This window comes from Sinorhizobium fredii, from assembly GCF_002944405.1.
Classification (GTDB): domain Bacteria; phylum Pseudomonadota; class Alphaproteobacteria; order Rhizobiales; family Rhizobiaceae; genus Sinorhizobium; species Sinorhizobium fredii_C.
This window is the reverse complement of sequence record NZ_CP024307.1, coordinates 817,819-931,860: the sequence shown is the minus strand read 5'-3', so window position 1 is coordinate 931,860 and position 114,042 is coordinate 817,819. Positions and strand designations below refer to the sequence as shown.

At 63.8% G+C, this 114,042-nt stretch carries 102 protein-coding genes, 1 tRNA gene and 2 pseudogenes (2 of these 105 cut by a window edge); 40 read left to right on the top strand and 65 right to left on the bottom strand.

Going from position 1 to position 114,042, the window contains the following annotated elements; all coding sequences use genetic code 11:
- From NXT3_RS04430 to NXT3_RS04410, 5 genes are all read left to right on the top strand, one after another.
- A protein-coding gene (locus tag NXT3_RS04430) for an MFS transporter (protein ID WP_037413332.1) crosses the window boundary here: on the top strand, positions 1-717 show its 3' portion. The gene continues 477 nt to the left of window position 1, outside the view; only the last 717 of its 1,194 coding nucleotides appear in the window; the start codon falls outside the window, past its left edge; its stop codon occupies positions 715-717.
- 102 nt (positions 718-819) lie between these two features.
- Positions 820-1,860, top strand: a complete 1,041-nt coding sequence (locus NXT3_RS04425; protein ID WP_037413331.1) for a polyamine ABC transporter substrate-binding protein — start codon at positions 820-822, stop codon at positions 1,858-1,860.
- A complete protein-coding gene (locus NXT3_RS04420) occupies positions 1,857-4,247 on the top strand; it encodes a putative bifunctional diguanylate cyclase/phosphodiesterase (RefSeq protein ID WP_104838846.1) in 2,391 nt (796 codons plus the stop codon). Before NXT3_RS04425 ends, NXT3_RS04420 begins: the two co-directional genes overlap by 4 nt.
- An 89-nt stretch (positions 4,248-4,336) precedes the next feature.
- Positions 4,337-5,608 (top strand): phosphoribosylamine--glycine ligase, encoded by a 1,272-nt coding sequence (gene purD, locus NXT3_RS04415; protein WP_104838845.1) that lies wholly within the window; start codon positions 4,337-4,339, stop codon positions 5,606-5,608.
- A gap of 101 nt (positions 5,609-5,709) precedes the next feature.
- Entirely contained in the window at positions 5,710-6,189 is a 480-nt protein-coding gene (locus tag NXT3_RS04410; protein WP_104838844.1) for a plant virulence effector HPE1-like domain-containing protein, read from the top strand.
- A 110-nt stretch (positions 6,190-6,299) separates the two neighbouring features.
- On the opposite strand, the gene NXT3_RS04405 is transcribed toward NXT3_RS04410, so the two are convergent.
- From NXT3_RS04405 to NXT3_RS04375, 7 genes are all read right to left on the bottom strand, one after another.
- Complete coding sequence (locus NXT3_RS04405; RefSeq protein WP_037413325.1) at positions 6,300-6,806, bottom strand: 2-thiouracil desulfurase family protein; 507 nt, start codon at positions 6,804-6,806, stop codon at positions 6,300-6,302.
- 24 nt (positions 6,807-6,830) lie between these two features.
- Complete coding sequence (locus NXT3_RS04400; protein ID WP_199773324.1) at positions 6,831-7,442, bottom strand: LysE family translocator; 612 nt, start codon at positions 7,440-7,442, stop codon at positions 6,831-6,833.
- A 4-nt stretch (positions 7,443-7,446) separates the two neighbouring features.
- Positions 7,447-7,824 (bottom strand): cupin domain-containing protein, encoded by a 378-nt coding sequence (locus NXT3_RS04395; RefSeq protein ID WP_097539266.1) that lies wholly within the window; start codon positions 7,822-7,824, stop codon positions 7,447-7,449.
- A 76-nt stretch (positions 7,825-7,900) separates the two neighbouring features.
- Entirely contained in the window at positions 7,901-8,782 is an 882-nt protein-coding gene (locus NXT3_RS04390) for an AraC family transcriptional regulator (protein ID WP_104839930.1), read from the bottom strand.
- A gap of 62 nt (positions 8,783-8,844) precedes the next feature.
- A complete protein-coding gene (gene glyS / locus NXT3_RS04385; RefSeq protein ID WP_104838843.1) occupies positions 8,845-11,010 on the bottom strand; it encodes a glycine--tRNA ligase subunit beta in 2,166 nt (721 codons plus the stop codon).
- A gap of 89 nt (positions 11,011-11,099) precedes the next feature.
- Complete coding sequence (locus NXT3_RS04380; RefSeq protein WP_104838842.1) at positions 11,100-13,037, bottom strand: DUF2207 domain-containing protein; 1,938 nt, start codon at positions 13,035-13,037, stop codon at positions 11,100-11,102.
- Positions 13,038-13,061: 24 nt separating this feature from the next.
- Positions 13,062-13,610 (bottom strand): LemA family protein, encoded by a 549-nt coding sequence (locus NXT3_RS04375; RefSeq protein ID WP_097526321.1) that lies wholly within the window; start codon positions 13,608-13,610, stop codon positions 13,062-13,064.
- A 246-nt stretch (positions 13,611-13,856) separates the two neighbouring features.
- Here NXT3_RS04375 and NXT3_RS04370 point away from each other — a divergent pair, with 246 nt between their 5' ends.
- Positions 13,857-14,186, top strand: coding sequence for a hypothetical protein (locus tag NXT3_RS04370; protein WP_234819781.1), 330 nt, complete (start codon positions 13,857-13,859; stop codon positions 14,184-14,186).
- Here NXT3_RS04370 and NXT3_RS04365 read toward each other — a convergent pair whose 3' ends face one another.
- The 5 genes from NXT3_RS04365 to NXT3_RS04345 form a co-directional block, all read right to left on the bottom strand.
- On the bottom strand, positions 14,187-15,149 hold the full coding sequence (locus NXT3_RS04365; RefSeq protein ID WP_037413317.1) for a glycine--tRNA ligase subunit alpha: 963 nt from the start codon (positions 15,147-15,149) through the stop codon (positions 14,187-14,189). It lies immediately after the preceding gene.
- 108 nt (positions 15,150-15,257) lie between these two features.
- Positions 15,258-15,449 carry a hypothetical protein gene (locus tag NXT3_RS04360; RefSeq protein ID WP_037413316.1) on the bottom strand — a complete coding sequence of 64 codons (192 nt, stop codon included), beginning with the start codon at positions 15,447-15,449 and terminating at the stop codon, positions 15,258-15,260.
- A gap of 107 nt (positions 15,450-15,556) precedes the next feature.
- On the bottom strand, positions 15,557-16,423 hold the full coding sequence (locus tag NXT3_RS04355; RefSeq protein ID WP_037413314.1) for a S49 family peptidase: 867 nt from the start codon (positions 16,421-16,423) through the stop codon (positions 15,557-15,559).
- 78 nt (positions 16,424-16,501) lie between these two features.
- Complete coding sequence (locus NXT3_RS04350) at positions 16,502-17,284, bottom strand: tRNA1(Val) (adenine(37)-N6)-methyltransferase (protein ID WP_104838841.1); 783 nt, start codon at positions 17,282-17,284, stop codon at positions 16,502-16,504.
- Positions 17,285-17,333: 49 nt separating this feature from the next.
- Positions 17,334-17,555 (bottom strand): putative signal transducing protein, encoded by a 222-nt coding sequence (locus NXT3_RS04345; RefSeq protein WP_037413311.1) that lies wholly within the window; start codon positions 17,553-17,555, stop codon positions 17,334-17,336.
- A 111-nt stretch (positions 17,556-17,666) separates the two neighbouring features.
- On the opposite strand from NXT3_RS04345, the gene NXT3_RS04340 reads away from it, so the two are divergent.
- The 4 genes from NXT3_RS04340 to moaB all read left to right on the top strand — a co-directional run bounded on the left by NXT3_RS04340 (position 17,667) and on the right by moaB (position 22,141).
- Positions 17,667-18,683: a polyprenyl synthetase family protein gene (locus NXT3_RS04340; RefSeq protein WP_037413309.1), complete on the top strand. Its 1,017-nt coding sequence runs from the start codon at positions 17,667-17,669 to the stop codon at positions 18,681-18,683.
- A gap of 164 nt (positions 18,684-18,847) precedes the next feature.
- Positions 18,848-20,680, top strand: a complete 1,833-nt coding sequence (locus NXT3_RS04335; protein WP_037413308.1) for a tetratricopeptide repeat protein — start codon at positions 18,848-18,850, stop codon at positions 20,678-20,680.
- A gap of 4 nt (positions 20,681-20,684) precedes the next feature.
- Positions 20,685-21,596, top strand: coding sequence for a 4-(cytidine 5'-diphospho)-2-C-methyl-D-erythritol kinase (locus NXT3_RS04330; protein WP_104838840.1), 912 nt, complete (start codon positions 20,685-20,687; stop codon positions 21,594-21,596).
- A 2-nt stretch (positions 21,597-21,598) separates the two neighbouring features.
- Positions 21,599-22,141 carry a molybdenum cofactor biosynthesis protein B gene (moaB, locus tag NXT3_RS04325; RefSeq protein WP_037413305.1) on the top strand — a complete coding sequence of 181 codons (543 nt, stop codon included), beginning with the start codon at positions 21,599-21,601 and terminating at the stop codon, positions 22,139-22,141.
- 282 nt (positions 22,142-22,423) lie between these two features.
- Here the strand turns inward: moaB and NXT3_RS04320 are convergent, their stop codons facing one another.
- The gene (locus NXT3_RS04320) at positions 22,424-22,960 is read right to left on the bottom strand and encodes a glycosyltransferase family protein (protein WP_104838839.1); all 537 of its coding nucleotides are present in this window, start codon (positions 22,958-22,960) and stop codon (positions 22,424-22,426) included.
- 174 nt (positions 22,961-23,134) lie between these two features.
- Between NXT3_RS04320 and NXT3_RS04315 the strand changes: the two genes are divergently transcribed.
- Together NXT3_RS04315 and NXT3_RS04310 are read left to right on the top strand one after the other, a co-directional pair.
- Entirely contained in the window at positions 23,135-24,292 is a 1,158-nt protein-coding gene (locus tag NXT3_RS04315) for a PA0069 family radical SAM protein (protein WP_104838838.1), read from the top strand.
- A 277-nt stretch (positions 24,293-24,569) separates the two neighbouring features.
- Positions 24,570-25,268: a ribonuclease HII gene (locus tag NXT3_RS04310; protein ID WP_104838837.1), complete on the top strand. Its 699-nt coding sequence runs from the start codon at positions 24,570-24,572 to the stop codon at positions 25,266-25,268.
- An 85-nt stretch (positions 25,269-25,353) separates the two neighbouring features.
- Here the strand turns inward: NXT3_RS04310 and NXT3_RS04305 are convergent, their stop codons facing one another.
- From NXT3_RS04305 to NXT3_RS04245, 12 genes are all read right to left on the bottom strand, one after another.
- On the bottom strand, positions 25,354-25,839 hold the full coding sequence (locus NXT3_RS04305) for a F0F1 ATP synthase subunit B (RefSeq protein WP_037413301.1): 486 nt from the start codon (positions 25,837-25,839) through the stop codon (positions 25,354-25,356).
- Between the two features lie 13 nt (positions 25,840-25,852).
- The gene (locus NXT3_RS04300) at positions 25,853-26,470 is read right to left on the bottom strand and encodes a F0F1 ATP synthase subunit B (RefSeq protein WP_037413300.1); all 618 of its coding nucleotides are present in this window, start codon (positions 26,468-26,470) and stop codon (positions 25,853-25,855) included.
- Positions 26,471-26,545: 75 nt separating this feature from the next.
- Complete coding sequence (locus tag NXT3_RS04295; protein ID WP_026612986.1) at positions 26,546-26,773, bottom strand: F0F1 ATP synthase subunit C; 228 nt, start codon at positions 26,771-26,773, stop codon at positions 26,546-26,548.
- 84 nt (positions 26,774-26,857) lie between these two features.
- Positions 26,858-27,610: a F0F1 ATP synthase subunit A gene (locus NXT3_RS04290; RefSeq protein WP_037413299.1), complete on the bottom strand. Its 753-nt coding sequence runs from the start codon at positions 27,608-27,610 to the stop codon at positions 26,858-26,860.
- 59 nt (positions 27,611-27,669) lie between these two features.
- Positions 27,670-28,029, bottom strand: a complete 360-nt coding sequence (locus NXT3_RS04285; protein ID WP_097526388.1) for an AtpZ/AtpI family protein — start codon at positions 28,027-28,029, stop codon at positions 27,670-27,672.
- A gap of 288 nt (positions 28,030-28,317) precedes the next feature.
- A complete protein-coding gene (locus tag NXT3_RS04280) occupies positions 28,318-29,499 on the bottom strand; it encodes a cell wall hydrolase (protein ID WP_083853826.1) in 1,182 nt (393 codons plus the stop codon).
- Between the two features lie 194 nt (positions 29,500-29,693).
- The gene (locus NXT3_RS04275; RefSeq protein ID WP_104838836.1) at positions 29,694-31,595 is read right to left on the bottom strand and encodes a potassium transporter Kup; all 1,902 of its coding nucleotides are present in this window, start codon (positions 31,593-31,595) and stop codon (positions 29,694-29,696) included.
- A 17-nt stretch (positions 31,596-31,612) separates the two neighbouring features.
- Positions 31,613-32,590: a magnesium transporter CorA family protein gene (locus NXT3_RS04270; protein ID WP_037413296.1), complete on the bottom strand. Its 978-nt coding sequence runs from the start codon at positions 32,588-32,590 to the stop codon at positions 31,613-31,615.
- Between the two features lie 346 nt (positions 32,591-32,936).
- Positions 32,937-34,094, bottom strand: a complete 1,158-nt coding sequence (locus NXT3_RS04260) for an Mrp/NBP35 family ATP-binding protein (protein ID WP_037413295.1) — start codon at positions 34,092-34,094, stop codon at positions 32,937-32,939.
- A 460-nt stretch (positions 34,095-34,554) separates the two neighbouring features.
- On the bottom strand, positions 34,555-35,328 hold the full coding sequence (locus tag NXT3_RS04255; RefSeq protein ID WP_037413294.1) for a LuxR family transcriptional regulator: 774 nt from the start codon (positions 35,326-35,328) through the stop codon (positions 34,555-34,557).
- A 137-nt stretch (positions 35,329-35,465) separates the two neighbouring features.
- On the bottom strand, positions 35,466-36,206 hold the full coding sequence (locus NXT3_RS04250) for a helix-turn-helix transcriptional regulator (protein WP_037413292.1): 741 nt from the start codon (positions 36,204-36,206) through the stop codon (positions 35,466-35,468).
- Between the two features lie 203 nt (positions 36,207-36,409).
- The gene (locus tag NXT3_RS04245) at positions 36,410-37,222 is read right to left on the bottom strand and encodes an IclR family transcriptional regulator (RefSeq protein WP_176536600.1); all 813 of its coding nucleotides are present in this window, start codon (positions 37,220-37,222) and stop codon (positions 36,410-36,412) included.
- Between the two features lie 124 nt (positions 37,223-37,346).
- Here NXT3_RS04245 and NXT3_RS04240 point away from each other — a divergent pair, with 124 nt between their 5' ends.
- From NXT3_RS04240 to NXT3_RS04215, 6 genes are all read left to right on the top strand, one after another.
- Positions 37,347-38,117, top strand: coding sequence for an SDR family NAD(P)-dependent oxidoreductase (locus NXT3_RS04240; protein WP_095677915.1), 771 nt, complete (start codon positions 37,347-37,349; stop codon positions 38,115-38,117).
- Positions 38,117-39,034 carry a 2-dehydro-3-deoxygalactonokinase gene (locus tag NXT3_RS04235; RefSeq protein WP_037413289.1) on the top strand — a complete coding sequence of 306 codons (918 nt, stop codon included), beginning with the start codon at positions 38,117-38,119 and terminating at the stop codon, positions 39,032-39,034. The genes NXT3_RS04240 and NXT3_RS04235 overlap by 1 nt, the downstream gene beginning before the upstream one ends.
- Positions 39,035-39,048: 14 nt before the next feature.
- Positions 39,049-39,687 carry a 2-dehydro-3-deoxy-6-phosphogalactonate aldolase gene (locus NXT3_RS04230; RefSeq protein ID WP_037413288.1) on the top strand — a complete coding sequence of 213 codons (639 nt, stop codon included), beginning with the start codon at positions 39,049-39,051 and terminating at the stop codon, positions 39,685-39,687.
- The gene (locus NXT3_RS04225) at positions 39,684-40,571 is read left to right on the top strand and encodes an SMP-30/gluconolactonase/LRE family protein (protein ID WP_104838835.1); all 888 of its coding nucleotides are present in this window, start codon (positions 39,684-39,686) and stop codon (positions 40,569-40,571) included. The genes NXT3_RS04230 and NXT3_RS04225 overlap by 4 nt, the downstream gene beginning before the upstream one ends.
- Before the next feature lie 102 nt (positions 40,572-40,673).
- Complete coding sequence (locus tag NXT3_RS04220; RefSeq protein WP_104838834.1) at positions 40,674-42,398, top strand: IlvD/Edd family dehydratase; 1,725 nt, start codon at positions 40,674-40,676, stop codon at positions 42,396-42,398.
- A 291-nt stretch (positions 42,399-42,689) separates the two neighbouring features.
- Positions 42,690-43,313 carry a PRC-barrel domain-containing protein gene (locus NXT3_RS04215; RefSeq protein WP_037413283.1) on the top strand — a complete coding sequence of 208 codons (624 nt, stop codon included), beginning with the start codon at positions 42,690-42,692 and terminating at the stop codon, positions 43,311-43,313.
- A gap of 76 nt (positions 43,314-43,389) precedes the next feature.
- Here NXT3_RS04215 and NXT3_RS04210 read toward each other — a convergent pair whose 3' ends face one another.
- On the bottom strand, positions 43,390-44,937 hold the full coding sequence (locus NXT3_RS04210; RefSeq protein WP_104838833.1) for a trimethylamine methyltransferase family protein: 1,548 nt from the start codon (positions 44,935-44,937) through the stop codon (positions 43,390-43,392).
- Between the two features lie 90 nt (positions 44,938-45,027).
- Between NXT3_RS04210 and NXT3_RS04205 the strand changes: the two genes are divergently transcribed.
- Positions 45,028-45,993 (top strand): LysR substrate-binding domain-containing protein, encoded by a 966-nt coding sequence (locus NXT3_RS04205; RefSeq protein WP_104838832.1) that lies wholly within the window; start codon positions 45,028-45,030, stop codon positions 45,991-45,993.
- On the opposite strand, the gene NXT3_RS04200 is transcribed toward NXT3_RS04205, so the two are convergent.
- Complete coding sequence (locus NXT3_RS04200; RefSeq protein ID WP_037413280.1) at positions 45,969-47,306, bottom strand: putative bifunctional diguanylate cyclase/phosphodiesterase; 1,338 nt, start codon at positions 47,304-47,306, stop codon at positions 45,969-45,971. The genes NXT3_RS04205 and NXT3_RS04200 overlap by 25 nt on opposite strands.
- A 312-nt stretch (positions 47,307-47,618) precedes the next feature.
- On the bottom strand, positions 47,619-49,343 hold the full coding sequence (locus NXT3_RS04195; RefSeq protein ID WP_104838831.1) for a response regulator: 1,725 nt from the start codon (positions 49,341-49,343) through the stop codon (positions 47,619-47,621).
- A 341-nt stretch (positions 49,344-49,684) separates the two neighbouring features.
- On the opposite strand from NXT3_RS04195, the gene mutL reads away from it, so the two are divergent.
- Complete coding sequence (gene mutL / locus NXT3_RS04190; RefSeq protein ID WP_104838830.1) at positions 49,685-51,502, top strand: DNA mismatch repair endonuclease MutL; 1,818 nt, start codon at positions 49,685-49,687, stop codon at positions 51,500-51,502.
- A gap of 106 nt (positions 51,503-51,608) precedes the next feature.
- Positions 51,609-51,842 (top strand): DUF2093 domain-containing protein, encoded by a 234-nt coding sequence (locus NXT3_RS04185; RefSeq protein WP_037413276.1) that lies wholly within the window; start codon positions 51,609-51,611, stop codon positions 51,840-51,842.
- A gap of 5 nt (positions 51,843-51,847) precedes the next feature.
- Here the strand turns inward: NXT3_RS04185 and lpxK are convergent, their stop codons facing one another.
- The 6 genes from lpxK to NXT3_RS04155 all read right to left on the bottom strand — a co-directional run bounded on the left by lpxK (position 51,848) and on the right by NXT3_RS04155 (position 57,619).
- Complete coding sequence (gene lpxK / locus NXT3_RS04180; protein ID WP_037413275.1) at positions 51,848-52,894, bottom strand: tetraacyldisaccharide 4'-kinase; 1,047 nt, start codon at positions 52,892-52,894, stop codon at positions 51,848-51,850.
- A 134-nt stretch (positions 52,895-53,028) separates the two neighbouring features.
- Positions 53,029-53,733: an HAD family hydrolase gene (locus NXT3_RS04175; RefSeq protein WP_037413274.1), complete on the bottom strand. Its 705-nt coding sequence runs from the start codon at positions 53,731-53,733 to the stop codon at positions 53,029-53,031.
- A 14-nt stretch (positions 53,734-53,747) separates the two neighbouring features.
- Positions 53,748-55,061 carry a lipid IV(A) 3-deoxy-D-manno-octulosonic acid transferase gene (waaA, locus tag NXT3_RS04170; protein WP_104838829.1) on the bottom strand — a complete coding sequence of 438 codons (1,314 nt, stop codon included), beginning with the start codon at positions 55,059-55,061 and terminating at the stop codon, positions 53,748-53,750.
- Between the two features lie 33 nt (positions 55,062-55,094).
- A complete protein-coding gene (locus tag NXT3_RS04165) occupies positions 55,095-55,331 on the bottom strand; it encodes a DUF4170 domain-containing protein (protein ID WP_104838828.1) in 237 nt (78 codons plus the stop codon).
- 58 nt (positions 55,332-55,389) lie between these two features.
- On the bottom strand, positions 55,390-56,208 hold the full coding sequence (locus NXT3_RS04160) for a 3'(2'),5'-bisphosphate nucleotidase CysQ (protein WP_104838827.1): 819 nt from the start codon (positions 56,206-56,208) through the stop codon (positions 55,390-55,392).
- A gap of 64 nt (positions 56,209-56,272) precedes the next feature.
- The gene (locus tag NXT3_RS04155; protein WP_037413269.1) at positions 56,273-57,619 is read right to left on the bottom strand and encodes a TldD/PmbA family protein; all 1,347 of its coding nucleotides are present in this window, start codon (positions 57,617-57,619) and stop codon (positions 56,273-56,275) included.
- Positions 57,620-57,771: 152 nt separating this feature from the next.
- Between NXT3_RS04155 and NXT3_RS04150 the strand changes: the two genes are divergently transcribed.
- Positions 57,772-59,628: a monovalent cation:proton antiporter-2 (CPA2) family protein gene (locus NXT3_RS04150; RefSeq protein WP_097526332.1), complete on the top strand. Its 1,857-nt coding sequence runs from the start codon at positions 57,772-57,774 to the stop codon at positions 59,626-59,628.
- A gap of 27 nt (positions 59,629-59,655) precedes the next feature.
- On the opposite strand, the gene NXT3_RS04145 is transcribed toward NXT3_RS04150, so the two are convergent.
- From NXT3_RS04145 to NXT3_RS04135, 3 genes are all read right to left on the bottom strand, one after another.
- Positions 59,656-60,540 carry a patatin-like phospholipase family protein gene (locus NXT3_RS04145; protein WP_097526333.1) on the bottom strand — a complete coding sequence of 295 codons (885 nt, stop codon included), beginning with the start codon at positions 60,538-60,540 and terminating at the stop codon, positions 59,656-59,658.
- A gap of 82 nt (positions 60,541-60,622) precedes the next feature.
- Positions 60,623-61,183 (bottom strand): 16S rRNA (guanine(966)-N(2))-methyltransferase RsmD, encoded by a 561-nt coding sequence (gene rsmD, locus NXT3_RS04140; protein WP_037413266.1) that lies wholly within the window; start codon positions 61,181-61,183, stop codon positions 60,623-60,625.
- A 6-nt stretch (positions 61,184-61,189) separates the two neighbouring features.
- Positions 61,190-63,031, bottom strand: coding sequence for a pseudouridine synthase (locus NXT3_RS04135; RefSeq protein WP_104838826.1), 1,842 nt, complete (start codon positions 63,029-63,031; stop codon positions 61,190-61,192).
- Positions 63,032-63,103: 72 nt separating this feature from the next.
- Between NXT3_RS04135 and NXT3_RS04130 the strand changes: the two genes are divergently transcribed.
- A complete protein-coding gene (locus tag NXT3_RS04130) occupies positions 63,104-63,553 on the top strand; it encodes a nucleoside deaminase (RefSeq protein WP_037413264.1) in 450 nt (149 codons plus the stop codon).
- 9 nt (positions 63,554-63,562) lie between these two features.
- Here NXT3_RS04130 and NXT3_RS04125 read toward each other — a convergent pair whose 3' ends face one another.
- From NXT3_RS04125 to NXT3_RS04095, 7 genes are all read right to left on the bottom strand, one after another.
- Positions 63,563-64,042: a GNAT family N-acetyltransferase gene (locus NXT3_RS04125; RefSeq protein ID WP_037379067.1), complete on the bottom strand. Its 480-nt coding sequence runs from the start codon at positions 64,040-64,042 to the stop codon at positions 63,563-63,565.
- 3 nt (positions 64,043-64,045) lie between these two features.
- Positions 64,046-64,666 carry a hypothetical protein gene (locus NXT3_RS04120; RefSeq protein ID WP_037413263.1) on the bottom strand — a complete coding sequence of 207 codons (621 nt, stop codon included), beginning with the start codon at positions 64,664-64,666 and terminating at the stop codon, positions 64,046-64,048.
- Between the two features lie 132 nt (positions 64,667-64,798).
- The gene (ileS, locus tag NXT3_RS04115) at positions 64,799-67,708 is read right to left on the bottom strand and encodes an isoleucine--tRNA ligase (protein ID WP_104839929.1); all 2,910 of its coding nucleotides are present in this window, start codon (positions 67,706-67,708) and stop codon (positions 64,799-64,801) included.
- Positions 67,709-67,979: 271 nt separating this feature from the next.
- Complete coding sequence (locus NXT3_RS04110; protein WP_104838825.1) at positions 67,980-68,963, bottom strand: bifunctional riboflavin kinase/FAD synthetase; 984 nt, start codon at positions 68,961-68,963, stop codon at positions 67,980-67,982.
- Between the two features lie 13 nt (positions 68,964-68,976).
- Positions 68,977-69,825, bottom strand: coding sequence for a TIGR01459 family HAD-type hydrolase (locus NXT3_RS04105; RefSeq protein WP_097526336.1), 849 nt, complete (start codon positions 69,823-69,825; stop codon positions 68,977-68,979).
- A gap of 118 nt (positions 69,826-69,943) precedes the next feature.
- Complete coding sequence (gene chrA, locus NXT3_RS04100; protein WP_097526337.1) at positions 69,944-71,302, bottom strand: chromate efflux transporter; 1,359 nt, start codon at positions 71,300-71,302, stop codon at positions 69,944-69,946.
- Positions 71,299-72,126 (bottom strand): chromate resistance protein ChrB domain-containing protein, encoded by an 828-nt coding sequence (locus NXT3_RS04095; RefSeq protein WP_104838824.1) that lies wholly within the window; start codon positions 72,124-72,126, stop codon positions 71,299-71,301. Before NXT3_RS04095 ends, chrA begins: the two co-directional genes overlap by 4 nt.
- A 265-nt stretch (positions 72,127-72,391) precedes the next feature.
- Here NXT3_RS04095 and groES point away from each other — a divergent pair, with 265 nt between their 5' ends.
- Together groES and groL are read left to right on the top strand one after the other, a co-directional pair.
- Positions 72,392-72,688 carry a co-chaperone GroES gene (gene groES, locus NXT3_RS04090; protein ID WP_012706990.1) on the top strand — a complete coding sequence of 99 codons (297 nt, stop codon included), beginning with the start codon at positions 72,392-72,394 and terminating at the stop codon, positions 72,686-72,688.
- A 74-nt stretch (positions 72,689-72,762) separates the two neighbouring features.
- Positions 72,763-74,400: a chaperonin GroEL gene (gene groL, locus NXT3_RS04085; protein ID WP_037413255.1), complete on the top strand. Its 1,638-nt coding sequence runs from the start codon at positions 72,763-72,765 to the stop codon at positions 74,398-74,400.
- Between the two features lie 477 nt (positions 74,401-74,877).
- On the opposite strand, the gene NXT3_RS04075 is transcribed toward groL, so the two are convergent.
- The 6 genes from NXT3_RS04075 to hisS form a co-directional block, all read right to left on the bottom strand.
- Positions 74,878-77,673, bottom strand: coding sequence for a bifunctional diguanylate cyclase/phosphodiesterase (locus tag NXT3_RS04075; RefSeq protein WP_104838823.1), 2,796 nt, complete (start codon positions 77,671-77,673; stop codon positions 74,878-74,880).
- A 268-nt stretch (positions 77,674-77,941) separates the two neighbouring features.
- Entirely contained in the window at positions 77,942-79,159 is a 1,218-nt protein-coding gene (locus NXT3_RS04070) for an NAD(P)/FAD-dependent oxidoreductase (RefSeq protein ID WP_104839928.1), read from the bottom strand.
- A gap of 122 nt (positions 79,160-79,281) precedes the next feature.
- A complete protein-coding gene (locus NXT3_RS04065; protein ID WP_037413252.1) occupies positions 79,282-79,989 on the bottom strand; it encodes a glutathione binding-like protein in 708 nt (235 codons plus the stop codon).
- A 109-nt stretch (positions 79,990-80,098) separates the two neighbouring features.
- Entirely contained in the window at positions 80,099-80,794 is a 696-nt protein-coding gene (gene hisG / locus NXT3_RS04060) for an ATP phosphoribosyltransferase (protein ID WP_037413250.1), read from the bottom strand.
- The gene (locus NXT3_RS04055) at positions 80,791-81,933 is read right to left on the bottom strand and encodes an ATP phosphoribosyltransferase regulatory subunit (protein ID WP_037413249.1); all 1,143 of its coding nucleotides are present in this window, start codon (positions 81,931-81,933) and stop codon (positions 80,791-80,793) included. Before NXT3_RS04055 ends, hisG begins: the two co-directional genes overlap by 4 nt.
- Complete coding sequence (gene hisS, locus NXT3_RS04050; RefSeq protein WP_199773323.1) at positions 81,933-83,447, bottom strand: histidine--tRNA ligase; 1,515 nt, start codon at positions 83,445-83,447, stop codon at positions 81,933-81,935. Before hisS ends, NXT3_RS04055 begins: the two co-directional genes overlap by 1 nt.
- A 243-nt stretch (positions 83,448-83,690) precedes the next feature.
- Between hisS and NXT3_RS04045 the strand changes: the two genes are divergently transcribed.
- Together NXT3_RS04045 and copM are read left to right on the top strand one after the other, a co-directional pair.
- Positions 83,691-84,116 carry a hypothetical protein gene (locus NXT3_RS04045; RefSeq protein ID WP_097526341.1) on the top strand — a complete coding sequence of 142 codons (426 nt, stop codon included), beginning with the start codon at positions 83,691-83,693 and terminating at the stop codon, positions 84,114-84,116.
- A gap of 534 nt (positions 84,117-84,650) precedes the next feature.
- Positions 84,651-85,019 (top strand): CopM family metallochaperone, encoded by a 369-nt coding sequence (gene copM / locus NXT3_RS04035; protein WP_097526342.1) that lies wholly within the window; start codon positions 84,651-84,653, stop codon positions 85,017-85,019.
- Between the two features lie 37 nt (positions 85,020-85,056).
- Here the strand turns inward: copM and NXT3_RS04030 are convergent, their stop codons facing one another.
- Entirely contained in the window at positions 85,057-85,704 is a 648-nt protein-coding gene (locus tag NXT3_RS04030) for a DNA-3-methyladenine glycosylase I (RefSeq protein ID WP_037413245.1), read from the bottom strand.
- Positions 85,705-85,924: 220 nt separating this feature from the next.
- Between NXT3_RS04030 and NXT3_RS04025 the strand changes: the two genes are divergently transcribed.
- Together NXT3_RS04025 and NXT3_RS04020 are read left to right on the top strand one after the other, a co-directional pair.
- Positions 85,925-86,671, top strand: coding sequence for a L,D-transpeptidase (locus NXT3_RS04025; RefSeq protein WP_104838821.1), 747 nt, complete (start codon positions 85,925-85,927; stop codon positions 86,669-86,671).
- A 193-nt stretch (positions 86,672-86,864) separates the two neighbouring features.
- Positions 86,865-87,560 (top strand): L,D-transpeptidase, encoded by a 696-nt coding sequence (locus tag NXT3_RS04020; RefSeq protein WP_097526344.1) that lies wholly within the window; start codon positions 86,865-86,867, stop codon positions 87,558-87,560.
- Between the two features lie 62 nt (positions 87,561-87,622).
- On the opposite strand, the gene glcF is transcribed toward NXT3_RS04020, so the two are convergent.
- From glcF to NXT3_RS04000, 4 genes are read right to left on the bottom strand one after another with little or no spacing between them, the layout of a single operon-like run.
- Positions 87,623-88,915 (bottom strand): glycolate oxidase subunit GlcF, encoded by a 1,293-nt coding sequence (gene glcF, locus NXT3_RS04015; protein WP_097526345.1) that lies wholly within the window; start codon positions 88,913-88,915, stop codon positions 87,623-87,625.
- 56 nt (positions 88,916-88,971) lie between these two features.
- Positions 88,972-89,352, bottom strand: a complete 381-nt coding sequence (locus NXT3_RS04010; RefSeq protein WP_037413239.1) for a DUF4870 family protein — start codon at positions 89,350-89,352, stop codon at positions 88,972-88,974.
- Positions 89,353-89,398: 46 nt separating this feature from the next.
- The gene (gene glcE, locus NXT3_RS04005; RefSeq protein ID WP_104838820.1) at positions 89,399-90,610 is read right to left on the bottom strand and encodes a glycolate oxidase subunit GlcE; all 1,212 of its coding nucleotides are present in this window, start codon (positions 90,608-90,610) and stop codon (positions 89,399-89,401) included.
- A complete protein-coding gene (locus NXT3_RS04000; RefSeq protein WP_104838819.1) occupies positions 90,607-92,046 on the bottom strand; it encodes an FAD-linked oxidase C-terminal domain-containing protein in 1,440 nt (479 codons plus the stop codon). The genes glcE and NXT3_RS04000 overlap by 4 nt, the downstream gene beginning before the upstream one ends.
- A 234-nt stretch (positions 92,047-92,280) precedes the next feature.
- On the opposite strand from NXT3_RS04000, the gene NXT3_RS03995 reads away from it, so the two are divergent.
- Positions 92,281-93,177 carry a LysR family transcriptional regulator gene (locus NXT3_RS03995; RefSeq protein ID WP_104838818.1) on the top strand — a complete coding sequence of 299 codons (897 nt, stop codon included), beginning with the start codon at positions 92,281-92,283 and terminating at the stop codon, positions 93,175-93,177.
- Positions 93,178-93,193: 16 nt separating this feature from the next.
- Here NXT3_RS03995 and NXT3_RS03990 read toward each other — a convergent pair whose 3' ends face one another.
- Positions 93,194-94,468, bottom strand: coding sequence for a DUF3422 family protein (locus tag NXT3_RS03990; RefSeq protein ID WP_037413235.1), 1,275 nt, complete (start codon positions 94,466-94,468; stop codon positions 93,194-93,196).
- A 195-nt stretch (positions 94,469-94,663) separates the two neighbouring features.
- Here NXT3_RS03990 and NXT3_RS03985 point away from each other — a divergent pair, with 195 nt between their 5' ends.
- The 6 genes from NXT3_RS03985 (at position 94,664) to NXT3_RS03960 (ending at position 101,122) form a co-directional block, all read left to right on the top strand.
- Positions 94,664-95,455 carry a FadR/GntR family transcriptional regulator gene (locus tag NXT3_RS03985; RefSeq protein WP_104838817.1) on the top strand — a complete coding sequence of 264 codons (792 nt, stop codon included), beginning with the start codon at positions 94,664-94,666 and terminating at the stop codon, positions 95,453-95,455.
- A gap of 262 nt (positions 95,456-95,717) precedes the next feature.
- Positions 95,718-96,224: an NUDIX hydrolase gene (locus NXT3_RS03980; protein ID WP_104838816.1), complete on the top strand. Its 507-nt coding sequence runs from the start codon at positions 95,718-95,720 to the stop codon at positions 96,222-96,224.
- Positions 96,225-96,424: 200 nt separating this feature from the next.
- On the top strand, positions 96,425-97,933 hold the full coding sequence (locus NXT3_RS03975) for an inorganic phosphate transporter (protein WP_104838815.1): 1,509 nt from the start codon (positions 96,425-96,427) through the stop codon (positions 97,931-97,933).
- 10 nt (positions 97,934-97,943) lie between these two features.
- Positions 97,944-98,681, top strand: coding sequence for a 16S rRNA (uracil(1498)-N(3))-methyltransferase (locus NXT3_RS03970; protein WP_037413228.1), 738 nt, complete (start codon positions 97,944-97,946; stop codon positions 98,679-98,681).
- Positions 98,682-98,827: 146 nt separating this feature from the next.
- A complete protein-coding gene (locus tag NXT3_RS03965) occupies positions 98,828-100,201 on the top strand; it encodes a glutamate--cysteine ligase (RefSeq protein WP_037413227.1) in 1,374 nt (457 codons plus the stop codon).
- A 102-nt stretch (positions 100,202-100,303) separates the two neighbouring features.
- Entirely contained in the window at positions 100,304-101,122 is an 819-nt protein-coding gene (locus NXT3_RS03960; RefSeq protein WP_037413225.1) for a DUF937 domain-containing protein, read from the top strand.
- A 373-nt stretch (positions 101,123-101,495) separates the two neighbouring features.
- Here NXT3_RS03960 and NXT3_RS03955 read toward each other — a convergent pair whose 3' ends face one another.
- Positions 101,496-101,792 (bottom strand): DUF1127 domain-containing protein, encoded by a 297-nt coding sequence (locus NXT3_RS03955; protein ID WP_097526355.1) that lies wholly within the window; start codon positions 101,790-101,792, stop codon positions 101,496-101,498.
- A gap of 207 nt (positions 101,793-101,999) precedes the next feature.
- On the opposite strand from NXT3_RS03955, the gene NXT3_RS03950 reads away from it, so the two are divergent.
- Both NXT3_RS03950 and oxyR read left to right on the top strand, forming a co-directional pair.
- A complete protein-coding gene (locus tag NXT3_RS03950; protein ID WP_037413222.1) occupies positions 102,000-102,950 on the top strand; it encodes a LysR substrate-binding domain-containing protein in 951 nt (316 codons plus the stop codon).
- 66 nt (positions 102,951-103,016) lie between these two features.
- Positions 103,017-103,928, top strand: a complete 912-nt coding sequence (gene oxyR / locus NXT3_RS03945) for a hydrogen peroxide-inducible genes activator OxyR (RefSeq protein ID WP_104838814.1) — start codon at positions 103,017-103,019, stop codon at positions 103,926-103,928.
- 42 nt (positions 103,929-103,970) lie between these two features.
- Here oxyR and NXT3_RS03940 read toward each other — a convergent pair whose 3' ends face one another.
- The 5 genes and pseudogenes from NXT3_RS03940 to NXT3_RS03920 all read right to left on the bottom strand — a co-directional run bounded on the left by NXT3_RS03940 (position 103,971) and on the right by NXT3_RS03920 (position 109,356).
- Positions 103,971-104,846 carry a dienelactone hydrolase family protein gene (locus NXT3_RS03940; RefSeq protein WP_095677913.1) on the bottom strand — a complete coding sequence of 292 codons (876 nt, stop codon included), beginning with the start codon at positions 104,844-104,846 and terminating at the stop codon, positions 103,971-103,973.
- A 121-nt stretch (positions 104,847-104,967) separates the two neighbouring features.
- Positions 104,968-105,992 (bottom strand): annotated as a pseudogene (locus tag NXT3_RS03935) (zinc-dependent alcohol dehydrogenase).
- Positions 105,993-106,188: 196 nt separating this feature from the next.
- Positions 106,189-106,605, bottom strand: a complete 417-nt coding sequence (locus NXT3_RS03930; RefSeq protein WP_097539231.1) for an MAPEG family protein — start codon at positions 106,603-106,605, stop codon at positions 106,189-106,191.
- 78 nt (positions 106,606-106,683) lie between these two features.
- Positions 106,684-108,186, bottom strand: a complete 1,503-nt coding sequence (gene guaB / locus NXT3_RS03925; RefSeq protein ID WP_104839927.1) for an IMP dehydrogenase — start codon at positions 108,184-108,186, stop codon at positions 106,684-106,686.
- Positions 108,187-108,376: 190 nt separating this feature from the next.
- Positions 108,377-109,356: pseudogene (locus tag NXT3_RS03920) on the bottom strand (MBL fold metallo-hydrolase).
- 168 nt (positions 109,357-109,524) lie between these two features.
- On the opposite strand from NXT3_RS03920, the gene NXT3_RS03915 reads away from it, so the two are divergent.
- The gene (locus NXT3_RS03915; RefSeq protein WP_104838813.1) at positions 109,525-110,934 is read left to right on the top strand and encodes a DHA2 family efflux MFS transporter permease subunit; all 1,410 of its coding nucleotides are present in this window, start codon (positions 109,525-109,527) and stop codon (positions 110,932-110,934) included.
- 89 nt (positions 110,935-111,023) lie between these two features.
- Here the strand turns inward: NXT3_RS03915 and NXT3_RS03910 are convergent, their stop codons facing one another.
- Genes NXT3_RS03910 through NXT3_RS03900 form a run of 3 tightly spaced genes read right to left on the bottom strand, consistent with a single transcriptional unit; the run spans position 111,024 to position 113,700 of the window.
- Entirely contained in the window at positions 111,024-111,407 is a 384-nt protein-coding gene (locus NXT3_RS03910; protein WP_097526359.1) for a VOC family protein, read from the bottom strand.
- 2 nt (positions 111,408-111,409) lie between these two features.
- On the bottom strand, positions 111,410-112,147 hold the full coding sequence (locus NXT3_RS03905; protein WP_097526360.1) for an RlmE family RNA methyltransferase: 738 nt from the start codon (positions 112,145-112,147) through the stop codon (positions 111,410-111,412).
- Complete coding sequence (locus NXT3_RS03900) at positions 112,144-113,700, bottom strand: Ppx/GppA phosphatase family protein (protein ID WP_199773322.1); 1,557 nt, start codon at positions 113,698-113,700, stop codon at positions 112,144-112,146. The genes NXT3_RS03905 and NXT3_RS03900 overlap by 4 nt, the downstream gene beginning before the upstream one ends.
- A gap of 296 nt (positions 113,701-113,996) precedes the next feature.
- Between NXT3_RS03900 and NXT3_RS03895 the strand changes: the two genes are divergently transcribed.
- Positions 113,997-114,042: transfer RNA gene (locus NXT3_RS03895), tRNA-Gln, on the top strand (it continues 28 nt past the right edge of the window).

Here is a 114,042-nt window from a genome sequence, read left to right as displayed (position 1 = left end):
GCCGCCTTCATCGTCCTGCCCTTCGGCCAGGGCAGCCTCGGCTGGTTCTCGATCGTCGCCATAACAGGCTTCTTCGTGCTGTCCTGGGTCAGCACCTGGTACGTGCGGCATCGCCGCTCGACCATGAGCCGTGCGGCGCCGAGCCGGACCCTGCCGCTGCCCAAGGCCCGGGTCCTCTGGACGGTCGCGATCCTCGTCCTGCTGACGGCGACCAAGAACGTCTATCTCGCCAGCGTCTCCAGCTATTTCACCTTCTTCGTCATCGAAAAGTTCGGCACCAGCGTGCAGCAGGCTCAACTGATGCTGTTCCTTTTCCTCGGATCCGCGGCGGCCGGGACCTTCCTCGGCGGACCGATCGGCGACCGCTACGGTGCCCGTTTCGTCATCTGGCTCTCGATCCTCGGCGTCATTCCCTTCGCGCTCATGCTGCCCTATGCGAACCTGTTCTGGACGGGCGTGCTCAGCGTGGTGATCGGCCTCGTCTTTTCGTCGGCCTTCTCTGCGATCGTCGTCTTCGCGCAGGAACTCGTTCCCGGCCGCGTCGGGCTCATCGCCGGCGTCTTCTTCGGTTTTGCCTTCGGCTTCGGCGGCATGGGTGCGGCGGTGCTCGGCATCTTCGCCGACAGCCATGGCATCGAATTCGTCTACAAGATCTGCTCCTACCTGCCGCTGCTCGGTATCTTCACGGTGTTGCTGCCGAAAATACCGTCTCGATAGGCGCACCGCGAAGAGATGCATGGCTCGCGCTGCCCGTAAGCATTCCTAAATTATTGCCGGTTACCGTCTGCCAGTGGGGGTTGAAGGGCGAGGGGCCAAGGAATGAGAAGGCGCGCGGCTACATCCGTCTTCCTGGCGACGTTGCTTTGCGCGGCCGCAAGCCGCGCCGAAACGCTGAACCTGCTGATCTGGGAAGCCTATATCGACCAGGGTCTGATCGACCGCTGGACGCAGGAGACCGGTGTCGAAATCCGCCAGATCAATTTCGACAGCGACGATGCCCGCGACGAGATCCTCGCGGATCCCAGCAACAATGTCGATCTTGTCGTCGTCGATGAGAACGGTGCGCATCTTTTCGGCAAAAAGGGCGTGCTCGAGTTGCTTGATGAAGCAAATTTGCCCGCCCTCAAGGACTATGCGCCCAAGTGGCGCGATCGCTGCTCCGGACGCGGACTGCCCTATTTCTCTGGAACGGTCGGCATTCTCTATCGCTCCGACGTCATCGCACAGGCGCCGACCTCCTGGCAGGATATGATGCGGCCTGCAGTGTCGCTCAAGAAGCACATCGCGATGTTCGACGACCATACCGAACTCTTCGTGCCGCCTCTGATGCTGCTCGGCGCATCCATCAATGCGAGCGAAACGGGAACCTTGAAGGCCGCCTTCGATCTTCTGAAGGCACAGGCGCCGGCCGTGCTGACCTACGATTATGTCATCACCGCCATTCAGGACCAGGCGACGGGCAAAGAGATCCATATGGCACTCGGCTACAGCGGCGACCAGCACGTCCTCAACGACAAGGTCGGCACGCCGGGGTTGTGGCGTTATTCGGTCCCGAAGGAAGGGACGCTTTCCTGGCTCGACTGTGTTTCGGTCATGGCCAGTTCGCCTCGCAAGCAGCGTGCCCTGGAGTTCCTCGACTTCATCGGTTCGCCGGAAGGCGCCGCCGCCAACGCCGTTGCCTTGACGATGCCGACCACGAGCAGCGCGGCGTTGAAGATTCTGCCGGAAGCGATGCGCTCCGATCCGGAGATCTATCCGCCGGCCGCGACCCTGGCGAAGAGCCAGTACCAGCAGGAACTTTCCATCCCGTCGGTCCAGGCACGCCGACGCATCATCAGCACTCTGGCGAATTTTCAGTGACCCTCAGCAAGCGCGCACTTTTCCTCATCTTCCCCGTCGTGCTGCTCGGCTACATCCTCGCAGCGCTATCGGTCTATGTTGCCCAGGAGCGCTCCATTCAGGCGCTGGAGAAGGCGAAGCTCTCCCAACGGCTCGAGCACGCAGCCGCGGTTTTCCAGAACGAGGTTCAGCGCAGCAAGAGTTTTCTCAACGCGCTCCTGAACGGAGACGTTCTGCACCAGTTCGTCGCCGAGACCGACGAGCGATATCGCGTCACGGCGCTCGGGGCTCGCCTGCAGGAAAGCATCAAGTCGCTGTCGGAGGACCCGATAGCCTACATCTCCTTCGCCGTCCTCAACACCCGAAACGAGGCCGATTACTATTACGAGAATAGTTGGGATCCCTTTGCCGATATCGACGAGCCGCAGCGCGATCTTGCCAGGAGGTTGATCGCCGGCAAGCGGCTCAGCGACTTGACCTATCTTGAGCCCACCGGCGACAGGCCACGGATCGTCTATTCCCTCTTTGTCGACCCGGTCACCTTTGGTCGTCCCTTGCCGAGCAACAAGGCCAATGCATTGCTGATGCAGATCGCCATCCTGCCGGACCGGTTCCTGGCAATGCAGGCTGCTCTGAAGAAGGAGTATGGGGCCGACGTCGTTCTCCAGCCATGGCCGCTCGCCGCCACGGACAAGCTTTCAGCCAGCACGCCGCTCGGGACGCAGCTCTATGCCACGATCGTCGTTCCGGACGCCTATTTCGAGGCTCAAGTGTGGCGCCGAAAGGTGCTGCTTGCTTGCGGTGCTCTCGCCATGAGCCTAGTTTCGATCTTCCTGATCGTGCTGTTGATCAGACGTTTCATCACAGGACCGATCGCAAGCCTCGATGCGGACGTCACGGCGGTCATGGCCGGCGAGCGTGACGACATCAGGGACATGGACGAGGCGGGCGAGATCGGCCGGCTGACACACAATATCCGCGAGCTTCACAGCCAGTCCGCCCATTCCCTGCGTCTCGTGCAGCAAAGCTCATGGGCCGACACGCTCACCGGCATCAACAACCGCGGTCGCTTCAACACGCTTGCGGCCGGCGTCGTCGACCAAGTGATCGCTTCCGGCGAGAAGTGCAGCCTGCTGTTCATCGACATCGACAATTTCAAGTTCGTCAACGACAAGCACGGCCACGACGTCGGCGACGACCTGCTCAAGACGCTTGCTGGACGAATTGGGCAAACGGTGGAGACGATCACCCGGCGGAGACAGCTGGAGCCTGCGGTCCTCGCCCGCCTTTCCGGTGACGAATTTGCGGTTCTGGTGCGGTCGAACCCCGGCAAAGGCACCGTCCGGGAGATCTCGGACGCGATCCTGGCCCTCTTTGACGGAGGCTTCGAAGTTTCCGGAAAGCGCTATCCGGTGACGGCAAGCATCGGCGTGGCGATCTGCCCGGACGATGCGACCAACATCGCCGAATTGATCTCCAATGCAGATGCGGCCATGTACCAGGCGAAGTCCGGCGGCAGGAATCGCTCCTCCCGTTTCTCGCGTGCGCTCCACGACAAGCGTACACGGCTCCGCCAGATTCAGGAGGAACTGCGGGGGCTCAATCCCGACGAGCAATTCCATCTGGTCTACATGCCGATCGTCAACGTACGCGGCCAGGTCACCGGCTGTGAGGCGCTGCTGCGCTGGAACTCGCCCGTCCTCGGTGCCGTGACGCCCGACGAATTCGTCCCGATCGCCGAAAGCTCCGGTCTTTTCACCAAGATCGATTGGTGGGTGATCGACAGGGCGATGTCCAACTGCCGACAGTTGAAGGCCCTTTTCGGGCAAGACACGGTCGTGGCGATCAACATTTCTTCGGCGGAGCTGCATTCGCATGCGCTCGGCGACTATCTGTCGGATTGCGCAGCCCGCCATCGACTGGAAACGCGATCGATCGACATCGAACTCACCGAGACATTCGCAGTCAAGATCAGCGATCAGCTCCGGCAGAACATCGACGAGCTGCGCCACAAAGGCTTCCGCCTGTCGATCGACGACTTCGGTGCCGGCTACACCTCGATCCAACAGATCATCGACTACGCCGCGGATACGATCAAACTGGACCGGGCGCTGGTGACCAACCTTACGGCCTCGCACTCCCTTTCCGTGCTCAAGGCGGTGATCGCACTCTGCCATGCCAAGGACATGGCAGTGATCGGCGAAGGCGTCGATACGCCGGAAAAACTCGCCATGCTCACCGCAGCCGGCTGCGACCGCTTCCAGGGCTACCTGATCAGCAAGCCGCTCTCGCTCGACGATCTGGCCATCTGGGCGCTGACCCGGACGGCGCAGCACGTCAAGGACCGGCCCGCCGACGAGCGGTCCGACAGCGCGCGCCGGAGCCCGAGCCGCGAAGCGCTCCGGTGAATCTTGAGCGCAGCGCCGGTTTTCCCTTGACCTTGCCCCGCCCGGCGTCCTAACCGCAGCGCATCAAGGCGCTGACGGCAGGGATGGCAATGAAGGTTCTTCTGATCGGATCGGGCGGACGCGAGCACGCGCTTGCATGGAAAATCGCGCAGTCGCCGCAGCTTACCGCGCTTTACGCGGCACCCGGCAATCCCGGCATTGCCGAAGAGGCGACGATCGTCGCCCTCGACACCGACGACCACGCAGCCGTGGTCGACTTCTGCCGCGAGAAAGCGATCGACTTTGTGGTGGTCGGCCCGGAGGCCCCCCTCGTCGCCGGCCTCGCGGACGTGCTCCGTGCCGCCGACATCGCCGTCTTCGGCCCCTCTGCCGCTGCCGCCCAGCTCGAAGGTTCCAAAGGCTTCACCAAGGATCTTTGTGCCAAGTATGGGATCCCGACCGGCGCCTATAGGCGCTTTACCGAAGCCGAACCCGCGAAGGCCTATGTCCGCGAACAGGGCGCTCCGATCGTCATCAAGGCTGACGGGCTCGCCGCCGGCAAGGGTGTCACGGTGGCGATGACCCTCGACGAGGCGCTCGCCGCCATCGACGAGTGTTTCGCCGGCGCCTTCGGCTCCGCCGGGGCGGAGGTCGTCGTCGAAGCCTATCTCGATGGCGAGGAGGCAAGCTTCTTTTGCCTCTCGGACGGCGAGACCGTGCTGCCGCTTGCCTCGGCACAGGATCACAAGCGCGTCGGCGACGGCGATACGGGACCGAACACGGGCGGGATGGGCGCCTATTCGCCCGCTCCGGTGATGACGGCCGAGATGGTCGAGCGGACGATGAAGGAGATCATCGAGCCGACCGTGCGCGGCATGGCCGAAAGCGGGCATCCATTCACGGGCGTGTTCTTCGCCGGCCTGATGATCACGGCGAAGGGGCCGGAACTCATCGAATACAATGTCCGCTTCGGCGACCCGGAATGCCAGGTGCTGATGATGCGCATGAAGAGCGACCTCCTGCCACTGCTCTACGCGGCAGCGACGGGAACGCTCGCGGGCAAAGAGACCGAATGGCACGACGGGGCGGCCTTGACGGTCGTGATGGCCTCGCGCGGCTATCCGGGGGCCTATGAAAAGAACACGCCGATCGCGGCCCTGCCCGAGGCATCCGCCACGACAAGGGTGTTTCATGCGGGGACTGCGCTCAAGGACGGCCGCCTCGTCGCGACCGGGGGCCGCGTGCTGAACGTCACGGCGCTAGGACGGACCGTCAGCGATGCAAAAAACGCCGCCTATACAGGCGTGAACAGCGTTTCCTGGGAGAACGGCTTCTACCGCCGCGACATCGGCTGGCGGGCGCTCGCACGCGAGAAGGCGTGATTGCCCGGGATCGCGGCGTGATTCAATTTTTACCAATTCTCCTGACGGGAAGGTAAGGGAGAACTTGTATTCTTCTCCTCGATACTTTCGAGGAGAAACCGATGCGTTCACTGCTGATCATCGCCGCCCTGACATTTGCCGCCGGCACGGCGGCAGCGTCGTCGGTCGAGGACGTAGCCTCCGGAGCGGCCGTCAATTCCAGCGTCGCGACGATTTCCTGCGCGCAGTGCCCGCCGCTGCAACCCAAGAAGAAGGCCTCCTATGTCGTGCCGGAGCTGGCACCCGGTACCGCCAAGCTCGAGCTCAAGGAGATCGATGGCGAAATGAAGGCGCTCCGCACCGAAGCCTGGCTCGGAGGATCGCCGGTCGTCTTCGTCAACAAGGCCTCGGAGGACGTCATCAGGGCCGCGTCCATGAAGACGGCCCCCGCGCCCACAGTCGCCGCAGTCGCCGACATCGACCGGACGGCAAAGACCGCCGCGGTCGGGGTCGTGTCGCACGCCGAGCCGGTCAGCGCCTCGATGACGGCCAGCGGTTCACAAGAATTTGATCCGTCGGGCTTCGAACTTAGATTAGATTGACACCATATACATAGAGTTCCCTGCCCCATCGGCCGAAATATTCAGGCTGACGGGCGTTTCGCTGCAATGGCGAAAGGTTGCGCCCCTGAGAGAAGCAGGGGCGTAATCTTTTATGGGACGGCCTCATCCTCGCGGGCAAGTCTCTCGACAAGCATCTCGATTTCGCGGTCGGAGAAAACCTCGATGCCGTTCTGGCGAAGAAGCGCGGCAGTCACCCCCTCGCCTTTGACGCGCGCGCCGCTGAAGCTGCCGTCATAGACGAAGCTGGAGCCGCAGGACGGGCTGCCGTCGATCAGCAGTGCGAAGCGACAGTTGGTGGCAAGCGCCAGGGCGAGCGCGTTTTCCGCACCATGGCGAAACGCCTCGGTGACATCGCCGCCGGTCTTTTCGACAACCCGCCCGGCGCCGGAAAGGATGGCCGCACCGCTCCTGCCTGCCTCGATCTCGGCCGGCGGCCGCGGAACCGGCATGCCTGCCGACATCTCGGGACAGAGCGTCACGAGCCGCCCCTCCGCGCGCCACTGCTCGATCGCCGGATGACGGAGCGGTTTCGCTGCGCCGTCATAGCGCACAGCATGGCCCATGAGACAGGCGCTGACGAGGATCTTGGCGGTCATGGCGCGTTCATAGACCTCCGGGTGCTAACGCTCAAGGGGCGAGCTGAGCAGCAGCGGAGCAAGCGATAGAAGCAGCAGAAGTGCAAAAACGATGTTGGCTATCCGCGCCTTCCGCGGATCCCGCAAAGCCGCTGCAATGGCCGCGCCGAAGGCAAGCCAGGTCGTGTTCACCGTTACCGCGACGATCGCCAGGACCAGGACTTTTGCAGCGGTCGTGTATGCCCCCTGCTGTGCTTCGACAAGGCTTCCCACATAGAGCGAGCCGATCGCCCCGTAGGCCTTGGGGTTGGCGATCGCCAGTGCAAAGCCGCCGAGGAACGAGGGACGGTGCGATCCTTGCTCACCGGAGCCGACCGGCGGCGCGGTCGCAATGCGCCAGGCAAGGTAAAGCATGTAGAGCCCGGCAAGGACCATTGTTGCCGTCTTCATCCCCGGCAGGCCGAGAACGATCGCAGTCGTTCCCGTCGCGATCAGCAGAACGACGGCAATCGTGCCTGTGTTGATGCCGGCGGCATAGCGGAAGCTGCGGACGACACCGTGGGCCGCCGCCATGCCGGCGAGGCTGAGCGTCGCCGGGCCGGGGCTGCCCATCAGCGGCAGGGCCGCAAGTGCAAGAAGCGCGAGGTCACGGACCATCGCATCAGATCCACATGTCACTCGCAGCGGTGCGTTCGCCGCCCGACTGCCCGGTGTTTACCGTTCCCCTCGGCTCGATGAGCAGCATCTTCACCTCACTTGCCGCATAGGGCTTGTGTTCGACGCCCTTGGGGACGATGTACATTTCGCCGGGGCCGAGCGTGACCGAACCGTCGCGGAAGTCGATCCGGAGCGTGCCGTCAAGAACGATGAAGGCCTCGTCGGTTTCAGGATGATCGTGCCAGATGAAATCGCCCTCGATACGGACGATCTTAAACTGGTAGTCGTTGAGTTCGGCGATTACGCGCGGCTGCCACTGATCGGCGAACTTCGTGAGCTTCTCGGCAAAATTGATCGGCGCGTAGATGCTGGATAGGGTCATGGCTGCGTTCCTCAGGCTGTTTCGGCCGGGACTACAGCAGTTCAGGCAACCGGGGTCTTGAACGATCGTGCAGGAATCAGGTGCGCGGCGGGATTTCTAAAGGCGCCGGCCCCGCCATGCGCAGCCAACGGCCCGGCGAGACGCCGAAGGCCTTCTTGAAATGGCGGCTCATATGCGCCTGATCGGCAAATCCGGCAGCAAGGGCGGCCTCAGCCGCCCCGACACCGCGCCGGAGGTCGGCCTTCACCGCATCGAGGCGCCGCTGCACCAGATAACGATAAGGGCTCGTCCCGAACAGCCGGCGGAAGTCACGGCTGAGTCCCCAGCGATCCCGGCCGCTGATCGCCTCCAGACGCTCAAGCGTTACGGTTCCCTCGGGCAGATCATCGAGGTAGAGGCGCGCGCGTTCGGCGGCGCCATAGTCGAGCGCCCCGCCAGGCTTTGCATGGCCGCCCGCAGCCGCCTCGAGCGCATGGGCAAGCTCGAAGAGGCCGTCTTCGAACTCCAGGGCATCGATGCGGGTGTCCGTCGCCGGCAAGAGAGCGTGAACCGCGGCGAACAGGCGCGGATCGGACGAGATGCCGCCTTTTATGAACGGCAACGGCCGGCCGCCGAGCACCGCCTGGATGGCGGCCGGCTCGATATAGATCATCCGGTAGCGGAATCCTTCCTCGGCACCGGCCTGGCCGTCATGCAATTCGTCGGGATGCAGCACCATCGTTGCGCCGGGAAGGCTGGTGCGCTCCGCGCCGCGATAACGAAAACTCTGAACGCCTGTAAGCGTCTGGCCGACGCCATAGGTATCGTGGCGGTGCGGCTCGTAGGCCCGTCCGGCAAAGAAGGCTTCGATGCGCTCGAAGGGAACCGCATCCTCGGCGAGGGCGATCCAGTCGCCACGTCGGCTCAGGCCCGGAGGCTCGATGGCACCTGCACCTGCGCTCGGATGGTGGTTCGTCATCCTGCACAGATAGGGAAGCGCCTGTCGGTTGTCGACAGGCACCTCAGCCCAACCGAAAGCACCTATCCGGAAATCTTCGAAAAGTCCGCAACCTCGCCGGTCGCCGAGCGGATCAGCCCCAGGAGCGCCAGCCGGTTGGCACGGATCGCCTTGTCCTCGTCATTGACGAGCACGTCGTTGAAAAACACATCGACCGGCTCGCGCAATTTGGAGAGCGCCGCCATGGCGGAGCGGAAATCCTCCTTGACGATCGCTTCGCGCGCATCGCCGGCGGCAAGCTTGATCGAAGCGTGCAGGGTCCGCTCCGCATCGAGGCTGAAAAGTTTCTCGTCCACCGCGTCTGCGACTTCGGTGCCCTTCTTCTCTTCGGCCGCGAGGATCTGCGTGGCGCGCTTGGTGCCGGCAAGCAGGTTCCTGCCCTCCTCGGCCGTGATGAAGGCAGTGAGTGCTTCGACACGGCGCGCGATCATCAACAGGTCGTCCGCATCCGACGTCAACACCGCGTCGATCAGGTCGTAGCGCGCCCCGAGATCGCGCAGATAGACCTTCAGGCGATCATGGAAGAAGGCGAGAAGGTCTGCGGCAATATCGCCGGCCAGTTCGGGGCGCTGCGCCCTCTGGGCTTTCAGCGCGATGTCGAAGAACGGCAGCAGCGGCAGACGCGCCTTGCCTTCGAGAACGAGCCGGATGACGCCGAGTGCGGCACGCCGCAGCGCATAGGGATCCTTCGAGCCGGTCGGCTTCTCGTCGATCGCCCAGAAGCCGACGAGCGTATCGAGCTTGTCGGCAAGCGCAACCGCCACCGCCACGGGATCGGTCGGCACCCGGTCGGAGGGACCTTGCGGCTTGTAATGGTCCTCGATCGCATTGGAGACCGCCGCGTCCTCGCCCTGCAGAACCGCGTATTTGTGGCCCATGATGCCCTGCAGCTCGGGAAACTCGCCGACGGCCTCGGTGCGCAGATCCGCCTTGGCAAGCACGGCGGCGCGCGCCACCAGAGCCTGGTCGGCGCCGGTGACCTCGGCAAGCGCCAAGGCGATCGAACGGATGCGGAGGACGCGCTCGCCCTGCGTTCCGAGCTTGGCATGGAAGGTGACGTTCAGCGCGTCGAGCTTGGCCATGCGCTGGTCGAGCGGCTTCTGAAGATCGAGCCCGAATTTTTCGGCGGACGGCTTCAGCGTCTCGAGATCCGGCAAATCGCCCTGGTCGCGTTTCCAGAAGTGCGCCGCGTCGGAGAGGCGCGCTCGCACAACCTTGCCGTTGCCGTGGACGATTTCCCTGCCGCCGTCCTTCGCCTCGATATTCGAAACGAGGATGAACCGGTTCGACAGCGTTTCCGCGCCCGGCTGCCGGGTCACGAAACATTTCTGATTGGTCTTGATCGTCAGCCGGATGATCTCGGAGGGAATCTCGAGATAGCTCTCCTCGAAGCTTCCCATCAGCACCCTCGGCCATTCGACGAGACCTGCCACTTCCTCAAGCAGGCCCTCGTCCTCGACCAATTCGAGCCCGTTGGCAAAGGCGACGTTACGCGCGTCAGCGCCGATGATCTCCTTGCGGCGCTCGGCGTCGAGCACGACCTTCGCCTTTTCGAGCTTGTCGGCATAGTCGGCGAAGCGGCGCACGGTGATCGCCTCGGGTGCGTGAAAGCGGTGGCCGTAGGTGACGTTCGAGGCGACTATGCCGTCGACCTCGAAGGGAATGACCCTTGTCTCCTCGGTTTCAGCCCCGAAGGTGCATATGACCGATTGCAGGGGCCGCACCCAGCGCAAGCTGCCCGGCCTCGCGGAGGCGGCACCGGAGCGCATGGACTTCGGCCAGGGGAAGTCGCGAATGATCGTGGGCATCACCTCGGCGATGATGTCTTCCGCGTCGCGGCCCGGCTTGACGATATGGGCGACGTAGAATTCGCCTTTCTTCGGATCGCTGTGGACATGGGCCTCGCTGATGGAGGAGAGGCCCGCGGCACGCAGAAAGCCTTCGATCGCCTTCGCGTTGGCGTCGGTGCGCGGCCCCTTGCGCTCCTCGCGGACATCGGCGGAGCGCGCATTGAGGCCGCGGATGTCGAGCGTCAGCCGCCGCGGCGTCCAATATTCGCGTGCCCCCTCATAGGTGAGGCCCGCCTCGACCAGTGCGTCAGTCACGAGCTTCTTCAGGTCGCCGGCCGCCTTGCGCTGCATGCGGGCAGGGATTTCTTCGGAGCGCAGTTCAATAAGAAGATCGGGCATCAATCGAGACTTTGTTCTATTCCGGTGGGTGGCTCGACTTAGCAAGCCGGGGCGAAAATGTCATCAAGTGCGGCGAGGAAATTGGCCTCCTACCAGCCGCCGCCACCGCCACCACCACCGCCGCCGCCGGAAAAGCCGCCGCCGGAAGAGAAGCCGGAGGACGAACTCTTGGGCGGAGGCGGCAGCGATGACGTCATGGTATCGGCCATCGAGCCGGCGAAGCCGCCGATCGTGTCGGAGAAAGATCCGGGGCCGAAAGAATCGCCCTGATACCAGCTCGGCTGGTAGGCGGCGGCTGCCGCCCCTCCGGCTGCCGCCAGCAGCCAACGATCGAACGCCTCGGTCCATGGCTTCTCGACGCCGAGCGCCACAGCATAGGGCAATAGCGTCTCGAAATGCCGCGGCGACATTTCCGGCGCGCCCTGCATGTTCAGCCGATCCTGCTCGGCAAGCGTCATATATTGCCGGAGCCCATCAATACCGTCCATCATCCGGCTGCCGAGCGGCGTCGGCGCTCCCATCAGGTAATAGAAGAGGCCGTTGACGAGCACGATGCCGCCGACCGCGAAAAACAGCGGCAGGTCGTCCGGTTCGGTTGCCGAAATGAAGAGGACCGCCAGAATGCTCGAAAAGACGGCGAACAGGACGAAACCGATGAAGGCCAGCGCGACGATCGACAGGATGCGCCGCATGAGGCTCGCTCCGCGCCTCAGGGACTTGCCGACCGAAACGGCAAAACCGGAGACGAACACGGCGAAAAACACCGGGACGATGAGAAAGGGAATGGTCTCTTCGCTGAGGTGGCCGAAGATGAAAAGCCCCGCCAGCGCAACGATCGAAAGCACCGCGCCACCGATGATGTAGCCGATATTGGCCCGGTAGTATTTGCCGCGGTGCTCGCGCTCCATGGCGCTGCGGAAGCTGGAACCGGCGGCTGCCACCGCCTTGCCGTTCGCCCGATCGATCTTGAGCGTGCCGCCGGCCGCCTTGACCGCCTTCATCAGCGCCGCCTCGCCCGCCGGGAGCTTTTCACCGCCGCTCTTGCCCGTCGCCGAGACGACGATGGCACTCTTCAGATCGTCGAGGACGACATATCCCTTCACCGCCAGGTCGAGCACCGCAGCCGAGAGCGCCGTCCAGCCCTCGCCGGAAAATCCCTTGTTGTCGATGTAATTGACGAGGGCCGGCGAAATGCCGTCCGGCGGATCCCAGCGCGGAACCATCACGCCGCGGGCGGGATCGCGCCCGACGAGCAGCCAGGCCCGCCCGTAATAGAGGCTCACGACGACAAGGCCGGCGCCGGCGATGACAAGCGCCAGGTGGTCGCGCAGCCACCAGATGTTCTGCTGGGAGGCACTCGGCTGGTCGATGCTGCCCTTCGGCAGCTTGATCGCGATGGTCAGGCCCTCCTGCGGTCGAAGCCTGCGCGTGGTGGCAAAGAAGACCTCGCCTCCCTCCTCGACCGCGCGCGCGTCCTTGCCGGTGGCGCCGTAGCCGCCGGTAAAGACGTCGAGCGCCTGGGCCACGACGCCATCCGGCAGAGTCACGGTGGCGGTCGCCTCCTCGATCGGGAAGGCCCATCCGGTACCGGTGACGTTCCAGTAGAGCTCGTCGTGATCGTTGAAGAAGCGTATCTGGCGGCCGGTCTCATAGGTGATCTGAAATATATGCTCGCCGCGCGGCAGGAAGACCTCGGCATTGCCGGTATAGATGCGGATGCCGTCGCTGATCGATTCGGTCCGGTACTCCTCCTGCTCGCCATCACGTTCGACGGATACGAGCTTGAAATCCGCCCGGACGCGGCGGCCGTTCGGGTCGATAAAGGTTAGCGGAAAGTCACGATAGATGCCGCGGCGGATCTGTTTGCCCTCGACATTCGCGGTTATCGTTTCGGTCACCGTGAGGGTGCCGTCCTTGGCGACGTCGATGACCGAATGATAGGACGAGATGATCTCTTCCGCCGCAGCCGGGCACGATGCGGCGAGCACGATAAGCACGAAAGAAAGCGCCGCCAGAAGCCGCTTCATCGGGATTTCCTCTTCCGGACCGTCTCAAAACTTGACCGACGGCACGGCGCGATCCGCTTCGTTGGTGATCTCGAAATAGCTGGCCTTGGCAAAGCGGAAAGCGCTGGCGATCAGGTTGGACGGGAAGCTTTCGACCTTGACGTTGAGGTCCCGGGCGGCACCGTTGTAATAGCGGCGCGACATCTGGATCTCGCCTTCGATCGTTTCCAGCGAGCCCTGTAGCTCGGCGAAGTTCTCATTCGCCTTCAGATCCGGATAGGCTTCTGCGAGCGCAAAGACACGGCCGAGCGCCTGCGAGAGCGCCCCCTCGGCTGCCGCTCGCGCGGCGACATCGCCCTCGGGGACAGCCTGGGCCCGGTTGCGCAGGGCGACGACTTCCTCGAGCGTCGTCTTCTCGTGTGCCGCATAGCCCTTCACCGTCTCGATCAGGTTGGGGATGAGGTCGGCGCGGCGCTTCAACTGCACGTCGATGCCGGACCAGGCCTCTTCCGCCATCTGCCGCGCCTTGACGAGGCCGTTGTAGACGAACACCAGGTACAGGATCACGGCGACCCCGATTGCCAGCCCGATCATGAAATGCCCTCCTTCGAAACCCGCGGGAGGTTAACACCGACTCCGCCTGCGAGATACTGGACGCGCAGGCAAAATGCGCAGATTTCCCCGCTCCAATTCCAAGGCATGTCCGCGGCCGAACCGGCTCATCCGCACGATTGCCGACCACCAGCCGGGGCCTGTCAAAAGCGCCGCCTTGCCCCTTCTCGATGTAGCGACGTCGCCAGGCACCGAGTTGTTCCGCGGGTAACGGCACGATGGCCGCCGATGGCCGATACTCAGATCATCAAACAACCACAGCACGCAGACAGGACCATGGGCTCGCTCGCCACTTTCATCAACGTTGTCGCCTTTACGGCGCTCTTCGCTGCCCATGCGAGCGCAGCCCCGGTCGAGAGGCCGACCGGCGTTCGCCGCGCATTACAGATCTATGCCGGCGAGTTGACGAACAGCGCCTCGATGAGGCTGGAGCCGATGTGGCGGCTCGATGGCAGCGAGTTCTTTTGCCTGCAGAACATGGTGTCGGCTTCCGGCGCGCGGACCTCCGAGAAGAGGCACGCCACCATGCCATGCGGCCGAAAGATCAGGCTCGCCTGATCAGGCCGCGTCTCTCGCTGCGTTCGCACCCCCAGCGTCGGTCAGCAGAAAGGCCTCTCCACAGGCTTTGGCAAGCGTGCGCACCCGCAGGATATAGCTCTGCCGTTCGGTCACGGAGATGACGCCGCGGGCATCCAAGAGATTGAAGACGTGGCTCGCCTTGATGCACTGGTCATAGGCGGGGAGAACGCATTTGTGCAGGCGGTTGTTGCTGGCGTCGCCGGGCGCGCCGGCGGCGAGCAGCGCCATGCACTCCTTCTCGGCGTCGATGAAGTGCTGATGCAGCATCGCCGTGTTGGCATATTCGAAATTGTGCCGCGAATATTCCTGCTCGGCCTGCAGGAACACGTCGCCATAAGTGATCTTCTCGGCACCCTCGCGGCCGTTGAAATTCAGGTCGTAGACATTGTCGACGCCCTGGACATACATCGCCAGGCGCTCAAGGCCATAGGTCAACTCGCCGGAAACCGGCGAGCACTCGATGCCGCAGACCTGCTGGAAATAGGTGAACTGCGAGACTTCCATGCCGTCGCACCAGCACTCCCAGCCAAGCCCCCAGGCGCCGAGCGTCGGGCTTTCCCAATCGTCCTCGACGAAGCGGATGTCGTGCAGCAGCGGATCGAGGCCGATCGCTTCCAGCGAGCCGAGGTAGAGTTCCTGAAGGTTGGACGGATTCGGCTTCAGAAGAACCTGATATTGGTAGTAGTGTTGGAGCCGGTTGGGGTTCTCGCCGTAGCGGCCATCGGTCGGGCGGCGCGACGGTTGGACATAGGCCGCCCGCCACGGCTTCGGCCCGAGCGCGCGTAGCGTCGTCGCCGGATGGAACGTACCGGCCCCAACCTCCATGTCATAGGGCTGAAGCACGGCGCAGCCCTTGTCGGCCCAGTAGTTGTGCAGCGTAAGGATCAGGGCCTGAAAGGAGCGCTTCGGGTTCATATGGTCCGGCAGGGAGGCAGTGGTCATGGATCACGTCCGAATTCATCGAAATCTTGCCGGGACAGGTGCCATGCCGCAGGTCAAGGGTCAAGCGCCTTGGCCGGACGGCAGATCGGTCGACGAATTCGGCAGACCTCACTCGTCCTCGCGCTTCAGGCGGTATTCCCCGGTTTCCGGATCCTTGATGAGCGTCCCGTTGGCCCCGGTCTGGCGCTCCCGGCGCAAGCGTTCCTGTTGACGCGTCACTCTTTTGGCATCAGCTATGAACTTGCGGTAGCCGATCCAGGCGATCAGGGCAATGATCAAGAGCAGAATGATCTGCGGCATGGGTTCTCCTCTGCTCCTCCTTGGATCAGACGGAATGTCGGACAGGAGATGCAGCAGCTTTTGTTACAGCGGCCTTGCACGTCTGACCAGATGCCGGAGCCATTCTCTCATAGGCCGAAGCGTGCCCAAAGCGCCCTTTCCTCAATTGCCTCGATAAGGCCGGCAGCGGCCGAGGCCGCCAAGGGGGCGGCGATCGATCCATCCACCGCCGCGCCGGGCTGGCGGCGTCCGAATAGGCTGCGGCTCGGCTGAATGAGCTCCAGGCGGGCTTTCTCACCATAGCGCCGCCTCACTTCGCCGCGCATGTCGCCGAGACCATCGACGAGGCCCAGTTCCTGGCCGCGGCGCCCGGTCCAGAACAGACCCGAAAATATATCGGGATGGTCGGCAAGCAGCGAGCCGCGGCGGGCCTTGACCAATTGGATGAAGGTATCGTGGATGTCCAACTGGAGGCTCTTGAGGAACTCGACGTCGCGCTCCTTTTCCGGCTGGAACGGGTCGAGCACGACCTTGTTCTCGCCGGCGGTATAGACGCGCCGCTCGACGCCGACCTTCTTCAGGAGCTCCGGAAAGCCGAAGCCGCCGGACACGACGCCGATCGAACCGACGATCGAACTCGGATCGGCGATGATCTCGTCGCCGGCGAGCGCGATCATGTAGCCGCCCGAGGCAGCGACGTCCTCGACGAAAATTAGCACGCGCTTCTTCTTCTCCTCCGCAAGATCGCGGATGCGCTGATAGATCAGCCGCGACTGGACGGGCGAGCCGCCGGGCGAATTGACGGAAATGGCAACGGCGGGCGCCTCCTTGACGGAGAAAGCCTTTTCCAGAAGGGGCGCCACGGTCCCGAGATTGAGGACCGGACGGAACTGCCCGCCCCCGGACATGATGGTACCGTGAAGCCGGATCGTCGGAATCGCAACCCCGTCCTTGCGAAAACGCCTTGGCATCAGTTTTCTGAAGAATCCGGCCATTTCAACTCCTGCCCGATACGAACCCGAACCTGCATGTATGCATTGGCGCCGCAAACGCAATGGCACGCTTGCCGTTAATCATCGGCGGTGATAGGCGGCGCGGCCATTGTTGAGATCATCGACCTCCGGCGCGAAACGGTGCGCCCCTTCGGCATGCATGATCAGCGGCGCCCGAAGCACCAAACGCTTGCGACTCTGCTTGATGGCCGTCACCAGGATCCTTACCGCATTCTCGCCGGCACGCGGCAGGAGCGGCGTGATTTCGATGCCGCCAAAACGGCGGCCGCAGGCGGCAAGGATCTCGGCGATCGATTCCGGACGGGCGATCAGCGAAAGCTGTCCGCCGGGTTTCATGATCGCCCCGGCCGTCTTGATCCAGGTCTCGAAGAGATCGTCGCTCATCGCATGCGCCTCCGCCTTGAGGCGATCGGGCGTCCTGCGGTCGGCCGCATCGTTGAACGGCGGGTTCATGATCACGTGATCGAAGGCATCGTCCGGAAGGCCGGCGGCGGCACGCGCCTTGCCGTTCAGCGAAACATCCGCCTCGAGGACCGCGACCCGCGCCGCGAAGCGCGCGTTCTCCGGCAGCGCAAGGCTGCGGCGGGCAAAGTCCGCCATGATCGGCGAGCGCTCGAAGAGCAGGACCTCTGCCTCTTCGAGCCGCGAGGCGACCGCCATGCCGGCCGCACCCGCGCCCGCACCAAGATCAGCGACGCGGCACGGCCGCCCGCACGAGACGAGTGCCGCAAGCAGCATCGCGTCCATGCCGGAGCGATGGCCCTGGCCGAGCGGCTGGATCAGATGAAATTTCCCGCGGTGAAAGGCGTCCACGGTTTCCGCCGTCGTCGTCCTCGTCGTCATTGCAGCAACGACGCCTCGAACCGGCGGCCGCTGGCCGGCAGGCCGGGAGTCATTGCCGCAGTTCCTTTTCCAGGCCGGCATCGATGAGAATACGCCGGGCTCTGTCGGCGTCCTCATCGGCCACCAGAAAGCGGCGTGGCAAGAGGCCGAGCGAGCCTTCGAGGATGCTCATGTCCCGATCGGCAATCAGGCATGCAATGCCGGCATCCTTCATCAGGCTTTCCGCAAAGGAGAGCAGCACGGCGTCGTTGGTGCGGATCAATTCCTTCATTCGTCTCAATGATCCCGTCTTAAATTGCACCGGGCGAGGCAATTCGCCTCTTGCCGCCCGAAGTCCCGCTTTCTATTGTCAGACCCGACAACGAAGCAGGAGTCCGGGGCGTTGGGCGTAGTGATACCGCTGGAAGACAATAAAAACAAACAGGCTTCCGTGAAGCCGCTCGTCGACCTGACGGCGTCCGACATGGAGCGCGTCAATCAGCTCATCCTCTCCAAAGCCGGCTCCGACGTGCAGATGATTCCGGAGGTCGCCAACCACCTGATTTCCTCCGGCGGAAAGCGGTTGCGGCCGATGCTGACGCTCGCTGCAGCCTCGATGTTCGGCTACGAGGGCGACGCCCATGTCAAGCTCGCAACAAGCGTCGAGTTCATGCATACGGCGACGCTGCTGCACGACGATGTCGTCGATGAAAGCAATCTTAGGCGCGGCAAGTCGACGGCGCGGACGATCTGGGGCAATCAGGCGAGCGTGCTCGTAGGCGACTTCCTGCTCGGCCAGGCGTTCCGCATGATGGTCGACGTCGGCTCGCTCGACGCGCTCGACGTGCTGTCGACCGCCGCGTCGGTGATCGCCGAGGGCGAAGTGCTGCAGCTCTCGGTCGCCAAGAACATGGAGACAACCGAAGACGATTACCTGCAGGTCATCCGGGCCAAGACCGCGGCGCTTTTTGCCGCCGCCGCGGAGGTCGGACCGATCGTCGCGAGCGCCAGCCGGTCCGACCGCAATGCGCTGAAATCCTACGGCATGAATCTCGGCCTCGCCTTCCAGCTGGTCGACGACGTTCTCGACTATGGCGGCTCGTCGAGCGATCTCGGCAAGAATGTCGGCGACGACTTCCGCGAGGGAAAGATCACCCTTCCGGTCATCCTTTCCTACCGGCGCGGCACGCCGGAGGATCGAGCTTTCTGGCGCGAAGCGATCGAAGGCGGCGCCAGCGATGCGGCCAACCTCGACAAAGCCCTCGGCCTCATACGCCGCTACGGCGGATTGACCGACACGATCGCCCGCGCCCAGCACTATGGAACGATTGCGCGCGACGCTCTGGCGCCGTTGCCGGCCTCTTCCTGGAAGTCCGCCTTGATCGAGGTGATCGACTTCTGCATCGATCGGCTCAGCTGAGCGCCAGCCGACGAGCAATATTCTCCGCGGGAGGAATTTCTTGCCGCGTTGCGCCAAAAAAGCCATTCTATTCTTCAAGACTTGCGTTCGGCAACTTGCGATCGACTCCGGAACAACCAGCAGAGACGCGGCGAGCCGAGACGATCGGCAACGAAAGGTTTGACATGCGGCATAATACATTCCTTCGCCTGCTCGGCGGAGCGGCAATGCTGGCTCTTCTGTGCGTGACCGGAAGCCACCAGGCCTTCGCTGAAGACAAGGCGGCCGTAGAGGATGCCCGGCCTTTCGACGTGAGGAGCGTCAACACCTTCGCCGGCGCCTTCCTGGCTGCACGGACGGCCGACGTCGATCGCGACTTCGCAACGGCGACGGAGCTCTACCGCATCGCCCTGCGCTTCGAACCGGACAATCCCGAGGTCAAGCAGCGGCTGATGATCACGCTGCTGATGAGCGGCAAGTTCGATGAAGGGGTCAAGATCGCCGACGCGTTGAAAGCCGATCCGGCCGTCGAGCGGATCACGACGACCGTGCGGGCCATCGAGGCGATCCGCAAGCGCGAATATCGCAGCGCCCAGAAGCTCCTGAATTATCAGGGCCCGAACGATCTCGATCGGCTGATGAGCACTTTGCTCTCCTCCTGGGCGCGGGCCGGCCAGGGCAGGCCCAAGGAGGCCGTCGCGCAGATCAAGGCGCTCGAAGGGCCGGAGTGGTTCCGGGTGTTCAAGAACTATCACGCCGGCGCGATCGCCCTTGTGGCCGGCGACAAGGCAACCGCCCGTGCCAGGCTGAACGACGCCATTCTCGACCGGGAAGGCGGCAGTGCCGCACCGGATACGTTCATGCGCGCGGTCGAGGCGCTGGCCCGCTTCGAGGCCCGCGAGGGCAACAAGCAGAAGGCGCTGGATACGGTTGCCGTCGGCGAGAGCATGGTCAACAACTACACGCCACTCGAGGCGCTCAGGGAGAGCATCGAAAAGGGCGAGCACCAGGAACAACAGGTGCGCAACGCCGCGCAAGGGGCTGCCGCCGTCCTCTTCTCGATCGGCGGCGCCCTCAACCGCGAGGGAGCGGAAGACATCGTCACGCTTTATCTTCAGACCGCCCGCCACCTGGATCCGGAAAGCGCCGATATCCTGGTCATGCTCGGCGGCATCGCCGAAAATCTGAAGAAGCAGGAAGAGGCGATCGCGCTTTACAAGAGCGTGCCGGCAGATTCCCCGATGCGCCGCATCTCCGAGCTTCAGCTCGGCCTGGCGCTGGCCGACGTCGGCAAGGTCGACGAGGCGAAGAAGCACCTGCAGGCGCTGATCGAAGTCGATCCGAAGAACATCCGCAACTATCTCGCCTATGGCAGCGTGCTTTCCGACGCCAAGGCCTACAAGGAAATGGGCGAGCTTTACGACCGCGCCGTCGAGGCCATCGGCCCGGTGCCGAAGCGCAGCGATTGGACGGTGTTCTTCCAGAGGGGGATCGCCTATGAGCGGCAGAAGGTCTGGGCGAAGGCGGAGCCGAATTTCCTGAAGGCGCTTGAGCTCAATCCGAACCAGCCGCAGGTCCTGAACTATCTCGGCTATTCGTGGGTCGACATGAACATCAACCTCGACAAGGGCTTGGAGATGATCCGCAAGGCGGTCGAGCTGAAGCCCGACGACGGTTACATCGTCGACTCGCTCGGATGGGCCTATTTCCGCATGAACCGCTTCGACGAGGCGGTGACCGAATTGGAGCGCGCCGCCGAGCTGATGGCCGGCGACCCGACGATCAACGACCATCTCGGCGATGCTTATTGGCGGGTCGGTCGCAAGCTCGAGGCCGTCTTCCAGTGGAACCAGGCTCTCGAAATGAAGCCCGAGGAAGCGGAAGTTCCGAAGATCAAGGCCAAGATCGAGAAGGGCCTGCCGCCGCTCAAGCAGAACGTTCCAGCCGCGGCGGACGCCAAGGAGACGCTGCCGAAAAAGCCGGGCCCTGAGCTTGCCGCGCCGGACAAGAAATCCTGACGGCATGCAGGCGGATGGCATCGCCGGCTTCGCGCTGACCCGCGTGGCGCCGGCCAAGATCAATCTCGCACTGCATGTCGTCGGTCAGCGCGCCGACGGACATCATCGTCTGGAAAGCGTCGTCACTTTTGCGGAGTGCGGCGACCGGGTGGCATTCTCGCCGGCGGATGCCGACCGCTTCACTCTGTCTGGTCCCTTCGCGCGCGATCTGCCGGTTTCGGCGGAAGGCAGTACGGGCAATCTAGTGCTGCGGGCCCGCGACCTCTTGCGGCGGGAGCTGACCGGACGCGGCGATGCTGCGGGGCCCGTGCATCTGCACCTGGAGAAGAACCTGCCGATCGCGTCGGGCATCGGCGGAGGCTCGGCGGACGCGGCTGCGACGCTACGGGGGCTGCTTTCCCTGTGGAGAGCAGAGATCGCCCCGGAAAGGCTCGCGGAGCTCGCGCTCGAACTTGGTGCCGATGTGCCCATGTGTCTCGACGGCGGGCCGCTGCTTGCGCGGGGGATCGGCGAAGAGCTTGCCCCGCTTGCCGATCTGCCGTCCTTTGCGATCGTCCTCGTCAATCCGCTCGTTGCCGTCTCGACCCCGGTCATCTTCCGGATGCTCGCCGAGAAGCGCAACCCTCCCCTCACCCTTCCGCAAGGCGCCCGCACGGCGGCGGACTGGCTGACGGCGCTTGCCGGTATGCGCAACGATCTGGAGCGACCGGCGCAAACCCTGGAGCCGACGATAGAGGGGGTGTCGGCTGCGTTGCGAGCCGCAGAAGCCAAATTGGTGCGTATGTCCGGTTCGGGCGCCACCTGCTTCGGCCTCTTCGACAGCGACGAAAGGGCGGCTGCGGCGGCACAGCGCATTTCCGCCGGTCATGCCGAGTGGTACGTTCACGCTACCCGAACCGCGGGGATGAGAGATTAGGTATGCCCGGCATCGACGAAACACGTTCCTTCATTCCGGTTCGGGTCGCGGTCCTCACGGTTTCCGATACCCGCACGCGCGCCGACGACAAGTCGGGCGACACGCTCGAGGCACGCATCCGCGACGCCGGACATCGGCTCGAAGCGCGCGCAATCGTGCCCGACGACCGCCAGAAGATCTACGATCAGGTAAAGGCCTGGACGCTGGATGCGGCGATCGACGTCGTCATCACCACCGGCGGGACCGGCTTCACCGGCCGAGACGTGACGCCCGAAGCGCTGGAGCCGCTATTCGAGAAACGTATGGATGGGTTCTCGGAAGTGTTTCACCGGATCTCCTACGACAAGATCGGCACGTCGACAATTCAATCGCGGGCAACGGCCGGCGTTGCTAATGCCACTTTTATCTTCGTGTTGCCCGGCTCGCCCGGCGCCTGCAAGGACGCCTGGGACGGAATCCTGAAACAGCAGCTCGACTACCGGCACATGCCCTGCAACTTCGTTGAGATCATGCCCCGGCTGGACGAACACCTGAAACGCGGCTGACCCTGTTCCGTTTGGAACAGCCACGCATGGTTGAACTCGCTAGATTGCTACTCGTCAGCTCACCGGAACAATGCACCTAGCGAGCATTCGTACAAGGCGAAGCGAAGACGCCTCTTTCCGTTTTCCCCGTGGAAAGAGCTAGAGAGTCATACGACATGATGCCCCACCACAAGGAGATGGAGCAGCATGGCAAGCCCTTTCCTAGGCAAGGTCATTTGAGAATCGTTTCAGGGGGTGCCGCAAGGCACTTCCCTCTTGTGTGGCTGCAGCACTTGGACTGTTTCAAATAGGCGCGGCCAAAGATCGATTGCCGAGAGCAACCCAGGCCGGAACGATTTCGGTCGCCAGCTTGCGGACTACCCGGGCATTGGCGATGTCGCTGAGCTGCATATCGGCACGCGCGACAGCCACGGCATCCTGCTTGCGCAGCAGAAACCCGGTTTCAAGCGGCGCGGCCCGTTGCGACAAGCGCTTGAAGAACGGACGCCTGTGCATGCGCGATGGTGAAAACCGGGCCGGATCCTTGTTGAGCGCCAGATATTCGATGAGTTCGTCCACCCAGCGCCCTATCGGACGGGCCCCCGGCTCGAGCAGCATCAGCCAATCACCGCGCGCGGAACGGACCACATCGGCGAGGTCCCATTCGGCGCAGAAGCGGCAGCCGGCCGCATCGGCGACGTGTACCGAGCCATCTCTCGAGCCGTGATCCAAAATGATCACGTCGCTGACGAGCCCCTCGACGGCCCCGGCGACGAGCACGGACAAGGTCTGCGCGAGTTCCGCCTCGTTGTCGCGTGTCTCCATTATGATCGTCAGCATACCGTCTCCTAGCGCATAGCTGCATCAAATACCATAATTCTTAAGGGAGGTTAGCTGCTTCCCTCGGCCATTCCCGACCCTACAGCGATATTTGTTCTTGCTTTGTTCGTTTCGATGCGCTAGGAAAATAATCAGAGCGGAACGAAGTCGCAAATCGGTTCCGAGGAGATTTCCATGACCGAGCTGTCTCAACTCAGGCAGGGTGCCTTTGCGCCCGCCAATAGCGCAGAGCTGGCTGAAGCGATCGTCACCGGTACGGGTGCCAGAATAGACGTCGATCGTCGGCGGGGACGCGGTGCCGCCCTCAACATGAGCGGACGTTTCGAACCGCGGACGCGCGAAGTGTTCGACGACGGCTGGCAGACGCTTGAGGAATTGCCGCCGTTCAGGACGGAAGTTCAGGTCGAAAAACCCCGCAACGTCATCACCCGCAACGAGTCGCCGGACATCTCCTTCGATCGTTCCATCAATCCTTACAGAGGCTGCGAGCACGGCTGCATCTACTGTTTCGCGCGGCCGACGCATGCCTATATGGGGCTCTCGGCGGGGCTTGATTTCGAATCGAAGCTCTTCGCCAAGCCGGACGCGCCCCGCTTGCTGGAACGGGAATTGGCGAGGCCGGATTATAAGGTGCGGCCGATCGCGATCGGCACCAACACGGATCCCTATCAGCCGATCGAGAAAGAGTGGCGCATCATGCGCCAGATCCTCGAGGTGCTGAAGGCCGCCAATCACCCGGTGATGATCGTTACCAAGTCGGCCCTGGTGACGCGCGACATCGATCTCCTCGCACCGATGGCGGAAAAAGGTCTGGCGCGCGTCGGCATTTCCGTGACCACCCTCGACCGCAAGCTGGCGCGTGCCATGGAGCCGCGGGCATCGACACCGCCAAAGCGGCTCGAAGCCATTCGCGCGATCTCTGAAGTAGGCATTCCCGCCGGCGTGATGGTGGCACCAATCATTCCCGCTCTCAACGATCATGAGATAGAGCGGGTGCTCGATGCCGCGAAAACGGCGGGCGCTACGGAAGCAAGCTACGTTCTCCTACGGCTGCCGCTGGAAGTTAGCCCGCTCTTCCGTGACTGGCTGCTCAGAAACTATCCGGACCGCTACAGACACGTGATGTCGCTCGTCCGCTCGATGCGCGGCGGCAAGGATTATGACGCCGAGTTCGGCAAGCGGATGAAGGGCGCCGGTCCCTATGCCTGGCAGATCGGCCGCCGCTTCGAACTTGCCGCCAAGCGCCTGGAGCTCAACCTCACCCGTCGCCAATTGCGGCACGATCTCTTCGTGCCGCCGCTGGGAATGGGAGTGCAGCTGTCGCTGCTTTAATGCATGTCGCCCAAAAGTGTGCAGCGGTTTTGGGATGACGACATGCACAAAAACAAAGACCTAAAGCGCGCCGCGTGAATGCGTTTGAACGCGACGCGCGTTAGGAGGGTGCGAGACGAGCCGCGAATGTGTGGGGGAGCGAAAAGACCCTCTCATCTCATATTCAGTTCCGGCGCCACCCTTGCCTCAGGATGGCGCTGGCTTTCCTCCCGGTTTACCGCCGCACACGTACCGGGGGGCTTGAAGGGAATCGGGCGAATATGCGAGGGTCCCCCGCATGTCACGTCGCAAGTCGCCCGATTCCCCGCTTTTTCAACTTGAGCCGGTGCTTCCGGACTTCAGCTTCGAAATCGCCGCCAAGCGGGATGGTTTTTGGCCGGTCGCCGGCGCCGACGAAGCCGGCCGCGGCCCGCTTGCAGGTCCGGTGGTGGCAGCAGCCGTCATCCTCGATTCCGAGGCCGTGCCGGCCGGTCTCAACGACAGCAAACTGCTGACGGCCGAGCAGCGCGAGGCCTTGTTCAACGAGATCATGGCGACGGCGACCGTGTCGATCGCCTCGTCCTCGGCGGCACATATCGACGCAACCGACATCCTCAAGGCAAGCCTCGACGCCATGCGCCGCGCGATCGACGGCCTGTCCGTGGCGGCGCGCTTCGCACTCATCGACGGCCGCGACGTTCCGCAGGGCCTCGCCTGCCACGCGAAGGCGATCATCAAGGGCGATTCCCGCTCCGTGTCGATCGCTGCCGCCTCCATCGTCGCGAAGGTCACCCGCGATCGCATGATGGCCCGCGCCGACGCGACCTTTCCCGCATACGGCTTTGCCATGCACGCAGGCTATGCCACGGTCCGGCACCGGAACGCCATCGACAGCCATGGACCGTGTTCGCTGCATCGGATGAGCTTCCGCCCGTTTCGGCAGGAGCAAGAGCAACCCATGGCAATGAGCGCCGAACCGCTCGAAGTCAGTTCCTGACGAAGAACCCCTTCTCTAGTGCCCGTGCCAAAGAAAAAGCCCCGCCGAAGCAGGGCTCTTAATGCGCGAAGTGTAAATTCGGAGCTTAGTTCAGGCGTCCCTTGACCTCGCCGAGCGCCTTCTGGAAGAGGGCGTCCTGTGCGCTCGCGTCGGTCTTGGTCGCAAGCACTTTCTCGGCTGCGCTGATCGCGAGATCGACGGCTGCCGCGCGAACCGCGTTGATTGCGTCGCTTTCGGCCTGCTTGATCTTCTGTTCGGAAAGGGCCGTACGGCGGGTGACGTAGTCCTCGGTCTTCTGCCTGGCTTCCGCCGCCAGCATCTCCGCCTCGCGCTGGGCGGCAGCGACGATGTTGGCGGCTTCCGCCTCGGCATCCTTGCGCTTGCGCTGGTATTCGGCAACCAGGGCCTGGGCTTCCTCGCGCAGGCGCTTGGCTTCCGCAAGTTCGTTGCCGATCTTGTCGGCACGCGCGTCGAGCGCTTCGGCGATCTTGCCCGGCACCTTCAGATAGGCGATGAGAGCGAAGAAGAGGATCAGGCCGACGAGGGCGTAGAAAGTCGCATCAAGTGCCATTGTTCCCTGCCCCTCAGTTGCCGGCTGACGCCTTGACCGCCGCAGCGATCTCGGTCTTCGTGACGTTGCCGCCAATCAATTGTTTGACGACGGCCGTGGCCGTCTCCTCGGCGATAGCGCCGACATCGGCAAGCGCCTTGGATTTGATCTCGGCGATGCGCGCTTCGGCAGCGGTAATCTTCTTTGTGAGCTCGGCCTCCACGGCCGCGCGGTCGGCATTCGCCTTGCTCTTGGCGTCTTCGCGGGCCGTGTCGGCAATCGAGTGGCCCTCGGCCTTGGCATTCGCCAGTTCCTGCTCGTAGGAAGCGATCGCGGCATCGGCCTGGCCCTTTAAGCGGGAGGCTTCATCGAGATCGTGGGCGATGCGGTCATGGCGCTTTGCGAGAATCCCGCCAATGCGCGGAATGATGACCTTCGACATCAGGAGATAGAAAAGCCCGAAGGTGATCGCCAGCCAGAGCAGCTGCGAAGCGAAATGAGTCGAATCGAAGGGCGGGAACACGCCGGAACCATGCTCGCCTTCGTGGGCCACACCCGTTTCGGTGTGCACCTCACCGGCCGCAGGGGCATCGTGTGCTTCGGCGCCTTCAGTGGTGGTTGACTGCTGGGCATAGGCCGCGGTCACAAACATGCTCACCTCCAAGGTGCACTTAAAGATATGCGCGGCCGCGAACCCGAGGGACCGCGGCCGAAGCTTCAGCCGTTATTAGACGGCGAAGAGGAGGAGCAGGGCTACGAGCAGCGAGAAGATGCCCAGAGCTTCCGTAACGGCGAAGCCGAATACGAGGCGGCCGAACTGGCCGTCAGCAGCCGACGGATTGCGCAGAGCGCCAGCGAGATAGTTGCCGAAGATGTTGCCGAGGCCGAGAGCCGTGCCGGCCATACCAAGGCATGCAAGACCTGCACCCAAGAACTTTGCTGCTTCCGCGTCCATGATTGACTCCTTCGAATGGTGTTGCGGCTTAGGATTTGCGCCCCGGGCGGCTGAAGCCGACCGGAAGCGAGCGACTGTTATTCCTTAGTGGCTTCCCGGGTGGACAGCGTCGTTGAGGTACATGCAGGTCAGTACCGCAAAGACATAGGCCTGGAGGAAGGCGACGAGGAACTCAAGACCGGTGAGAGCGACGGTCATGATGAGCGGCAGGATCGCGCCACCGATGCCGAGCGCACCGAAAGCGCTGAGCGAGGCGACGAAGCCTGCGAAGACCTTCAGCGTGATATGGCCGGCCAGCATGTTTGCGAAGAGACGGACCGAGAGGCTGATGGGCCGGGATAGGAAAGAGATGACTTCGATCGACACCACGAGCGGCAGCAACGCGCCCGGCACGCCGTGCGGCACGAAGAGCTTGAGAAAGCCCAGACCATGCTTGTAAAAGCCGTAGAGCAGGACCGTGCCGATCACGAAGACGGCGAGAGCGAAAGTCACGATGATCTGGCTGGTGACGGTGAAGAAATACGGGAACATGCCGAGCAGGTTCGCCGTCAGGATGAACATGAACAGCGAGAAGACCATCGGGAAGAACTTCATCCCATGGCTGCCCGCCCCTTCGCGAAGCATCGAGGCGATGAACTCGTAGGACAGTTCAGAAACCGACTGCATGCGCGTTGGGATGACGCCGCGCTGAGAAGTCGTCAGGTAGAGAAAGCCCGCGGCAGCACCGACGGTCGCCACCATGAACAGCGACGCATTGGTGAAGGAAAAGTCAATTCCGCCAATCTCGATCGGGACAATCTTGTTGACCAGGAACTGGTGGGTCGGATCGTTTGACACCGCGCTTCTCTTTCGTTCTGCCCGCCCGCAAGCGGAAACCGTGTTTTCCGGTCGGCGCCTCAGGCGCCGTCACCGTCCTTCTTGCTATCATCAGTACCGCCTCCGCGCTGGTCGGGTGTCGCCACCAGACCGGCAGAACGCAGCACATTCAAAACACCGGCACAGAAACCGAGAAGCAGGAGGACGATCATGCCCCACGGCCCTGTACCCGCAAAATGGTCCAAAAGATAGCCCAGGAATGCCCCGACCACGATGCCGGCGATGAACTCGCTGGAGAGCTTCATCGCTGCTGCGTAGCCTTTGCGGCTCTCCGCGCTTCGAACCTCCGCCTCGTCCGAAACATCCACGCGCTTCGACGCGATGTCCTCGCCAAGGCGCTTCAGCCGCGCTTCCAGACTTTCTTCCGGCTTCTCCGTCACATGGCTCCCCTTTTGCAGCCCCACGCGGTCGAACGCGATCTCGGTCATACAAACGGCCGGTGCTCAAGCCACGGTTCGGCCCCATTTGAAGTCGCGCGCAACATAGTTTTAGGCACCCGCATAGTCAAGGCATGCGGGGGCATAGAGGGTGGACAATGTTTGTCAGGTTTTTCAACGGCTTAATGGAAATTTGCGGCACCTGCGACAAAGCTGCACCGGGAATCGCCCTCATTCATCGGAGCCGCTCTTCGCCTCACAGGCGTGACTTGTGCGGAATCCTGTGGCCGATCAACTCCAGCCGCCGCCATAGGTCCGATAGAAGATGTGCAGACCGATCTGTCCCACGCGTTTCATGGTCTTCGCCCAGGCGGGCTTCACATAGGTGGCATGGTAGTGTGTCGCAGAACCGACTTCCGGGAGCCAGATCTTTCCGGCGGTGACCGCCATCGCGACCTCCTTTGCGGTCTTCCAATGCGAACGCGAATAGATGAGATCACGGATCATGTCGCAGGCGAAGGAGAACTGGCAGCGGTTGCGCCAGGCCTTGTTCTGATAGACGACGCCGCAGATGGTCTTCGGGTAGGTGGGATTGCGCACCCGGTTGAGAATCACTTGGGCGACTGCCGCCTGCCCCTTCACCGATTCGCTGCGCGCCTCGAAGTAGATGCCTTCGGCAAGACAGGTCTGCTCCTCCTTGCCGAACACCGTCGCCGGCAAGGCCGTCGCCGCCCAGGCATGATCGTCGGGGGAGATGTCCGGGATGAACCGTCCACCGTTCTTGTCTTGGCGAAGGATCGAATCGAAAGGCGATTCACGCGCATAGTCCGGCTCCGGCCGGACGTAGGCAGTGGCGAGGATGTCGGCATCGCGGTTGGTCACGAGCTTGGCAAGCATGGGCGAAACGCCCGGGTCCGGCCGCGGCGGCTTCCTGCGGTAGAAGGCCGTGGCGATCTCGATCTCCTTGCCAATGATCTTCGGCTTGGCGAAGGCCATCTTCTCCGCCCCGTCGAAATCAGGCTCCATCAGGAAGCTCGTGCGCTTCAGGATCGAGCCGGCGCTGAAGTCCTTCGGCGGCGTTACCGGCGTGACGGCGACGATTCGGCCCTTCTTCAGCTTGCGGGTGACGCGGTCCTCGTCGGGAGTTCCGCCCTGATGCTTCGATTCGGCCGTCAGGGCCACGCGCCTGCCATCGGAGAGCGTCATGCCGGCGCCGCCGTCGAGCCCGCCGGTCGTGATCGGATCGGCAAACACCATGTCGACGTCGTGAAGCGATCCGGCCGGCGACCGGGTCAGATACATGCGCCAACGCTCGCCGCCCCGGTTGATGCCAGAAAGAAAGGTGGCGAGATCGGAATAGGCAGCGACCGACGGAAAGCCTAAGAAAATGGCGAGGCCGATGATGGCCGGGGCGCGCCAGGCGGAGAAGGACAGGCGAAACTTGCGACGCGACTGCTTACTCCTACGCATCATACCGCTCCACGCAAATCTTACTGGCGCACGCGTTCTCGCAAGCCGGCTCTAATTTGAAACCGGCCTGACGACGACATGCAGGGACGCTAAGATTTTGAAGCGTCCGGACGGTTGCCCGGGGTCGCTTCGTTCGAGCCTCGAAAATGAAGCATTAACCTTGATGTTTGGTTAATGCGGCTGAGTGGCGAAGCTCGTCAAATGATCACGTGGGAGCCGAGTTCGACGACGCGGTTGGTCGGCAGGCGGAAATAGTCGGAAGGATCGATGGCGGCATTGGCGAGCGCGATGAAGAGGCGATCCTGCCAGTGCGGCATGCCCGACTGGGCGTCGGGCACGAGCTTGCGGCGGCCGAGATAGAAGGAGGTCGACATGATGTCGAACTTCAGGCCGGATTTGCGGAAAAGGCCGAGCGCCTGGGAAACGTTCTGCGTTTCCATATAGCCGAACCGCATCTCGAGTTGGGTGAAGCGCTCCGACAGCGGCAGGACGCTGACGCGCTCTTCCTTGGGCACTTTCGGGGTGTTGGCGGTGCGGACCGTCAGGATGAAGTTCTGCTGGTGCAGGACGTGGTTGTGCTTGATGTTGTGCAGGAGGGCGGCGGGCGTCGAATCCGGATCGCTGGTCAGGAAGATCGCCGTGCCCGGTACGGCGACCGGCCCGTGCTCGCTCTTGCGTTCGATCGAGTTTATGAAGCTCGCGAGCGGAATGTCGATATGGCGGGTCTTGTTGTGGAGGATCTCCGTGCCGCGCTTCCAGGTCCACATGACGATGATGAAGGTCGCCGCGATCAGGATCGGCACATAGCCGCCGTCATGGATCTTCAGCATGTTCGCGCCTAGGAAGACGAGCTCCAGCGTGAGGAGCGGCAGCAAAGCGGCGGCGGCCCACCAGCCGGACCAGTTCCAGCGCGCGCGCAGAAACTCGAAGGCGAGCATCGTCGTCACGACCATGGCGCCGGTCACGGAGATGCCGTAGGCGGTCGCAAGCGATTCCGAGGAGCCGAAGACGAATACGAGTGCCATGACGCCGAACATCAGCAGCGTGTTGACATTGGGCAAATAGATCTGGCCGGTGTGGGTTTCGGACGTATGGAAAATCGCCATGCGCGGCAGGAAGCCGAGATGGATCGCCTGGCGCGTCAGCGAGAAGGCGCCGGTGATCACCGCCTGGCTTGCGATGATGGTCGCTGCGGTCGCAAGTATGACGACTGGGAGCAGCGCCCATTTTGGGAACATCAGGAAGAACGGATCGGACATGGCCTCCGGATGCTCGAGCACGAAGGCGCCTTGGCCGAGATAGTTCAGGGTCAAGGCCGGGAAGACGATGGTGAACCATGCCCATTGGATCGGCCGGCGGCCGAAATGGCCGAGATCGGCGTAGAGCGCTTCCGCTCCCGTCACCGTCAGGAACACGGCGCCCAGCACAATGATGCCGACATAGCCCTCAGTGAACAGGAATGTCACCGCATAAAAGGGGTTGAAGGCGGCGAAGATCGACAGATCGTCGGCGATATGCACGAGGCCGATCCCGCCCATGACGAGGAACCAGACGAGCGTGATCGGCCCGAAGAAATTCGAGACGGCCGCCGTGCCCTTCGACTGGACGGCGAAGAGAAGCAGCAGAATGACGACGGCGATGGGAACGACATAGTCCGAAAGCGCCGGCGTCACCAGTTTCAGGCCCTCGACAGCAGAGAGGACCGAGAGCGCCGGCGTGATCATCGCGTCGCCGATGAAGAGCGCCGCCCCCGCGACGCCCATGAAGAACAGAATCGGCGCGTGACCGTTGGCTGTCTTCATCAAAAGAGCGAGCAGCGAGAGCGTGCCACCCTCACCCTGGTTGTCGGCCCGCAGCAGGAAGAGCACATATTTGATCGTCACGATGATCGTCAGCGACCAGATCATCATCGAGATCAGGCCAATGATCTCCGCATCCGTGACGCCGTCATGGGCGACCGGGCGCAGCGCTTCGCGGAAAGCGTAGAGCGGGCTCGTGCCGATGTCGCCATAGACAACGCCGATCGAGCCAAGCCCAAGCGCAAGCAGGCGGCGCAGGTTCTCGGATCCATGTGCGGCAGGGGCAGACGACTGAGACATGGTATCCAACAGGCTCCTTAGAGCCAGCCTTTCCAGCGGAAGAAGAAAAACGGGATCACGGCCGAGAGCACCATGGCCGCGAGCGCCCAGGGATAGCCGAACTGCCATTCGAGTTCCGGCATCACGCGAAAGTTCATGCCATAGACCGAAGCAACCAGCGTAGGGGGCAGGAGGACGACCGAAGCGATCGAGAAGATCTTGATGATGGCATTCTGCTCGACATTGATGAGACCGAGCGACGCATCGAGCAGAAAGGTAATGTTTCCCGAGATGAAGGCCGCATGTTCGGAAAGCGACTGGATATCCCTGGAGATCGAGCGGCAAAGCTCGCGGCTGTCCTTGTCCTCCTGCACTTCCGGCACGGTGTAGAGGAAGGTGAGCAGCCGCGATAGGGAAGCGAGGCTATCGCGCGTCTTCGCAACCAGCCTGTGGTGGCCCGCCACATCGCGCAGGCGAGCTTCGAGAAATTGCGGCGGCCGGCGCCGGCCCGCAGCCCTGTCGCCGAACACCTCGATCGACAGGTCATCGATCTTGACGACGGCCTGCTCGAGAATTTCCGACGTCCGGTCGGTGATCGTTTCCAGCAGCCGGGTCAGCAGCACCACGCCGTTGCGGCAGCCGTTGGGAATCCGATGCAAGCCCGCCTTGAAGAGGCCGAAGGCGCGCGGCTCCGCGTAGCGGATCGTCACCAGTCTGCCTCCGGAAAGGATGAAGCCTACATCCGTCAAGCCGGGAATCTGGGTTTCGCTGCGATAAACCAGCGACGCGGTCATGAAGACGGCGCCCCCTTCGACATAAAGGCGGCTCGACGGCTCTATGCCCTTGAGATCGTCGCGGGTCGGAATGGAAATTCCGAGCAGCCCCTCCATCATGTGTTCTTCGGCCCTGGTCGGCTCGACGAGGTCGATCCAGACGATCTCCGGGCGCAGGGCGGCTGGCGGTTCGGCCGTCGTAAGGGCGACGGCTTCGCCATTGACGCAATAGCCTGAGATCATGCGGCCGCCTTTTGGGTGGGACCGACAGGAAAGAAGGATGAAGGATTGAAACGATCAGCCGCCACAGGATTTCCACAATGCCGATTCATCTGATGCAGACTTCCGCCCCACGACATCTCCCCTTGGCTGAAATCTCCGGTGAGGGACGGTGTGCGCCTGCCTCTGCGCGAGCGGCAAGCCATATGGCGCAACACTCGGGCAAAATCAATGCTTTTTGCAGATGCCGACCTCGGCGGCACATCACGCCTCGTTGCGAACGGTGCCGGACCCTACGTCATATTTTCCGCAAGCGGTACCTTCCCGCGAAAGAAAAAATAGCGCGGTCTGGTTCTGCCCCACCGATGGTCTATTCGAAGACGATGTTCGGCATCGCCCGGCCTTTGTTCGCCTTCCCGGCCGAGAGCTGTTTCCAGACCCGTTCGGCGATGCTGCGGTAGTTTCGCGCGACCTCACCATCAGGATCGGACACCACCAGGGGTGTGCCTGCATCCGAGGTTTCCCGGATTCCCATGGTGAGCGGGACTTCGCCGAGGAAGGGCACGCCGATGCGTTCGGCCTCCTTGCGGGCACCGCCATGGCCGAAAATATCGTAGCGCTTGCCGGTGTCGGGAGCGACGAAATAGCTCATGTTCTCGACGATTCCGAGCACCGGCACCTCGACCTTGCGGAACATGGTAATTCCCTTGCGCGCATCGGCGAGCGCCAGATCCTGCGGCGTCGATACAATAACCGCGCCGGCGAGCGGCACTTGCTGGGCCATCGTCAACTGCGCATCGCCAGTGCCGGGAGGCATATCGACAACGAGCACGTCGAGTTCGCCCCAGGCCACCTCGCGCAGCATCTGCAGGAGAGCGGACTGGATCATCGGTCCGCGCCAGATCATCGCGACCTCCTCGTCGACGAGGAATCCCATCGACATCACCGGCAGTCCGTAATTTTCCATCGGCCGGATAAGCCGCCCCTCGATCTGCTGCGGCCGGCCGGAAATCTTCAAGAGGCGCGGCATCGACGGGCCATAGATATCGGCATCGAGCAACCCGACCTTGAGACCGTTCGCCTGAAGCGCCAGGGCCAGATTCACCGAGGTCGTCGACTTGCCGACGCCGCCCTTCCCCGAGGCAACCGCGATGATCGCGCCAACGCCCGGGATACCTGCTTTGGCCGGCGCGCCGCCGGCCGGCCGCGGAGCATGCGCGTGAGCCTGCCCGGAAGGCGGCGCCGGCCGCTGTACCGGGGTCGCCTGAGCCGCCGCCTTGCGGTCCGCAGTCAGCGCGACCATGGCCGCCTTCACGCCCGGCATCTCCCGAACGACTCGTTCGGCAGCGGCGCGCATCGGTTCGAGCTCCTTCGCACGATCCGCCGGCACGGTGATCGAAAAATAGGCCTTGCCGTCGGAGATGAACACATCGGAGACAAGGCCCAGATCGACGATGTTGCCCTCCATGTCCGGGCCGCGCACGCTCCGCAGCCTTTCCAGCACCATTTCCCTGGTCACGTCCGGCATCTCGCCCTCTTCTCTCTGCCGCGCCGGCTATTCACCGCCTGTTGGGACGGGACGGTGCTGCCCACGCTTACAATGCGATCCCTTCGAACCGAGTCCGATCCGAGAGTCCTTGTGCAGTAGATAATCGAGGCGAGGCACTTCGCCAATGTTGGAATTGAGAAAATGAAGGGCCGCCAGCCTATCACCCGTGTCCGTACATCCGGGATCACGGGCGGTGGGCGGCGGCCCTTTTCGCGACCTTCTTGGGCGCTGTTCTTTTTAGTCCCCTCTGTGGACCAGCAATGAACAAGCAGAAACCGTGCCAGTTTCAAACGGCGGGGATAAAGCTGCGATTTCCACGGAAATAGGCGAAGCGACGCGAGACGCAGGCCGCGTGTCCGCCCAAATCCTGGGCATGCGTGCTTTTGGGCACAACACTTTGACCGCAATCGAGCAGCTGTCCGTAACGGCGGGCCGAAGGCTAGCTAATATAGCCCTTCTTCATCGCCTTCACGACCGCCTGCGTGCGGTTGACGGCGTCGAGCTTCTTCGTGACATGGTTGAGGTAGTGATTGACGGTGTGCTCGGACAGGCCCAGGATCCCGGCAATTTCAGCACTTGTCTTACCGGCTGCGGTCCAGCTCAAACACTGGATTTCCCGCTCAGACAGGGTCGTGTTGCTGTTCTTCCAAACCGAACCGATCTCGGCGAGCCGGTTATAGACGTGGATCGCGATCATCTGCAGTTCCATCGCCGCGGTCATCGGCAGATCGGCCGCCGGGCCCATGAGAATGACCGCGCCGCGGCCGCCCTCGGCATCATGGACAGGGAAATAGTTGGCCTGAAAGATGCCGTTTTCGCGCAGCATCGCGATGTAGTCCCCGGCAGACGCCGGCTTGCCGCCCTCGCTCTCCCAGTCTTCAAGGGTGATCTGGAACGGCGTCGTGGTCTCCCGCAACCGACGAACGCCCGTGCTGAAACGCAGCATCGACAGGCTGTCATATTTGTTGAGAAGCTCGGCCGGCATGTTGGAAATGACGGTGGCGGCGGAAAGCCGCTCCATGTCGATCGGCGGGATCGAGCAGATGAGGAACGTCTTGAAGCCGAAAATATGCGTAATCCGCCGCATATAACGGATGATATCGAACTGAGTCTCCAGCCTTGCGATCTCAGACGCGAAATCACCGCCCCGGGGTAGATCGATGTCAGTCATCCCGGTCGTCATCGTATCTTGCATTCGCGCGTTCCATGACATTCATCAAGTATCAAATAGCCTGAGCCGCGCATGATTGCCAACAGGTGATCGGCAATGGTCTCCCTTCGCCGCCAAAAGGCTGTGTATTACGTTTCGCGCGGCGGGACGCACGAGGGGCAGGAGCGAGGCTTGTTCTTTTAATTGATCAGGCCGGCCCGCATCGCCTTGGCGACCGTCTGCACACGATTGACCGAATCGAGCTTGCGGGTCGCGCGATTCAGATAGTGGTTCACCGTGTATTCGGAAAGCGCCATGATTCGCGCCATCTCGACGGTCGTCTTTCCGGCCGCAGCCCAGCGCAGACATTCGATCTCGCGTCGGGAAAGGCCGCCCGGCCGGCGCCGGTCGCGCGTTCTGATCTCGGAAAGCCGGCTATAGAGCAGCCCCGCCCAGAAATTGAGGGCCTGCATTTCGTCGCTCGAGACCACCTCCCGGTCTCCGCCAAAGGCAATGGCAGCGCGACCTCCCTTGGCGTCGTGGACGGGAAGGTACAGACCGCGCGGCATGCCAGCCTGCTCGAAAACACTGACGGCGGCCTCGCCCTTTCCGTCCATGCGCCTGCGCGCCAGCAAATGCGCATCATAGGTGAAGGGGATGGTGCTCCGGCGCAGCCGCTGGATAACGGGGCTTCCCTCGATCAGGCCGGCGCTATCATAGCGCCGCAGGAATTCGGCGGGCCAGGACGTGAGCAACGCCTGAGCAGCCAGGCTGTGACAACCGGAGTCGGGAATGGCCAAGACGATGAAGCCGCGGAATCCGAAAGCGTCCGAAATCTGGTCCAGAGCGCGCCTGACATCGTCTTCATTGCCGAGCGCCCCATCGATCGAGCGGCCATCGGGAAGGATCAGTGAATTGATGTCCGCGTTGAAATCCATCATCGTTCCGCTGGCCTCCCACAACCTGTTCACGCCGTTGGCGAGTCCGGCCGGTTCACCGTCCTAATCCGCTCTTGGCGCTTCCGCCAAGGAACACATCCCGCGCGAAACTGCAACCAGTCGTGGAGGCGGGAGTAGCCAGTTGAAGCTAGCGATCTATAGCCGCCTCGTCCAGTCGAAACTTCTAATTTACCGTAAAGCGATGCTTAGCGGCCGCCTCGGCCGGGTCCCAACCGGATTCGGGCCTCCTCCTCGACCTTAGCGGCGGCCTTGCGAACATCCGCCGCCCAGGCCGCCAATTGCGTCATCGTGACGCGATAGGAAGGGCCGGTTACCGAAATACCGGCTACCAATTCGTGCTCCGGAACGACGATCGGCGCTGCCACGCAACAGATCTCGGCTTCATGCTCCTCGCGGTCGAAGGCATGGCCTTCGCGGCGAATCTCTTCAATTTCCGCAAGCAGCGAAGCGGCCGAGCGATGCGTGCGCTCGGTGAACGGGACGAACTGCATCCTTGCCGTGACTCGTTCCAGCGCGCCATGTCCAAGCGACGACAGGGCCGCCTTGCCGATCCCTGTGCAATAGGCCGGCGAGGCCTTGCCGATCTGCGAGCTCATGCGGACCGTCTGGCGGCTTTCGACCTTGTCGACATAGATGATCTCGGTGTCGCGCAATATGCCGAGATGAACCGTTTCGCCAGTGAGTTCATGCAGACGCAAGAGGTGCGGCTCGGCAATGTCGCGAAACTGATTGCCGGACCAGGAGCGATAGGCAAGCTTCAAGAGGCGCAATCCCGGCTCGTAGGAAAGATCGCTTCGCTGCACCAGCAGGCCTTCATCGACGAGGTGCCCAAGCAGCCGATGCAACGTGCCGCGCGGCTGGCGGACGGATTGCAGGATGTCGGTGAACCGCTGGGGCCGGTCGGCCGCCGCGACGGCCTCAAGCACCGCCATCGCCTTCCCTAGCGTGCCGGTCCCCGGCCCTTCGCTTTCCTGCTCGCTCACGATCTTGGGTTCCATTTCATCTGCTTTCGCCCGCTTGCCACCTTGACAGGATAAGACCCGCAGCGCGATAATTCCAGAAAATAAAGAGCTATTCCACATACTGGAACAATTTTTCTGAGAAAGAGGGAGAGAACGATCGATGACGCTGCCGAGCAGTCAGTTCCCCGACTTGCGCGATCGCGGCGTCCTGGTCACCGGCGGGGCCTCCGGCATTGGAGCGGCGCTGGTGGAGGGCTTTCTGCGGCAGGGTGCGCGCGTCGCCTTCATCGATATTGCCGAGGACGCGGGCCGCGCGCTTGCGGACAGGCTTGCCGCCGAAATCGGACAGAGGCCGGAATTCGTTCGCGCCGATCTCCGGGACGTCGAGCAGGCAAGAAGCGCCGCGGATGCAGCCGTCGCGGCGCTCGGCCCCATTCGGGTGCTGATCAACAACGCCGCCCGGGACGACCGGCAGCCGCTCGAGGAGGTGACAAGGGAAAGCTGGGACGAAAGCCTCGCCGTCAATCTCAGGCACTTCTTCTTTCTCGCCCAAGCGATTGCGCCGCACATGCGGCAAGCGGGTGGCGGATCGATCATCAATTTCTCGTCGATCGCCTTCATGCTGAACATGCCTGAAATGCCGGCCTATGCGACGGCAAAGGCCGGCATTATCGGGCTCACCAAGTCGCTCGCCGGGAAACTCGGGCCGGACAATATCCGCGTCAATGCCATCCTGCCCGGCATGATCGTCACCGAACGGCAGAAGCGGCTCTGGCTCACGCAGGACTCGATCGCCCGGATGCAGGAAAGGCAGTGCCTGAAACGCGTTCTGGCTGCCGAGGATCTCGTCGGCCCTTGCCTCTTTCTGGCCTCGGATTGCTCCGCGGCGATGACGGCACAGAGCATGATTATCGATGGAGGCGTGTTTTGATGACGGCAGGCTACTATGCCGCGGTGGACTGGGGGACCTCGAGCTTCCGCTTGTGGGTCATCGGAGAGGACGGGTCGGTGCTCGCCGAACGCCGCAGTGCGGAGGGTATGACCACCGCAGCGGAAACCGGGTTCCACGCCGTCCTCGACAGCCATCTTACCGCCGTATCGGCATCTGCCCATCTGCCGATCATCATCTGCGGCATGGCCGGCGCCCGGCAGGGCTGGAAAGAAGCGGGCTATCTTGAAACGCCGGCAACGCTTGGCGCCATCGCGGGAAATGCAATCGCCGTTCCGGACGTGGATCGCGACATTCGCATCCTGCCAGGCCTGGCGCAACGCAACGATCGGCATCCGGATGTCATGCGCGGCGAGGAGACGCAATTGCTCGGGGCAGCCGGTATGCTCGACAGCGGCCGGCACCTGGTGTGCATGCCGGGCACCCACAGCAAGTGGGTGCGGCTGTCGGGTCAGACGGTCGACGGTTTCTCCACCTACATGACCGGCGAATTGTTCGACGCCATCTCCAAGCATACGATCTTGAGCCATGCCGTGGCCGGGGTGGATGCCATTGCTGCCGACAGCGCTGCCTTTTCCGAAGCCGTCACCCAGGCACGGGAAAAACCGGCGCTGGCGACGAACCTCCTCTTTTCCGTCCGGGCGGGACAATTGCTTCATGGTCTGAGCGCGGCCGACGCCAAGGCTCGCCTGTCCGGCACGCTGATCGGCCTGGAGATCGCCGGTGCGCTCGCTACGGCGGGCCCGGTGGACGGCATCTGCCTGGTCGGCTCGGGAAAACTCGGCACGCTCTATCGCGCGGCGCTTGAAAGCCAGGGCCTCGCAGTCCGGCTCATCGACGCCGATGAGGCGGTGCGGGCCGGCCTTTCAACCGCTGCCCAGGCTATTTGGCCCCTTTGACGGAAGAAAAGAAGATGAACCGCATTCCCCTGCCCCCGATGAAATATCCGCTGATTGCGATCTTGCGCGGATTGAAGCCGGAGGAGACCGAGAGCGTCGTCGGCGCACTGATCGAAACGGGCTTTACGGCGATCGAGATCCCGCTGAATTCGCCCGACCCGTTCCGGTCCATCGAAACGGCGGTGAAAATGGCGCCGGTCGACTGCCTCATCGGCGCCGGCACGGTGCTGACGACGGGTGACGTCGAGCAGCTCGACGGCGTCGGCGGCCGCCTGATGGTCAGCCCCAATGTCGAGTCGTCGGTCATCCGGCTCGCCGCGGCCAAGGGCATGGTGACGATGCCGGGCGTCTTCACCCCGACGGAGGCACTCGCGGCAGCGGCTGCGGGCGCCAGCGGCCTGAAATTCTTCCCCGCCAGCGTTCTTGGGCCTGCCGGCATCGCGGCCATCCGCGCAGTGCTTCCGCACGACATCGAGATCGCCGCGGTCGGGGGCGTCTCGGAGGCCAATTTTGCCGACTATGCAAGGATCGGCGTGCGAAGCTTCGGACTCGGCTCGAGCCTTTACAAGCCGGGAATGAGCGCAGCGGATGTCAGGCAGCGGGCGGTGGCAACGCTGAAAGCCTATGATGCCGTCTATGGAGGCCAAGAATGACCGACCTCGTCGCCTTTTCTGGCCACATCCTCTGCGACTTCGCCTCCGAACTCGGCGAGGGCCCGACCTACGACCCCCGCGCCGACACCGCCTGGTGGTTCAACATCAAGGGCCAGGAGTTGCACGAGCTTCATCTCGGGAGCGGACACAAGACCATTCATCCCCTGCCCTTTCTCGGCAGCGTGCTGGCCACCATCGACCCCGGCCGGCAGTTGATCGCCTCGGACCAGGGGCTTTTTATCCGCGACACGGCAAGCTTCTCGCTCAGCCCGTTCGCCGCAATCGAGGACAAGCCGGGCAACCGCTCCAATGACGGGCGCGTTCATCCCTCCGGCGCTCTCTGGATCGGCACCATGGGACGGAAAGCCGAGACGCATGCGGGCGCGATCTATCACGTCGCCGGCAACCGCATCACAAGGCTCTACGGCAATATCACCATCCCGAACGGCATCTGCTTTTCGCCGGATGGCGCCACCGCCTATTTCACCGACACCGACGTCAATCACCTGATGCGCGTCGCCATCGATCCGGCGACGGCACTGCCGACCGGCGATCCCGTCACTCTTTCTGACGAGAGTGCGGCACCGGGCGGGATCGACGGCTCGGTCTGCGATGCCGACGGCTTGATCTGGAACTGCCGCTGGGGCGCCGGTGCCGTCGAAGTGTACAAGCCGGACGGACAGAAGGTCGCCCGCTATGCGGTGCCGGCGACGCAGCCGAGTTGCCCCGCTTTCATCGGTGCGCGGGCGGACAGGCTGCTGGTCACTTCCGCCTGGCAGGACCTCGACGACGCGGCACGCTCCGCCGATCCCAGCGCCGGCAAAACCTTCGAGCTCGGCATCGACGTCAAGGGCCGCTTCGAGCCGGCGTTCCGACTTAGCTGAAGGACCATTCGGCGCCCGATCGCGAACAAAAGCTGGCGGCGCCGAGAAAAAGTCATACAATTAACCCATGCGGTGAATCGCGCATGGAAAGGGAGTGCTCGGATGAGCGATAAGAAAAAAGAACTGAGGAGCCGGCACTGGTACGGTGGCACGCACAAGGATGGTTTCATTCACCGGTCCTGGATGAAGAACCAGGGCTTTCCGGATCATGTCTTCGACGGCCGGCCGATCATCGGCATCTGCAACACCTGGTCCGAGCTGACGCCCTGCAACAGCCACCTGCGCATCCTTGCAGAGGGCGTCAAGCGCGGCGTTTGGGAGGCGGGCGGCTTTCCGGTCGAATTTCCGGTCTCGTCGCTCGGCGAAACCCAGATGCGGCCGACGGCCATGCTGTTCCGCAACCTCCTGGCGATGGATGTGGAAGAGGCGATCCGCGCCTACGGCATCGACGGGGTGGTGCTGCTCGGCGGCTGCGACAAGACGACGCCGGGCCAGTTGATGGGGGCGGCCTCCGTCGACCTGCCGACGATCGTCGTCTCCTCCGGTCCGATGCTCAACGGCAAATGGAAAGGCAAGGACATCGGCTCGGGCACCGATGTGTGGAAATTCTCCGAAGCGGTGCGCGCCGGCGAAATGAGCCTGCAGGAATTCATGGCAGCCGAAAGCGGCATGTCGCGGTCGCCCGGCGTCTGCATGACTATGGGCACGGCGACGACCATGGCGTCCGTGGTCGAGGCGATGGGCCTCTCGCTCCCGACCAATGCGGCGCTGCCGGCCGTCGATGCGCGGCGCATGGCGCTGGCGCACATGACCGGCAAGCGGATCGTCGACATGGTGCACGAGGATCTCAGGCTGTCGAAGCTCCTGACGCGGCAGAACTTCGAAAACGGCATCATCGCCAATGCCGCCGTCGGTGGATCAACGAATGCCGTCGTTCACCTGCTGGCGATCGCCGGGCGCGCCGGTGTCGATCTCTGTCTGGAGGACTTCGACCGCGTCGGCGGCCAGGTCCCCTGCATCGTCAACTGCATGCCGTCCGGCAAATACCTGATCGAGGACCTCGCCTATGCGGGCGGCCTGCCGGCAGTGATGAACCGCATTCAGCACCTGCTGCACGCCGATGCGCCGACGGTGTTCGGCGTGCCGATCAGCAAATATTGGGAAGGTGCCGAGGTCTATAACGACGACGTCATTCGGCCGCTCGACAATCCGCTCCGCGCCGCCGCGGGTATCCGGGTGCTGAAGGGCAACCTTGCGCCGAACGGCGCGGTGATCAAGCCATCGGCGGCAAGCGAGCACCTGCTCGCCCATGAGGGGCCGGCCTATGTCTTCGAGACGATCGAAGACCTCAAGGCGAAGATCGACGATCCGGATCTGCCGGTCACCGAGGATACGGTTCTCGTGCTCAAGGGCTGTGGTCCGAAGGGCTATCCCGGCATGGCGGAGGTCGGCAATATGCCGATCCCGCGCCGGCTCGTCGAAAAGGGCGTTCGCGACATGGTGCGCGTCTCCGATGCGCGCATGTCCGGCACGGCCTTCGGAACGGTCGTGCTGCATGTCAGCCCTGAAGCCAATGCCGGCGGGCCGCTGGCGATCGTCAGGACCGGCGACCGCATCCGGCTCGATACCATGAAGGGCGAATTGAACCTGCTGATCAGCGAAGAGGAATTCGCAAGCCGGGTGGCGGCCTGGCAGCCGCCGGAGCAAAAATGGCAGCGCGGTTACTACAAGCTCTACCACGACACCGTGCTGCAGGCCGACAAGGGCGCCGACCTCGATTTCCTCGTCGGCAACAGCGGCAGCGAGGTGCATCGCGAGAGCCACTGACCCTTCTATGGCCACCGATGATGAGCGCCGCGTGCCGACCTCGGCACGCGGCGCTCTCCGTTCCGCCCGCCATTGGTTTTGCTTGCCGCGGGCGGTTGGCGTTTACATAAAAAGAGATTTATACCGATGGATGAACAGGCTCGATGCTGAGACAACCAGCGGCTTTATATTTTCATTTTATCCGGAACAGTTTTCGCTGCCGGACGTTGCTTGAGTACCACCGGCGCAGCGCAAAACACCGGAAAATAGGGGCTGCGCTTAACCGACAACGTCAACGAAAGGCAGACTGATATGATCGACAAATTTATATCTTCCGTTGCCGCCGGCGCGCTTCTCGTGGGCGTTGCCGTCGCTCCGATGAGCTTCGCGCAGGAAACCACCACACCGCCGGCCCCGGCGCCCGAGACACAGGTGCAGCCTGCTCCTGCCACTCCGGCACCGGCTGACCAGGCACAGACACCGGCTCCTGCGGACAAGACGACCGACATGGCAGAAGCTGGGTCCTATCTGACCGAACAGGCGGACGACCAGATTTCCGCTAACACCTACATTGGTCAGTCGGTCTATAACGCCAATGATGAAAGCATCGGCGAGATCAACGACCTTATCATTAAGAAGGAAGGCGGCGTCGCTGCGGCCATCGTCGGCGTCGGCGGCTTCCTCGGAATCGGCGAGAAGAACGTTGCGGTTCCGTTCGAAAGCATCGAAGTCACCGAACAGCCAGACTCGGATGCCCTCAAGCTGACGACGACCGAAACGGCCGAATCCCTGAAGGGTGCGCCGGAATTCAAGACGAAGTCGCAGTTGATGGCTGAGCGCAACGCGGCGCAGCCGGTCGACACGTCGACGACTTCGGCAACGGGCACGACCCCGGCTCCGGCACCGGCACCCGCCGAACCGGCACCGCAGCAGTAACCACGCTGCCGGTCGCAATCGACACAGAAGCGGCGCTCACGGCGCCGCTTTTGTTTTGAAACTCCACGCTTATGATTCAATACCAAGCGTCGGGCATACCGGCCTTGCGCCTCGCCACGTAATCGACGAGGGCTTCGTCGATCGCCGCATCCAAGGGCGGCGCTTCGTATTCGGCAAGCGTCTTCTTCCAGAAACGATTGGCGCGTAGCGCCATGTCGGTTTCGCCCTGCTCGACCCATTTCTCGAACGGCTCGTTATCTGAGAGCGCGCTGTCCCAGAAGGCGGTCTGATAGTTGCGCATCGTGTGCTCGCAGCCGAGGAAATGACTTCCCGGACCCACTTCCGTGAACGCATCCATGGCAAGCGAATTGTCGTCGACGACGACGCCTGCGAGATAGGAATGCAGCGCGCCGCAAAAGTCTGTATCCATCACGAATTTCTCGTAGGACATGGCCAGCAGGCCGTCGACAAAGCCGGCCGAATGCAGGATGAAATTGGCGCCGCAATGGACAGCCGACAGCATCGACATGACGCCTTCCTGCATCGCCTGGGCGTCCGGCCGCTTCGAATTGGAGAAATTGCCGGCGCAGCGCAGCGGCAGGCCCAGTCGGCGGGCGAGTTGGCCAACCACCATGCTGCCGATCGCCGGTTCCGGCGTGCCGAAGGTCGGCGAGCCGGAGCGAAGCGACATCGACGAAAGGAAGTTGCCGAAGATCACCGGCGCGCCCTTGCGTTCGAGCTGCGTCAGCGCGCAGCCGGCCAGCGTTTCGGCATAGGATTGGGCGATGGCGCCGGCATTGGTGACGGGCCCCATCGCACCACCGAGAATGAAGGGCACGATGACCGCCGCCTGGTTGGCGCGGGCATAGGCACGCATCGACCTGGTCATGGTCCCGTCCCAGACGAGCGGCGAGTTGACGTTGACGTTGCCAAGGATGACGCAGTTGTTGTCGACGAATTCGGCGCCGAAGAGAATCCGGGCCATCTCGATCGAATCCTCGGCACGATCCTCGGCGGTGATCGAACCCATGAAGGCGCGGTCGGAATATTTGATATGGCTGTAGACCATGTCGAGATGGCGCTTGTTAACCGGCACGTCAACCGGCTCGCAAATCGTACCGCCGGAATGGTGCAGCCAGGGACTCGATTGGGCGAGTTTGACGAGATTGCGGAAGTCCTCGATGGTGCCGTAGCGCCGGCCCTTGTCGATATCCGTGACGAACGGCGAGCCGTAAGCCGGCGAAAAGACGACGTTCCGGCCGCCAATCTCGACGCTGCGGGCGGGATTGCGGGCGTGCTGGGTGAATTGCGACGGCGCCGAGCGAACGATCTCCTTCAGCATTCCGGGTTCGAAGGTGACGCGGACGCCCTCGATCTTCGCACCTGCGCGCCCCCAGTGCTCGAGCGCCACCGGGTCGTCGCGAAATTCGATACCGACCTCGGCGAGAATGCGATCGGCGGTCGCCTCGACCCGCTCGAGGCTCTCCTCCCCGAGGATGTCATAGGTCGGTATATTGCGGACGATGTAGGGAACGCCAAGTTGCCTGCCGCTGCCTTCCCGCCGCTGCGGCCGTCCGCTTCGTGTTCGCCTCGGAGCATCGCCAGTCGCACTCGCCAATGCCATCGCCGTTCTCCCATGATTTGGGATGATGGTATTTGCGGCAAACACCGTTGTAACGCTGGAAAAATTCCACGCATGATATAAGTAGCGCTTATGGAAAACATGCGCCGCCTGCTGCCGTCCGCCGCCAGCCTCATCATCTTCGAGGCCGCCGGCCGTCATCAGAACTTCACCCGCGCCGCTGCCGAGCTTGGCATGTCGCAGGCGGCGGTCTCCTATGCCGTAAGGAGCCTTGAGGACCAGCTCGGCGTTTCGCTCTTCCATCGGGTGCACAGGGCCGTCGAGCTCACCGAGGCCGGCGAGAGGTTCCATGCCGACGTGTCGGTCGGCCTGGCGCGCATCCAGAAATCGGCCGAAGACATTCGCGCCAAGGGCCGCGAGACGAATGTGACGCTGGCTGCCTCGACGGCCTTCGCCTCCATGTGGATGTTGCCACGCCTCAATCGGCTGCGGGAGGATCTGCCGGAGATCGACCTTCGCATCCAGACGGGCGTTCGTGATCTGGACCTCGATGAGGAGCCGATACCGCTGGGCATTCGCGGCGGCGACCCGGCCCAATGGCCGCGCTATCACGCGGCATTGCTCGCCGACGAGGTGATCACTGCCGTAGCGACGCCGGCCTATGTCGAGGCGCATGGCATGCCCAAAAAGCCGGCGGACCTCCTGCGGCACAGCCTCATCCACCTCGAAGAGCCGGTCAGGCGCGCCTGCGACTGGACCGAGTGGTTCGCAAGCGCCGGCCTTGCCTATCCCGCACAGGGCAAGCGGCTGGCGATCAACGACTATGTTCTGGTGATCCAGGCCGTGCTCGCCGGCGAGGGCATCGCCCTTGGCTGGGACCATCTGATCGCCGGGCAGGTGCGCTCAGGCGCCCTCGTTCCGGTTGCCGGCCACGTGCTGCGGACCGGTCAGGCCTTTTACGTCGTGTGGCCGCGGTCGCGCGAACTCAACAGCCAGGCCGGACGCATTCGTGACTGGCTGCTGAAGGAAGGCGCACGCGACCGTGCTGACGATGTGGCGGGCCGCGACGACGGTCAGCGGGCTACAGCGTCGCGGTGACGGTCGGAGAGATAGCGCATGGTGGCGACCGCATCGGCCGGCTTGCCGTAGAAATAGCCCTGCCCCATGCCGCAGCCGAGCGCTTTCAGCTTCAGCACTTCGGAGATGTCCTCGATACCCTCGGCGACGACCTCGAGTTCCAGCCCTTCGCACATCGAGACGATCGCCCTGACGATGTGTTCCGAAGCCCGATCGGCCGAAATCCGCGAGACGAAGGCGCGATCGATCTTCACCTTGTCGAAAGAGAAATCGCGCAAGCGGCAGAGGCTCGACTGACCGGTGCCGAAATCGTCGAGCGACACGCGCACCCCGGCGGACCGCAATTCGGAGACGATCTTCTGCGCCACATCGGCATCCGCCATCACGGCGGTTTCGGTGATCTCCAGTTCCAGGCGGCGCGGGTCGAGGCCGACCTTGTTGACGATCGCCAGGAGACGGCCGCTCGTCGCCGGGTCCATCAATTGCGCCGATGACAGGTTGAAGGAGAGAAACAATTCCTTCGGCCACGCCAGGGCTGTCTGTGCCGCCTTGCGCAGCAGCATTTCGGCGAGCGCCTCGATGAAGCCGCGCTCCTCCGCCAGCGGCACGAACACGGAAGGCGAGACATAGCCGAAATCCGGATCGCACCATCTGGCAAGCGCTTCGAAACCAACCACGCCGTCGTTGCGAAGGTCCACGATCGGCTGGAAATGGACATCGATCTCCTCGGCGATGATCGCGTTGCGCAGAGCCTGCTCAAGCTGCGTCGCCCGCTTCATCTCCTGGGCGATCTCATGCGAATAGACCGTGATCTGGCCGCGGCCACGCCGTTTCGAACGGTAAAGCGCCGTGTCGGCGCTTTTCAAGAGTTCCTCGAACACCGCACCGGCAAACGGATAGACGGCAAAACCGAAGGAGGCGGACAGCCGAACCGTGCGGTCGCCGAGATCAAATGGCGCAGAGAGGATTTCCTTCAGCATCTGGCCGAGTTTCTCGGCACCCTTGCGCTCGAAGACGAGCGGCAGCACCAGTGCGAACTCGTCGTCGGCCGTGCGGATCACCGTCGCCCCTTCCGGAACGCAGGCCGACAATCTCTGCGCGACCTGGCGCAGGATCCGATCGCCGGCCTCCGGCCCGAAAAGATCGTTGATCGGCTTGAAGCCGTCGAGATTGGCAAGGCCGATGGTGAACGGAGCCGGATCGCTCGCGCGTTCGGCGGCAAGCTCACAGACCTTGTGCCGCAACTGCTCTGCATTGCCCAGCCCGGTCAGCGGATCGACGAAGGGCAGCCTGTCGGGACCGCGACGGTCGATGGCCAGTTCGGCGACCATCATCGCGCTACGCCCCCGGCCGGAGCGCGCGCCCGTGCCGCACGGAGCACGTCCCGCCGATCGCAACCGAAGTCCGACCGGGGGAATGACTGTTTGGCCGACATGCTCATGTCTTCGATGCTCAACTCTTGCAGCCTTGGGCGACAGCTTCGCGCGGTGATCGCGCGAAAATTGGTGCTATGCCAGCGACTGGGCAGTTTCTCCCGGATGGTGGTGCCGATGAAGGCAACCGTGGAGCAAACGATGACAATCGGCGGTTAACAATCCTATATCGGCTGATCGTCAAATCTGGGGTCGAGCCCCGTCGTGTGCCGATCAGGCCGTCAGCCGCGCATGGGCGGCACGCAGATATTTGCGCAGCAACGCTTCGATCATGTCCGGACTGATCGGCTTCATGATGTGATCGTCCATTCCCGACGCTTCGCATTGCTGAAGGTCGATGTCGAGGGCTTGCGCAGTAACGGCAACGATCGGCGTGCGGCGTCCGGTCTGCCTTTCCGCGTCGCGGATGGCAACTGCGGCTTCGAAGCCGTTCATTACCGGCATGGATATGTCCATGAGGATGAGAGCCGGCTGCAGCTCGTGCCAGAGATCCACCGCTTCCCTGCCATTGGCGGCAATCCGATGCGAGACTCCGAGGCCGTCCAGGATCTGGGCGAAGACGAACTGGTTGATCTGGTTGTCCTCGGCAACGAGAACCTCCACTTCGGGTGCGCCTGTCCGGACCGTCGCATCACCTTCGAAAGAGACTTCCCAATCGGCTTGCGGAAACTGCGAGCGCGGCGGCTGCCGGTCGGTGCTGGCCCGGAAGATTTCGCCGAGCAGGGCAGTTGCATCAGCGTCCGCAGAAACGTCGAGCACCGGGCAGGTCTTCCATCCCGCATGGACCGCATCCCTTGCCGGAAATACCGCGTCCATCACCAAAATATCGAGCTTCAGGCCGTGATCCTCGGCGGCGGCCGCAAAGGCTTCGAGCTCGCCGCGGTTTCGTACGGCGCAGGCATCGAGGCCAGAGCCGCGCAAGCGTGCGACGATCCGCGCCTCCATTTCGCTGTCCGCCGTCGCCAAGAGCACCCGCAGGCCGCGGGCCGGCAGCGTCTCGATCATCGAGCCGGTCTCGACGAGCTGCTGGACGTTCAGTGCCCGGAACGGGTCGTAGAAATTCTGCGCCGGCGTGAAGATGCTGTAGTCGCGGATCTGCAGCCCCGAATTGCTGCCGCCATCGTCCGCGCCATGATACCAGGCGGCTATGTCGGTCACGTCGTTCATGCAGGTGACGACGAAGTGGCGCCCGGGCACGCCGACGCGATACTTGCGCGTCACCACCCACAAGTCGCTGCCATCGGCGCGAACGATGTGCTCCGCCTCGGAATGCGGCCGGCCGGTCGCCAGCACCTGCCGATCCGACTGCTCGAAGCGTTCGGCAAGCTCCGCGTCCACGACGTCCCAGGCCGACCGACCGAGGATCGCCTCCGGCGCCACGTCGTGAATGGCGCAGAAGGCACGGTTCGCGGCGATATAGTTCAGATTGCGATCCTTGACGCAGATGGGATTGGGTTGCGCATCGAGGATTTGCTCGGTGAGTTCGACCCGTTCCAGGTCGGTTTGCAGCTGTTCCTCGCGCTTCTTCTGATCGGAGACATCGCTGATCGACAAGATGCCGATGCCGCTCGACAGGCGGCGCTTGCGCAGGCAGACCCAGCGCGTACGGCCCGCCCGTTCGACGCTTTCGTAGCGCTCACGCCAATGGAGGCCCATCTGTTCGGCGATCCAGTCCTCCCGGTTCGCACGCCGCCGGCTGTTTTCGGGCAGCGTTCCCGGGCGCAGGCCCGTATCGTAGACCGCTGCGAGAAAATCGCGAAGCCGCGTCCCGGGCTTCAACAGGTGAGGCTGGACGGGGAAAAACTGCAACATCGAGGCGCTGGCATAGAGGATCGTGTCGTCCCGTCCGCAGACGAGCAAGGCCAGGCCAAGCGCATCGCAACTCGACTCAAGAACGATCCTGCTGATGTCCGCGCCGCCCGACGCCACATCGTTCATTACTCTGCCCTCGTCTCGCCGACTGCATGGGTGTTGCAGCACCCGCGTCCTTAAGTGGCGCTGCAGCGGCGGTTTCGTTTCGGGACATGCTGGCTGGCCGTTCGTGGCACTCTTCGAGCGGGAATCGAGCGGCGTCCAGCAACGCCGCGGTGCTCCAAAGAACAAAACCCGTGATCATTCAGGTTGTTGTGGAAAATCGCAGCAGAACGTTAAGGCGGAATTAAATCGGCATCCGATTTCTGCCGATCTGCCTGGGGACGAGCACCGATTCCGGCTTTCCTCCAGCTGAAGACGCGTGAGGGGCCCTTTCCCTCTGCCGTCGAATCCTGGAAAATGGCGCCATGGCCATCAAGGAACTCTCGGAAACGCTCATCAACCAAATCGCCGCCGGTGAAGTCATCGAGCGGCCGGCCAGTGCCGCCAAGGAGCTGATCGAAAATGCCCTCGACGCCGGCGCAACCAGGGTCGAGATCGCCACGGCCGGGGGCGGCAAGACGCTGCTCCGGGTGACCGACAATGGCAGCGGCATGTCGCCCGCCGATCTCGAACTGGCGATCCGCCGGCATTGCACCTCCAAGATCGCCGATACGCTCACGGAGATCCGCACGCTCGGTTTTCGCGGCGAGGCGCTCCCCTCGATCGGATCCGTGGCGCGGCTGTCGATCACCACGCGAACGGCGGGCGCGAGCGAGGGGGCGGCGATTTCGGTGACGGGCGGCAGGACCGAGCCGGTCCGCCCCTCGCCTGCCAATGTCGGGACCGTCGTCGAAGTGCGCGACCTCTTCTTCGCTACGCCGGCGCGGCTCAAGTTCATGAAATCGGAAAAGGCCGAAGCCGCGGCGATTTCCGAAGTGGTCCGCCGCATGGCGATCGCCTTTCCGAAGGTGCGGTTCGTGCTGTCCGGTGCGGACCGGTCGACCCTGGAATTCCCGGCGACCGGCGACGACCGGCTGGCGCGCATGGCGCAGGTGCTCGGCAAGGACTTCCGCGACAACGCCATCGAGATCGATGCGGAGCGCGAAGAGGCGAGGCTGACGGGATTTGCCGGGGTGCCCACCTTCAACCGCGGCAACTCGCTGCAGCAATATGCCTTCGTCAACGGCCGGCCTGTGCAGGATAAGCTGATCCTCTCGGCCATCCGCGCCGCCTATGCCGAAACCATTCCGCAGGGGCGCTATCCGGTCGCCGTACTTTCGATCCTGCTCGACCCGGCATTGGTCGACGTCAATGTCCATCCGGCCAAATCGGACGTGCGCTTCCGCGACCCCGGGCTAATCCGCGGGCTTATCATCGGCGCGATCCGCGAGGCTTTGGCGCGCGGCGGCGACCGCGCAGCGACAACCGGCGTCCAGGGAATGATGCGCGCCTTCCGGCCTGGAGCGTACCGAGCCGAACCGCAGCGAGCGCAGGCGCCCTGGACGGCCGCCGCCTCGCCCTACCGGCCGACTGGGTTCGGCGAACCCGCCCGCGGCTTTGCCGAGGCCCCGCAAGCGGCGTTTGCGGATTTTTCGCAGCCATCGGCGCGCGCCCCCGGGCCGGCCGCCGAGGCGAAGGGCCCGAACGGCACGGGCGAAGCCGCCTTTCCGCTCGGTGCGGCACGCGCGCAGCTCCACGCGAATTATATCGTCGCCCAGACCGAAGACGGTCTCGTCATCGTCGACCAGCATGCCGCGCATGAACGGCTCGTCTTCGAGGCGATGCGGACGGCGCTGCACTCGCGGCCGGTGCCGGCGCAAGCGCTGCTCATTCCGGAGATCGTCGATCTTGCCGAGGACGATTGCGACCGGCTGATGGCGCATGCGGAGGAATTCCTACGGCTCGGCCTTGCGATCGAGCGCTTCGGATCGGGCGCGATCGCGGTGCGCGAAACGCCGGCGATGCTCGGCGAGATGGACGCCTCAGGACTGGTGCGGCAGCTTGCCGACGAACTGGCCGAATGGGACACGGCCAACGGGCTTGCCGGCCGCCTCGAATATCTCGCTGCGACGATGGCCTGCCACGGCTCCGTCCGCTCCGGCCGGCGCATGCGGACGGAGGAGATGAACGCGCTGCTGCGCCAGATGGAGGCGACGCCCGGATCGGGGCAGTGCAACCACGGGCGGCCGACCTATATCGAGCTCAAGCTCGCCGATATCGAAAGGCTTTTCGGACGGAGTTGACATTGCGGCGTCGCGGCCATGTTAGCGGCGGATTTCGAATTCGACTGGTCTTTTGGCGACCGGCGGGATAGATCATGGAACGGGCATTGACGAGGCAAGCACGCAAATGATGAACCGCTTTGACGGAAATTCCTCTCGCGAAGCGAAAATTCGTTATCTCGATGGCGACTTTCAGATCGTGCTGGCCGGCTCGCATGTCATCTGTGCCACGACCGGCAAGGCTATCCCGGTGGACGAGCTTCGCTATTGGAGCGTGGTGCGGCAGGAGCCTTACATCGACGCCGCCGCCTCCCTTGAAGCCGAACGGCGTGCCGGGGCGCTGCCCGCACGACAGCCCTGAGGCATCTATTTCAAAGCCTTCCCGGTCGCATGCAGTTTGCGTGCCCGCGCCGCGACAAGCGTAGCCTCGATGATCTTGGCGGGCGCTGACGGATCGTCGAAACGCACCTCGATCTCGATGACCCGGCTGTTGGCGGCGAGTTCCGCCGCTCGCCCTTGGCCGGGCTCGAGGCGGACCATGTCCTTGGCCGTGGTCACCAGCGTGTAGCCCCGGCTTGCGGCATGATCGATGAGATCGGCGATCTCGTCCTCTGAAAAATGGTGATGATCCGGGAAACTCCGCGTCTCCTCGACGATTGCACCCGTCTCCCGGACCGTGCGATAAAACTTCTCCGGGTCGGCAATGCCCGCCCAGGCCAGGACTGTGACGCCGGACAGCGATTGATCGTCAAGCCGCACCGTGTCCCCGACATAGACGGCCTTGCCGGCGCGCGCCGCACGGCGGATCAGGCGATCGGCGGCCGGACCGTGGCCAATCTTCAGAAGCGCAGTGGCGTGGCGAAGCTGGTCGGCGATCGGCGCCCTGACCGGCCCGGAGGGCACCAGATGGCCATTGCCGATGCCGCGGACGGAATCGATCACCAGCAGGGCGAAATCGAAGGTGAGGCGAGCGCTCTGGAAGCCATCGTCCATGATGATGATGTCGGCGCCTTCGGCGGCGAGCCTGCGAGCGCCGTCGACGCGGCGGCGGCACACGACGGTCAGGGCCTCTCGCGCAAGCAGCAGTGGCTCGTCGCCGACGTCCCGGGCCCGGTGATGGGCGGGATCGACGACTGTCGTCACGTCCAGGGAGCCGCCATAGCCGCGGCTGAGGAAACCCGGCTTCAGCCCCCGCGCCTTGGCCGCCTGCGCCAACGCAATTGCGGTCGGCGTCTTGCCGGCGCCGCCGACGGTGAAATTGCCGACGCAGATCAGCGGTACGGGCGGCATGGCGCGGCGCGCCCGGTCCATGCGGATGGCGGCGACGCGGCCGTAGACCCAGGAGAAAGGCCACAGCGCGTAGGCCCGCCAATCGGCCTTTGTCCACCAGAACGGAGGCGCTTCGGAAACCATTTGAATATGCTGCCTCCGCGGCTCTTGCTGCTCCATGCGCCGCGAGGCGCTCCTGACCCGTCTCTCGCCGGCCATGGGCCGACGACGGCACAAGAGACTTCAGAATGCGAAAAAAGGCAAGCCGGTCAACGGAGTCAGAGCACTGCTTCAAGCTCGGTGATATCGGCCAGGCAATGGTCGGAAGCCCCGGCCAGCGACTGACGCGAGCCGGTGCCGGTCAGAACCGCAATGGTCAGGCCGGCGCCGGCAGCGCGGCCCATATGCATATCGTGATTGTTGTCTCCGACCACGGCCACCTGCTGAGGCGTCAGCCCGGTCGCGGCGCAGAAGCCGAGCACCATGCCCGGCTGCGGCTTGACGCCGTAACCGCTGTCGTAACCGGCAATGTAGTGCAGATAGGTCTCGAAGCCGAAGCGCTTCGCCGTCTCGCGGATGGAGCGCTCGTTGTCGCTCGAGGCGACGCCGAGACGGTAGCCCTTCGCATGGAGGGCAGCGAAAAAGGCGCCGAGGTCGGTCACCGGCACCGCATAGTCGGCGGAGCTCGCAAAAAGGCCGTCGAACAGCGCCGTCAGTTCTTCCACGGTGAACGGCGCGCCGGCCTCGACCATGCCGGTCGCAATCTCGACCGTGTTGCCGGCCGCGAGCAGGCTGTCGGGTGCGACGTGGCCCGTATCCGGGTCCATGCCGCCGGCCCGAAGCAGAATTCTTGCGAGCGCATCGTCACCCCTGGCGGCAATTCGCGCCAGTTCGTAGTTCACGGGAACCCAGCTCTTCGCGTAGTCGAGAAGCGTGCCGTCCTTGTCGAACAATATTCCGGCGATGCCGTTGCCCGCAGCCATGGTCCCATCCGTTTTCAGCTCTCGACGCGCGGCTCCAGCCGCGCCTTCACCACCAGCGGGTTAATATAGGGCTCGAGCCCCCTCATCGTCGCCGTCAATGCGCCCCGCATCTGTTGCACGGTCTCAAGCCCCGCGTCGATCATCGAGCGACGCATGTCGTCGTTGCCGAGCAGGTAGTTGACTCCCTTCGCCAGCATTTCGACGTCGCGGACGATCTTGGCGCTGCCGTTCATGGCAAGCATCTGGTAGGTCTCGCGGAAGTTCTGGACGTTGCCGCCCGAAAGTACCGCGCAACCGAGCATGGCCGGCTCCAGCGGATTCTGCCCGCCCTCGGCAAAGAGCGAACGGCCGACGAAGGCGACCTCGGTCAGCCGCAGATAGAGCCCCATCTCGCCGATCGTGTCGCCGAGAAAAATATCGACGTCAGGCGTCAGGCGATCGCCCCGCGTCCGGCGGGCAACCTTGAGCCCCTTGGCGGCCAACGCCGCTTCGACGGCATCGCCGCGCTCGGGATGGCGCGGTACGACGATGGTCAAGAGGCCGTTGCGCGGCTTGAGCGCGTGATGGACAACCCCGGCCGCCTCTTCCTCGCCCTCGAAAGTGGAGATTGCCGCCCACGTCTTGCGCGAACCGATCTGCTGCGCATAGTCGCGAAGCGCCTGCGGGTCGTGCGGCGGCGCGTCGGTATCGACCTTGAGATTGCCCGAGACCATCACCGGCAGCGCGCCAAGCGTGCGGAAGCGCTCCGCATCGATATCGGACTGGGCGATCACGAGCGCCAGGTTCTCGAACAGCGCATCGGCAAGCGACGGCCGCTTCTTCCAGCGGGCGAAGGTCCGGTCCGACAGCCGCGCATTGACCAGAACCTGGGGAATGTGGCGCCTACCCAGTTCGACGATCGTCATCGGCCAGATTTCGGATTCGGCGATGATCGCCAGGTCCGGCTGCCAATATTCGAGGAAACGGCTGACGGCCGGCTTGAGATCGAGCGGCACATATTGATGGATGACAGCCTTGCCGAGGCGCTCGGCTACCACCCGCGCCGAGGTGGTCGTCCCGGTGGTCAGGACCACGGCAATGCCGCGGCGGCGGATTTCCTTTATCAGCGGGGTTACCGCGACCGTTTCGCCGACGCTCGCGGCATGAAACCAGACGAGCGGCCCGGGCGGGCGCAGCGCGCTTGCATGGCCGTAGCGCTCGCGGCGACGGGCCGGATCCTCCTTGCCCTTTGCCGCGCGCAGGGCCAGGTAGGGTCCGACGAACGGGTAGATCGCCGTGCCGAGCCAGCGATAGGTGGAAAGCGCAAGCCGTGCGCGCAGGCTGCTCATCAATGCTCGCCCTTACCCGCGCTCACCAAGACATCAATCATTTTGCGGGTCGAGCAGCCGGTGCATGTGGACGATGAAATAACGCATATGGGCGTTGTCGACGGTCATCTGCGCCTTGGCCTTCCAGGCTACATGGGCGCTCTCGTAGTCGGGGAAGATACCGACGATATCGAGGTTGTTGAGATCGCGGAACTGCACGTCGGTGAGCGTCGTCAATTCGCCGCCGAAGACGAGGTGCAAGAGCTGCTTCTTCTCGGTATTCTGAGCCATTGTTTTCCCATTGTTCTTTGAGACGTCGGCGTTGGTTTGCGGCATTAGCACCCAAAGGTCAATGGGCGTCGAACGGCTTGGAGGCGGCGAGCAATGCAGGCAGCGCCGACCCGGATCCGGCCCCGAGAACTCCATGACTGACAATGGGGCGATTGTAGGACAGAGGCATACCGTCGAGGCCCCGGAGCGCCCCGCCGGCGCGTGCCAGAACGAGATCGGCGGCGGCCAGATCCCAATCATGCGCGTTCTTCTTGACGATCGTGCCGTCGATGCGGCCGTCGGCGATCATCGCCAGGCGGTAGGCGAGCGACGGCACGTGCGGCACGCGCGCCAGCCGACCGCGATAGGGGGCGGCAAGCCTCCCGGCGATGTCCTCGGCCATCGCCACCTGCAGCCGCTCGTTCGGCAAGGGGTCACGGACGCTGATCGCCGCATCGTTCTTGCGCGCCTCCCCGTCAAGGGTCGCCTGGTAGATTTCTCCGAGTGCCGGCGCATAGAGCACGCCCGCCGTCGGCTGGCCCCGGTGAACGACCGCAACACTGACGCACCAGAGGTCCTTGCCGGAGATGAAGGCACGGGTGCCGTCGATCGGATCGACGACGAAGACGGTGTCGCGGGAAAGGCGCGTCGCGTCGTCGTCGGTTTCCTCGGAAAGCCAGCCATAGTCCGGCCGGGCGGCGAGCAGCCTTGTCTTCAGAATATCGTTTGCGGCGAGGTCGGCCTCGCTCACGGGGGAGCGGCCCTCATTCTTCCAGCGGACGTCCACGGTCTTTCGGAAATAGCCGAGCGCCGTATCGCCTGCTGCCACCGCTGCGGCAAGGATGAGCTTGAGATCCTCGTCCCAGCTGGGTCGGGTCTGGAGGGCTGCTTCTGACATTCGACTCCTTCAGCGCCGAGACGATTCCCCGCGCCTCCAACTGGCGGAACCTACGGTCCCGCACTCAACTTCCGGCAAGCGTCATGCCCTCGATCGCGAGGGTCGGTGCGGCCGTACCGAACTTCCTGTCGATGTCGTCGGCAGGCGTCAAGGCCATGAACATGTGCTTGAGATTGGAAGCGATCGTCACCTCCGAGACGGGGAAGGTGATCTCGCCGTTCTCGATCCAGAAGCCGGAGGCGCCGCGGCTGTACTCGCCGGTCACCATGTTAACGCCCTGGCCGATGAGCTCGGTGACGTAGATTCCCGTGCCGACGCCGCGGATCAGGTCGTCGCGGGAAATCGTGCCCGGTTCGAGGGCGAGGTTGGTGGAGGCCGGATTGACCGCCGGGCCGCCACGGACGCCGCGCCCGTTGGTTTCCAGCCCCAGTTCACGCGCCGCGGACGTCGAGAGGAACCAGTGCTTCAGCACGCCATCCTCGACCATGGACAGCTTCGAGCCGGAGACCCCCTCGCCGTCGAAGGGGCGCGACGACGAACCGCGCACGATCTGCGGATCGTCCGTGACGGCAATGCCGGCCTTCATGATCTGCTTGCCCATCATGTCCCTGAGAAAGCTCGTCTTGCGGGCGACCGAGGCGCCATTGATGGCGCCTGCCAGATGGCCGACGAAGCCGCGAGCCATGCGCGGATCGAAGACGACGGTCACGTTCTTGGCGGTAGCGACCTGCCGCGGGTTGAGGCGCGCCACTGCCCGCTCGCCGGCCACCCGTCCGATATCGTCGGCGCCGCGGAGTTCGTCGAAATAGAGCCGGCTGTCATAGTCGTAGTCGCGCTCCATCCTGGTGCCTTCGCCGGCGATGGCGCTGACGGAGCGGCCGAACCGCGTCGCCATATAGGAGCCTGAGAACCCGTGCGACGTCACCAGCACGAGCCCGCCCATGCCGGCGGAAGCGCTGGCGCCGCTCGAATTGGTGACGCCGGACACGGAAAGCGCTGCCGCCTCGGCTGCAAGCGCCGCTTCGGTGAGCGCCTCGCTCGAAACCTCGCGCGTGTCGAAAAGATCCAGGTCCGGATAGGATCTCGCCAGGCGATCTGGATCGGCGAGCGAGGCGTAAGGATCCTCCGGCGAGGCCTTGGCCATCGCCACCGCGCGCTCGGCCAGGACTTTCAGATCGAAACCCGGATTGGCCGAGACGCTGGCGACACGCCGCCCTACGAAGACCCGGAGCGAAAAATCGTCGCTTTCGGAGGCCTCCGTCGCCTCGACCTTGCCGAGCCGCACCGAAACCGAGCGGGAGCGGCCGCGTACGACGACCGCGTCGGCGGCCTCCGCACCGGCCTGCCGCGCACGGTCCACCAGTTCGGCGGCGCGTTTCTCGAGGATGGCGGAATCGATCGTCTCGGACATGATTAGGCCTTTCATTCCTGCCCCATTTATTGTGCACTGGAGCATGCATCAAGGGCATCACGATGATTCCCCTCTCCGCATAGTATGACATTCCGCCTCGCCGCGCCCGCCAAGGGCAGGTTCGAGAGCCTCCATGATGAAAGCCGCGCGCAATGCAGACACCGATCCTCTACACTCAGGCGCTGATGTTGCTCGCCGGCGCCGTCGTTGCTGCGCCGCTGTTCAAGCGTCTCGGGCTCGGCACGATTCTCGGCTATCTCGCGGCAGGCATCGTGATCGGCCCGGTCGCCCAGTCGATTACCGAGGGCGAAGAGATTCTTCACGTATCGGAACTCGGCGTCGTCTTCCTCTTGTTCATCATCGGCCTTGAGTTGAAGCCGTCGCGACTGTGGCAGATGCGGCGCGACATTTTTGGCCTGGGCACGGCACAAGTGGTGGCGACAGGCCTCGTTCTGTCTTTCCTCATCGAGTTCTTCGGCCTGCTCCCTTGGGCCGGCAGCGTCATTGCCGGCTTCGGCCTGGCGCTTTCGTCGACGGCCTTTGCCATGCAGATCCTCGAAGAGAACAACGATACAAACACCCGCTACGGTCAGCGCGCCTTTTCCATCCTCCTGCTCCAGGACCTGGCGATCGTTCCGCTACTCGCCTTGATCCCGTTGATGGCGACGCGCGCGCCGGAGGCGACAACAACGCCGTTCGAAGACTTCGCAATTGCGATCGCCGCGATTGCCGCTCTCTATGCGGCTGGCCGCTATCTGCTCAATCCGCTGTTCCAGGTGATCGCCCGCACAGGGGCCCGCGACGTGATGATCGCCGCCGCGCTGCTCGTCGTCATGGGAGCGGCGACGATGATGCAATTGGCCGGCCTTTCGATGGCGATGGGCGCGTTCCTTGCAGGTGTGCTGCTGGCGGAATCCTCCTACCGCCATGAACTCGAGGCCGACATCGAGCCGTTTCGCGGTATCCTTCAGGCGCTGTTCTTCATGGCGGTCGGACTGTCGCTGCAACTCGGCGTCGTCGCCGAGAACTATCTCTTGATCCTTGTCGCCGTGCCGCTGCTGATGGTGGTGAAAAGCCTGGTCCTCTACGGCCTTTGCCGCGCGACCGGTTCTCACCACAATGATGCGGTGCGCATCGGCCTGCTGCTGCCGCAGGGCGGCGAATTCGGCTTCGTGCTCTTCACGGCCGCCGCTGTTGCCGGCGTCTTCACCCAAGGCCTCGCCTCCCTGCTCGTCGCAATCGTCACGCTTTCTATGGCCTTGACGCCGGTTGCGGCGCTCATTTCGAGGCGGCTGCTGCGCGAACAGGATGATCTGGAAGACGAGATGGAGGAGAATTTCGAAGGCGCCGGCGCCGACGTCCTGATGATCGGCTTTTCGCGCTTCGGGCAGATCGCCGCGCAGATCCTTCTGGCCGGCGGCCGCGACGTGACGATTATCGACCATTCCGCCGCACGCGTCCGCCAGGCTGCGACCTTCGGCTTCCGCATCTACTTCGGCGACGGTACGCGCCTCGACGTTCTGCGGGCGGCCGGCATCGAGAAGGCGAAGATCGTCGCGGTCTGTACCCAGAAGAAGGAGATCACCGACAGGATCATCAGCCTCGTGCAGGCGGAATACCCGAACGCCCGGATCTTCGCGCGTTCCTACGATCGCCTGCATACGCTGGAACTGCGCGCCCAGGGCGTCGAATACGAGTTGCGCGAGACTTTCGAGTCCGGGCTGCTGTTCGGCCGCAAGACGATCGAGGCGCTCGGCGTCAACGGCGAGGAGGCGATCGCCATCATGGACGACATCCGCCGCCGCGACGAGGCGCGGTTGGTGCTGCAGGAGGCCGAGGGCATCACGGCAGGCCGCCACATGCTGCATTCAGAGCCGGTGCGTCCGGAACCGCTGGTCAAGCCGAAGCGGGACGTCAACCACACGGCGGAGACCGAGGAGCGGATCCTGCCCCAGCTTCCGGCGGCAGAGAATGGACGAGCCGGCGAAACGCTGGCCGGTGCCGACTGAACCGGAACGCGGTGGGGCGGGCGGAATTCAGCGATTCGCTTGCCATTGCTCGATCCGCTCGGAGAGCGCCCGCTTCAAATGCTCCTTCGTGGCAGCCGTCGCCGCGAGCACCTCGCGGGCACGCAGGAAATCCAGGGCACGGAAGCGGCCGACATCCGGGCGGAGCAGAATGTCGGGGGCGCCGGCCTTCATCTTCATGGCGATGATCGACTGCATCATCAACTGGCTCGCGCCGAACAGGGTGTCGATGCGGCTCGGAATCGTCTTGCCGTCCCCATCGGGACCGCCGACGACATCGACGGCGATGACGATGTCGGCGAGGTCACGCAAGTGGTCGAAGGGAACCGGATTGTACATGCCGCCATCGATCATCACGCGGCCCTCAATCTTCACCGGCGTGAAGATCGCCGGCAGGGCGCAGGAGGCGGCGATCGCTTTGTGCAGGTCTCCCTGTTCACAGACGCGCTCGGTTTGCCCGTAGTAATCGGTCGCGGTGACTTTCAGCGGTATCAGCAGGTCGGAAAAGTGTGGCGGGATCGCCTCCGGCAGAAAGGCTTTCAGCACCCGTTCAATGTTGAATTGTCCGAGGCGGAAGCCGCTCGACACGGCTTCCGACAGGCTGCTCGGCCGAAGCTGCCACAGCCGGTTCAGAATTTCGCCGCGATTGCCGACGGTCGCAAACGTGTAGTCCCGGATCTCCTTGCCGGTCATGCCGGCCGCCATGCCCGCGCCCATGATCGCGCCGATCGACGAGCCGGCGATCGCCGTAGGCCGGATCCTCATCTCGTCCAGCGCCGCGATGACATGGATATGAGCAAAGCCGCGGGCACCGCCCCCGCCAAGCGCAAGCGCGATCGTCGGCTCGTCCCTGCCGTCGGGCCTGTTGCGCTGCGCAGATACGTGCTGCTCCATCGATGCTCTCCGTTCCGTCTGCGCCGCTACAGCGGTGCCAAAGGGCGGGATCAGGCGGGTCTCACCGCCCGCCCAACTTAGATCAGGCGCCTAGAAATCGGTAGAAATGCATTCGCGTATCGCCGAAGGCGCGATCGTCGAGCTGCTCGAAGGCTGCGGACAAACGCGGCCGCACGTCGCTCCGCTCTTCCAGCACCACGAGAGCGCCGGGGACGAGCCATCCGCCGGCCACGGCCGACTCCAGCGCACGTTCTCCGAGACCTTTTCCATAGGGCGGATCGGCGAAGACGAGATGAAAGGGCTCCATCGTGCCGACCGAGCCGAGATCGACCGCATCGCGGCGAAAGATCTTGGCGCGGCCTTGCAAGCCGAGCGTTTCGATATTGACGCGGATGAGCCCGCGGCCCTCGACCCCCTGTTCGACGAAGAGCGCCTGGCGGCAGCCTCGCGACAGGGCCTCGAGTCCGACTGCACCCGTGCCGGCAAAAAGATCGAGGACCCGGGTGCCGTCAAGCGCCTCGGGATAGCTGTGGCCGAGAATGTTGAACAGGCTCTCGCGCGTCCGGTCGGTGGTCGGCCGGATGTCGTTGGACTTGGGGCTCGCGAGCGTGCGGCCCCGAAACTCTCCGCCGACGACGCGCACGGCCGGTTACTTCCCCTTGCCGCGCGGCCTGCCGCCGCCCGTACGACCGCCGGGCTTGCTGCCGGCAGGCTTGCCTCCACCCGGTCTGCCGCCACCGGGCTTGCCGCCGCCAGGCTTGCCGCCACGCGGACCACCGGAACGCTGACCGAAGGACTTCCCTCCCACCGGCTTGCCGCTGGCAGGCTTTCCACGAGGATTGTCGCCGAAGGGGCGATCTCCGCCTTCGCGGCCCTCGCGGACATCGTCCTTGCGGCGGCTTGTCCGCGGCTTCTCCGAAAATGCGCGTTTGTCGCCGGCGGTCCGTGCCGGACGCTCGCCACGAGGGCGCTCGCTGCTCTCGCGACGCGGCGGGCGATCGCCGTGATCCCGCGATTTCCGCTCGTTGGGATCGAAGGGCCGGCGCCGCTCGAAACCGCCGTCGCGGGCATCGTCTTTGCGGCGGACCGGTTCGCTGGCGCTGATCCAGTCGCCATCCTCATCGGCGCGTTTGACCGGCGGACGCGGGGCGCGGTCCGGCCGAGCAGCACCCTTGCCGGCACTTGCCTTGCGGTCGGGATCGAACTTTGCCGAAGTCTTCGTGGCCGCGCCATCCTTCGTGCGGCCGTAACGCTTGGTCTTCGGCGCACCCTCCGGGCGCTCGCGACGGGCGGGTTTCGGCGAAGCATCGTCCTCGGCCGCCTTCGGCTTCTTTTCGGCGACTGGGCGGGCACCCGGGGCCATCCAGACATTCGCCGTGCGGCTGCGTTTCGCCGGCGCCCGGGCCGGGCGATCCTCGAATTTTTCGCGGGGACGATCGCGGCGATCGCGGGAGCGGCCGTCGTCACGCTGGGTATCAAGGCGAGCAAGCGCCCGTTCGCGCTTGTCCTCGGGCTTTTCACGCCAGGCGCCGCGTTGCGGCTTGCCCTTTTCAGGAAGGTCCTCGCTGTGGACCTCCCTCTCCTCTGCGGCGGGCTGATCATTGTAGAGCGGCGCGTCGAAATTCGCCTTCGATTCCGCGATCAGGCGCGGACCGAGCTGATCCCTGAGCGTGCGGCCGCGGATTTCCTGGACGTGCCCCTCGGGCAGTTCGCCGAGTTGGAACGGGCCATAGGAAATGCGGATCAGGCGGTTCACGTCGAGGCCGAGCGCCCCAAGCACGTTCTTGATCTCGCGATTCTTGCCTTCGCGCAGGCCCATGGTGATCCAGACGTTGGAACCCTGGACCCTGTCGAGCGTCGCCTCGATCGCACCATAGAGGACGCCGTCGACGGCGATGCCATCCTTCAGACGATCGAGTTCCTGCTGATCGATGTCGCCATAGGCGCGGACGCGGTACCGCCGCAGCCAGCCGGTGGCCGGCAATTCGAGCGCGCGCGCCAGCCCGCCGTCGTTGGTGAGGAGCAGCAGGCCCTCTGTATTGATGTCGAGGCGGCCGATCGACAGCACCCGCGGCAACTCGTCCGGCAAGTTGTCGAAGACGGTGGGACGGCCTTCAGGGTCGGCGTTGGTCGTTACCAGGCCGGCCGGCTTGTGATAGAGCCACAGGCGCGTCCGCTCGATGCCGCGGATCGGATGGCCGTCGACCTCGATCCTGTCGGCAAGCGTCGCATTGACAACCGGGGTTTCGAGCACGACACCGTTAAGCTTGACGCGCCCTTCCATGATCATCCGCTCGACGTCGCGGCGCGAGGCGACGCCGGCGCGCGACAGGATCTTCGAGATGCGTTGCGGCTCGTCGGCGCCGACGTCGGCTCCCGGCGCCGCGCCCTTGCCGGGCCGTGCCGCGTTGGCCTTCTTCTCGCCTGAAGGAAAATTGCCTTTCCGACCTTTTCCCTTGCCGGGCCCGGTGGACTTGTCTTTGGATGTCATTTCTGTTGCCTGCCTTTTGCGGCTGTCCTATCAGGTCGAAGGCCACGGGTTAAGAGAAATTATGAGCAAGTGATGGCGGAAACGACGCGCTACATGGATGCGGCGCTAGACGAAGCCCGGAAGGCGGCGGCGCGCGGCGAAGTGCCGATCGGCGCCGTCGTCGTGCTCGACGGCGAAGTCGTCGCTGCGGCCGGGAACCGCACGCGCGAATTGCGGGACATTACGGCCCATGCCGAGATCGAGGCGATCCGCCAGGCGGCGGCCGCCGTCGGCGACGAGCGGCTCTCCGGCGCCGATCTCTATGTGACGCTCGAACCCTGCACCATGTGCGCGGCGGCAATCTCGTTTGCCCGCATACGCCGCCTCTACTACGGCGCCGAGGACCCGAAGGGCGGCGCCGTCGAAAGTGGCGTCAGGTTCTATGGCTCGCCGACCTGCCATCATGTGCCGGACGTCTATTCCGGCCTCGGCGAACGCGAGGCGGCCGAGCTGCTTCGCGGTTTTTTCGCCGCCCGGCGATGATAGCAACAGTCAGCTGGAGGCGAGCGCCTCAAGCTCCTTGCCCGTCAGCCGGTAGCGCGTCCACTCCGAGAGCGGCTCGGCGCCGATCGCCTCGTAGACACGGATCGCCGGCTCGTTCCAATCGAGAACGCTCCACTCGAAGCGGCCGCAGCCCTCGGCAAGCGCGATACGGGCCAGGTGCTTGAGCAGCATCTTGCCCGCTCCCGAGCCGCGGTGCTCGGGCGTAACATACAGATCTTCAAGATAGAGACCCTTGCGCGCCTGCCAGGTCGAATAGTTGTAGAACCAAATGGCGAAGCCGGCCGGCGCGCCATCGACCTCGCAGATGATCGCCCGGCTGACCGAGCCGGTCCCGAAGAGCGAATCCGTCAGAAGTTCGACAGTCGCCTCGACCTCGTCCTCGGCCTTCTCATAGATGGCGAGGTCGGTGATGAAGCGCAGGATCGTTGCCGCATCGGCCGGGACCGCATCGCGAATGCTGATGGCCATGGCTTAGAACGGCCAGTACCACTTGCTGCCACTGTTGGCGACTTGCGCCGCCTTCTTGCGCCGGCGCTCCTTGTCCTTCTCCGGCTCGCCGAGATCCGTTTCCGAGGCCTCGGGCAGCCGGCGATACTCGAGCGGCGGGTCGCTCAGGAAACGGCGCTTGTCGGAATAGGCGCCCATCTCGATCTTGCGGGCCTCGCGATAGGCCGCCTGCTGCTCCTTGGCAGAAAGACGGCGGCCGTTGGCGCTTGCCTTGGCAAGCGGCGAGACGTAGTTCGGATTGTTCTTGTTGGCGTCGGCCTCTTCGCGCAGGCGCTCGCGCACCTCCTCGGGGGACTCGACCCACTCGGGATTGGTTTCGCGACTTGCGAGCGACTGCTGCGGCTGGATGAGCGAAGCCTGCTCTCCCTGCGGCGGCAACACAAGGCCGGCGCGCGGCTGGTACTTGACCGGATCCTTTTTCGGCGGCGCCAGGCTGATGGCGCTGCCGAGATCGTCGACGAGCTGTTCGCCGGCCGTCTTGTCCGTGCCGTAGGTCGGGCCGCCGATGCAGCCGGAAAGCGCCAGGCTCCCCGCCACGACAGCAGCAATGCTCGCAGACACCCGCAACGCTCGCGTCATTTCCATAAAGTTCCCTTAAGCCCCGCCGCACCGCGCCCGCCGCGGCCATTAAACGCCCCCATGGCGGAAAAATCCGCCAAATTTCGGGCAGGTTGTACCGGATGAATGCGCCAAGCGCAATTCACCCGGGACGTTCCATCACGCTTTGAAGCCAAGTTCCCTCAGTGCGGCGGCGTCGCGGGCCGACACTTCCGGATAGAGCGGATCGGAGCCGACATCCGTGGTGATCCGCCAGGAGCGAGCGCATTTGCGGCCTTCGGCCAGCCTCGGCACGACGCTGACCTTCGCCACTTCCGGCAAGGTAAACGCGCCTTCCGGCCCCTCGGCGTCGTCGATCCCGATCGCCGAGGTGATGCAGATCTCGGCAAAATCCTGGCCTTCGAGGGCGGCCTTCAGATCCGGATCGGCGACGTGGACGAGCGGAGCGGCTTCCAGGGAGGAGCCGATGCGCTTGTCCTTGCGCTCGATCTCGAGCGCGCCGGTGACGACCTTGCGCACTTCGCGGATCTTCCGCCATTTCTCGGCCAGCGCATCGTTGCGCCATTCCGCCGGCACAGGCGGGAATTGCTCGAGATGCACCGAGAGGGCTTCCGGGTTACGGGAAAGCCAGGCTTCCTCGGCGGTGAAGGGCAGCATCGGCGCGAGCCAGGTCACCAGGCAATCGAACAGCGTGCGGATGACGTGCAGCGCGGCGCGGCGGCGGAGCGACGAAGGCGCATCGCAGTAGAGCGCGTCCTTGCGGATATCGAAATAGAAGGCCGAAAGTTCGACATTCGAGAAATCGATCAGCGCGCGGGCGATCCGCTTGAAGTCGAAGGCGTCGTAGCCTTCGCGCACCAGCCGGTCGAGTTCGGCAAGGCGATGCAGCATCAGCTGCTCGAGCTCCGGCATCTCGGCAAGCGCGATCACTTCGCCCTTGTCGTGGGCGAGCGTGCCGAGCATCCAGCGGACGGTGTTCCTGAGCTTGCGGTAGGCATCGATGTTCGTCTGGATGATCGTCTTGCCGAGGCGCTGGTCTTCCCAGTAGTCGGTGGTCATCACCCACAGGCGCAGGATGTCGGCGCCGGCATCCTTCATCACTTCCTGCGGCGTGACCGTGTTGCCCTTCGACTTCGACATCTTCTCGCCCTTCTCGTCCATGGTGAAGCCATGGGTGACAACGGCGTTGTAGGGCGCGCGGCCGCGGGTCGCGCAGCTTTCCAGCAGCGAGGAGTGGAACCAGCCGCGGTGCTGGTCGGAACCCTCGAGATAGACATCGGCCGGCCATTTCAGATCTGTACGGTCTTCGAGCGTGAAGATGTGGGTCGAGCCGGAATCGAACCACACGTCGAGGATGTCCATAACCTGGTTCCAGCGGGCATGGTCGTGGTCGTTTCCGAGGAAGCGTTCCTTCGCTCCCTCAGCGAACCAGGCATCGGCCCCTTCCTTCTCAAAAGCCTCGAGGATCCGCGCATTGACGGCGTCGTCGACGAGGATTTCACCCTGCTCATCGGCGAAGACCGCGATCGGCACGCCCCAGGCGCGCTGGCGCGACAGAACCCAGTCCGGGCGCTGCTCGATCATGGCGCGCAGGCGGTTCTGGCCGGCGCCCGGGACGAAACGGGTTTCGTCGATGGCGTTGAGCGCCCGCGAGCGCAGCGTCGTGCCGTCGCCGAAGTCCTTGTCCATATAGACGAACCATTGCGGCGTGTTGCGGAAGATGACCGGCTTCTTCGACCGCCAGGAATGCGGATAGGAATGCTTCAGGCGTCCGCGGGCAAAGAGCGCATGGCGGGCGATGAGCGCCTTGATGACGCGATCGTTGGCGTCGCCCTTCTTGCCCTTGTCGTCGATGACGCGACCGGCGCCGCCTTCGGCGTCCGGACCGAAGCCAGGCGCATCGGCGGTGAAATAACCGGCATCGTCGACGGTGAAGGGGATCGCAGAGGAGATGCCGCGCGCTTCGAGTGACCGGGCGCCGTCCATCCAGGCATCAAAGTCCTCGCGGCCGTGCCCGGGCGCGGTGTGGACGAAGCCGGTGCCGGCATCGTCGGTGACGTGTTCGCCGTCGAGCAGCGGCACCTTGAAGGCGTATCCACCGCCGAGGCCGTGCAGCGGGTGCAAGCAGGTGACTGCCGCAAGCTCCTCGGCTTCGATGTCGCGGATGAAGCGGAAGGTGACCTTCGCCTTGGCGGCCGATTCCTCCGCGAGGCGCTTGGCGAAGATCAGCTTTTCGCCCGGCTGCGGACCGTAGTCGTTTTCGGCCGTCGCGACTTCATAGAGGCCATAGGCATAGCGCGACGAATAGGCGACCGCCCGGTTGCCGGGAATCGTCCAGGGCGTCGTCGTCCAGATGACGACAAAGGCGCCGGCAAGCACATCCGGGCCCTCTGTCACCGGGAACTTCACCCAGATCATGTCGCTTTCGACGTCGGCATATTCGACTTCGGCCTCGGCGAGCGCGGTGCGTTCGACAACCGACCACATCACCGGCTTCGAGCCGCGATAGAGCTGGCCGGCCCGTGCGATTTTCATCAATTCGCCGGCGATACGCGCTTCTGCATGGAAGTTCATCGTCGTGTAGGGATTGTCGAAGTCGCCTTCGATGCCGAGGCGCTTGAATTCCTCGGTCTGCACCTGGATCCAGCCGCTGGCGAAATCACGGCATTCCTTGCGGAACTCGTTGACCGGGACGTCGTCCTTGTTGCGGCCCTTCTCGCGATATTTCTCCTCGATTTTCCATTCGATCGGCAGGCCGTGGCAGTCCCAGCCCGGGACGTAATTGGCGTCGAAGCCGCGCATCTGGAACGAGCGGTTGATGACATCCTTGAGGATCTTGTTGAGCGCATGGCCGATATGGATGTTGCCGTTCGCATAGGGCGGGCCGTCATGCAGCACGAACTTGTCGCGGCCGGCAGCGGAGGCGCGAAGCTTCTTGTAGAGCTCCATCTTCTGCCAGCGGGCAACGAATTCCGGCTCCTTCTGCGGGAGGCCGGCGCGCATCGGAAATTCGGTCTGCGGCAGGTAGAGCGTCGAGGAGTAGTCGATCTTTTCAGCGGTCTCTGTCATGGTCTTTTGCATTCGTCTTTTCCGCGCGGATTGTCACGCAGGCGGAAGGGTTCGGTCTCTCGAAGATGACTGGAAGGGCGTGAAACGCCGAAATCCCGGACCTCCCGGCACGCTCTAGCGCGCGCGGAAAGCCGGGCCAATAATTCGCTGATCGATGGTCAATCGACGATGCCTAATCATAATGGCCGGTTGTTTAAGGCGTTTTCGCCCTTTTGAAAAGGTCCGCGAGCGCAGCAGGGCGCGATTCTTTAGGCCCGGTGCACCCGCCGCTTCAGACGAAATTGATATGGCGGTCGATGTCGTTCAAGGGCCGCACGCCGGAAAGAAGGGCGCGCGCCTCCTTCTCGTCCTCCCTCATCTGCACCATCAGGGGCTCGAGCCCGTCGAACTTCACTTCGTCGCGAAGGTGGCCGAAAAAGGAGACGGCGCAGACCTCGCCGTAAAGGTCGCCGGAGAAGTCGAACACGAAGGTCTCCAGCAGCGCTTCACCGTCGCTGTCGACGGTCGGGCGGCGGCCGAAGCTTGCAACCCCGTCGTAAAGCGAACCATCCCAGCGGCGGAACCGCACCGCATAAATGCCGCTCCTGAGTTCGACTTCGGCCGGCAGGCGCATGTTGGCGGTCGGATAGCCGAGCGTGCGCCCGAGCTTCTTGCCGCCGATCACCTCCGCTTCGACCGTGTAGCGGTAGCCGAGCAGGCCGGCGGCATGCGCGACGTCGCCTTCGGCAAGCAAGGAACGGATGAAGCTCGAGGAAATGACCGCGGCGTTCTCGTCGCGGAAGGCATCGACCAGCGTCACGCCGAAGCCTTCCTGGGCGCCCGCCGCCATCAGGAAGGCCGGGCCGCCCTCGCGTCCCTTGCCGAAATGAAAATCGAAACCGGTGACGACGTGCGATGCGTGCAGCCATTCGCGGAGAATGCGATGGATAAAATCGGACGCCGAAAGCTCGGAGAAGGTCCGGTCGAAGGGATATTCGATCACCGCGCCGAAACCCATCCCCTCGAGGATGCGAGCCTTCAGCGGCGCAGGCGTCAGGCGGAAGACGGGCTGGTCGGGCCGGAAGACGGTGCGCGGATGCGGTTCGAAGGTCAGCACAAGGCCGGGAACGCCCCTGCCCTTTGCCTCGTCGAGCGCGCGGTTCAGCACCGACTGATGACCCCGGTGGACGCCGTCGAAATTGCCGATCGCGATCACGCCGCCGTGGAGGCGCTCGGGAAGCGGATCACGGGTCTCGTTGCGATGAAAAACCGTCATTGCCGTCTCCCTGTCAGGCGAGCCGGGGCATCCAGCACTTCGGCGTCGCCCCTTCCTTTTTCAGGAAGGCGGCAAGCTTCGCCTCGTCGGTGCGGCTTTCGTGCATGTATTCCAACGCGTGGATGCCGGCGCTGATATAGAGCAAATCGAAACCGGCGTCCTGCGCCCCCTTCACGTCGGTCGGCATGCCGTCGCCCACGGCGATGACCCGCGCGAGATCGAAGGCACCTCTCACCACCTTCGCTTCGGACAGCGCGGCACGGTAGATCGCCTTGTAGGGCTTGCCGGCAATGCGCGCCTCGCCGCCGAGTTCCTCGTAGAGCTTGGCGATTGCGCCCGCACAGGGGATCAGCCGATGGCCGCGTTCCACGACGAGATCGGGATTGGCACAGATGAACGGGATTTTCCGTTTGGCAAGCCCGCTCAGCGTGGCGCGGTAGTGTTCGGGGGTTTCGGTCTCGTCGTCGTAGAAGCCAGCGCAGACGATCGTCTCGGCCTCTTCCGCCGAAACGATCTCGGTGCCCAATCCTTCGAGCAAGGGCAGATCGCGATCGGCGCCGATGAAGAAAATCCGCTTCTCGGCCGAGGCGATCAATGCCCGCGTGACGTCGCCAGAGGTGACGATCCGGTCATAGGCTTCATCGGGAACGCCGAGGCCGCGGATCTGCACCTTGACACTCGGATGCGGCCGCGGCGAATTGGTGATGAGGACGACCGTCACCCCTTGAGCGCGTGCCTCGGCAAGCGCCTCGCAGGCGGAGGCGAAGGCCTGAACGCCGTTGTGAAGCACGCCCCAGACATCGCAAAGCACCACGTCGTATCGGCTGGCGATTTCCCGAAAACTGTTGATCCTGACGGCCATCCTGGCTTCCTGCAAACTCGGCTTCCCGGCTGACATCGCAAGGAAGGACCAAGAATACAAGCCTCGCCTACAGAAAAACGCCGCAGTTCCCAAGATAGGCGGCGACAAATGCCGCCAATCAGACAAGCATCAGCAACCAGCCGGCCACCGCACAGATCGCGAGCGTCTGGAAAATGCCGCGCTTCCACCAGAAAAGCGAAACGGCCGCAATGACGGTCAAGAAAAGAGCAGCAGGGTGAAGCGTCGCCGGATCCGGATAGGGAAGCGAGAGCGGGCCGCTCTCCAATCGCTCGACGCGACCAAAGAGGACATGAAGGCCGAACCAGACGGCGAGGTTGAGGATAACGCCGGCGACCGCCGCCGAGATCGCCGACAGGGCACCGGAGAGCGCCGCATTGGCGCGCAGCCGCTCGACATAGGGCGCGCCGAGAAAGATCCAGAGAAAGCACGGAACGAAGGTCACCCAAGTCGCAAGCGTCGCGCCAAGCACGCCCGACGTCAGCGCATCGACACCGATCGGCGCACGGTACGCCCCCATGAAGCCGACGAAGGCGAGCACAAGCACCAGCGGCCCCGGCGTCGTCTCCGCCAGCGCCAGGCCATCGACCATCTCCCCGGGGCGCAGCCAGTGATAGGTCTCGACCGCCTGCTGTGCGACATAGGCAAGAACGGCATAGGCGCCGCCGAAAGTGACGACCGCCATCTGCGAAAAGAAGAGGCCGATGTCTGTGTAGACATTCGGTCCGCCGACGATGGCCGCGATCAGGAGGAAGGGCGCCAGCCAGAGGGCGCCCCATACGGCAATGACTGCCGCCGCCCTCCCCCAGCTTGGCTTTCCGTGGGGGTAATCGGCGCCGATAACGGAGGGAAGATCGGGAGCCTTCGCTTGATGCGCGGCCGCTCGCCGCGCCGGCGCATGGCGGGCAGCGACATAGCCCGCGATGCCGGCCGCGAGGACCACCAGCGGAAAGGGCACGGCGAAAACGAAGAGCGCCAGGAACGCCAGGATGGCGAGCCATCGATCGAAGCCGGTTTTCAGCGCCCGGCGGGAAAGCCGGATCAGCGCCTCGATGACGATCGCCAGCACCGCGGCCTTAAGGCCGAAGAAGAGGCTCGCAAGCCAATTGGTCTCCTGGAACAGGGCATAGGCGGACGAGAGGCCCAGGATGACAAAAAAGCCCGGCATCACGAAGAGCGTGCCCGCCACCACCCCGCCGCGCGTGCCGTGTAGGAGCCAGCCGATATAGGTGGCGAGTTGTTGCGCCTCTGGGCCGGGCAGCAGCATGCAATAGTTAAGCGCGTGCAGGAAGCGGCTTTCCGAGATCCAGCGGCGCTCCTCGACGAGTTCCCGGTGCATGAGCGCAATCTGTCCGGCCGGCCCGCCGAAGCTCAACAGGCCGATCCTTGCCCAGACCTTCGCGGCTTCGGCAAAGGTCGGATGGGCGGGCGGAAGGCCCGCCGATACCTGGTCGTTCACGTCCGCTTCCCCTTGCCGCCGTGCGATACCCAATCGTGCTTCTCCTCTCTCGCATCGCGCGCCCAGCGGTAGAGCGCGTCATAGAGAATCATCCCCGCCTCGAGCTGTTCGAGGTCGCCGGCATACATTCGGGATAGGCCAAGCGATACGGCGAGAAGACCGGCCGCTTGCGGTTCCAGCTCGTGCCTGTCCGTGTCGGCACCGCGGACGATCCGGGCGACGTGCTCGAGCGCGGGAAAGGAAAGGCGGAATTCCTTGACCATCGTGTCGAAGGTGCAATCGTCGCCGCGGTGGCTCCAGAACACGCCTTCGATGTCGAACGGCGTTGCGTCGAAGCGTTCGCCGACCGCCTCGACCTCGGCCGGCGAGACGTAGAGGAACCTGGCGCGCGGATCGACGAAGCGGCGGATCAGCCACGGGCAGGCGATGCGGTCGATCTTCGGCCGGGATCGCGTCACCCACACCGAGCCGCCCGAAGGGTCGGCATTCGGCAGGCTCGCCACCGGGACGAGAGGCAGACCCGCCTCGCGCCACGCTTCGAGACCGCCTTCCAATATTTCCGCAGACGCGCCGGCGTGCCGAAGCCATGCGGCAACGCCTTCGCTGAGCTTGCCGCCGTGCTTGCAGAGCGCGACGACCCACTGTCCTTTGTATTCGTCCGCCCATTTGGGCGCATCGGCGTGCGTCCGGTGGAACGAGGACGGTACGAGATGGGGATCGGCGGTGAAATCGTCCTCATCGCGAACATCGATGAGGACGGGAGCTTTCGGCGTGCCGACCAGCCGGGCAAGTTTTTCAGGAGAGATGGAGTTGAACGAGGCCATGATACGACGTCCTTGATAGCTGTTGGACGCGAAATTCCAGCATGACGCCTCGTGGGGCATTCGCTTACCCCATAGATCCATCAAACAAAAAACGGCATTTCATGTCAACGCTCGCGGCCGGCAAAAAAATCTCGAAGCCGATCCTTGACTCGTTCGGTAGCCAGCCTTATCTCGGCGGCGCTAGCACTCTTTAAGCAGGAGTGCTAACACCCATCCACCGGATCGATGAACGATCCGCAATGTCATTTGATCGAGGGATTAGACAATGGCAAGCACCAACTTCCGTCCGCTGCACGACCGCGTTGTCGTCCGCCGCGTCGAGTCTGAGGAAAAGACCAAGGGCGGCATCATCATTCCGGACACCGCGAAGGAAAAGCCGCAAGAAGGCGAAATCGTGGCTGTCGGTTCGGGTGCCCGTGACGAAAGCGGCAAGGTTGTTCCGCTCGACGTCAAGGCTGGTGACCGCGTCCTGTTCGGCAAGTGGTCCGGCACCGAAGTCAAGATCAACGGCGAAGACCTTCTGATCATGAAGGAAGCCGACATCATGGGCATCATCGGCTGATCGGCCCGCAACCCCAACTTCCGTAATTTGAAACCGGGTGCGTCCCGGAACTTCGAAACCAGGAGCTTTCAAAAATGGCAGCTAAAGAAGTCAAGTTCGGCCGTACCGCGCGCGAAAAGATGCTGCGCGGCGTCGACATCCTCGCCGATGCGGTCAAGGTGACGCTCGGCCCGAAGGGCCGCAACGTCGTTATCGACAAGTCCTTCGGCGCTCCGCGCATCACCAAGGATGGCGTTTCGGTCGCCAAGGAAATCGAACTCGAAGACAAGTTCGAGAACATGGGCGCCCAGATGGTCCGCGAAGTCGCTTCGAAGACCAACGACATCGCCGGTGACGGCACCACGACCGCAACCGTTCTCGCCCAGGCGATCGTTCGCGAAGGCGCCAAGGCCGTTGCTGCCGGCATGAACCCGATGGACCTGAAGCGCGGCATCGACCTCGCCGTCACCGAAGTCGTCAAGGACCTGCTCGCCAAAGCCAAGAAGATCAACACCTCGGCAGAAGTCGCCCAGGTCGGCACGATCTCGGCAAACGGCGAAAAGCAGATCGGCCTCGACATCGCTGAAGCGATGCAGAAGGTCGGCAACGAAGGCGTCATCACGGTTGAAGAGGCCAAGACCGCCGAGACCGAACTCGAGGTCGTCGAAGGCATGCAGTTCGACCGCGGCTACCTGTCGCCCTACTTCGTCACCAACCCGGAAAAGATGGTCGCAGACCTCGAAGACGCTTTCATTCTCCTGCACGAGAAGAAGCTCTCCAATCTTCAGGCGATGCTCCCGGTTCTCGAAGCCGTCGTTCAGACCGGCAAGCCGCTCCTCATCATCGCTGAAGACGTCGAAGGCGAAGCTCTTGCAACGCTCGTCGTCAACAAGCTGCGTGGCGGCCTGAAGATCGCTGCCGTCAAGGCTCCGGGCTTCGGCGACCGCCGCAAGGCCATGCTCGAAGACATCGCCATCCTGACGGGCGGCACGGTGATCTCCGAAGACCTTGGCATCAAGCTCGAAAACGTCACGCTCGACATGCTCGGCCGTGCGAAGAAGGTCTCGATCTCCAAGGAAAACACGACGATCGTCGACGGCGCCGGCCAGAAGGTCGACATCGAAGGCCGCGTTGCCCAGATCAAGGCCCAGATCGAAGAAACCACTTCCGACTACGACCGTGAGAAGCTGCAGGAGCGCCTTGCCAAGCTCGCTGGCGGCGTTGCCGTTATTCGCGTCGGCGGTGCGACGGAAGTCGAAGTGAAGGAAAAGAAGGACCGCATCGACGACGCCCTCAACGCGACGCGCGCTGCCGTTCAGGAAGGCATCGTACCGGGTGGCGGTGTTGCCCTGCTGCGCTCTTCCGTCAAGATCACCGTCAAGGGTGAAAACGACGATCAGGACGCCGGTATCAACATCGTTCGTCGCGCTCTGCAGGCTCCGGCCCGCCAGATCGCGGAGAACGCTGGCGATGAAGCCTCGATCGTTGTCGGCAAGATCCTCGAGAAGAACACCGACGACTTCGGCTACAACGCTCAGACCGGCGAGTATGGCGACATGATCGCCATGGGCATCATCGACCCGGTCAAGGTCGTCCGCACCGCTCTCCAGGACGCAGCCTCGGTTGCGGGCCTGCTCGTCACCACCGAAGCCATGATCGCCGAGCTGCCGAAGAAGGACGCTCCGGCCATGCCGGGCGGCATGGGCGGAATGGGCGGCATGGACATGATGTGATAAGGCGACAGCCTTAGCGCAGGTGATCCATCCGGATCGGAAGGGCGGCTCTCGAGCTGCCCTTTTTGCTTTTCACGATTTCGTCGGCGAGGATTCCTTCATGCCATTCGCCTCGCTGGGCAAGCGCCGCCGGGCACCACCGGGCGTTCACACTCGGCGGCAAGCCGACGACTTCATGCCAGCGCCGAATGGCTTGCATTGGAGCTGCGCCTCTTGTGGAATCCTTGCTACGGTCGGAGGCACCCCCTCTGCCCTGCCGGGCATCTCCCCCACAAGGGTGGAGATCGGCAAGTGGCAATGTCCCGCCATCAAATATCCTTACATGGACTTTGCAGGTCCCTTTATTTCGGCATAGGCACGCTGGGCGTGGGGCAGAGCGGCGTTTTCCAGCCAATCTCCCTCCTTGTGGGGGAGATGCCCGGCAGGGCAGAAGGGGTATCAATCCCACTCTCCCGCTTTCGCCGTTTGCCGAACGCGTCAGGCGGCCTCGGTCCTGACCCCAACGACGGAACCGATCGGCGCCGGCCGCCCGAGGAGATAGCCCTGCGCCTCGTCGCAGCCTTCGGCAATGAGAATGTCGAGCTGCTTCTGGGTTTCCACCCCTTCGGCGAGCACCGGTACCTGGAGGCTGTGGCCGAGGGCGAGGATGGCGCGAATAATCGCCTTTGCCTGGGGGCTGCCTTCGACCTCGGACATGAAGCTCTTGTCGAGCTTGATCTTGTCGAAGGGGAACGACCGCAATGTCTCCAGCGAGGAGTAACCCGTGCCGAAATCGTCGATGGCGATCGTCACGCCAAGCGCCTTGATCTCGCGCAGCGTCAACAGCGCGCGCTGCTTGTCGTCGATAATCGTCGATTCGGTAATCTCGAGCTCGAGCCGTTTCGGGTCGAGCCCGGTTTCGACGAGGATCGCATGGACGAGGCTGACGACGTCGCCATTTGCCAGCTGCACCGGCGAGAGGTTCACGGCGATCTTGTGCTGGCTGTCCCAGGTCGCCGCTTCACGGCAGGCCTCGCGCAACACCCATTCGCCGATCGGCAGAATGGCGCCGCATTCCTCGGCGAGCGGGATGAATTCGCCTGGCGATACCATGCCGCGTTCCGGATGGTTCCAGCGCAGCAGCACTTCGTAGCCGATCACCTCTCCGCTCGTCACTGATTTCTGCACCTGGTAGTGCAGTGCCAGCTGGTTCTTCTCAACCGCTTCCCAGAGATCGTTCGCCAGCGCCCGGCGGCCGCGTGCAGCCTCGTCCATCGAGACCTCGTAGAAGCAGATCGTCTGATTGAGCGCCGCCTTCGCCCGATACATCGCGAGGTCGGCGTTGTTGATCAGCGTGTCGGCGGTTTCCGCATCCTGCGGGTAGATGGCCACACCCATGCTGCCGCCGGATTTCAGCTCGAAATCGCCGAAGCGCATCTCCTCATGCAGGCACCGCTCGATCCGCCGCAGGAAGTCATTGAGTTCAGACAGGTCTTCGAAGCGCTTGACCGCAGCGAACTCGTCTCCGCCGAAGCGGGCGACGAATTCGCCCTCTTGCAGGTGTTCCTTCATCCGCTGCGCGATCGTCACCAGTACGAAGTCGCCAGCCGCATGTCCGTGCAGGTCGTTGACTTCCTTGAACTTGTCGAGATCGATGCCGACGACCGCCACCTTGCGCGAAAACCAGACGGCCGCGTCGAGTTCCTCGTCGAGATGGCTGTTGAACTGCAATCGGTTGGGCAGCCCGGTCAGGCTGTCGTGACGCGCGAGGAAGGAAATCTGCTCCTCGGAGTCGAGCCGCTCGGTGATGTCCTCATAGGTGGAGACCCAACCGCCATCGGGAAGCGTGCGGTGCTTGGACAGGATCGAGCGTCCGTTCGACAATTTTTCGACCAGGTCGCCGCCGCCCTTCGCCACGATGTCCAGCCTATGCCTCTGATAGGCCTCGTTCGCCTTCGCCTCCGCGACCACCGGATCCGCATAGGTGCGGTCAAATGCACGATTGAGGACTTCCCGGAAGGTCATGCCCTTGCCGGCCATCGATTCAGGCAGATCGAAGATCTCGAGGCAGCGCCGATTCGAAAGCAGCAGGCGGTCGGCACGATCGAAGAGACAAATGCCTTGGCTCATGTTTTCGAGCGCGATGTCGAGATTCTTGCTCACCTCGGCGATCCGATCGGCATCCTCCTTCTGCTTGGTGATGTCCTTGGCGATCTTGATGAAGCCGGCGTGCTCGCCGTCCTCGCCGATGATCGGGTCGATCACCACATGCGCCCAGAAGCGGGTGCCATCCTTCCGGTAGCGCCAGCCCTCGGTTTCATATTTCCCGGCGTCAAGGGCGATGCGCAAGGCGCGCCCCGGCAGGTTCGCCGCACGATCCTCGGGCGAGTAGAAGCAGGAGAAGTTTTTGCCGATGATCTCCTCGGCGGAATATCCCTTGTTGGCCTCGGCGCCGGCATTCCAGCTTGCCACGCGTCCGTCGACATCGAGCATGTAGATGGCATAGTCCCTGACGCTGCGCACGAAGCGGGAAAACTCCTTCTCCGATGTGGTGGCGAGGATCTCCGCCTGGCGTGCGAAGCCGGCGGCGATCAGCACGGCGGATAGAAGAAAGAAGGCGGTTCCGGCAAGGACGAAGGCCAAGAGATGCGGCTGGATCATGCCTTCCGGGGTTTGGGCCGTCGCGAACTCGACTTCGATCGTAACCGCGCCCATCGCGGTGAAGTGCAGCACGACGATGCCGAGCGTCATCGCCAACGTCGCGGCCATCTGTGCCCTCAGCGACTGGTCGGCCCGGTTGATAGCAAGAAGGGCACCCATGTCGAAGAGCACGCCGGCCAAAATCGATGCGACGACGAGCATCGAATCCCAACGAATGAACCCGGGCACTTCGAGGGCGGCCATGCCGAGGAAATGCATTGAGCCCACACCGGCGCCGAGCACCAGGCCACCCAGCAGCCAAGCGGGACGGCCCTTCCAATAGGAGGCGATCGCCAGAGCCGACGTCGTCAGCAGGATCGCGGCCACCAGCGACAATGCCGTCAGGCTGGCCTGGTAGCCGAGAACGACTCCCGGGTCATAGGCGAGCATGGCAATGAAATGGGTCGCCCAAATGCCGAAGCCGCTGGCAATGCCTGCGGCCGCCACCCAGATCGCCTGCGGCCTGCCCTCGGAGATACGGGCCCGCTGAAGCAGCGTCACGGCGCCAAAGCTGGAAAGGAAGCAAACCACCGCCGCCAGTGCAACCAACCGCAAGTCATGTTCCACGACGAGGCACGAAAGAATCCTAAACATTGCAGGTCGCCCAAATACACGCATTCGCCCGCTCGGCGCCTGTGTTCCACGCCGGGTCGCTATGTGTTCGCTTTAATCCCTTTAAGGAAGGATGAAATTTACCGGGACCACCGCCGCTTTCGAAGCGAACATTGCTGAGTTGCGTTAATGAATCGCCAAGCTACCGCAAGCTTATCGTAGGAGGTGCGCGCCATTCGAGGAGCGGCAAAGACACGTGGAGTCGTTCCGCGAACGGTACGTTCATGGCAAGGAGATCGCCCTTGCGCCGCTATGCGAGCAAGGATTTGAGATCGACCTGCGGATCGGCCAGTAGGGCCCGATTGGGCGTTACGCCCGCTTCGAGCAGCTTCTTGCCCGTCACGTAGGCCTTCGCGTCGTTGATGGCATCGACGGCGATCAACTTGCCCTGGCGGAAATACCAGACGGAGACGCTGCCCTCGCGCTGGCCCGGGCGAACCAGGGTTTCGTCGTGGCCAAGCCCGAAGCCGGCGATCTGCAGCTTGACGTCGTACTGGTCCGACCAGAACCAAGGCTTCGGATCATAGGGCTCGGAACCGCCGGCGAGAACGGCTGCGATCGCTTCCGCCTGGTCGACGGCGTTCTGGACCGATTCGAGACGAATGCGCATGTCCTGCCAGGGCAAGACGGCGCAGTCACCGATCGCGAAGATCGCCGGGTCGGATGTCCGGCCGTGGCTGTCGACGAGGATGCCGTTCGCGGTTTCGAGGCCGGCATCATGGGCCAGGGCGTCATTCGCCGCCACGCCGATGCCGACGATCACCAGGTCGGCCGGAATGACCGAGCCGTCGGAGAGCTCCGCCGCGGACACGCGCCCGTCTTCGCCGATCAGCCGGTGAAGGCCCATGCGCTCGCGGATATCGACCCCATGCGAGCGATGGATCTCGCGGACGACCGCAGAGGTCGCGGCCGAAGCGACGCGCTGCAGGATGCGGTCCGCCATTTCTATGACTGTGACCTCCAGCCCGCATGTACGGGCGACCGCCGCCGCCTCCAGGCCGATATAGCCCCCGCCGATCACCAATACCCGCCGCCCCGGCTGCATCTCCCCGGCGAGCCGGTCGGCGTCCTGGAAATCGCGCACCACATGCACGCCTTCGAGATCGCCGCCAATCGAAGCGGGCAAGCGGCGCGGCGTGGCACCGGTTGCAAAGGCCAGCGTTTCATAGGGGAGCCTCGAGCCGTCGCTGAGCGTGACTTCCTTCGTGTTGCGGTCGACCCGCGTCACCATCGTCGACAGGCGAATGTCGATTTCGTGCTCCGCATACCAGGCCTCCGGCCGATAGAGCAGCCGGTCGAGAGTCATTTCGCGCAGCAGGTATTTCTTGGAAAGCGGCGGCCGCTGATAGGGCAGGCTCGACTCGGCGGCGACGACAGTAATCGGACGCATGTCCTGCAGGGCGCGAAGCTTGGCAATCAAGGCGAAAGCGGCCTGACCGCCACCCACAACAACAAGTCTTCCCGACACCATCTCCACCCGTCTCAACGATCAATTCTTCGAGCCGCGGAAGCCGCACAGGCTTCCGCATTGGCTCGCTAACCCGTAACCCTCCGGCCCGAGTCCAGTCAACTCGAGCCGAAAAGGCGACGCTATTCCTTGCGCGGAATTTCCATGCCCTTCTGCGCAGCCGGACGCGCCAGGCCGCGGTCGACCCAGGCCATGACATTCGGGAAGCTCTTGTACTCAAGCACTTCGGCGCCGCCATAGAACTTGCGCGCGCCTTCGACCCAGGGATAGGTGGCGATGTCCGCAATGGTGTATTCGTCGCCCATCAGCCACTCACGGCCCTCGAGCCGCGTTTCGAGAACGCCGAGCAGGCGCTTTGCCTCGTCGCGATAGCGCTCGACCGGATAGGAATTGTCGGCGACCTTCTCGGCGGCGAACTTAAAGAAGTGGCCGAACTGGCCGAGCATCGGCCCGATGCCGCCCATCTGGAACATCACCCAGCAGAGCGTCTCGTAGCGCCCGGCCGCATCGGCCGGAATGAGCTTGCCGGCCTTTTCCGCGAGATAGATGAGGATCGCGCCGGATTCGAAGAGACCGATCGGTTTGCCGTCCGGTCCGTTCGGATCGATGATCGCCGGGATGCGTCCGTTCGGGTTGAGTGACAGGAATTCGGGCGACTTCTGCTCGTTCGCGTCGAAAGCAATACGATGCGCCTCATAGGGCAGCCCGAGTTCTTCCAGAGCAATCGAGATCTTCACGCCGTTCGGCGTCGGCAGCGAATAGAGCTGGATGATGTCGGGATTCTTCGCCGGCCAGCGGCTTGTGATCGGGAAGGAGGAAAGATCAGCCATGAGGTGCCTTGAGGTGGGATGGAAAGTTAAGGTGGTCTGCCGCCCCTAGATAGGTCGCGCTGGTTGCATTTGTCAGACCCCGGTCGAAAATTCCGACCGTGCGGTGGCTTCAGAGGACCGAACGCACGGATGAAATGATCCGATCGATGACGGGATTGCCTTCATGGGAAGCCTTGCGAGCCCGCACGAGGCAGGCTTCGGAACGCAGGATCACCCCGTCCGAGAGGATCTTCAGGTGGTTGGCCTTCAAGGTGGATCCGGTCGAGGTGATGTCGACGATGATGTCGGCCGAGCCGGAAGCGGGCGCACCTTCGGTGGCGCCCAGGCTTTCGACGATGCGATAGAGCTGGATGCCGTGGCTGCCAGAGAAGAACTGCTGGGTGAGCCGCCAGTATTTGGTGGCGATCGCGAGCCGGCGGCCGTGGCGGGCACGAAAGTCGGCGGCCACATCGCCGAGGTCGGCCATGGTATCGACGTCGTACCAGACTTCCGGCACCGCGACGACGACATCGGCCTGGCCGAATCCGAGCCGGGCGACGAATTCGACGCGTGCATCGGCGTCGGCGATGCCTTCGCGCACCAGGTCCTCGCCGGTAACGCCGAAGTCGACCGCGCCGCTGCCGACCTCGCGGGAGATCTCGGAGGCCGACAGGAAGGCGACCTCGACGTCATCCGAACCCTCGACGCGGCCGCGATAGGAGCGGTCGTTGCCGACGGCGACGATCCTCATCCCGGCGCGCTCGAAGATGGCCGAGGCGTCGTCCTTCATCCGGCCCTTGGACGGCAGCGCAATGGTTATCGTCATTTCGCGCCCCCTGCGGCAGCGATGGCCCGTTCGATCCGGTCGAGCCAGAGAGAAAAGCCAACGGCCGGAATGTGCTCGCGGGCGCCAAGCAGCGTCAGCAAGCGATCGAAGCGCCCGCCGCCGGCGAGAACCGCCGGTGCTCCCTCGGCCTCGATCTCGAAGACAAGGCCGGTATAGTAGTCGAGCGGGCGGCCGAAGGCGGCACGATAGCGGATCAGACCGAGATCGGCGCCCGCCTTTGCGACGGCGGCGACGCGGGCGTCGAACAGCGACAGCGCGCCGTCGATCTTCAATCTCGATTTCTTCGCGAAAGCGTGCAGCGCCGCCGGAGCTTCGGCAAGCGGCAGGTCGAAGGCGAGGAACTCGCGCATGACGGCGAGTGCTGCCTTGTCGAGCCGCGTGGCCGCAAGCTCCATCTTCTCCTTCAGGCGGCGGGCGATGTCGCGCGGCGAACGGCTGGCATTGGTGGAATAGCCGGTCGCCTCCATCGTCTCGGCGAGATGGGCGACGAGCCTTTCCTGGTCGTCGAGGATTCCCATGATGGCGAGCCGCTCGACTTCGGGGCCGAAGACGCCCGCGGATTTGGGATCGGCAAGCTCACCCAGGAGCTTCTGCAATAGTTTCTGATCGCCGAAGGCGTGGATCAGCCGCTTCTGCCAGCCCCCCGGCAGTCCGCAGGCGGCAATCACCGCCTCGAAGACCGATTGGTCGCCGAGCGTCACCTTCAGCCGCCGATCCGGCAGCCGGTAGGCAAGCACCAGCATAGCGTCGCCGATCGCCCGCGCATCGGCGCCGGCCGTGTCGGCATCGCCGAGATCCTCGATGCCCGCCTGGTAGAACTCGCTCGAGCCTTCGCGGCGCTGCCGGAACACCTCGCCGAGATAGGCGTAGCGCTGCGGCGTGCCGGTCGCCGTCTCGATATGGCGGAGGCAGACGGGAATGGTGAATTCGGGGCGCAGGCAGAGGCTCTCGCCGGTCTCGCTTTCGGTCATGAAGATGCGCCGGCGCAGATCCTCACCAGCCATGTCGAGAAAGGGCTCGGCCGGCTGGATGACCGGCGTGTCGACGCGCAACGTCTTCAGCCGCTCGAAATCGGCAAGCAACTCGCCGGCAAAGGCGGGAAGGTTGATCAGCGGCATCAGCCTGCCCTTTTCCGGTCCTCGGCCTGCTCTGCGAGAATTTCGCGAACCTTTGCGACGAGCTCACTCTCCGGGACGGAGACCTGGGCGACACGCGCCTCGCGCCAGGCGGCATTGTCCTCGATCTCGCCGGAGAGCCGCTTGCCCTCGATCAGGTCCTTGATCTGAACGACGCCCGAAGCGCGCTCGTCGCCGCCCTGGATGATGGCGATCGGCGAACCGCGCCGGTCGGCATATTTGAGCTGGTCGCCGAAGTTCTTCTTGTTGCCCTGGTACATCTCGGCGCGGATGCCGGCATGGCGCAATTGCTGCACGAAGCGCTGGTAGCTGCCCATGCTGTCGAGGTCGCGGTCCATGACGCAGACGACGACCGGCGCGACCACCTCCTCGACCCCGAGCTTGCCGAGATTCTTCAGCGCCGTCATCAGCCGCGACACGCCGATCGAGAAGCCCGTTGCCGGCACCGGCTGGCCCATGAAGCGCGAGACGAGACCGTCATAGCGGCCGCCGCCGCCGACCGAGCCGAAGACGACCTTCTCGCCCTTCTCGTTAGTGACGGCAAACTGCAGTTCGGCCTCGAAGACCGGGCCGGTATAATATTCGAGGCCGCGCACGACCGAGGGGTCGATCTTGATGCGATCCGCGTCATAGCCGGCGCTGAGCACGAGGCTGCGGATCGTGTTCAGCTCCTGGACGCCCTCCGCACCGCGCGCGGTGCCGGCGACGAGCTCGGCGAGTTCATCGGCGCTCTTCGCATAGTCGCTGATACCGACGAAGAAGAGGATCTTGCGGATCTGCTCTTCGTCGAGCCCGGCACCCTTGGTGAAGTCGCCGCTCTCGTCCTTGCGCCCCGCGCCCAGAAGCAGGCACACGCCGTCCGGACCGAACTTGTCGAGCTTATCGATGGCACGCAAAACCGTCAGCCGCGCATTCGCCTTGTCATCGCCGCCGAGCCCTATCGCCTCGAGCACGCCGTCCAGAACCTTGCGGTTGTTGACGCGGATCACGTAATCGCCGCGCGCAATTCCGAGCGCCTCCATCGTGTCGGCCATCATCATGCACATCTCGGCATCGGCCTGGACGCCGGCGGCGCCGACAGTATCGGCATCGAACTGCATGAACTGGCGGAAACGGCCCGGGCCCGGCTTCTCGTTGCGGAACACGTAGCCGGCGCGATAGGTGCGGTAGGGAAGCTGTATCTCGTTGAAGTTCTCCGCCACGTGCCGGGCAAGCGGCGCCGTCAGGTCATAGCGCAGGCTCATCCATTGCTCGTCGTCGTCCGTCAGCGAGAACACGCCTTCGTTCGGGCGGTCGCTGTCGGGAAGAAACTTGCCGAGCGCATCGGTATATTCGAACAGCGGCGTTTCGACCGGATCGAAACCATAGCGCTCGTAGACTTCGCGGATCTTCGCGATCATCTCGTCGACGGCGCGGATATCCGCCGCCGAACGGTCGACGAAGCCGCGCGGCAGGCGCGCCTTGAGCTTCTGCGGTTTCTTCGGTTTGTCGTTCATGGAAGGCATTCCGGGCTGTAAAGCTTGGTCGGTGCCTTCCCTACCGGATCACGTCAAGGGCGGCAAGGGTAGCGACCGACAAAGGGGCGACGGGCCGGCAGCCGGGAGGGCGGCGGAACAAGGCCGCGCGCAAAAGCGTTCCGGTTCGAATTACGATCACTGCGTCGTGATTGTAAAATTCTCTCTGCACCCTTATAAGTTAAGCCGATCGAAACAAGGGCTTCAAACGGAGACTTTCGCAAAATGCTGACTGTCATGACGCCCGGCGCGGCAGCGATAAAGCCGCTCAATCCGGAAACCCACGGAGCCTGGACCCGCGTGCTCGCGAAGGCAGGCTATATGATCGAGCCGTGGCGTTGTGACGTGGACAGCGGCGCCTTTGTGGTCGGCCTGCAGACCCTTTCGCTTCTTGGCCTGAGGCAGAACCCCTGCGGCATCATCGATCTGGTGCGGGCCTACGACCCGAAAGACCGGGCAACGATCCTCAGCATTCTGGAAAAGGCGACCGCGACGTCCTCGTCCTTCTGCTTTTCTGCGATGGTCCGCCGTCCGGGCGGAAGCTCACGCCAGCTTTGCTGCATCGGAAACTCGACGATTGGCGAGGCTGCGGGAGGTTCCCTGCAAGGCGTCTTCGCGGTTCCCCGCAACGGAGCGGCGTTGCCGGCCTGACGCGAGGCGGTCGCGGCTCGGCGATTTCCTCTTGCCCCCTTCATATTCGGCGCCCAGTAACCTATCTTGCCGGCATGCTGCGTTGGCTCGCCCTCATTCTCCTGCTTCTATCCGCTCCGCTCGGCGGAGCCCTTCCCGCGATCGCCCAGGCGCGCGACCTGGGCGCGATGGCGGACAGCGCACATCATCACCCGACCTCCAATATGGTGAACCACGCCTCCACTGGTCGTGACGGTCATTGCGTCCAACGGAGCCATTGTCCGAGCCCGGCGAAAGCAGACCACCCGGCGCTCTGCTCCGCCTGCGTCGCGATCCATGCGGCGCCGCCCGGGTTCATGCGATCCGCGACGTCTTCGACGCGGCTTTCGCCGCAGCGACAAGCGCCGCTGCTCGACCAGGCCGTCAAGCCCCTGTCCCCACCGCCCAAATGCAGCCTTTCCATTTAGCGCCGGCGCCTCCGAGGGACGCGACGACGTTCCCTCGCGCGGCCCGCAAGATCTCCTGAATTCCCATTAGGATGGAAAGGTACACACCATGTCCCTGAAAAGGACCCTCGCCGCGTTGACGGTCGCCGTATTGGTCGGCATGCCGGTATACGCCCAGGAAAACCATCAAGGCATGCACCAGGACGCGACGGCTGCCGACATAGCACCGTCGAGCAAGGCCTTCGCTGAAGCGAACGCCAGAATGCACAAGGATATGGACATCGCCTTCACCGGCAATGCCGACGTCGATTTCGTGCGCAGCATGATCGTTCACCACCAGGGCGCGATCGACATGGCAAGAGTCGAGCTCGAGCACGGCAAGGACGAGGCGATCCGCAAGCTGGCGGAAGACATCATCAAGGCCCAGGAGGCCGAGATCACAATGATGAAGGAATGGCTCGCCGGGCACGGCGGCTAGCGAAGCCGGCCCTCCCCGCCTCCAAAACCGGGGAGGGTCACTCCGGTCGGCTATGCAGCGGCCTGGCGAATTGCCGCCGCATCTCGTCCACTTGCGCGCGGCAGAAGCAGCCTTCGAGGTGGTCGTTGACGAGGCCCATGGCCTGCATGAAGGCATAGACGGTCGTCGGGCCGACGAAGGTCCAGCCGCGCTTCTTCAGATCCTTCGATATCCGGACGGAGGTCGGTGTGGTCGGATTGGCGATCAGCGTCGCGTAGTCGACAACCTTCGGGCGCTCGCTTCCATCCGGCTCGTGCGCCCAGAAATAGGCGGCAAGCGAGCCGAATTCCGCCCGCAATTCCTTTGCGCGGCGCGCATTGTTGATGGTCGAGACGATCTTGCCCCGGTGTCGCACGATGCCGGGGTCGCCGAGGCAGCGCGCGATGTCCGCCTCGCCGAATTCGGCAACCATGTCAAAGTCGAAGCATGCGAATGCCGAGCGGAAGGCATCGCGCTTCCTGAGGATCGTCAGCCAGGAAAGGCCCGACTGGAAGCCCTCCAGGCAAATCTTCTCGAATAGCCGGCGATCGTCGGTCACCGGGCGGCCCCATTCCTCGTCGTGGTAGCGGCGGTAGTCGTCGAGATTGCCGTGCCAGGCGCAACGCTGCAACCCGTCATCGCCGATAATCAAACCCTTCGCCGACATCACCGCGCTCCCGCCTTGTTTCTCTTTTGTTCCATTTACCATTTGCAAACCAGATTCATAAAGCCGGGAATAACCCTACCCAAAGCTTTATCCACATCGCAGCATTTTATCGAAGCCATGTTTACCCTTCGGTGGCGGAGGAGTGCGAGCATCGCGCCATTGCAAGTGCAGCCGCTGCGCTGCCCATGATTTTTTCGGCGTTAGGTAGCGAGTCCGTCCGATGATGAAGAAGTTCCTTTTGCTTGCCACGTGCCTTGTCTGCACCCTCCCCGCCGGCGCCGGCGCTTGGGACCGATATCAGAACCGGCCGCCGGTCGTCGTCAGCCCGGATCTCACTGCCCCCTGGGTGATGCAACTGACCGGCGAAGGGGTGCGCCCGGCCGTCTATCGGCCGCAGGCCCCGGCCGCCACCCGAAAACTGGTGGAGCGTCGCCAGATGAAGCGCCGGCTGGAAACGGCGGCCGTGCAGCCTGCCGCAATACGCCCGCAAAGGCCTGCCAGGTCGCAGTTTGACCCGCAATTCCTGCCGCAGATGGTGGCCTATGAGACAGGCGAGAGGCCGGGCACGATCGTCATCGACACGAACAACCGTTTCCTCTATCTCGTTACCGGCGACGGACAGGCGCGGCGCTACGGCGTCGGCGTCGGCAAGCCCGGCTTTGAATGGGCCGGCGAACACAGGATCACGCGGAAGGCCGAATGGCCGAACTGGACGCCGCCTCAAGAGATGATCGCGCGCGAAGCGGCCAAGGGTCATTATCTTCCGGACCGCATGGACGGCGGACCCCAGAACCCGCTCGGCGCCCGCGCCATGTATCTCGGCTCGACGCTCTATCGCATCCATGGCACCAATGCCCCCTGGACGATCGGCTACGGCGTCTCCTCCGGCTGCATCCGCATGCGCAACGAAGATGTCGTTGACCTTTACGAGCGCGTCAAAGTCGGCACCAAGGTTATCGTCATCTAGCGGCACTCCGCCAAGTAGAATACATTCCCTTTAAAACTGGCTTTTTTCTTGCCGGATCGTGTTCAAAGAGCAACAGCCGTTCCCTACGATACAAGTTCCGGCCCGCGCCTTGTTCTACAGGATGTATCACGGGCTTGCACTTGGGGTTATTTTGCATAGCTTGCCCGCAACGAGGGTTCAGAGGGAATCATAAATGAGACTTCATGCCACCCGGCTGGCCGCGCTCACCGTCGCGGCCGCTGCTTTTCTCATTGCCACAAATACCTCCGCGTTCACTCCGGCCGACATTGCCGGTGCAAAGGTGAAGCGCTCCGATGTCGTGCTGGCAGCCCAGCCGAAGAAGCCGCCGCAGAGATATTGGCGCACCAAGGTACGGTTCCGCACCAACGAGGCGCCCGGCACGGTGATCGTCGACACCAACAACAAGTATCTCTACTACATCGACGGCCCGAACCGCGCGACGCGCTACGGCATCGGCGTCGGCCGTGAGGGCTTCGGCTGGTCCGGCATCGTCAAGGTGGGCCGCAAGGCCGAGTGGCCGGCCTGGACGCCGCCGGCGGAAATGCGCGTGCGCGAAGCGGCCAAGGGGCGCATCCTGCCGATGACGCAGGAAGGCGGCATCGACAATCCGCTCGGCGCCCGCGCGCTCTACCTCTACAAGGGCGGCCGCGACACGATCTTCCGCATCCACGGCACGAACCAGCCCTGGACCATCGGCCAGAACATGTCGTCCGGCTGCATCCGGATGATGAACGAGGACGTCGAGCACCTCTACGATCGCGCCCCGATCGGCACCAAGGTCATCGTCATCGGCCCGGGCAACAAGGCAGGCGATGTCAGCTTCGACGACCGCGGCGTCGACATTTTCCGCCAGATTTTTGGCGGTTGATACGTCGGGAAATTTGCACCTCTCTTCGCGTTTAACCCGAGGAGAGGGGCAACCGCCACCGCTCACAGCCCCGACGGCTTCGAACCCCCATAGGCCCAGTCGAGCAGCTCGACCGTATGCACGATCGGGATATTCGTGCCGCTGGCGATCTGGGTGATGCAGCCGATATTGCCGGTGGCGATGACGTTCGGCTTGGTCGCCTCGATGTTTCTCACCTTGCGAGCCTTGAGCCTTGCCGATATTTCCGGCTGCAGGATGTTGTAGGTGCCGGCCGACCCGCAACAGAGGTGGCCTTCCGCCGGGTCGCGAACCGCATAGCCCGCCCGCTTCAGGAGCCGCTTCGGTGCCGCGGTGATTTTCTGGCCATGCTGCATCGAGCAGGCGGAGTGATAGGCGACAGTCAGGCCACGCGTGCCCTGTTCCGGCAGGTCCAGCTCCGCCAGATATTCGGTTATGTCCTTTGCAAGGGCAGACACCTTGGCCGCCTTGTCGGCATAGGCAGCGTCCAGCCGCAGCATGTGGCCGTAGTCCTTGATCGTCGTGCCGCAGCCGGATGCGGTTATGACGATGGCGTCGAGACCGTCCTCCTCGGCAGCCTTCAGCCAGACATCGACGTTGCGCCGGGCGGCGGCGAGCGCCTGCTCCTCCCGCCCCATGTGGTGCACGAGCGCGCCGCAACAGCCCTCACCCGCGGCAACGACGACCTCCACCCCCTGGCTCGTGAGCAGACGGATCGTTGCTTCGTTGATCCCGGGCCTCAGCACGGGCTGGGCACAGCCGGCGAGCAGGGCAACGCGGCCGCGCGGCGTGCCCTTGGCCGCGTAAACGGCAGGCCTCACCCCGTCTGCGGCCGGCACCGCACGCGGTGCGAGATCGAGCATGACGCCGAAGGTCTTGAGCCAGGGAACCCGCTTCAGCAGCCCCGCAAAGGGGCGTGCGAGCCCCGCCGCCCTGAGCGCCAGCCGGAAGCGCGAAGAATAGGGCAAGGTCGCAGCAATGACGGCACGAGCGAAGCGATCCTTGAACGGTCGTCTGTAGGTCTTCTCGATGTGGATCCGGGCATGATCGACGAGATGCATGTAGTCGACGCCCGACGGACAGGTGGTCATGCAGGAAAGGCAGGAGAGACAACGGTCGATATGGGTGACGGTTTCGGTATCGGCCGCTCGCCCGTTTTCCATCATGTCCTTGATGAGATAGATCCGTCCGCGCGGACTGTCGAGTTCGTCGCCGAGCAGCACATAGGTCGGACAGGTGGCGGTGCAGAAGCCGCAATGGACGCATTTGCGCAGGATCTTTTCCGATTCGGCGACATGCGGGTCGGCGAGTTGCTCTGGCGAAAAATTTGTCTGCAACCGGATACTCCACTCTCAATTCTCAAACGGCAGTTCCTGAACGGAGCCGCCACGCCTTAGATGAGCCAGCTTTCGGGATCGGTGATCGGCTCCTCGCGGGCGGCTTTCTGAAGCCCTATGACACAGCGCACGACGATCCAGACCGCCGTCGCGACGAAGCCGAGCACGCCGATGAGCAATACGGACAGAAGTGCCGAAACGACGGCGAACAGCAGGGCGATCCAGAAGGTGCGGATCGCCCAGATGTAGTGCGTTCTCGCCCAGTCTTCGGCCTTGTCCCGATTAAGGTAGGCGAGCACGATGCCGACGAGCGGAGTGATGCCGATGGCGAAGCCGACCAGATAAAGCAGGTAGATGATCTGGATGTTGACCTTGCCCGGCTCCAACCAGCGGTCGGTGTCGCGGGAAAGCGGCGTCTGCGGACCCGGATCACTCATCGAATTCTCCTCTCGCCTGCAGCGAATTGCAACAGCCCGCCTGCGATCAGGCGACAGCCGCCAGCCGTCCCGGATTGAAGATCCGCGCCGGATCGAACGATGCGCGCACGCGTTCTGCAAGTTGGGCCACCGCGGGAGCCTGCGGCTCGAAGGCGGGTATCCGGGCGCGAGCTTCGCCGTCGGCTCGGACGAGCGTCGCATGGCCCCCGCCTAGCGCGTGCACGTAGCGGCGCACGAGTTCGGCCTCGGCTTCCGCCTCCATGCGCAGCCAGACTAGGCCGCCCTGCCAATCGTAGAATGCATCGACGCCTGTTTGGAGACGCAGCGCGGCAACGAGCTGGTGCCCCGCCGATGGGGCGACCGAGACACGCCACAGCGGTCTGGCCGTGCCGCCGGCATAGGGCTTCACGTCGCGGATCTCTGCCCAAAGTGCCTTCGTCTGCCCGGCGTCCAGCTTCGAGGCCGAGCCGAAGCGCGACAGCGCCGCGACGAGCTTCTCGGCACGCATCTCCACAGACGCCGCCAGACCTTCGAGCCTTAGGACGGTAGCCGCTCCCTCCGGCAGTGCACCATCGATAAAGCGGCACCGCACGCTTTCGGGCAGATGCGCCGCGCCCGACACCTCCACCGGCTGTGCCATCGCCTCGGCCATGACGGCGGCTGCCTCCGCATCGTTGAGGCCCTGGACGACGACGGTTGCGGCCGCCGGCGGCACCGGCAGTACCTTGAAGGTGACCTCCGTCAGAATTCCAAGCGTTCCGTAGGAGCCCGCCATCAGCTTGACGAGATCGAGCCCGGTGACGTTCTTCATCACGCGGCCGCCGGCCTTGATTAGTTCGCCGCGGCCGTTGACGAAACGCACGCCCAGCAGGCTGTCGCGGGCAGCCCCGGCGACATAGCGGCGGGGACCGGAGACGTTGGCGGCGAAGGTGCCGCCGATCGTCGGCTCGCCCGTCGTTCCGAGAATGCCGCGATGGTCCATTGGTTCGAAAGACAGCATCTGGCCCTTGGCTGCGAGCGCCGCCTCCACTTCGGCAAGCGGCGTCCCGGCGAGCGCGCTCATGGTCATCTCCGCCGGATTGTAAGTGACGATACCGGAGAGACGCCGCGTCGAAAGCGTCCGGTCGGCACGGACAGGATTGCCGAGCCCGGATCGCGTGCCGCCGCCGACAATGGCAAGCGTGACGCGCTCGGCCGCTGCGGAGCGCACCACGGAGGCGATCCCCTCTTCGCTTGCCGGTTCGAAATGGACGATCATGCCTGAGGCCGTCCTTCGAGCGGAAATACCTTCGAGGGATTGAGGAGCCATTGCGGATCGAAGGCGGCGCGCACCGCCATCTGCTGATCGAGATCGGCCTTGTTGTACTGATGGAGCATCAGGTCGCGCTTTTCGATCCCCACCCCATGCTCGCCCGTCAGGCAGCCACCCGCGTCGACGCAGAGCTTCAGGATGTCGTTGCCGGCCGCCTCGGCGCGGGCCGCATCCGCCGGATCGTTGATGTTGTAGAGGATCAGCGGATGCATGTTGCCGTCGCCGGCATGGAAGACATTGGCGACACGCAGCCCGTAGCTGGCGACGATCTCGCCGGTCCTGCGCAACACATGCGACAGCTGGCTCAGCGGAACCGTGCCGTCCATACAGATATAGTCGGCGACCCGGCCGGTGGCACCGAAGGCGGATTTTCGGCCCTTCCAGATCAGCGCCGCCTCGAGCGCCGACTGCGATTCCTTGATCGTCACGACACCGTGACGCCGGGCGATCTCGATGATGCCCTGGAGCATCGCCTCCATCTCCGCCTCGGACCCCTCGACCTCGACGATCAGCAGCGCCTCGACGTCGAGCGGATAGCCGGCATGGGCGAAAGCCTCGCAGATCTCGATCGCCGGCTTGTCCATGAACTCGATCGCGACCGGAATGATACCCGACCCGATGATGTCGGCGACGCAGGAGCCGGCCGCCTCCGACGCGGAGAAGCCGAAGAGCACGGGCCGCGCACCCTCGGGCTTGGCGATCAACCGGACCGTCGCCTCGGTGACGATGCCGAGCTGGCCCTCGGAGCCGCAGACAAGGCCGAGCAGATCATAACCTGGCGCGTCGAGCGCCTTGCCGCCGAGGTCGATCACCGTGCCGTCGAAGAGCACCATCTTGACGCCGAGCAGGTTATTGGTGGTCACGCCATATTTCAGGCAATGGGCGCCGCCGGAATTCATGCCGATATTGCCGCCGATGGTGCAGGCGAGCTGCGAGCTCGGATCGGGCGCATAGAAGAAGCCGTCGGCACCCACCGCCTCGGAAATGTTGAGGTTGGTGACGCCCGCCTGCACCGTCGCCGTGCGGTTGAACAGGTCGACATCGAGAATGCGCGACATCTTCGACAGACCGACGACGATGGCGTCCTCCTGCGGGATGGCGCCGCCGGAAAGCGAGGTGCCGGCACCGCGCGGCACGACCGGAATGCCATAGCGGCTGCAATATTTGAGGACGGCGGCGACCTGCTCCGTCGTCTCCGGCAGGACGACGGCCAGCGGCAGGCGGCGATAGGCAAGAAACGCATCCGTCTCGAAGGGTTTCAGGCCACGCTCGTCGCTGATCAGGCAGCCGTCGGGCAACAGGTCGGCGAGGTCGGCGATGATCTCGCCGCGGCGATCGAGGACGGCCTGCCTGGGCTTCAGGAACCCGATCGTTTCCGGCATGAACTCCTCCAGCCAACGCGCAATAAAGTGGTAAATTTTCTTTACCACCAAAGTGGAGGCTGGGAAAGCACGGTCGCTTCTCGTCGCTCCCGTGTCCCAACCTCTTAGAATCGATCACGTTTGTGCTCTGAATCTTAGAGCATCTTGTCCAGTTTGTGAAAGCGGAATGCACTATGACCGGCATTTGGCAACTGCTAATCATCTTTTCGTTCTTGGAGAAAACGGCCGGAATTCATGACGAATCTTGGGGATCTCGAAGTCTTCGCGCGGGTGGTTTCAACCGGCAGCATGTCGGCGGCCGCCCGCGCGCTCGGCCTCTCCGCGGCGGTGATCTCCAAGCGCGTCAAGCGGCTCGAGGAGAGGCTCGGCACGCGCCTCTTGCAGCGCACGACGCGACAGGTCTCACTGACCGAAGCAGGACAGGGCTTCTATGACCGCGTCCTCGGTGTCCTCGCCGGGATCGAGGAGGCGGAAGCCTATGCTTCGGGGCGCTCGTCGCAGGCTCAGGGAACTTTGCGCATCACGGCGCCCACTTCGTTCGGACGCATGCATATCGCGCCGCACCTGACCGGGTTCATGAAGGACCATCCCGACCTCAAGCTCCATATCGTGCTCAGCGACGAGTTCAGCGACATCGTCGCCGACGGCTTCGACCTCGCCATCCGGATCGGTGAACTCACCGATTCGAGCCTCGTCGCCCGCAAGCTCGCACCGGTCCGGCGGCTGCTCTGCGCGGCCCCGGACTACATCGCTCGGCACGGCGCACCCAAGGAGATCGGCGATCTCGCCGAGCACATCTGCCTGCCGGCCCATAACAATGAGAGCTGGAAGCTGAAGGGCCCGGGCGGTTCCCTCGCCTACCGTCCGGAAGGGCCGCTTGTCACCAATTCGTCGGAGATCATCCGTGCCGCAGTGATCGCCGGAGCGGGGATTGCGCTCCGCTCCACCTGGGACGTCAGCGCGGAGTTGCGCGACGGGCGCTTGGTGCAGGTGCTGCCGGAATGGGAAGGGTCGCAAAGGCTGACGCTGTCGGCCGTCTATCCGAGCCGCCAGTTTCTGCCCGCCAAGGTTCGGCTCTTCGTCGACTTCCTCGCCGCCCTCTATGGCCCCGTTCCCTACTGGGAGCAGTAAATCCGACAGGGCGCCGTCACTTGTGCGCACTCTCCTCGTGATGGCGGCGGATCCGGCGGACGATCAACCAGACGCCGAGAACCGCGAAGGGCACCGCAAGGCCCGTCAGCACGCCCGGATCGACCGGGATCGCGTGGCTAACGGCCTTGGCGAGATAGCCGAACAGCCCGACGACGTAATAGGAGATCGCAGCGACGGAGAGGCCTTCGACGGTCTGCTGGAGGCGCAGCTGCAATTTCGCCCGCCGGTCCATCGAATTGAGCAGCGCGCTGTTCTGCCGTTCGAGTTCGACATCGATCCAGCTTCTGAGCAACGCCGTCGCACGGGCGAGCTTGCGCGACAGGTTCGCCTGACGCTCCTCGACCGACTGGCAGGTGCGCATCGCTGGCGCCAGCCGGCGCTCGAGGAAGGTGCCTATCGTCTCGTAGCCGGGCACCGGCATTTCGGAGAGCGTCCGGATGCGTTCCTGAACAATGCCGTAATAGGCGCGGCTCGCGCCAAAGCGATAGAGGCTGAGCGCTGCGCCGGCTTCGAGGTCGGCGGCAAGCCGGGTGATTTCCGCCAGCATTTCGTCCGCTTCCTCACGGACATTCTCCTTCATCCGTTGGGTGACGGCGGTCAGGCCATCCTCGGTCCGGCGGATTTCCGGCGACAGCGATTGCGCCAGCGGCAGCCCGAGCATGGCCAGCGTGCGGTAGGTCTCAATGTCGAGCAGGCGCTGGATGAGGGCCCCCGTGCCCGCCTCCGTCAAACCCCGGTCGAGGATGAGGATCTGGGTGAGCCCGTCGCCGTTCTGCCGGAAGTCGGTGAGCAGCACCGCCTGACCGTTCTTTGTCTCGCTGTAACAGAGGCTCGTCGGGTCGAAGGCCTGGATCGCCTCGCGGGCTTCCGGCGTATCCGGTCGGATCTCCAGCCGGATGCCGGAAATCAGCAGGCCCGGCGGAGAGAAGCCGTCGCCGAAAGGATGGATCGCCACCTCGCCGCCGAAGCGCTCCGGCGCCGGCGCGTCCCAGAAATAAGTCGAGAACTCGGTGTGGCGCTCCCAGCGCAATGTCCCCTGCCCCCAGGGCATGGCGTGGTGGTTTGCATCGCGGCCGGGCGGCGCGATGCCGCGAGAGCGCGACAGTTCCGAGAGCACGGCGTGATCGACGACGGAGCCGCCTTCGGTGATGAAGGCCAGCTGAAAGATGACGCGTGGCGTCGTCACCAACGCATAGGGTCGAGAATGAACTTCGCCGAGCACCTGGGCGCGCAAGGCCGCCGCTGGAAATCCAAAACTTGCCTTCGCCATGAAGCGCTTCATCCCCCTCACGCGTTCATCACCTTTTACTTATCAACCGGGGGAGCAAAAAGAACAGGACGCATTGACGCAGTTTGACTTTTATCAGCCGCGGCCGAGCGAGTTGACAATCGATTTGACCACTCGATGGGTCCTGCTAGATTGCCGCGCCAGGCGGGAGAGCATTCCGTCTCCGGGAGATTTGCGGTGACCGAAGACCAGAGCGAGCTCTATGCGCGTATCAGCCACAGCCGAACCGCGGACGAGGTCGTCCAGCAGATCGAGCTTCTGATCCTGGAAGGCGTGCTGCGCGACGGGGACCGGCTGCCGGGCGAGCGGGAGCTCGCAAAAAGGCTCGACGTGTCTCGGCCGATCCTGCGCGAGGCGCTCAAGGAGCTGGAAGGCCGCGGATTGCTCGAGAGCCGCCACGGAGGCGGAACCTTCGTCGCCGATGTCGTCGGCCAGATCTTCTCGAAACCGCTGATCGAGCTCATCGGCCGTCACCACAAGGCGACGCAGGATTACCTCGAATACCGGCGCGAGCTCGAGGGCCTGACGGCGGAACTCGCCGCGACGCGCGCCACGGATTTCGACCGGGACCTTCTCACCCGCATCATCGAGCGGATGCGCGCGGCGCATGCGAGCGGCAATTTCGACGACGAGCTCGAAGCCGATGTCGAGCTGCACAACGCCATCGGCGAAAGCGCCCACAACATCATCCTGCTACACACGCTGAGGGCCTGCTACCGGCTCCTGACCCAGGGCATCTTCTTCCATCGCAGCTCGGTCTTTAACGCACCGGGCGCGCGCGACCGGCTGCTTGCCCAGCACGAGGCGATCTATGCCGCCATCATGGCGCACGACCCCGAGGCGGCCAAGGTGGCCGCGCAAAGCCATATCGACTTCGTCGCCGCCGCCGCCCGCGATGCGGAGCGCAGCGGCGAGTGGGCCCGCATCGCGCGACTGCGCCTCAAGCAGCGCGACCGCGCCGGTTCCTAAAGGAAACGTCACTTGGCGGGTATTGCTTGTCGCCAGGTCCACGCCCCGAAGTTCTTGAACCGAGTTAATTGAATACGACCGTGAATGTCGCTTTCTGGCAGGCGATGCGCGCAATCATTATATGTATCCACGACGCTGCCCCGCTCACGGAACCGCAACGCTTCTTATCCGTTATTGATCGCTGACGTCATTTACACGCAATGCAGGGGCGCCATAATTTGAATGGTTATTTCAACCTGATTCGACAGGAGTATCGAGCCCCTTGAACCTCTTGCACCGGCTGGCATCTGATGTGCACTTGATGCTGCGCCGACCGGCGCGCATGCAATATGCCGCGCTGTGCTACCGCATTCGCAAGAAGACGAAGAGCCCGGAAATTCTCCTGCTCACCAGCCGCGACACGGGCCGTTGGGTCATTCCCAAGGGATGGCCGATGCAGGGAAAGTGGGCGCACGAAGTCGCTGAGCGCGAGGCCTATGAAGAGGCGGGCGTGAAGGGGAAGGTGCAGAAGGCCGCCATCGGCTCCTACGTCTATCAGAAACGCATGGACCACGGCCTGAAGATTCCCTGCAAGGTCCAGGTGCACGCCCTCGAAGTCGACAGTCTGTGCAAGAATTTTCCCGAGAAAGGCGAGCGGAAGCTCGAGTGGGTCGATTGTGAGGAGGCGGCCAGGCGCGTCGCCGAAGCCTCGCTGAAGGAACTCATCCTCGGCTTCGGCAAGCGCATGGCCGCCGCCCAGCCCCCGGAGCCCGCAGCACCCGAAGCCTAAAGCGCGTCGCCTTCAAAAGCATGCATGCGCCGCGCTCAGCCCGCTGATCTTGTGCGTGCCGTTATCCCAAAATCGCTGCACTCTTTTGGGCGACAGCCCAAAGCCGCTTGGTGCGCCCTAGCTTCGCCGCCCCTTTCAAACACCGCTTGAATATGCCGCCGCGCACCGCTACTGGCGAATGTGACAAGGGAGAAACATTTGTGGCCAAGCCGCGCCTGCACCTCGAGAAGCTGACGATCGATAAGGATCTCGACAAGGTCAGCCGTGCCGAGGAGGCATCGCAGCATGTGATGCGCAGGCTTGCCGCCCCCGGTCTCGGCCTGCTCTTCCTGATCCTCAGCATGGTATTCGCAGCCAGCTATTTCACCGGTGCGTCAGGGTTGGCCATCGTCGTGGCGGGGGCCGCGATCGCCGCCTACATGGCCATGAACATCGGCGCCAACGACGTCACCAACAATGTCGGAGCCGCGGTCGGCGCAAAGGCGATGACGATGGCGACGGCACTTGCCATCGCCGCCGTCTTCGAAATTGCCGGAGCCGTGATCGCCGGGCGGAAGGTGACGCTGACCATTGAAGCCGGGATCATCGACGGCGCCCGGCTGGTCAGCCTTGACGTGCTCGTCTGGGTGATGATGGCGGCGCTCTTGTCTTCGGCCGTCTGGATCAACATCGCCACCTATGCGCGCGCGCCGGTCTCGACCACCCACTCCATCGCCGGCGGCATCATCGGCGCGGGCCTCGCGGCGGAGGGCCTGGCGAGCGTCAAATGGTGGGCGATCGCCGGGATTACCGCAAGCTGGTCCATCTCCCCCCTGCTCGGCGGCGCCATCGCCGCCCTGTTCCTGGCGTTCCTCAAGGAATTCATCATCTACCGCGACGACAAGATCGGAGCGGCGCGGTACTGGATGCCGATCGTGCTCGGCGTCACGGCAGGCTCCTTCACCGCCTATGTGGCGGTGTTCGGGCTCGTCCATTTGCAGGTAATTTCTCTCTGGACCGGCCTCTTGATCGGCACACTCGCCGGCATTGCCTGCTACGGGCTCTGCAGGCCGTGGATCCATCGCCAGTCCGTGGGACTCGAGAACCGCAACCAATCGCTTCGCAAGCTGTTCCGCCTGCCGCTCGTTTTCTCCGCCGCGCTGCTCTCCTTCGCCCACGGCGCCAATGACGTGTCGAACGCCATCGGACCGCTGTCGGCGATCGTCTCGGCCGTCAACGGCACGATATCGGCCGCCCGGTCGGAGGCGCCCTTTTGGGTGCTGCTGATCGGCGCCTTCGGCATCGCTCTGGGCCTGCTGCTCTACGGCCCGATCCTGATCCGCGTCGTCGGCGAGGAAATCACCCGCCTCAATCCGATGCGCGCCTTCTGCGTGGCGCTGGCGACGGCGGTCACCGTCCTCCTGGCATCGGCGCTGGGTCTGCCGATCAGTTCCACGCACACGGCGGTCGGCGCCGTTTTCGGCGTCGGCTTCTTCCGCGAATGGTACATACGCCATTCGCAGCGCCGGTTGGAATATATCCGGCGGAGGACCGGCCAATCCGACTTCATGGGCGAGGCGATCGAAACGAATTTCGCCGAGGTGCGCCGCCGCCGGCTGGTGCGCCGTTCCTACTTCCTGACGATTGTGGCCGCCTGGGTAATCACCCTTCCGGCCTCGGCGCTCCTTTCGGCACTCGTCTACCGCCTCCTCGCCGGCCTGTTTTTGTAAGGGCAACAGAATGCGCGCCAATTTCCGCATGCAGCGACTGTTCGTCGAAAGCCCGCTCCACACGGGGGCCAGACACGAGGCCACGAAGGAGCAGTTCAACTATCTCGTCAACGTGCTGCGGTTCGGCGAGGGCTCGTCGGTCCTGGTGTTCAACGGACGGGACGGCGAATGGCGTGCGGAATTGTCCCTGCCGTCCCGCAAACACCTCGTTCTGACGGCAAGCGAGCAGACACGTCCGCAGCCTGCGCCCGCAGACCTCGTCTATCTGTTTGCGCCGCTCAAAGTGGGGCGGCTCGACTATCTGGTCCAGAAGGCCGTCGAGATGGGCGCCGGCGTGCTGCAGCCGGTGATGACCCAGCATGTGCAAGGCAAGCTCGGCAATCTCGACCGCCTGCGCGCCAATGTAATCGAAGCCGCGGAGCAATGCGGCGTTCTCGGCATTCCTTCGGTGGAGCCGCCGCGAAGGCTCGAAGAGCTTTTGGCGGACTGGCCGCGCGAGCGGCGCATCATCTTTTGCGACGAGGGCAATGAGAGCCAGAACCCGCTGCCGGTCCTCGATAAGATCAGCGAGCGCCGCCTCGCCCTGCTGATCGGTCCGGAAGGCGGCTTCTCGGAAGCCGAGCGGGTGCTGCTGCGCAGCCTCGACTACGTCACCGCCATCCCGCTTGGCCCGCGCATCCTGCGCGCCGATACGGCAGCCGTGGCCGCGCTTGCGATCATTCAGGCAACGCTCGGCGACTGGCGATGAAGCCCTCGATCGGCACCGGCACCGGCACGGAGTTTTTTTGACGGCATCTTGAAAGAAATTGACTTGCACCGCACTTGATTACGGTTCAAGCACCCTCCATCCAGTCCTGCTGCCGGCGGGATCCCGCACATACGAAGAAGACGAATATGGCCCGAGACACCACCGACCAGACGCCGGTCACCTCCGTCGCCGACCTGACCGCCTACCTCGCGTCCGGATCGAAGCCGAAGGAGAAGTTCCGGATCGGAACGGAGCACGAGAAATTCGCCTTCTTCAAGGCAGACAACAGCCCCGTGCCCTATTTCGGCGAGGCGAGCATCGAGGCGCTTCTGAAGGGCATGGCTCAAAGGAACGGCTGGGAGCCGATCCTCGACGAAGGCAACATCATCGGACTTGCCGACCACGGCGGCAACGGCGCAATCTCGCTGGAGCCGGGCGGCCAGTTCGAGCTTTCCGGTGCGCCGCTCGAGAACCTGCATCAGACCTGCAAGGAATCGAACCAGCACCTCGCCGTGCTTCGCGAAATCGCCGAACCGCTCGGCATCCGCTTCCTCGGCATCGGCGGCAGCCCGAAATGGACCTTCGAAGAGACGCCGCGAATGCCGAAATCGCGCTACGCGATCATGACGCGCTACATGCCGAAGGTCGGCACCAAGGGCCTCGACATGATGTACCGCACCTGCACGATCCAGGTGAATCTCGACTTCTCCTCCGAGGAGGACATGCGGCGCAAGATGCACGTATCGATGAAGCTGCAATCGCTCGCCACGGCGCTCTTTGCCAGCTCGCCTTTCACCGACGGCAAGCCGAACGGGCTGCTTTCGTGGCGCGGCGACATCTGGCGCGACACCGACAACCGGCGGGCCGGCCTGCTGCCATCCGCCTTCAAGGCGGACTTCGGCTTTGTCGATTACGTCGAATGGGCGCTCGACGTGCCGATGTATTTCGTCGTGCGCGACGGCCATTATCATGACTGTACGCATGTCACCTTCCGCCAGTTCATGAACGGGGCGCTGAAGGATGAGATCGCCGAGTGGCAGCCGAACATGGGCGACTGGACCAACCATCTTTCGACCCTTTTCCCCGACGTCCGGCTGAAGCGATTCCTCGAGATGCGCGGCGCCGACGGCGGACCTTGGCGACGGATTTGCGCGCTCCCCGCCTTCTGGGTCGGCCTGCTCTATGACGACCAGGCATTGGCGGACGCCGAGGCACTTACGAGCGACTGGACTTACGACGAGGTTCAGGCGCTGAGGGATGCGGTTCCCGCCGAGGGGCTGGCCGCGAGGTTCAGAACGGCGTCGCTCTTCGACATCGCCCGCGAGGTGCTGACGATTTCGCGCGCGGGGCTGAAGCGGCGCAACCGTCTGAACGGCGACGGCATCGACGAGAGCCATTTCCTGGAGCCGCTCGACGAGGTCCTGGCGAAGAAGGCGACGCTCGCCGAGGACCTGCTGGCCCTCTATAACGGCCGCTGGAACCGTTCCGTGGATCCCGTCTTCACGGAATACCAGTACTGAGGGGCGAAGCGCGTCCTCGTCCCTAGACAAAAAGCGGTTTCCAGACCCTGGATTCCCGTTATAGTGCAATGACATGCGTCGCTCGCCCGGGAAGGAACCGCCATGGCACCGCTTTTTGACATGTTCGCACAGGCGCAGAACGGCCAGGCGATCGAGCTGATGGCGAAGCAGTTTGGTCTGGCCCAGGAGCAGATGACCAAGGCGACGGCGGCACTGTTGCCGGCCTTCTCCACGGGCTTCAAGCGCAACACCGCCAATCCCTATGATTTCGGAGCGCTGCTGACGGCCCTTTCGACCGGCAATTATGTCAAGTATTTCGAGGACATGCGGCAGGCCTTCACGCCGGAAGGAGTGGCGGCCGGCAACGACATCCTCGGCCAGCTGTTCGGCTCGAAGGAGATGTCGAGGGCGATCGCCGCTCAGGCGGCGCAAATCACCGGCATCGGCCAGGAAGTCTACAAGCAGATGCTGCCGGTGATGGCGAGCACACTGATGGGCGGCCTTTTCAAGGAGACCACCAGCCAGGTGAACGAAGCGCTCGCCAACAATCCGATGATGACGCTGATGCGGCAATGGATGGAGGCGACCGGCCTCGCCAGGAAGCCCGAGCCTCAGCCAAACCCGTTCGACAATCCCTTCACTCAGGCGATGCAAGGTTTCTTTGGCGTCGGCAAGACGCAAGAGAAGCCAAAAACACCCGATTTTTTCGCCGACAATCCCTTCTTCAAGGCCTATCAGGACATGTTGCGCGGCAGCAGCGCGGCGGCCGAAAAGCCACCCCAGGAAAACCCTGCTTTTGCTCAGTTCTCGCAGATGATGAACAGCATGTTCGACAGCGGACTCGAGATGCAGAAGGAATATCAAAAGAATATCGACGCGCTGTTCGAGAGCTATCAGAAGCGCTCAGGCGGCGAGGCATGATTTTGCCCCTCACCCTCCCCCCGTTCTGACGGGGAGAGGGGACTCTGGCGTCGCCACGAGGCTCCTTCGCCCCGCTCGCGGGGAGAAGGTGGCCGGCAGCCCGGATGAGGGGCAAACGCCTTCCCGAACTTGCTTTTTCCCCAGAAAAAAAGCCCGGTACATGTCTTGGCATGTACCGGGCAAGCGGCAGGGTCTATTGGCTCATACCCTGCGGGGAACGCATCGATGATCAGCATCACCGTAGCTGGAATTTCGCGGCATGATACGCGCGATGGCGGCAGGCTTTCCCCGCATCATGCCGCAAATGACGCATCCTGCAGAGTTGCGCGCCTGTGCAGACGCGCGACGCGGGGCGGACGCGCCACGGGGAATGTCAATCGTGGCGGACACCCCGGTAGAAGAGGTTCGCCCGATTTCTCGACGCGCGCGTCAGGAAGCAGCCAGGACTGTCGAAGAAGGACGAGGTCATGGCCTCGTGCAGATCTTCGCGTTTCAGCCCCATGTCGAGCAGTTGCCGATCGTCGAGATCATGCAGACGCGCAATCTGGCGGCGGTCTTGGTACAGGCGCCAGACACCCGTCAGCACGCCGATGACCGTTGCCGAACGGGACGCAAGCGACGGCTTGCCAGCAGCGAGGTCGAGATCGAGGGCGTGTTGGGTCGTGCGCATGACAAAACTCCTTTTTCGGGCACGAAGAGGCCTATGCCACTGCGCGGAGGTCACGCGCAGTGGCAGGCGGGAACGATGTGGTTGATCGGCGGTGAAGTCGCCGGGAGGATCGACGTGATTTGCACGCTATGAATCGCAAATCCTTATTGATCAGTCCAACGAATGTTTCTAATGATATTCATCAAACAATTTTATGGGTAACCGGCCATGTCCGCACCGCTCGACATCGATCAGTTGCAAACCTTCGTCGCCATCGCCGACACGGGCAGCTTCACCAAGGCGGCCGATCGCGTCTTCAAGACCCAATCGGCGGTGTCGATGCAGATGCGCCGGCTAGAGGAACGCATCGGCAAGCCGCTGTTCATGAAAGACGGGCGCGGCAACCGCTTGACCGTCGAAGGCGACAGGCTCTTGAATTTTGCCCGGCGGATGATCCGCCTCAACAACGAGGCGATCGCCTCCTTCGACGACAACAGGCTTGAAGGCACGCTGAGGATCGGCACGCCCGACGACTATGCCGACCGCTACATGCCCGAAATCATCGGCCGCTTTGCGAAGACCCACCCGAATGTCGAACTCTACATAGTCTGCGAGCCCTCGGCCGATCTCGCCGAGAAGATGGCAAAGGGCGACCTCGACATCGCGCTCGTCACCCACAATCCGCGGGTTCGGCCCTCCGACGTGGTGAGAACCGAGCCGCTCTGCTGGGTGAGTTCAATCAACCATCCGCTTCCGGAAAATGCGCCGATCCCGCTTGCTGTCGGACGGCGCGACTGCGTTTGGCGCCAGGCCGCCTGTGCCGCGCTCGATGCGACCGGCCGCGAGTATCAGATCCTGTTCACAAGCTGGTCGTCGACGGTCGTCGCTGCCGCGGTGCTTGCCGGGATGGCGGTCTCGGTGCTGCCGGAGTCGGCGCTTCGTCCCGGCATGAAGGTCTTGACGCTCGCCGACGGATTCCCGGCTCTCGCGCCGGTGCAGATCGGCATCATGAAGCGGCCCGGACTTTCGCCCTCGCTGTCGAACGCCATCACCAATCACATCACCGCCTGCCTCGACAACATCACGCCGATCGCGGTCAATGACGACCTCGACAACGACATCAAGGGCTATCCGCGCTATCCGCGCCTGAGGCAGAGCCATATGCTGCCCGGCTGGTAAGCGGGCTCACGAACTGCATAATCTGCAATTGTGCTGCTAGCTGCTTTTCAATAAGCATGTCCTATCATGCTGACGCTTCGCCAGATGCGCTATTTCGATGCGCTCGCCACGGCCCGCCATTTCGGCCGCGCGGCCGAGCTCGCCCATGTCAGCCAGCCGGCCCTTTCGGCGCAGATCATGGAGATGGAAGAGCATCTCGGGGTCAAGCTCGTGGAGAGAAGCCGCGGCGGCGTGTTTCTGACCGTCAAGGGCGAGGACGTGCTGGTGCGGGTCCGGGCGATTCTGGCCGAAGTCGACCGGCTGGAGGAGAGCGCCCGGGCGAATTCGGGAACGCTCGAAGGGCGCATCCGCCTTGGCGTCATCCCGACGCTGGCGCCCTATCTGGTGCCGCAGCTCATTCCCTATCTGCGGGCGCGATATGCGGATATCGAAATCGAGCTCAAGGAGTCGCTGACCGACAGGCTGGTCGCCGACCTTGGTGACGGCCGCCTCGACGCTGTCGTCGCCGCGCTGCCGATCGATGCCGACGGCATCGCCACGCGCCCGCTGTTTTCGGACCGGTTTTTCATGGCCGTGGCGGACAACGACCGCAACGTGCTGATGTCGCCGATGACGGAGGAGCAGGTCGATATCTCGCAACTGCTGCTGCTCGAGGAAGGCCATTGCCTGCGCGACCAGGCATTGGCCGTCTGCAACACGGCCGGAAAACGGCAGTTGATGAGCTTCGGCGCCACCTCGATGGCGACGCTTCTGCAGATGGTGGCGAACGGCATGGGCATGACGCTCATTCCGGAGACTGCTATACCGAGCGAGGCGGCACGCAACGCGATCCGCATCGTACCCTTCGCCGATCCCGGCCCGGCGCGCGAGATCGGCCTTATCTGGCGCCGCAGCAATCCGCGCCGGCGCGACATGGACGCGCTGGCAGAAGCGATCGTCGACTGTGCCCGCTCGATATCCAGCGGGACCGAGGGGTAGGGAGAACGGCCAGCGATCAGCCCACCCCGGAACTCGGCGCGATCAAGCGAGTTTCGTCTTCAGGAACTCGATCGTCCGCCCCCAGGCGAGATCGGCCGCCGCCTTGTCGTAGCGGGCGGCCGAGGTGTCGTTGTTGAAGGCATGGTTGACGCCCTCATAGACATGGATCGTGGCGTCCTTGCCGTTTTCCGTCAGGGCCTTGCGGTAAGCCTCGATGCCGGCATTGATGCGCTCGTCGAGCCCCGCATAGTGGAGAAGCATGGCGGCCTTGATCTTCGCCACATCCTCGGCCTTCGGCTGGGAGCCGTAATAGGCGACGCCGGCCTTGAGGTCAGGCGAGTTCACCGCCAGGCGATTGACCATGCCGCCGCCCCAGCAGAAGCCGATCGCGCCGACATTGCCGGTGCTTTCCGCATGTCCCTTGAGGAAGGCGACGGTCGCCACCGCGTTGGAGTTGGTCTCACCGGCGTCGAGCGCGCTGATCATTTCGCGCGCCTTGTCCTCGTCGCTCGGCGTGCCGCCGTCGGGCGACAGGAAATCCGGAGCGAGCGCGACGAAGCCTTCGAGGGCGACGCGACGGGCGACATCCTTGATATGTGGGTTGAGGCCGCGATTCTCATGGATGACGATGACCGCCGGGAGTTTTCCGGATGCGCTGGCCGGCTTGACCAGATAGCCCTTCATCTCGCCATCGGCACCGGGATAGGTGATGTCCTCGCCTTTGATCCGCTCGTCCGTCGCGGCGACCACCTCGGCCTTGGCGCTGTTGGCGGCCAGCATCGGGGCGATTGCCGCGGCGGCCGCCGCCGAACCGGCAAGAGCCGTCAGCCTCTCCATGAAGCGACGGCGATCCAGGGTCAGATGGGTGTATTCGTCATAGGCATCGATCATTGCCTGGGTGATCTCAGGCTTGTTCATGACGCTCTCCTCCGGCGTTTTTCCGAAGGCTGCGCAGCGATAGCCGCGCCGCCCGCCGACAGGATAGGTCAGCGGGCGGCAGGTACACGTCAAAACTGCGTTACTTGCTGTGATCGATGCCTCAACTCAGGTCGAGAACGATGCGGCCGTCGATCTTGCCTTCTTCCATGCGCTCGAAGATGGCGTTGATGTTTTCGATCTTGTCCCAGGAGAAGAGGGCCCCGACCTTGCCCTCGCCGGCAAATTCCAAGGCTTCTCAAGATCCTGGCGGGTGCCGACGATCGAGTTGCGCACCATGATGCGCTTCAGCACCGTGTCGAAGACCGGCAGGCAGATCTGGCTCGGTGGCAGACCGATGAGGGCCATGGTGCCCTTTGAACGCAGCATCCGGTAGGCCTACTCCATCGCCTTTGGCGAGACCGCTGTGACCAGCGCCCCGGGGACACCGCCGGTCCGCTTCTGCACCTCCTCGACAGCGTCACCCGCCCGTGCATCGACGACGAGGTCGGCGCCGAGCTTTTCGGCAAGCGCGATCTTGTCCGGGAAGATGTCGGCCGCAGCGACATGCATGCCAATGGCCTTTGCATATTGCACGGCCATGTGGCCGAGGCCGCCGATGCCCGAGACGAGAACCCATTCGCCGGGTTTCACCTCCGTCTCCTTCAGGCCCTTGTAGACCGTCACACCGGCGCAAAGCACCGGTGCGGCCGGACCGAACTCCAGTTTGCCGGGCAGCTTGCCGACGAAATCCGGATCCGCCAGGCCGTACTGGGCAAAAGTACCGTCGACCGTATAGCCGCTGGTTCTGCTGGCTGCCGCACAGCGTTTCCCAGCCGGTTCGGCATGGCGTGCAGCAGCCGCAGGCCGTGTGCAGCCATGGGACGCCGACGCGGTCGCCCTCCTTCAGCCGCGTGACGCCGGCGCCGACTTGGCGACGTAGCCGACACCCTCATGGCCGGGGATAAAGGGCGGATTGGGGCGAACCGGCCAATCGCCCTTGGCGGCGTGCAGGTCGGTGTGGCACACGCCCGTGGCCTCGTATTTGATCAGAACCTGCCCCGGTCCAGGCTGCGGTATGGGCAATTCCTCGATCACAAGCGGATTGCCGAATTCGCACACCACGGCGGCTTTCATCATTCCGGCCATATCGATCTCCTCCGATGTTCAATGTTGGCATGGAAATTGTGCCAGCGCCGCATTACCCTCCGCCAAAGCAGCGCGTTGACGGATGCAGGCTTAGCGGCAGGGCCGGCCGGGGTCCCTTGACGCTCATCAAGCGCCGGACGTTTCGAGCAGGAGATTGTCTCCGAGCTGAGACAGTCGGACCGACTGACGGCGATCGTCAGTTCATCGCCATCCAGAGGGCGAGCCAGGCCCACATGGCTGCAAGCATGACAAAGCCGGCCAGGAAGAGAGGGCCGCGATGGCGGAGCCGGTTGCTGGTCACATGAACGAACGCGTGCGCGTAGCGGGATCCGACGAACACCCAGGCAAGGCCCACCGCCAGAAGATTGTCAGCTGCGGTGATGTAGAGAAGCACGCAGCAGGCATGGAAGAGCACCGGCAGTTCGAACTGGTTGGCGATGCTGTTACGCACGACCAGGCTCTCGCTCGGCTCTCCCCGGTTCTCGCGAAACTCAGATGGCTCCGCCTTGCCGGCGCGCACAACCGCAGATCGGCGCGTCGAGAGGAGCGCATAGAGCGCGAAGACCAGCGCGACATGGGCGACCACGGGCCAGAATATCTCGAACCCCGTCATCGGTGCTCCGCTTCAAAGTCTCGAATGGAACGCTTGAGGAAAGAAAGTGGGACGCCGGACGGCGTCCCAGGGAAGATATCAAGCGGCGCCCGGATAGTTCGGGCTCTCGCGGGTGATCGTCACATCATGGGCGTGGCTCTCGCGAAGGCCGGCGCCGGAGATGCGCACGAAGGTGGCGCGCTCCTGGTAGTCCTTGATCGTCGCGCCGCCGACATAGCCCATCGACGCCTTGAGACCGCCGGCGAGCTGGTGCAGCACGCCGCCGACCGGCCCCTTGTACGGCACCTGGCCCTCGATGCCTTCCGGCACGAGCTTCAGCGTGTCGCGGACTTCCGCCTGGAAATAGCGGTCGGCCGAACCGCGCGCCATGGCGCCGACCGAACCCATGCCGCGGTAGGCCTTGAAGGAACGGCCCTGGTAGAGGAAGACCTCGCCGGGGCTTTCCTCGGTGCCGGCGAGCAGCGAGCCGACCATGACGGCAGACGCGCCGGCGGCGATCGCCTTGGCGAGGTCGCCGGAATATTTGATGCCGCCGTCGGCGATCACCGGGATGCCCGAGGCCTGCGCCGCCTCGACGGCCGCCATGATCGCGGCGAGCTGCGGCACGCCGACGCCGGCAACGATACGGGTGGTGCAGATGGAGCCCGGACCGATGCCGACCTTGACGGCATCGGCGCCGGCGTCAATCAAAGCCTTGGTGCCGTCCGCCGTTGCAACATTACCGGCCATGATGCGGACCGAGTTCGAAAGGTTCTTCACCCGGCTGACCGCGTCGAGGACGCGCTGCGAATGGCCGTGCGCGGTGTCGACGACGATCAGGTCGACACCGGCGTCAATCAGTCGCTCGGCGCGCTCGAAGCCGTCGTCGCCGACGCTGACCGCAGCGGCGGCGCGAAGCCGTCCCTGGGAGTCCTTGGAGGCGTTCGGGTTCAACTGCGACTTCTCGATGTCCTTGACCGTGATCAGGCCGACGCAGCGGCCTTCCGGATCGACGACCAGCAGCTTCTCGATCCGGTGCTTGTGCAAGAGGCGCTTGGCCTCCTGCTGATCGACGCTTTCCTTGACGGTGACGAGGTTTTCCCGCGTCATCAGTTCATAGATCTTCTGCGCCGGATCGGACGCGAAGCGGACGTCGCGGTTGGTCAGGATGCCGACGAGGCGGCCCTGCTTCTGGCCGCCGCTGCCGCCGTTCTCTACGACCGGAATGCCGGAAATGCCGTGCGCCTTCATCAGGCCCAGCGCGTCCGCCAGCGTCGCGTCCGGTCCGATCGTCACCGGATTGACGACCATGCCGCTTTCGAACTTCTTGACCTGGCGGACCTCTTCGGCCTGTTCGGCGGGCGTCAGATTGCGGTGGATGACGCCGACGCCGCCGGCCTGGGCCATGGCGATCGCGAGTCGCGCCTCGGTGACCGTGTCCATGGCGGCCGAAAGAATCGGCAGATTGAGATCGATATCCTGGGCTATGCGGGTCGCGATATTCGTCTGGCCGGGCATCACCTCGGAATGTCCCGGCTGCAGCAGGACGTCGTCGAAGGTCAAAGCCTCCAGACCGGTTGCCGTTTCGATGATGCGCGCCATGGCCAGTTCCTCTTCGAATATACGAAAATCCCCGGGGACCATCAGCGACTTGTCCACCGGGTGACTTCAAAGCTTGTCTTGGAAGTTGGCGAGGGCTCGTAACACGGATATGTCAGAATGGAAATAGTCGGGGCCCGGAAATTTCCCGGGCCCCGCATATTTGTTGTTGCAGAGCAACAAAGCGCCGGATTCAGATGTCGAACTGGTAGGTTACCGGCACGAAGCGGTAGCCCTGGTCCCGCCGCTCGACGAAGCCGACCGCGGGAAAAGGCATGTGATAGCCGATGAAGGGCAGCCGATCGGTGGCGATCATATCGAACACCTTGCGCCGGGTGGCGCCGGCGGCCGTCTTGTCCATGTCGAAGCGGACTTCCCAATCGGGCCGCTGCAGCGACAGGACCTAGTGGTTGGCGGTGTCCGCGGTCAGGATCAGCGCCTTGCCCTCCGATTCGAGCCTGTAGATCATGTGCCCCGGAGAGTGGCCGAAAGCGGCGATGGCGCTGATCCCCGGCACGACCTCGGCGCCGTCGGCGACGAAGGTGGTCCTTTCCGCCAGCGGCACGACCTTGGCAAGCACCGCCTTATGACCGTTTTCGGCGGGCGTGCCGACACGGGCCTGATCCTTCCAGAAGTCGAACTCCACCTGTCCGGTCACATAGCGGGCATTCGCAAAGGCCGGTTTGCCGCCTTCCACAAGACCGCCGATGTGATCGCCGTGCATATGGGTGATGACGACGACCGAGACCTGCTCCGGCGTATAGGTTGCGGCCCGGATGCCGTCGGCGAGCCTTCCGGTCCCTGCCTCCCGGCCGCCTTCGCCGAGCCCCGTATCGAACAGCACGATCTCCGATCCGGTATCGACCAGCACCGGCGAGAACCCGTTGATGAAGCCGGAGGTCGGCAGGAAATTCTGCTCGAGTAGCGCGGATACCGCCTCCGCCGGCTGATTGGTACCATAGGTTTCGTGCGGATTTTGCGAGGCGCGCGTGCCGTCGCTGATCACCGTCACCTTGAAGGTGCCGAGCTTGAAGGCCTTGAAAGCCGCGTCATCCGTCATGGCACCCTTTGCACTTTCCTGAGCATTGGCAATTCCACTCAACAGGCCCGGCGTCGCCAAGGCAGCCGCTCCCGCTCCGACAGGGTTCGGCGCTTCAAACTCTGTGTGATCATGATCGCTCCTGTAATTGGCGCTGCCCTTGCATGCCAGCAGGCAAGAAGTAGCGGCCTTGACGGAAAAGGTCAGCCGGATCACAGGCATTTGATCTGCAATCGCCGGTTTGCCTCGACAAAGCCATCGGGACCGTCTACCGGACGCCGACCCCGCATCCAAGGTCTCTCATGAACCGCATCGTCCCGATGATCCTCGCCGTCGCTCTTTTCATGGAGCAGATGGATTCCACCGTCATTTCGACGTCGCTCCCGGCGATCGCGCATGACATCGGCGTCGGGCCGATCACGCTCAAGCTGGCGCTCACCTCCTATATGGTTGCGCTCGCAATCTTCATTCCCTTGAGCGGCTGGATGGCGGACCGCTTCGGCGCCAAGCGCATCTTCCGCACGGCGATGCTCGTGTTCGTCGCCGGATCGGTGTTCTGCGCCGTCGCAGACAGCTTGGTCGCCTTCGTGCTGGCGCGCTTCCTGCAGGGCATGGGTGGCGCGATGATGACGCCGGTCGCGCGGCTCGTGCTGGTGCGCGGCACGCCGCGCAGCGAGCTCGTCTCCGCCATGGCGCTGCTCACCATTCCGGCTCTCGTCGGACCCTTGGCGGGCCCACCGCTCGGCGGCTTCATCACCACCTATTTCTCTTGGCACTGGATCTTCCTGATCAATGTGCCGGTCGGCATTGCGGGCTATGTGCTTTCCGGCATCTACCTGCCGGAGATGGAGCGGCAGAACCCGCCGCCGGTCGACATTCTCGGCTTTCTGCTCGGCGCCATCGCCGCCTCGGGCATCGTCTTCGGACTTTCGGTCATCAGCCTGCCGGCCCTGCCGCCGGCGGTCGGCATCGCTTCCGTCGCGGCCGGCATTGCCGCGACCTTCCTTTACATCTTCCACGCGCGCCGCCATCCGGCACCGGTGCTCGACCTCGGGCTGTTTCGCGACAGCGCCTTCCGCGCCGCCTCGATCGGCGGCACGGTCTTCCGCATCTCCGTCGGCGCCGTTCCGTTCCTAATGCCGCTGATGCTGCAGATCGGCTTCGGCCTCAATCCGTTCCAGTCGGGGCTGATCACCTTCATCGGCGCCGTCGGCGCGATCACCACGAAATTCTTCGCCCGCCGCGTTCTCGCCTTTGCCGGCTTCCGCACGACGCTGATCATTGCCGCCATCATCGCCGCCGGCACCACCTTCGTGAACGGCTTCTTCACGCCGGCGACGCCTTACCTCGTCATGCTCACGATCCTGCTCATCGCCGGCTTTGCCCGCTCCTTCTTCTTCACCAGCGTCAACGCACTTTCCTTCGCCGACATCGACGACGCCGACGCCAGCAAGGCAACGTCGATGAGCGCCGTGCTGCAGCAGATCAGCCTTGCGCTCGGCGTGGCGGTGGCGGGCGCGATCCTGGAAATCCGAACCGCGATCGGCAGCGGACCGCTGGCGCTCGACGACTTTCACATCGCCTTCATGATCATCGCGGCCGCCAATCTGCTGGCGGCGATCCCGTTTTTGACGATGGCGAAGAATGCCGGCGCTTCCGTCTCCGGCCATCGAAAGGCGCTGCGGGAAGCCGAGGCGACGGCCGGTAAGTAGCTCTCTAATCAGACTGCTCTATGGGAACATCGCAGAGGGGGGCGGGTCCACCTCGATTGTCTTCTCAGACGGGCCGTACGTATCCTGCCCTATTCCGGCCGCTCGCAGACGGCGGCAATCTTGTTGCCATCGAGATCGCGGACCCAGGCGCCATAAAAATGCGCGTGGAACGGCCGCAGCCCCGGCGCGCCCTCGTCGGTGCCGCCGTTTGCAAGCGCCGCGGCATAAAAGGCATCGACGGCGCCTCGTGTCTCGGCCACGAGCGCGATGCTCACGCCGTTGCCATAGGTGGCAGGCTCGCGATTAAACGGGGTGACCACCCAGAAGCGGACGCGCATATCACCATCGGCGCCGTAGCCGATCTCGGTTTCGTCCCACCGCTGGCGGCGGTAGCCGAGGGTTGGGAGCACGCCGTCATAGAACGCGCCGGCGCGTTCGAGGTCGTTGGTGCCGACCGTCACGTAGAGCAACATGCCTATTCCGCCGCCTCTTCTTCGGCTTCCGTCTCTGTGCCGGCCTTCTGCCGACCCTTGAAATCCTTGGCGAGCAGGAACATCTCGACCGATTCAGCGCGCGATGAGGCCGGCTTCACATGTATGACCTGGCGGAAATTCTGCTTCAGCATGTTGAGAAGGTCGCGCTCCGTACCGCCCTGGAAGGTTTTTGCCAGGAAGTGCCCTCCCTTGGCGAGCACGTCGACTGCAAAATGCGCCGCCACTTCACAGAGATGCATGGTGCGCAGATGGTCGGTCTGACGATGGCCGGTGGTCGGCGCCGCCATGTCGGAGATGACGAGGTCGGGCGTGCCGCCGACCGCCTCCTTGAGCTTTTCCGGCGCTTCGGGGTCGAGGAAATCCATCTGCAGGAAGCGGACCCCCGGGATCGGGTCCATCTCGAGAAAGTCGATTGCGGCGACGCGCGGATCCGCATCGGTCGAATTCGTCACCTTGGCAGCGATCTGCGACCAGCTGCCGGGTGCGGCGCCGAGATCGATGATGCGCCGGGCGCCGGCCAAAATCTTGTGCTTCTCGTCGATCTCCAAAAGCTTGAAAGCCGCCCGGGCGCGATAGCCCTCGAGCTGGGCGCGCTGCACGTAAGGGTCGTTGATGTGCCGTTCAAGCCAACGGCGCGAGGATGCCTTGAGCTTGCCCTTCTTCACCTTTTGGCCGAGCTTGCGGCCGCTGCGGTTGCCGCCGATCGGGGATTTCGTCATGCCTTGTTCCCTTCGTGGCACCTCTGCCGCTCTTCGCTCGCCAGGGCCGAGCCGCGCTGCTGGTAGCGACGCGGACGCCCGCGCCGCCAGGCCCCGTCATCGGCCATCATGTCGGTCAGCAGACCCTCTCTGAGCCCACGGTCGGCGACACGCATACGGTTCGACGGCCAGCGGCGGCGGATCGCCTCGAGGATGGCGCAGCCGGCAAGTACCAGATCGGCTCGGTCCGGACCGATGCAGGGGTTGGCGGCCCGCGCGGCGAAATCCCAGGAGAGCAGCCGTGCCTGCATCGCCGAGACCTCCTCGTCGGAGAGCCAGAGACCGTCGACGCGACGCCGGTCGTAGCGCGGCAGGTCGAGATGGACGCCGGCCAGCGTTGTCACCGTGCCCGACGTGCCGATCAGGTGGAAGCCGCTGCCGGAGGCGCTTTCCAGCGCTTCGACCGAGGGGCCGTCGAACCGGTCGAGCATGCCTTCGACCTCGCGCACCATCGTCTCGAAGCTATCAGGTGTGACATGCTCGCCGCCGTGGCGTTCGGACAGGGTAACGACGCCGACGGGCAGCGAGGTCCAATGGGTGATGTGGTTGGCAAGCCGGCTCGAGCGGTTGTCGCCGATGCGGATCACCGCGATTTCCGACGAGCCGCCGCCGATGTCGAAGAGGACGACCGACTTGGTCTCGCGATCGACGAGCGAGGAGCAGCCGGAAACGGCAAGCCGCGCCTCGGTTTCGCGGTCGATGATTTCGAGATCGAGGCCGGTTTCCTCGGCAACGCGCTTGAGGAAGGCCTCGCCGTTTTCGGCGGCGCGCGCCGCCTCGGTGGCAATCAGCCGACGTCGGCGAATCGACCGGGCACTGAGCTTGCCGGCGCAGATCTTCAACGCTTCGACGGAGCGTTCCATCGCATCGTCGGAGAGCCTGCCGCTGGCGCCGAGGCCCTCGCCGAGCCGGACGATGCGGGAAAAGGCGTCGACGACGCGGAACTGCCCCGGCCGGGTCGGCTGGGCGACCAGCAGGCGGCAATTGTTGGTGCCGAGATCGAGCGCCGCATAAAGCGGCGCCGGTGGCTCGCTGGGCGCAAGATAGGGAGCGCGCACCTCGTCCTTGCGCGGCTGCTGCGGCGCGGCCGGAACATCGCGCGAGGCTTGCCGGTCGGAGGTCAGCGGCTTGCCGCTGGAAGCGAGCGGCCGCCCCTGCAGGCCACGCCTTTGACGCGCCTTCTTGCCGCGCTTCTGGCCCTTCTTGTCGGTGATCGGTGGCTCGTGGGTGGCGGCGCCGGAAACGCCGGCGGCAGCCTGACTCTGCGGCCTTGCGGCCTTCGAACGGCGGCGCCGCTTGCGCTTGCGCGCCGGCTCCGCTTCGTTCAGTGCTGCGGGACGCCCTGCCTCTCCGGAAAGCCCGGATGGGCTGGCAATTGCAGACGGCGAACCGGACGGCTTGCGCCGCCTCCGTTTCCCCTTGCCGCCGCGCGGCACAAGCTTATGCGCCTCGCCACGACCTGCTGCCGACGCCCCGGATTCAGACGGCGTTGCGCCGTGTTCGGGGTCTTTCACTTGTCTCAACCATCGCGCCGCGCGAAGCCTTCCGGCCGCTCAAGGCGCTCTCTCGATTTTGCGTTGGCGCGACTGTACCAGCGCCGCCCTTTTTCGCCAAACTTTTTTTAAGGCTCGAATTCGCCCCAATTCTCCGCCGCCTTGCGGGCGAAGGCCGACGCTCCGGATCGTCGTGACCGACGGATCGCGCCTTCACCACAGGCCGGCCGCATTTTTTTGCCAAAAGGTATTTGCATCGGCGGTTCTTTTGTTTATAAGCCCGCCACACCGACGCGGGCGACCACGCCTGCAGGTCTTGGGGAATAGGTTAACGGTAGACCAGCGGACTCTGACTCCGTTAGT

Excerpts from the sequence above, each read along its gene's own strand:
- NXT3_RS04425 (WP_037413331.1), top strand. The coding sequence starts at position 820 with ATGAGAAGGCGCGCGGCTACATCCGTCTTCCTGGCGACGTTGCTTTGC.
- purD (WP_104838845.1), top strand. The coding sequence starts at position 4,337 with ATGAAGGTTCTTCTGATCGGATCGGGCGGACGCGAGCACGCGCTTGCA.
- NXT3_RS04410 (WP_104838844.1), top strand. The coding sequence starts at position 5,710 with ATGCGTTCACTGCTGATCATCGCCGCCCTGACATTTGCCGCCGGCACG.
- NXT3_RS04405 (WP_037413325.1), bottom strand. The coding sequence starts at position 6,806 with ATGACCGCCAAGATCCTCGTCAGCGCCTGTCTCATGGGCCATGCTGTG.
- NXT3_RS04400 (WP_199773324.1), bottom strand. The coding sequence starts at position 7,442 with ATGGTCCGTGACCTCGCGCTTCTTGCACTTGCGGCCCTGCCGCTGATG.
- NXT3_RS04395 (WP_097539266.1), bottom strand. The coding sequence starts at position 7,824 with ATGACCCTATCCAGCATCTACGCGCCGATCAATTTTGCCGAGAAGCTC.
- NXT3_RS04390 (WP_104839930.1), bottom strand. The coding sequence starts at position 8,782 with ATGACGAACCACCATCCGAGCGCAGGTGCAGGTGCCATCGAGCCTCCG.
- glyS (WP_104838843.1), bottom strand. The coding sequence starts at position 11,010 with ATGCCCGATCTTCTTATTGAACTGCGCTCCGAAGAAATCCCTGCCCGC.
- NXT3_RS04380 (WP_104838842.1), bottom strand. The coding sequence starts at position 13,037 with ATGAAGCGGCTTCTGGCGGCGCTTTCTTTCGTGCTTATCGTGCTCGCC.
- NXT3_RS04375 (WP_097526321.1), bottom strand. The coding sequence starts at position 13,610 with ATGATCGGGCTGGCAATCGGGGTCGCCGTGATCCTGTACCTGGTGTTC.
- NXT3_RS04370 (WP_234819781.1), top strand. The coding sequence starts at position 13,857 with ATGGCCGATACTCAGATCATCAAACAACCACAGCACGCAGACAGGACC.
- NXT3_RS04365 (WP_037413317.1), bottom strand. The coding sequence starts at position 15,149 with ATGACCACTGCCTCCCTGCCGGACCATATGAACCCGAAGCGCTCCTTT.
- NXT3_RS04360 (WP_037413316.1), bottom strand. The coding sequence starts at position 15,449 with ATGCCGCAGATCATTCTGCTCTTGATCATTGCCCTGATCGCCTGGATC.
- NXT3_RS04355 (WP_037413314.1), bottom strand. The coding sequence starts at position 16,423 with ATGGCCGGATTCTTCAGAAAACTGATGCCAAGGCGTTTTCGCAAGGAC.
- NXT3_RS04350 (WP_104838841.1), bottom strand. The coding sequence starts at position 17,284 with ATGACGACGAGGACGACGACGGCGGAAACCGTGGACGCCTTTCACCGC.
- NXT3_RS04345 (WP_037413311.1), bottom strand. The coding sequence starts at position 17,555 with ATGAAGGAATTGATCCGCACCAACGACGCCGTGCTGCTCTCCTTTGCG.
- NXT3_RS04335 (WP_037413308.1), top strand. The coding sequence starts at position 18,848 with ATGCGGCATAATACATTCCTTCGCCTGCTCGGCGGAGCGGCAATGCTG.
- NXT3_RS04330 (WP_104838840.1), top strand. The coding sequence starts at position 20,685 with ATGCAGGCGGATGGCATCGCCGGCTTCGCGCTGACCCGCGTGGCGCCG.
- moaB (WP_037413305.1), top strand. The coding sequence starts at position 21,599 with ATGCCCGGCATCGACGAAACACGTTCCTTCATTCCGGTTCGGGTCGCG.
- NXT3_RS04320 (WP_104838839.1), bottom strand. The coding sequence starts at position 22,960 with ATGCTGACGATCATAATGGAGACACGCGACAACGAGGCGGAACTCGCG.
- NXT3_RS04315 (WP_104838838.1), top strand. The coding sequence starts at position 23,135 with ATGACCGAGCTGTCTCAACTCAGGCAGGGTGCCTTTGCGCCCGCCAAT.
- NXT3_RS04310 (WP_104838837.1), top strand. The coding sequence starts at position 24,570 with ATGTCACGTCGCAAGTCGCCCGATTCCCCGCTTTTTCAACTTGAGCCG.
- NXT3_RS04305 (WP_037413301.1), bottom strand. The coding sequence starts at position 25,839 with ATGGCACTTGATGCGACTTTCTACGCCCTCGTCGGCCTGATCCTCTTC.
- NXT3_RS04300 (WP_037413300.1), bottom strand. The coding sequence starts at position 26,470 with ATGTTTGTGACCGCGGCCTATGCCCAGCAGTCAACCACCACTGAAGGC.
- NXT3_RS04295 (WP_026612986.1), bottom strand. The coding sequence starts at position 26,773 with ATGGACGCGGAAGCAGCAAAGTTCTTGGGTGCAGGTCTTGCATGCCTT.
- NXT3_RS04280 (WP_083853826.1), bottom strand. The coding sequence starts at position 29,499 with ATGATGCGTAGGAGTAAGCAGTCGCGTCGCAAGTTTCGCCTGTCCTTC.
- NXT3_RS04275 (WP_104838836.1), bottom strand. The coding sequence starts at position 31,595 with ATGTCTCAGTCGTCTGCCCCTGCCGCACATGGATCCGAGAACCTGCGC.
- NXT3_RS04270 (WP_037413296.1), bottom strand. The coding sequence starts at position 32,590 with ATGATCTCAGGCTATTGCGTCAATGGCGAAGCCGTCGCCCTTACGACG.
- NXT3_RS04260 (WP_037413295.1), bottom strand. The coding sequence starts at position 34,094 with ATGCCGGACGTGACCAGGGAAATGGTGCTGGAAAGGCTGCGGAGCGTG.
- NXT3_RS04255 (WP_037413294.1), bottom strand. The coding sequence starts at position 35,328 with ATGTCATGGAACGCGCGAATGCAAGATACGATGACGACCGGGATGACT.
- NXT3_RS04250 (WP_037413292.1), bottom strand. The coding sequence starts at position 36,206 with ATGATGGATTTCAACGCGGACATCAATTCACTGATCCTTCCCGATGGC.
- NXT3_RS04245 (WP_176536600.1), bottom strand. The coding sequence starts at position 37,222 with ATGGAACCCAAGATCGTGAGCGAGCAGGAAAGCGAAGGGCCGGGGACC.
- NXT3_RS04240 (WP_095677915.1), top strand. The coding sequence starts at position 37,347 with ATGACGCTGCCGAGCAGTCAGTTCCCCGACTTGCGCGATCGCGGCGTC.
- NXT3_RS04235 (WP_037413289.1), top strand. The coding sequence starts at position 38,117 with ATGACGGCAGGCTACTATGCCGCGGTGGACTGGGGGACCTCGAGCTTC.
- NXT3_RS04230 (WP_037413288.1), top strand. The coding sequence starts at position 39,049 with ATGAACCGCATTCCCCTGCCCCCGATGAAATATCCGCTGATTGCGATC.
- NXT3_RS04225 (WP_104838835.1), top strand. The coding sequence starts at position 39,684 with ATGACCGACCTCGTCGCCTTTTCTGGCCACATCCTCTGCGACTTCGCC.
- NXT3_RS04220 (WP_104838834.1), top strand. The coding sequence starts at position 40,674 with ATGAGCGATAAGAAAAAAGAACTGAGGAGCCGGCACTGGTACGGTGGC.
- NXT3_RS04215 (WP_037413283.1), top strand. The coding sequence starts at position 42,690 with ATGATCGACAAATTTATATCTTCCGTTGCCGCCGGCGCGCTTCTCGTG.
- NXT3_RS04210 (WP_104838833.1), bottom strand. The coding sequence starts at position 44,937 with ATGGCATTGGCGAGTGCGACTGGCGATGCTCCGAGGCGAACACGAAGC.
- NXT3_RS04205 (WP_104838832.1), top strand. The coding sequence starts at position 45,028 with ATGGAAAACATGCGCCGCCTGCTGCCGTCCGCCGCCAGCCTCATCATC.
- NXT3_RS04200 (WP_037413280.1), bottom strand. The coding sequence starts at position 47,306 with ATGATGGTCGCCGAACTGGCCATCGACCGTCGCGGTCCCGACAGGCTG.
- NXT3_RS04195 (WP_104838831.1), bottom strand. The coding sequence starts at position 49,343 with ATGAACGATGTGGCGTCGGGCGGCGCGGACATCAGCAGGATCGTTCTT.
- mutL (WP_104838830.1), top strand. The coding sequence starts at position 49,685 with ATGGCCATCAAGGAACTCTCGGAAACGCTCATCAACCAAATCGCCGCC.
- NXT3_RS04185 (WP_037413276.1), top strand. The coding sequence starts at position 51,609 with ATGATGAACCGCTTTGACGGAAATTCCTCTCGCGAAGCGAAAATTCGT.
- lpxK (WP_037413275.1), bottom strand. The coding sequence starts at position 52,894 with ATGGTTTCCGAAGCGCCTCCGTTCTGGTGGACAAAGGCCGATTGGCGG.
- NXT3_RS04175 (WP_037413274.1), bottom strand. The coding sequence starts at position 53,733 with ATGGCTGCGGGCAACGGCATCGCCGGAATATTGTTCGACAAGGACGGC.
- waaA (WP_104838829.1), bottom strand. The coding sequence starts at position 55,061 with ATGAGCAGCCTGCGCGCACGGCTTGCGCTTTCCACCTATCGCTGGCTC.
- NXT3_RS04165 (WP_104838828.1), bottom strand. The coding sequence starts at position 55,331 with ATGGCTCAGAATACCGAGAAGAAGCAGCTCTTGCACCTCGTCTTCGGC.
- NXT3_RS04160 (WP_104838827.1), bottom strand. The coding sequence starts at position 56,208 with ATGTCAGAAGCAGCCCTCCAGACCCGACCCAGCTGGGACGAGGATCTC.
- NXT3_RS04155 (WP_037413269.1), bottom strand. The coding sequence starts at position 57,619 with ATGTCCGAGACGATCGATTCCGCCATCCTCGAGAAACGCGCCGCCGAA.
- NXT3_RS04150 (WP_097526332.1), top strand. The coding sequence starts at position 57,772 with ATGCAGACACCGATCCTCTACACTCAGGCGCTGATGTTGCTCGCCGGC.
- NXT3_RS04145 (WP_097526333.1), bottom strand. The coding sequence starts at position 60,540 with ATGGAGCAGCACGTATCTGCGCAGCGCAACAGGCCCGACGGCAGGGAC.
- NXT3_RS04135 (WP_104838826.1), bottom strand. The coding sequence starts at position 63,031 with ATGACATCCAAAGACAAGTCCACCGGGCCCGGCAAGGGAAAAGGTCGG.
- NXT3_RS04130 (WP_037413264.1), top strand. The coding sequence starts at position 63,104 with ATGGCGGAAACGACGCGCTACATGGATGCGGCGCTAGACGAAGCCCGG.
- NXT3_RS04125 (WP_037379067.1), bottom strand. The coding sequence starts at position 64,042 with ATGGCCATCAGCATTCGCGATGCGGTCCCGGCCGATGCGGCAACGATC.
- NXT3_RS04120 (WP_037413263.1), bottom strand. The coding sequence starts at position 64,666 with ATGGAAATGACGCGAGCGTTGCGGGTGTCTGCGAGCATTGCTGCTGTC.
- ileS (WP_104839929.1), bottom strand. The coding sequence starts at position 67,708 with ATGACAGAGACCGCTGAAAAGATCGACTACTCCTCGACGCTCTACCTG.
- NXT3_RS04110 (WP_104838825.1), bottom strand. The coding sequence starts at position 68,963 with ATGACGGTTTTTCATCGCAACGAGACCCGTGATCCGCTTCCCGAGCGC.
- NXT3_RS04105 (WP_097526336.1), bottom strand. The coding sequence starts at position 69,825 with ATGGCCGTCAGGATCAACAGTTTTCGGGAAATCGCCAGCCGATACGAC.
- NXT3_RS04095 (WP_104838824.1), bottom strand. The coding sequence starts at position 72,126 with ATGGCCTCGTTCAACTCCATCTCTCCTGAAAAACTTGCCCGGCTGGTC.
- groES (WP_012706990.1), top strand. The coding sequence starts at position 72,392 with ATGGCAAGCACCAACTTCCGTCCGCTGCACGACCGCGTTGTCGTCCGC.
- groL (WP_037413255.1), top strand. The coding sequence starts at position 72,763 with ATGGCAGCTAAAGAAGTCAAGTTCGGCCGTACCGCGCGCGAAAAGATG.
- NXT3_RS04075 (WP_104838823.1), bottom strand. The coding sequence starts at position 77,673 with ATGTTTAGGATTCTTTCGTGCCTCGTCGTGGAACATGACTTGCGGTTG.
- NXT3_RS04065 (WP_037413252.1), bottom strand. The coding sequence starts at position 79,989 with ATGGCTGATCTTTCCTCCTTCCCGATCACAAGCCGCTGGCCGGCGAAG.
- hisG (WP_037413250.1), bottom strand. The coding sequence starts at position 80,794 with ATGACGATAACCATTGCGCTGCCGTCCAAGGGCCGGATGAAGGACGAC.
- NXT3_RS04055 (WP_037413249.1), bottom strand. The coding sequence starts at position 81,933 with ATGCCGCTGATCAACCTTCCCGCCTTTGCCGGCGAGTTGCTTGCCGAT.
- hisS (WP_199773323.1), bottom strand. The coding sequence starts at position 83,447 with ATGAACGACAAACCGAAGAAACCGCAGAAGCTCAAGGCGCGCCTGCCG.
- NXT3_RS04045 (WP_097526341.1), top strand. The coding sequence starts at position 83,691 with ATGCTGACTGTCATGACGCCCGGCGCGGCAGCGATAAAGCCGCTCAAT.
- copM (WP_097526342.1), top strand. The coding sequence starts at position 84,651 with ATGTCCCTGAAAAGGACCCTCGCCGCGTTGACGGTCGCCGTATTGGTC.
- NXT3_RS04030 (WP_037413245.1), bottom strand. The coding sequence starts at position 85,704 with ATGTCGGCGAAGGGTTTGATTATCGGCGATGACGGGTTGCAGCGTTGC.
- NXT3_RS04025 (WP_104838821.1), top strand. The coding sequence starts at position 85,925 with ATGATGAAGAAGTTCCTTTTGCTTGCCACGTGCCTTGTCTGCACCCTC.
- NXT3_RS04020 (WP_097526344.1), top strand. The coding sequence starts at position 86,865 with ATGAGACTTCATGCCACCCGGCTGGCCGCGCTCACCGTCGCGGCCGCT.
- NXT3_RS04010 (WP_037413239.1), bottom strand. The coding sequence starts at position 89,352 with ATGAGTGATCCGGGTCCGCAGACGCCGCTTTCCCGCGACACCGACCGC.
- glcE (WP_104838820.1), bottom strand. The coding sequence starts at position 90,610 with ATGATCGTCCATTTCGAACCGGCAAGCGAAGAGGGGATCGCCTCCGTG.
- NXT3_RS04000 (WP_104838819.1), bottom strand. The coding sequence starts at position 92,046 with ATGCCGGAAACGATCGGGTTCCTGAAGCCCAGGCAGGCCGTCCTCGAT.
- NXT3_RS03995 (WP_104838818.1), top strand. The coding sequence starts at position 92,281 with ATGACGAATCTTGGGGATCTCGAAGTCTTCGCGCGGGTGGTTTCAACC.
- NXT3_RS03990 (WP_037413235.1), bottom strand. The coding sequence starts at position 94,468 with ATGGCGAAGGCAAGTTTTGGATTTCCAGCGGCGGCCTTGCGCGCCCAG.
- NXT3_RS03970 (WP_037413228.1), top strand. The coding sequence starts at position 97,944 with ATGCGCGCCAATTTCCGCATGCAGCGACTGTTCGTCGAAAGCCCGCTC.
- NXT3_RS03965 (WP_037413227.1), top strand. The coding sequence starts at position 98,828 with ATGGCCCGAGACACCACCGACCAGACGCCGGTCACCTCCGTCGCCGAC.
- NXT3_RS03960 (WP_037413225.1), top strand. The coding sequence starts at position 100,304 with ATGGCACCGCTTTTTGACATGTTCGCACAGGCGCAGAACGGCCAGGCG.
- NXT3_RS03955 (WP_097526355.1), bottom strand. The coding sequence starts at position 101,792 with ATGCGCACGACCCAACACGCCCTCGATCTCGACCTCGCTGCTGGCAAG.
- NXT3_RS03950 (WP_037413222.1), top strand. The coding sequence starts at position 102,000 with ATGTCCGCACCGCTCGACATCGATCAGTTGCAAACCTTCGTCGCCATC.
- oxyR (WP_104838814.1), top strand. The coding sequence starts at position 103,017 with ATGCTGACGCTTCGCCAGATGCGCTATTTCGATGCGCTCGCCACGGCC.
- NXT3_RS03940 (WP_095677913.1), bottom strand. The coding sequence starts at position 104,846 with ATGAACAAGCCTGAGATCACCCAGGCAATGATCGATGCCTATGACGAA.
- NXT3_RS03930 (WP_097539231.1), bottom strand. The coding sequence starts at position 106,605 with ATGACGGGGTTCGAGATATTCTGGCCCGTGGTCGCCCATGTCGCGCTG.
- guaB (WP_104839927.1), bottom strand. The coding sequence starts at position 108,186 with ATGGCGCGCATCATCGAAACGGCAACCGGTCTGGAGGCTTTGACCTTC.
- NXT3_RS03915 (WP_104838813.1), top strand. The coding sequence starts at position 109,525 with ATGAACCGCATCGTCCCGATGATCCTCGCCGTCGCTCTTTTCATGGAG.
- NXT3_RS03910 (WP_097526359.1), bottom strand. The coding sequence starts at position 111,407 with ATGTTGCTCTACGTGACGGTCGGCACCAACGACCTCGAACGCGCCGGC.
- NXT3_RS03905 (WP_097526360.1), bottom strand. The coding sequence starts at position 112,147 with ATGACGAAATCCCCGATCGGCGGCAACCGCAGCGGCCGCAAGCTCGGC.